Source organism: Pseudomonas sp. URMO17WK12:I9, assembly GCF_900230165.1.
GTDB classification, from domain to species: domain Bacteria; phylum Pseudomonadota; class Gammaproteobacteria; order Pseudomonadales; family Pseudomonadaceae; genus Aquipseudomonas; species Aquipseudomonas fulva.
The window spans coordinates 905881-1018221 of sequence record NZ_OCMQ01000001.1 but is presented as its reverse complement, the minus strand read 5'-3'; the positions used below and the strand labels follow the sequence as shown (position 1 = coordinate 1018221).

Sequence of the window (112341 nt, the reverse complement as noted above, 5' to 3'; positions counted from 1 at the left end):
TTCAACAACCTCCTCACCCCTATCGTCGGCACCCTGGACATGCTCCAGCGCCGGGGCGTGGGCGGCGAACGCGAGCAACGGCTGATCGCTGGTGCGATGCAGTCGGCAGAACGTGCCACGACGCTTGTCCAGCGGCTGCTTGCCTTCGCACGTCGACAACCCCTTCAGACGAGTTCGGTGGACGTGGCAAAGTTATTGAACGGCATGGCCGACCTTGTGGCCAGCACCATTGGGCCTCAAATCAAGGTCGTGGTCGATGTTCCGGCAAATCTGCCAGCGGCCATCGCGGATCTCAATCAACTTGAGATGGCCATGCTCAATCTTTCGGTGAATGCGCGTGACGCGATGCTTGACGGCGGCACGATGCGCATTTCCGCCAGCACGGAAATGGTCGACATTGACCACCGCTCGAAACTTCCGGCAGGCGAGTACCTGTGCCTGTCAGTTGCTGATACGGGGATTGGCATGGATGCGACCACCCTCGCCCACGCGGTGGAGCCATTCTTTTCAACCAAAGGTATCGGCAAAGGCACCGGGCTGGGCTTATCCATGGTGCATGGCTTGGCCTCGCAACTTAACGGTGCGCTCACCCTTCATAGCGCTCCAGGGCTAGGTACGAATGTAGAGCTTTGGCTGCCTCGCAGCACAACCGAACCCAATGAGGCACTGCGCATCGACCCACTCCAGGAGTCACCGCTGGTGCGCGGCACCGTGCTGCTGGTGGACGACGAAGAACTGGTGCGGGCAAGTACGGCGTACATGCTCGCTGAGCTGGGATACTGCGTGGTCGAGGCTGCGTCCGGTGAGCAGGCATTGGAATTGATGCACACTAAACAGCCGTTCGACCTGCTTGTCACCGATCATCTCATGCCCGGCATCAGTGGGACCGAGCTGGCTAGAGCGGTTCGCATTAGCAGACCTGACATTGCGATTCTGATCATCTCCGGCTACGCAGAACGTGAAGGCATTGATCCGGCGCTGCCTCGGCTCAACAAACCCTTTCGAAAGTATGAGTTGGCCACAAGGTTAGCTGGGCTGCGCGGCGGATCGAGGGACGCGCCTTTATTGCCTCAGGTGGTTTGACGGGTCAGATTTTGCAGTTGCACTCATCCATCAGTTAGGCAAGTACGCGCCTCAGGCCCGCTTGCGATACCCAGCTATGAGCAATGCCAGCCCAGGCGTCAGCAAGCCGACTGCGGTATACCCGAAAGCGGCCTGCCCTGAGGCGCCAACGGCTGCAAATGCCGTACCCACGGCAATCAGGGGTATGGCGACGAAGTAAAACGGTTTAGCTACCTTGCTCATATCGAACCTCCTGTTAGCACTCATGTGTGCGGGGCATCCAAGCTTACATGCACGCGTGTTCGGTAGGGTAGCCATGCTTGACCAAGCCCCCCTACTTGAACGCCGATAACTACAGCCCGCTTCGACCGTTCGAAAAAGTTAGTACGTAGGGCTGCGCCGCGTTGCAACCGTAACTGCCCGCTCGGCGATTGATGGCGCGTCTTTCAACCCTGGCGACTCGAGGCATTCATCTGGCAGAATCGAGGGATTCCACGCCAAGCTCGTCCCACACCGATTCGGCCAGGTGGAAGGTGGCGTTGGCAGCCGGGATGCCGCAGTAGATGGCGCTCTGCATCAGCACCTCCTTGATTTCCTCTCGAGTTACGCCGTTGTTCCTGGCCGCGCGCAAATGCAGCTTCAGTTCACCTTCGCGGTTCATGCCGATGAGCATCGCAATAGTGATGAGGCTGCGTGTGTGGCGCGACAGGCCCGGGCGAGTCCAGATATCGCCCCAGGCATGGCGGGTAATCATTTCCTGAAACTCCTGGTTGAACGGCGTCAGGTGCTTGAGACTGTGATCAACATGGGCTTCACCCAGCACAGCGCGGCGTACCTGCATACCAGCTTCGTACCGTTGTTTCTCGTCCATCGGATGGTCCTCGCGCGCTTAGGCGGTCAGGAAGGCCAGCACGTGCTGGCTGAAGGCATCACTGGCCTGCACGTTGGAAAGGTGCGCGGCGTGGAGTTCGACCAGCTCGGCACCGACAATGCGCGCCTGCATCAGGCGGCCGTGCTCAATGTTAGTCACCGGATCGCTGCTGGCGCAGATGATCAGTGTCGGCACACCGATAGCACCGAGCTGCTCGCGATAGTCGGCGTCGCGCACCGCAGCACAACTGGCGGCGTAGCCTTGCGGTGAAGTCTGGGCCAACATGTCGACAATGGGCTCGACCTTGGCGGGCTCGGCCTTGGCGAAGTCGGCGGTGAACCACCGTGAGATCGAGGCATCGCGCAGATCGCGCATGGCCTGAACGCCACCGGCCAGCACGACTTCGATGCGCGAATTCCACACCTGCGCAGTACTGATTTTTGCAGCCGTGTTGCAAAGCACCAGGCGCTCGATACGCTCAGGGGCATGGATCGCCAGCCACTGGCCAATCAGCCCACCCATGGACAGGCCGCAGAAGCTTGCCCGCTGAATATCAAGTCCGTCGAGCAACGTCAGCACGTCGCCCCCCAGTTGTTCGATGCTGTAGGGGCCCTCGCTGACCAGCGACCGCCCATGGCCTCGGGTATCGTAACGAAGTACTTGAAAGTGCTCGGTGAAAGCCACCATTTGCGCATTCCACATGTGCAGGTCGGTGCCCAGCGAGTTGGACAGCACCAATACGGGCGCACCAGGCGGTCCTTCGAGTTGATAGTTGAGGTCGCCATCGGCAAGTTGTAGGGTAGGCATCTAAAGCTCCTCACGCGAAACGTTCGAATGTTCAGCGACAGCACATTGGACCCATCGGCGCGCTTGACCGAGGTATTGGGCCGGGTCGAGCAGGCGATCAAGCTCAGTGGCACAGAGCTGTGCGCTGACTTCGGTGTTGGCCGACAGCACTGCGCGAAGGTGAGTCCCCTCCTCCACCGCCTCGCGGCAACACTGTTCGATCAAGTGGTGGGCGGCATCCCGTCCGATGCGCTGCGCCAGAGAAATGCTCACCGCCTCGGCCAGTACCAGACCTTGTGTCAGTTCGATATTGCTGCGCATGCGCTCGGCATCCACCTCCATCCCAGATACCACCAGCAACGCCTGCTGCAGTGCGCCGGAAATCATGCAACACAGCTCCGGAAGGGTTTCCCATTCTGCATGCCATACGCCCAGACTGCGTTCGTGCTCCTGCGGCATGGCCGCGAGCATGGTGGAGACCAGCCCTGGCGCGCGTACGGCGACGCCGATCAGCACGGCGGCGCTGACCGGGTTGCGTTTGTGCGGCATGGTCGAAGAGCCACCCTTGCCCGGCGCGGAAGGTTCGAAAACTTCACCGACCTCGGTCTGCATCATCAAACTCAAGTCCCGGCCCAGCTTGCCCAGGCTGCCGGCGATCAAGCCGAGCAGGCTCGCGAACTCGACCAGGCGATCGCGATGCGTATGCCAAGGTTGTTCAGGCAAATTCAGCCCCAACTCGCGGGCCAAGGCCTCGCTGACTGGCCAAGCCTGCTCGCCCAATGCTGCCAGGGTGCCGGAAGCACCCCCGAACTGGAGCACCAGTAGACGTGGCTTTAGCTGCTCAAGGCGCTGGCGGTGGCGAGTCACTACACCGAGCATGCCTGCCAGTTTCATGCCCAAGGTTACCGGCGTGGCCTGCTGCAACCAAGTGCGCCCGATCATTGGGGTATCGGTATGACGCTCGGCCTGCGTTGCCAAGGCGTTGGCCAGATCGGCGAGATCGCTTTCGAGCACCTCGACAGCGGCGCGCAGCTGGAGCACCAAGCCACTGTCCATGACGTCCTGGCTGGTGGCGCCATAGTGTACGTAGCGTTCTGCGTCTGGGCTTAGGGCGGCGACGCGCTTGCCCAGCGCCTTGACCAGTGGAATCGCCGAGTTGCCAGCGCTGACGATTGCATGTGCCAGCTCCGCCGGATCGTAGAGGTCGGCGTTGCAGGCGGCGACGATCGGCGATAGCACCTCAGCGGGAATCAAACCGGTGCTCGCCTCGGCACGTGCCAACGCGGCCTCGAAATCCAGCATACCCTGCAGTCGTCCACTGTCGCAGAAGATCGCACGCATGGCCGGCCGGGTGAAATACAAGTCGAAAAGTAGATTGCTTGGGCTGCTCAAGCGGGTACTCCAAAAATCGGGAAAGTTATCTGGTGCACAGCGTCTGCCTCAGGGGCCCACCGGCAAAATCAGGACCGCTGCGCGGACCTTCTTTCGAGCTGAGAGGCCGCAAGGGCAGCTCAGGCCCGTTCGACAGCCAGCGCGCCAAGCCCTGACTACGCTCCTGGCGACGGCTCGGCAACAGAGCCAGCGCCAAATGGGTACGCTCAGCAGTCAAAAAAAACGGTTTCCCCCTCGCCTTGGATCCGCATATCGAAACGGTAGGCCAGATTGCCGTTCACCTCACAGCGTTTGGCGATCAACGTCTGGCGACGCTGTGGCTGCTCGATCAAGTTGAGTACCGGATCGTCCTGATTGGCCTGGACTTCATCATCGAAGTAGATACGCGTATGCAGGTGGATATTGATACCCCGGGCGAAAAGCAACACGTTGATGTGCGGTGCCATCGGCACTCCAGCGGCGTTTTTCACGACACCCGGCTTCACCGTCTGCAACGTCCACTCGCCCGCATCGAAGGTCGTGGCGGTACGTCCGAAGCTGTTGAACGACTTCTCCAAGTCAAAGCGGGTGTCGTAGACCCCTTCATGGTTGGCCTGCCAGATTTCAAGGAAGGAATCGCGCACTAAATGGCCATTGCCATCATAGACATGGCCGAACAGCAGAATGTGCTCGCCAGGGGCATCTGGCTTGGCCAGTTGATTCCAGATTTCCTGCGGACGTGGGGCAACACCGGCGGCTTCCAGAGCCAGTCCAATATGAACGTAAGGTCCGGCGGTCTGCGAGGGGGTTTCGGGCAGCAGTTCAATAGGCATGTGCGTGAGTCCTTAGCGATCTTCGAAGTGCGTCTTGCGCTGGCCGCGCAACACGATGTCGAAACGGTAGGCCAGGCAATCCATGGGGTTGGCCATGCCCATGTCGAGCTTGGCTATCAGGCTCTGTACCGCTAGCGGGTTTGCGATCGACTTGACGATGGGGCACATCGCAATCAAGGGGTCGCCTTCGAAATACAGCTGGGTGATCAATTTAGCGGAGATCGACGGGCCACTGATGGAGAAATGGATATGCGCTGGCCGCCAGTCATTGGGTCCGTTACGCCACGGGTACGGGCCGGGCTTGACGGTACGAAACATGTAGTTGCCTGCGCTATCTGTCAGCGTGCGGCCGACACCCCCAAAGTTAGGGTCGATCGGTGCCAAGTAGCGGTCGTTCTTGTGTCGATAGCGGCCACCAGCATTGGCCTGCCACATCTCCACCAAGGTATGCGGGATCGGCTTGCCGTATTGGTCCATGACCCGGCCGGAGACGATGATGCGCTCGCCGATCGGCAGGCTGCCGGTGTTGAAGTTGAGCAGCAGGTCGTTGTCATGATCGCCCATCTTCAGGTGCGAAAAGTCCGGCCCTGTGGTCTCCGAAATAGACTGCGCAATGCTCACCAACGCCTGTCGCGGCGAGCGGGTGATCGACGTTTTATAATCGGGCGTAAGGGCTTTGGGGTGCCAGTTGCGGTCTCGTATGACGAAACGGCCGGTGTCCAGTTCGGACATGGCGGTCTCCTGTTGTTGGCGTTATAGGAGCCTGGAAACTATCAGGCATGTGCGCCGCAGTTTCCGCGAGCCTGCCGGATCTGAAAACTGAAAAGGCGCCGCGTATCCATAACCAACAGGTTATGGATACGCGTGCACGCGATACTCCTGGCCTAGCTCGCGCAACACTTCCTGGCACCAGCGTGCGCCGAGGGACAGTGGTAAGGCGGCGTTGCTGCAGATGCCCACCGAGCCACCCCCCTCTTGCAGCTGCGGCGCCAGTTCCACCAACTCCCCTTTGGCCAGGGGGCTGCGCACGGCATCGGTCGGCGCCACCCAAACCGCTTCGCTGGTATCGACATAACGCCGGCTCAGGCTTAATGACAGGGTTTCCAGTCGTCGATTTGGCAAACGCAGACCGTGCTCGACGAGCAGGCTTTCGATGCGTTTGCGGATAGTAGTGCCAACTGTCGGAAGGACCATTGGATAGTCCTCCAGCGCGACCGTATCGAAAGCCCTCTCGAGCAGTGGATGGCCGGCTCGTACCACCAGGGTCAGAGGCTCGTTGTAGAGATGCTCGAAGGTCAGTCCTTGGATCTGCGGACTATCAGTCATGCGCCCGACAACCAAGTCCAGCTCGCCCACGCGCAATTGCGACAGAAGAGGCGCGCTGGGCCCGGTAACCACGCTGATCACCAGCGAGCAATGGCGCCTGTGCAGACGGCGCACCACCTCCGGCAGAAACTCGCCCTCGACCGTGGACAGCACGCCAAGGCGCACGTTGCTGGGTTGGAAGTCTCCGCCGCGTAGGCTCTCCACCCCTTCGCGCAGTGTCTGCACGCTGGGCCCGGCATAACGCAGGAAGACCACCCCGGCCTCAGTCAGCGTGGCGCCTTCCTTACCACGCTCGAACAACTGTGCGGTCAGCGCATCCTCTAGCTCCTTGAGCGTCTTGGAGACGGCAGGCTGGCTGATCGCTAGCCGATCGGCTGCACGCGCCAGGCTGCCTAGGCGTGCCACCTCCAGGAAGCACTGCAGGTGACGAAACTTGATGCGTTTGTCGATGCTCATCGGTCACTCCAGAAGGCCTTGGGCCACTGCCCCGTGCCGGGTTAGAACACGCCGTGAACGTACACCAGCACGCAAAGGCTCATCGGGTCGGAGAACGCCTGTACCGTCATACCGGTGTAGCCAAATTGCGCTTGGCCTCCTGGAGCAGGCGCTGAGTGATCAAATGCAGCATTTTGCTCGTAATTGACCTCACGGCGGCCGATTACTATAAACGCCGTAACGCCGACATCAAACGCTCACGTTGGGCTGGCTACCCGTCAAGGACCTATTACTGCCCAAGGTAGACGTGGCACAGGCAGAGAAACAACAGCGCATAAATCGACGGTGAGCATAAATCGCTGATGCGCCGGTAACTCAGGTGGTCATTTTCGTCGATCACTGGGGTCCACTGTGGCCAGCCAATGTCCGTCAGAAAGGTCAGATTGATGAGACCGGGCGGCTGCCAGGTCTGATGCCTGAAAGCTCAACCTACACATAGCCGTGACAAATCGATGTTTTTGACGAAATTTTCACGTCATTAAAATTTGCATGTTAGAGAAAATTACCTACACATTTCGATAATTTCGTCGCATCTTGGCAATTTTGGCGTTGCAATAAGCTATCTCGGAGATAAATGTACTAACTTGTTAATTAGCTTGCTAAGGGCTTATGCTTTGCGCATTCCATCGCGAGATCCTTGGCATGAACGACTCACCGCGCGCATCTGGCGCCTCGAAAATCATTCTGGTTGGCTTGGGCGTGGTCATCGCCCTGCTTGGCCTACTGCTGGCTGCTGGCGGCATCAAGCTGGCCGGTTTGGGCGGCTCTTGGTACTTCCTTATCGGCGGCTTGGCCATGGCGATCGCCGGTATCCTGATCGCCCGCAGCAAGGTCGCTGGGGCCTGGCTGTATGCCGCATTCCTGCTCGGCACCGCACTGTGGGCCGTGATTGATACCGGACTGGTGTTCTGGCCATTGTTCTCGCGCCTGTTCATGTTTGCCGTGATCGGTACCGTCGTCGCGCTGGTGTACCCGCTGCTCAAGCGCGCCAACGGTACCGGTACTGGACGCGGTGCCTACGCTGTCGCTGGTGTGATGGCGGTAGCGGTTGTGGTCGCGGCCGGCAACATGTTCGTCGCCCACCCAAGCGTGGCCCCGACCGGAATAGGCCCGGGGCTGACCGCAGTCGCACCTGCGCATGCGCAAAAAGACTGGGCTCACTACGGCAATACCGAAGGGGGCAGCCGCTTTGCCGCCCTTGATCAGATCAACCGCGGTAACGTCGACAAGCTGCAGGTCGCCTGGACCTACCACACCGGCGATGTCGCTATCAGTGATGGCAACGGTGCCGAAGACCAGCTGACCCCGCTCCAGGTCGGCAACAAAGTATTCATCTGCACGCCGCACAACAATCTGATTGCACTCGATGCCGACACCGGCAATGAGCTGTGGAAAAACACCATCAACGCCCAATCGAAAGTCTGGCAGCGCTGCCGCGGCCTGGCCTACTTCGACGCCACTGCGCCACTGGCCCAGCCCACCCAGCCGAACAGCTCACCCGTCGTTGCAGCTGCGCTAGCGCCTGGCGCCAACTGCCAGCGCCGCCTGCTGACCAATACCATAGACGGTCGCCTGATTGCAGTCGACGCTGACACTGGCGAGTTCTGCCAGGGCTTTGGCACCAATGGGCAGGTCAACCTGAAGGCTGGCCTGGGCGATGTACCGGACTCCTTCTACCAGCTGTCCTCGGCACCGCTGATGGCCGGCACCACCGTGGTTGTTGGCGGCCGTGTTGCAGACAACGTACAGACCGACATGCCAGGTGGCGTGATCCGTGGCTTTGACGTCATCACTGGGCAAATGCGCTGGGCCTTCGACCCAGGCAACCCTGAGGACCGCAATGCCCCCGCCGACGGCAGCACCTACGTGCGCAGTACGCCGAACAGCTGGGCGCCGATGTCCTATGACCCTGCGATGAACACCGTGTTTCTGCCGATGGGCTCATCGTCCACCGACATCTACGGTGTTGAACGCAGCAAGCTCGACCACACTTACGGCGCCTCGGTATTGGCCTTGGACGCCACTACCGGTGACGAGAAGTGGGTTTACCAGACCGTCCACAACGACCTGTGGGACTTCGACCTGCCGATGCAGCCGAGCCTGATCGACTTCACCAAGGACGACGGCCGGACCGTCCCTGCGGTGGTAATCGGTACCAAGGCCGGGCAGATCTACGTGCTCGACCGTGCTACCGGCAAACCGCTGACCCAGGTCGACGAGGTGCCGGTCAAGCCAAGCAACATCCCCAACGAGCCGTACTCACCCACTCAGCCCAAGTCGGTCGGTATGCCGCAGATCGGTGCTCAAACCCTGACCGAATCGGACATGTGGGGCGCTACGCCATACGACCAACTATTGTGCCGCATCGACTTCAAGAAGATGCGCTATGACGGCCTTTACACCGCACCTGGCACCGACGTATCGCTGAGCTTCCCGGGCTCGCTGGGCGGCATGAACTGGGGCAGCATCTCCACTGACCCGGTGCATGGTTTCATCTTCGTCAACGACATGCGCCTGGGGCTGTGGAGTCAGATGATTCCGTCGCAGAATCAGGCTGAAGCTGCCAGTGGTGGCGAAGCACTGAACACCGGGATGGGGGCGGTACCGCTCAAAGGTACGCCGTACGCAGTGAACAAGAACCGCTTCCTGTCGATTGCCGGAATCCCGTGTCAGGCGCCACCGTTCGGCACCCTGACCGCAATTGACATGAAGACCCGCCAGGTCGCCTGGCAAGTGCCGGTCGGCACCGTTGAAGACACGGGTCCGCTTGGCATCCGCATGCACCTGCCGATCAAGATCGGCCTGCCAACGCTGGGCGGCACCCTGTCGACCCAAGGCGGCTTGGTGTTCATTGCCGGTACCCAGGACTTTTACCTGCGCGCCTTCAACAGTGGCAACGGTGAAGAAGTCTGGAAGGCTCGCTTGCCCGTCGGCAGCCAGGGTGGCCCGATGACTTACGTGTCGCCCAAGACTGGCAAGCAGTACGTGGTCGTCACCGCAGGCGGTGCCCGCCAGTCGACTGACCGTGGCGATTATGTAATCGCCTACGCCTTGCCATAACTGGCGCCTCTCCCGTACAGCACGAGGCCGCTCCTGCACACACGTTGCAGTGGCGGCCTCATGCATTTAGCGGCGCCGTTCATCATCACCTTGCGATTTCCAGGAAAGCTGCGTAATGTCCTTCGTGTTCCGTTTGTCCCTTGCTCCCATCACCGCCGGCCTGCTTCTGGTCCTGGCCAGCAACGGTGCCATGGCCGAAGCCGATCTGCTGCGCCGCAGCACCTTCACTGGCGACTGGGGCGGCCTGCGCCATCAATTAGAAGACAACGGCGTCAAGTTCAGCGCTGACTACAGCGGCGAAACCGCCTACAACACCGATGGCGGTCTGCACCGCTCGGCGCGCTATTCGCAGAACATCAAGCTTGGCGTGCAGTTCGACTTGTCCCGCTTGTACGGACTGGACAACGCCGGCAAGGTCCAACTGAGCATCAACGACCGCCGCGGGCACAGCGCTTCGGAAGAACTGGTAGGCAACCGCCTGCCGATCCAGGAAAACTTCGGTGGCCTGTACACCCGCCTCACCGAGCTCAGCTATGAGCGCAACTTTACCCCGGCGCTGAATATCAAGCTCGGCTACATGGCCATGGGCAACGACCTTGGCGGCCTCGACAGCGGGATCCTGTGCAACTTCATGAATGCCGGCTTTTGCGGGCATCCGCTGAACATGTCCGGCGGCAGTGGCTGGACCAATTACCCCAACGCGCGGCTCGGTGCACGGGTCAAATACGACCTGTCGCCAGCCTGGCAAGTGCGCGTGGCGGCGTTCAATGTCGACCCCGAGAGCAACGGCAACTCCAGCCGTGCCTGGAAGCTTGGCCCCAAGCACACCACAGGCACGGTGGTGCCGGTGGAGCTGGTGTACAGGCTGCTGGGCGAGCTACCGGGTGAGTACAAAGTGGGTTATTACTACGACAGCTCAAACGTCAAGCGCATTGGCCGCAATGACGAAGTGGCCGGCCGTGGTGGGCACTACCTGCTGATCGATCAGGCGGTATGGAATGACCCGGGCGTGGCAGGCCGCAGTTTGCATGCCTTTGGTCAGTACTCGGCATCGAGCAAGGCTGCATCGCCGTTTACAAAATGGTATGGCACGGGTGTTGTGCTGTATCAGCCGTTTGCAGGGCGCCCGCGGGATACCTTGTCGCTGGGCTACGGCCGCGCCGTACCGAACCCCCGTAGTCGAGCTGTGCTGGAGGATGCAGCTGCGCGCAATGATCAGGAGTTCCCGACCATCGACAGTGCCGAGCAGTTGATCGAGCTGAGCTATGGATATCAGGTCACACCCTGGCTCAATCTGCGACCGGATCTGCAGTACATCATCGAGCCTGGGGCATTTACCGGCGCTGATATTGATAATGCGCTGGTAGTCGGATTGCAGGTCAAGGCCAGTTTCTGAAGCGCTCTGGATGGCACGGCTTGGTAGTCCTTTCCGCTTCCTGGGTGTCCTCTCGTCATGCTTGCAGCCCCTGGGGTCGGGGCAACGAGACGCCCCATGGTCGGGCATGGCGATAGCTAGACGGCGCGAACACGGCTGTAGCAACAAAGCTACGCGTGGACCTGTTAGACAGGCCCCAACACAGCGCATTCAAGTTTCGCGCTGCCAGGCAGCCGAACTTCGTGGTTCGGTAATCGCACATATTCAACGTGCAATCACGTACATCGATTGACGAATTAACCAGATAGTACAAACATCGGAGCTCCCAATAACAACACAGTGATCTGCCAATGACGCCCCGCATCCTCGTGCTCAACGGCCCCAATCTCAATCTGCTTGGCACCCGCGAGCCGGACCAGTACGGTCGCGAAACGTTTAGCGACCTCGCTAATAGCTGCGGCGCCAGCGCTCGCGATCTGGGCCTGGACATCGAATTCCGCCAGACCAACCACGAAGGCGAATTGATCGAATGGATCCACGCTGCCCGCAGCCGTTGCGCCGGTATTGTGATCAACCCAGGCGCGTGGACCCATACGTCGGTGGCCATTCGTGATGCACTGGTGGCCAGCGAGCTACCGGTGATCGAAGTGCACTTGTCCAATGTGCACAAGCGCGAGCCGTTCCGGCATAACTCATTCGTTTCATCGATTGCAGTCGGGGTGATATGCGGTCTGGGCAGCGCAGGTTATCGCATGGCGCTGGCACACCTTGGGCACATGTTTGTCGAGCAAGCAGCATGAGCGAGCAAAGCATTCTGGTTGGCCTGATTGGCCGCGGCATCCAGGCATCGCGCACCCCTGCTCTACATGAGTGTGAGGGCGACGCGCAATCGTTGCGTTACTTGTACCGGCTGATCGATGCCGATGAGTTAGGACTCAAAAACAGCGCCCTGCCCGATTTGCTCGATGCTGCTCAGCGCACCGGTTTTACCGGACTCAACATCACCTTCCCGTTCAAGCAAGCGGTCGTGCCGTTGCTCGATGAACTGTCCGATGAGGCGCGTAGCATCGGCGCGGTCAACACGGTGGTCTTCAAGGACGGCAAGCGGATCGGCCACAACACCGATTGCCTGGGCTTCGCCGAGGGGTTCAGACACGGCCTGGCTGACGTCCAAAAACGGCGTGTGGTGCAGATGGGCGCCGGTGGCGCCGGGTCTGCCGTCGCCCATGCGCTGCTGACCGAAGGTGTCGAACAGTTGGCGCTGTTCGACATAGATTTCGCCCGCGGGCAAGCTCTGGTCGACAACCTCAACGAGCGCTTCGGTGCAGGCCGAACCAGCCTTGGCATTGACCTGGCCGCCACCCTGGCTGACGCCGATGGCCTAGTCAATACAACGCCGGTGGGTATGGTCAAGCTACCGGGCACACCCGTGCCCGTCGGATTGCTGCATGCACGGCTATGGGTCGCCGAGATCATCTACTTCCCGCTTGATACGGCACTCCTGCGCCACGCTCGAGCACTCGGTTGCCGGACCCTGGACGGTGGCAAGATGGCGGTGTTCCAGGCGGTCAAGGCATTCGAGCTGATCAGCGGCAATGCTGCTGATGCTGGCAGGATGCAGGCGCATTTCGCCAGCATGGACTGAAGTGAGCTCGCCTGTTGGTGTAGATACCTGACACTGACGGGCCCAGGGCGCCTGATCAGGCAGTCGTTCATGAGCGCCGCACCGTGCTGATGCCCTTGCCGGACCGCTTCGATGCATTCGCCGTGGATCAGCCCAGCAAGGGCATCACGCTTTGGCTGCTCAATGACGATCAGGCGTTTTGCGGTCATTGGGCAGGTACAGCACGTGCCGTCTCTTTCATGCCTGGATATAGCGCAGCACCACGTCGCCGATCATCTGTTTGTGGCGCTGCTTGATCTGCTCGTCGGTCATATCGATCTGGAAGATCTCACCGAAGGTGTGTCGGTTGGAGACCCGATAGAAGCAGAACGAGCTCATCAGCATATGCAGGTCGATGACTTCGATACCCGCGCGAAAAACGCCCTCGGCAACGCCGCGTTCCAGCGAGCGGCCGAGCGTCTTCAACACCACGCTGCTCATCTCGCGGATCACCGGTGATTGCTTGACGTATTCGCCATAGTGGATATTTTCGGTCGAGACGATACGCACGAAGTCGACGTTGTGATCATGGTGATCGAAGGTGAACTCCACCAGTCGGCGGATGGCCTGCTCCGGCGGCAATGACTCCAGATCCAGGCTGTGCTCGGTCTTGCGAATGTCGCCATAAAGCTTGACCAGGCACTCGACGTAGAGCTGCTCCTTGCTGCCAAAATAGTAATAGATCATGCGCTTGGAAGCAGCAGTACGCTCGGCGATGGCGTCGACGCGGGCACCGGCCAGGCCCTGCTGGACGAACTCGCCAATTGCGGCCTGAAGGATATCCTCGCGGGTCTTCTCCGGGTTGTTCTTGCGCGATTTACGGCCCCCGTCGGAGGCAGGCTCGCCAAGGCTGACTACGGAATCATTCATACCCACTCACAGCCTGATTATTGGAATGGGTGGGATTATCCGTCACTGGTGCGACGCAGGGAAGCGCGCGGAGGGTGGCACCGGTCAGGTTTTGTCACAGGGGCGCCGGCCCAGGGCCGGCATCTGCCTTACAACACCGGTTTGCGCGGGGCCCCGCTGCGGGCTTTGGCCATGGCCGCCAGGCGGACCGCAACATTGGCAGCGCCATAACCGGCATACCCACCCTTGCGCTGAATGATTTCGAAGAAGAAACGCTTCTCGAAGGGCTCGGTATACACATGGAACAGCTCGCCACCCTGCGCATCACGGTCGTACAGCACATTGTAGTAAGCCAGTTCGCTAAGGAATTCGTCGTCGAAATCAAACCTGGCCGCGAGGTCATCGTAATAATTCAACGGGATCTCCAGCAGCGGCACGCCAGCGTTTTTCGCCCGCGCCACCTCGCCAAAGATGTCGGCACAGTCAAAGGCGATGTGGTGCACTCCCGAACCACGGTAGCTTGACAGCGCGTGAGCAATTGCGGTGTTGCGATTCTCGGAAATGTTCAGTGGCAGGCGCAGTGTGGAGCATTGGCTGCGCAAGGCACGGCTCTTGACCAGGCCATAGGGATCGGGCAAGACCACTTCGTCGTCGGCCTCGAAGTCGAACAGGCTCTTGTAGAACAGCACCCAGCTGTCCAGCGATTCGGCCGGAATGGCCAGGGCCATGTGATCAATGCGTTGCAGGCCGCCGCCAGCGTCGGGGGCGGCATCCAGGCGGAAATCGCTGTCGTAGATGGTATGCCCGGCACCTGCCTGCTCGACCAAGTAGATCAGGCTGCCATCCGGCGAACGCACGGCCGGGATCTCGCGTTCGTTGGGCCCGACCAGGCCACGGAACGGCTGACCACCGTAGGCGGTAGCGCGCTGCAAGGCGGCCTGAGCGTCCTTGACCCGTAGTGCGATGGCGCACAACGAGGGACCATGGGCTTCGAAGAAGTTGTGTGCAAATGAATAGGGCTCAGCGTTGAGCACGATGTTGATATCGCCTTGACGCAGCAGTCGAACACCCTTGCTGCGGTGAGCGCCGGCTTCGACAAAACCCAGACGCTCGAGCCAACCACCCAGACGTGCACCGACTGACTCATCGACGGCAAACTCAAGGAATTCTACACCGTCGTAGGCACTGGCGGGGGCTGGGTCAAACAGTACCCCAGGCTCGATCCGCTGGGCTTTGTGCTGCAATTGCAGATGCGTCTTTTCTTCCAGATACAGGAGTGAACGCAGCCCATCGGCGGCAATCTGCCGGGTAGGTGCGGCGCGAAAGCCATCGTTGAAGATTTCCAGCGACAACGGCCCGCGGTAGCCGGTTTGCAGAATCGGTGCGAGAAAGCCCGCCAGGTCCATCTCGCCCTGCCCTGGGAAGCAGCGGAAATGACGGCTCCACTCCAGTACATCCATGGCCAGGATGGGTGCATCCGCCATTTGCACGAAGAAAATCTTGTCGCCTGGAATCTGACGGATAGCGCTCGGGTCGCCCCGCAGTGACAAGGTATGGAAGCTGTCGAGGATCACGCCCAGCCCCGGATGATCGGCCTGGCGGACCAGGTTCCAGCCCTGCTGGTAGGTATTGACGTGCCGGCCCCAGGCCAACGCTTCATAGCCAATACGCAGGCCGCGGACACCGGCGCGTTCGGCCAGCAGCCGCAGGTCGTCGACCAGAAGCTGCCCATCGCCCAGTGCGTCCGCCTGACTGTTGCTGCACACCAGCATCAGATCAGTGCCTAATTCCTGCATCAGGTCGAATTTGCGTTCGGCGCGCTCGAGGTTTTTCTGTAGACGCTCGCGGCGACAGCCTTCGAAATCGCGAAATGGCTGGAACAGGGTGATGGCGATGCCTAGATCGGCGCACATCTGACGGATCTCGCGCGGGCTACCGGCGTAGTAGAGCAGGTCATTTTCAAAAATCTCGACGCCGTCAAAGCCGGCTGCGGCGATGGCTTCGAGTTTCTCCGGCAGAGTGCCGCTCAAGGATACGGTGGCAATCGAACGCTGCATGCTGGGGTTCCCTTTATTTGAAAGGCATCAGCCAACGAACCCTTGCAGGCGCTTGGCGCACTCGATTATTCGCGGGTAAAGTCACGCCATCAATGGGTTTTGTACGAAATGGTTAGTTTTCGTTCGATTACCGAACGAAAGCGGGTTTATCGAATTGATTCGCCGCTCACGCCTGGTTGAACATGGATCCAGTTACAGATCATTCGAGCATTTCACTGCCCTGCGAACGCTCAGCAGATCCTGACCTACAAGCCCAGCGTCACGACCTAACAAGTTCAATAACAAGAACAACGGAGACAACAATGGCTCACTCCAGCTCCCAAGCTAAGAAAGCGACCGCCAGTGGGTGGATAGGCTCGGCCCTCGAGTACTATGACTTTTTTATCTACGCCCAAGCCGCAGCTCTGATCTTCCCGCAGTTGTTCTTCCCTTCGATGGACCCCACGATGGCCATCATCGCGTCGCTGGCAACTTATGGCGTCGGTTACCTGGCCCGTCCCGTGGGTGCGGTTGTCCTCGGTCACTGGGGCGATACCCGCGGTCGCAAAAACGTTTTGCTGCTGTGCATGTTTCTGATGGGTATTTCGACCATGGCCGTAGGCCTGCTGCCCACTTACCACGACATTGGCATCATTGCCCCAATTGTTCTTGCGCTGCTGCGCCTGGTTCAGGGCTTTGCAGTCGCTGGTGAAATCTCCGGTGCTAGCGCCATGATCATGGAACATGCGCCCTTCGGACGGCGAGGTTACTACGCCAGCTTCACCTTGCAGGGGGTTCAGGCCGGTCAGATAATGGCTGCTGCGGTGTTCCTGCCACTGGCCTACTTCATGCCAAGCGAAGCGTTCAGCGATTGGGGCTGGCGCATTCCTTTCCTGCTCAGCGCATTCGTGCTGGTAGCCGGTTTCATCATCCGCAAGGAGGTCCATGAGACCCCGGCCTTCGTCGAGGGCGAACAGGTAGACAAGATCGCCCGCTCGCCCGTCAAAGAAGCCTTCAAGTACAGCTGGAAGCACATGGTGCTGGTCGTGTTCATGGCGCTGATGAACGTCATTCCGGTGGTTGCGACGGTGTTCGGCGCAGCCTATGCAGTTCAGCCGGCCTACGGCATTGGTTTTGACCAAAGCGTCTACCTGTGGATCCCAGTAGTGGGCAACATCGTCGCAGTGCTCATGATCCCGTTCGTTGGTAGCCTGTCTGACAAGATCGGCCGGCGTCCGATCATGATCACTGGCTGTCTGGGCTCGGGGCTGCTGGCTTTCGGTTATCTGTATGCGATCAGTATCCAGAGCGTGCCGCTGGCCTTTGCCGCTTCGATCCTCATGTGGGGTATGGTCTACCAAGGCTACAATGCAATTTTCCCAAGCTTCTTCCCGGAGCTGTTCAACACGCGCTACCGCGTCTCGGCCATGGCCATCGCACAGAACGTCAGCACCATGTGCACCGCCATGCTGCCAGCCATCTTTGCTGCCATTGCACCACCGGGCTCGGACAACATCTGGCTTATTGTGGGGGGGTCGGCGTTTTTCATCACCTGCATCTGTGCCTTAGCCGCCTATGTCGCGCCTGAGACATACCGCTTGGCGATGGAAGATCTCGGCAGCCCAGACGCCAAGCCGATCGATGATGCGTACGGCGCCCTCTGCAAAGACAGGCTCAAACCTGCTGCCACTCACTGAAAACCGGTCGGGGCGGCATGCAGCCCCACCCGCCAGCGCCCATTCGCCACGCAGCATCAGTCAAAGTTTGAGTCAGCCAGCTCGGTGTTGTCCTGTATTAAGCGACGCTCAGGCAGGATCATTGCCGAGACGGCAATGACCGAGTCATCTTCCAGCCACGCTGGCACGCTTGGCTGATAGCGCTGACCGCTGCCGACGAGCGCAGCACTGTGGTCTAGGCCTCGATCAGGATTCACAATTTCGAGCACACTTTAGGTCGGCGCCTGAAGGCTGCAGGGTTAACCAAAGAAGACCGCAAGCCGTCTTAGGACACAAGAATGGCAGCGTGACCAGTTACTCTCCGGGCACGGAGATCAGCCAACTCATTGAGGCGGCAAACAAAGTTCCAGCCAGGGACTGGTTGGCCAAGGCTGAGCAGGTTGAAGAGGAACCATGCGTAACACCCTGAGAAGTCACGCAAAAGTCACGGACATGAAAAAGGCCACCCCTTTCGGAAATGGCCTAAGTCATTGAATATAATGGTCGGGACGGAGTGATTCGAACACTCGACCCCTTGCACCCCATGCAAGTGCGCTACCGGGCTGCGCTACGCCCCGACTCGGTTTGAAGCATGTTCTCGTTACCGCTGAGAACGATGAAGAAGATACCCTAACCTTTTGATTAATGGAAGCTTTTTTTCAAAAATTTCCACTCATCTTAAACAACGGTCACTTCTTCAACACCACCAGCACATCTTCCAGCTCCACAATCATCTGACGAATCAGCTGTTTGTACTGGCTCGACTCATCCTTGGCCTCATCACTGGAAAGCCGCAAGCGCGCCCCGCCGATGGTGAAGCCCTGGTCGTAAAGCAATGCGCGGATCTGGCGGATCATCAGCACGTCTTGGCGCTGATAATAACGCCGATTGCCCCGCCGCTTCACAGGATTGAGCTGATCGAACTCCTGCTCCCAATACCGCAGCACGTGCGGTTTTACAGCGCAAAGTTCGCTCACTTCACCAATGGTGAAGTACCGTTTGCCCGGTATGGGGGGCAGTTCGTCGTTATGGCTTGGTTCCAGCATAGGCCTCAACCCGGGCCTTCAACTTCTGCCCTGGACGAAAGGTGACGACGCGCCGTGCGGTGATCGGGATTTCTTCCCCAGTCTTGGGGTTGCGGCCCGGCCGTTGGCGTTTATCGCGAAGGTCGAAGTTGCCGAAACCGGACAACTTGACCTGCTCGTTCTCTTCAAGTGCGTGCCGAATTTCTTCGAAAAACAGCTCGACCAGCTCCTTGGCCTCACGCTTGTTAAGCCCCAGCTCCTCGTACAGCCTCTCGGCCATCTCAGCTTTCGTCAGAGCACCCATGCCGTTATTTCCTTAACGTGGTGTTCAACCTTTGTTCGAGCGAGGTGAGGATAGTGTGCAAGGTAGTGTTCACCTCATCGTCGTTAAGAGTGCGCGATGGATGCTGCCAGGTCAAGCCGACTGCCAGGCTTTTTCTATCAGGATCAATGCCTTTACCCTGGTAGACATCAAACAGCCTGAGGTCTGTGAGCCATTCGCCTGCATTGTCACGAATTACGTCAAGTACGTCTTGAGACGCTACATCACGTCCTGCGATCAACGCCAGGTCACGACGGGTTTCCGGGAACTTGGACAGCTCGCTGAATTTCGGCAACCGGCCTTCGACCACATCGGCCAGCACCAACTCGAAAACGAAGACTTGACGGTCCAGGTCCAGGGCTTTTGCAAGCTCGGGATGAAGCGCGCCCAAATAGCCAACAACCTTGCCTTCACGCTGGATTTCAGCCGTCTGACCAGGGTGCAAGGCTGGATGCTTGCCAGCGACGAAGGTGAAATCGTCCAGCGCGCCGGAATAACCCAACAAGGCTTCCACATCGGCCTTCACGTCGAAGAAGTCGATGGTGTCACGGCCATTGGCCCAGCCTTCAGGCAAGCGGCTGCCCGTAACGACGCCGGCAATCATCGGCTCCTGCGCCAAGTTGCCCAGTTGGCCAACGAAACGCAGGCCACTTTCGAACAAGCGCACCCGATCCTGCTGGCGATTGAGGTTGTGCTGCACTGCCTTGACCAGGCCCGGCCACAAGGAGGCACGCATGGCCGCCATGTCGCTGGAGATGGGGTTGGCCAGCAACAGTGGCTCTACGCCTGGGCTGAACAACTCGAACAGTTTGGGATCGATGAAGCTGTAGGTAATGGCTTCCTGATAACCACGAGCAACCAGCAGACGACGCAGGTTCGGCAGCTCGCCACGGGTTTCCAGACGGGCTTGCGGCGCCAGGCGTGCCTGCGGGTAACGCACGGGCAAGTTGTTGTAACCGTACAGTCGCGCGAGCTCTTCGATCAGGTCGACTTCAAGGCTGATATCGAAGCGGTGGCTCGGAACGTTGACCGTCCACTGCCCTGCCCCGTCCGCCTCGGTAGCCAGACCAAGGTTGTTGAGCAACTGCTCGACCTGGGCCGGGTCCATTTCCATGCCAAGCATCTGGGCGATGCGCTCGGCACGCAAGGTAACCGGGGCGATGCTGGGCAGGTGTTGTTCGCTGACGGCTTCGACGATGGGGCCGGCTTCACCGCCTACCACTTCCAGTAGCAACGCGGTCGCACGCTCCATGGCTTCACGGGCCAACTGGGAATCGACGCCGCGCTCGTAACGGTGCGAGGCATCCGTGTGCAGGCCGTAGGAGCGGGCTTTGCCTGCGACGGAAATCGGCTCGAAGAACGCGCTTTCCAGGAACAGATCGCGGGTTTTGGCAGTATCGACGCCGCTGTGCTCGCCGCCCATGACGCCGGCGATGGCCAGGGCGCGGGTGTGGTCGGCGATGACCAGGGTGTCCGCACGCAGTGCAACTTCCTGGCCGTCTAGCAGGACGAGTTTTTCGCCCTCTTCGGCCATGCGCACGCGAATGCCGCCGTTGATCTCTGCCAGGTCAAAAGCGTGCATCGGCTGGCCGAGTTCGAGCATCACGTAGTTGGTGATATCTACGGCAGCGTCGATGCTGCGCACGTCGCTGCGGCGCAGACGCTCGACCATCCAAAGCGGCGTCGGCTTGCTCAGGTCAACGTTGCGGATCACCCGACCCAGGTAACGTGGGCAGGCAGCCGGCGCTTGGACCTCGACCGGGCGTACTTCGTCGTGCGCGGCAGCCACGGCGGGTACCAGCGGGCGGGTAACCGGTACGTCGTACAGCGCGCTGACGTCGCGGGCCAGGCCAGCGATCGACAGGCAATCACCCCGGTTGGGGGTAAGTCCGATTTCGATACTGGCATCATCCAGACTCAGGTACTGGCGAATGTCCTCGCCTACCGGCGCATCGCTGGCCAGTTCGAGCAGACCGTCGTTTTCTTCACTGATCTGCAATTCCGCCGCCGAGCAGAGCATGCCGAAGGACTCCACACCGCGCAGCTTGGCCTTCTTGATCTTGAAGTCGCCAGGCAGTTCGGCGCCGATCATGGCAAACGGGATCTTGATCCCTGGCCGTGCGTTAGGCGCGCCGCACACGACCTGGAACGTTTCCTGACCATTGCTGACCTGGCACACACGCAGCTTGTCGGCGTCCGGGTGTTGTTCGGTGGCAAGGATTTCACCCACCACGATGCCGCTGAACTGGCCAGCAGCAGGGGTTACGCTGTCGACTTCCAGGCCGGCCATGGACAGGCGGGCCACCAGTTCGTCACGGGAGACTTGCGGGTTTACCCAACCGCGCAGCCACTGTTCACTGAATTTCATGCTGTTCTTCTCCTGAAGGTTGCGTCGATTGGCTTAGCGGAATTGGGCTAAGAACCGCAGGTCGTTGTCGAAGAACAAACGCAGATCATTGACGCCATAGCGCAGCATGGCCAGGCGCTCGGCGCCCATGCCGAAGGCAAAGCCCTGGAATTCTTCAGGATCGATGCCCGACATGCGCAGCACGTTCGGGTGCACCATGCCGCAGCCCATCACTTCCAACCAGCCGGTCTGCTTGCATACCCGGCAGCCATTGCCCGAGCACATGACGCACTGGATATCCACCTCAGCAGACGGCTCGGTGAAGGGGAAGAACGATGGACGGAAACGCACCGCCAGTTCTTTTTCGAAGAACACACGCAGAAATTCTTCGATGGTGCCCTTGAGGTCGGCGAAATTGATGCCGCGGTCAATCAGCAAGCCTTCGACCTGGTGGAACATCGGCGAGTGAGTGATATCCGAGTCGCAGCGGTAAACGCGGCCAGGGCATACAATGCGAATGGGTGGCTGGGTGGACTCCATGGTCCGTACCTGCACCGGCGATGTGTGGGTACGCAGCAGCATGTTGGCGTTGAAATAGAAGGTATCGTGCATCGCCCGGGCCGGATGGTGGCCCGGGATGTTGAGCGCTTCGAAGTTGTGATAGTCGTCTTCGACTTCAGGACCTTCCGCAATGCCGTAGCCAATGTGCGTGAAGAACTGTTCGATGCGTTCGAGTGTACGGGTGATGGGGTGCAAGCCACCGGTGGCCTGGCCACGGCCTGGCAGGGTCACATCAATGCATTCGGCAGCCAGGCGAGCGCTGAGCTCGGCTTCTTCGAAGGCTGCCTTGCGTGCGTTCAGCACAACGGTGACGCGCTCTTTGGCGTCGTTGATCAGCGCGCCCACTTTGGGCCGCTCCTCGGCTGGCAGGTTGCCCAGGGTCTTCATCACCTGGGTCAGCTCGCCCTTCTTGCCGAGATAGTTGACCCGGATCTGTTCCAGGGCATTGATGTCTTCAGCGCGCTCCACGGCCTCCAGGGCTTGGGAGACCAGCGCATCCAGGTTTTCCATGTACAGACTCCAGATACGAAAATAGGGGAAGAGCTTTGAAGGCTCTTCCCCTATCGATGACGTTCAATGCCCGGCGACGCAAGCGTCGCCGGGTGATTGTCGCGGGTACTTAAGCCAGAACGGCTTTAGCTTTCTCGACAATCGCAGCAAACGCCGCTTTTTCGTTCACTGCCAGATCGGCCAGAACCTTACGGTCGATTTCGATCGAAGCCTTTTTCAGGCCAGCAATCAAACGGCTGTAGGACAGACCGTTGGTGCGGGCACCGGCGTTGATACGAGCGATCCACAGTGCGCGGAACTGACGCTTCTTCTGGCGACGGTCGCGGTAGGCGTATTGGCCTGCCTTGATGACCGCTTGCTTGGCAACACGGAATACGCGCGAACGTGCACCGTAGTAACCTTTAGCCAGTTTCAGAATTTTCTTGTGACGCTTACGGGCGATGACGCCACGCTTAACACGAGCCATGAGTAACTTCCTCTATCTTAACCAGAATTAACGTACGCGCAGCATGCGCTCGACTTTTGCCACGTCGGACGGGTGCAGCAAGCTGGCACCGCGCAGTTGACGCTTACGCTTGGTCGACATTTTGGTCAGGATGTGGCTCTTGAAAGCGTGCTTGTGCTTGAAGCCCGAAGCGGTCTTCAGGAAGCGCTTCGCAGCACCGCTCTTGGTTTTCATTTTTGGCATGTTGGAACTCCGCATTCGATAAAAATTACACAATAATCATCAGGCCTGCCGTGCCCGGGAGATTACTTCTTCTTTTTGGGGGCGATGACCATCATAAGCTGGCGTCCTTCCATCTTAGGATGCTGCTCGACGGAACCGTATTCGATCAGGTCAGCTTCAACCCGCTTCAACAGCTCCATGCCCAGCTCCTGGTGGGCCATCTCACGACCACGGAATCTCAGAGAGATCTTGGCCTTGTCCCCTTCGGTAAGGAAACGTACCAGGTTGCGTAGTTTTACCTGGTAATCCCCTTCTTCCGTCCCTGGACGAAACTTGATTTCTTTAATCTGGATCTGTTTCTGGTTTTTCTTGGCTTCGTTGGCCTGCTTCTTCTTCTCGAAGAGGTGCTTGCCGTAGTCCATCACCTTGCAGACGGGCGGAAGCGCGTCTGCAGAGATTTCCACCAGATCCAGCTTCGCTTCTTCAGCGATACGAAGCGCTTCATCAATCGAGACGATGCCAACCTGCTCGCCGTCTGCGCCAATTAACCGAACCTCGCGGGCCGAGATATTCTCGTTGATCGGGGCCTTCGGTACAGCACGTTTATCATTTCTCATTTCACGCTTAATAGTCATTACTCCGTTGTTTGGCGACCACGCCGGGAAACCGCTTGCGTCAGGAGCTCAGCGAACTGGGCGACGGGCATGGAGCCCAGGTCAGCGCCTTCGCGAGTACGCACTGCTACGGTCTGCGTTTCGACTTCGCGGTCCCCTATAACCAAAAGGTACGGGACCTTGAGCAAAGTATGCTCACGGATTTTAAAGCCGATCTTCTCATTTCTCAAGTCCGACTTGGCACGGAAACCGCTACCGTTCAGAGTTTTCTCAACTTCAAGGGCAAAATCGGCCTGTTTGTCGGTGATATTCATGATCACCGCCTGCGTCGGCGCCAGCCAGGCAGGGAACACGCCGGCGTAGTGCTCGATCAGCATGCCGATGAAGCGCTCGAACGAACCCAGAATGGCGCGGTGCAGCATGACCGGGCGCACGCGGCTGTTGTCTTCGGCGATGTAGCTGGCGTCCAGACGCTCCGGCAGGTTCGGGTCGTACTGCAGGGTGCCGCACTGCCAGTTACGGCCGAGGCAGTCACGCAGGGTGAACTCGATCTTCGGCCCATAGAAGGCGCCCTCGCCCGGCTGGTATTCCCACTCCAGGCCAGATTCGTTCAGGGCATCGGCCAACGCGCCCTCGGCACGGTCCCACAGCTCTTCGGAGCCAACACGCTTGGCCGGACGGGTGGACAACTTCATGGCGATGTCGCTGAAGCCGAAGTCCTTGTACACATCCAGGGTCAGCTTGATGAAGTCGGCCGCTTCTTTCTTCACCTGCTCTTCGGTGCAGAAGATGTGGGCATCGTCCTGTACGAAGCCGCGCACACGCATGATGCCGTGCAGGGCGCCAGATGGCTCGTTGCGGTGGCACGCACCAAACTCGGCCAGGCGCAGCGGCAGGTCGCGGTAGCTCTTGAGCCCTTGGTTGAAGACCTGCACGTGGCAGGGGCAGTTCATTGGCTTGACTGCGTAGTCACGGCTCTCCGACGACGTGGTGAACATGTTCTCGGCGTAGTTGGACCAGTGGCCCGAACGCTCCCACAGGATGCGGTCGACCACTTGCGGGGTCTTGATTTCCTGATAACCGTTCTCGCGCTGGACATTACGCATGTACTGCTCGAGCACTTGGTAGACAGTCCAGCCGTTAGCGTGCCAGAACACCATGCCCGGTGCTTCTTCCTGCAAATGGAACAGGTCGAGCTGCTTGCCGATCTTGCGATGGTCGCGCTTCTCGGCTTCTTCGATGCGCTGGATGTAGGCCGCCAGCTGCTTCTTGTCCGCCCAGGCAGTGCCGTATACGCGCTGCAACTGTTCGTTCTTGGCATCGCCACGCCAGTAGGCGCCGGACAGCTTGGTCAGCTTGAATGCCTTGAGGAAACGGGTGTTGGGCACGTGCGGGCCGCGGCACATGTCCACGTATTCTTCGTGATAGTACAGGCCCATGGCCTGCTCGTTCGGCATGTCCTCGACCAGGCGCAGCTTGTAGTCTTCGCCACGGGCGGTGAACACGTCGATGACTTCAGCGCGCGGAGTCATCTTCTTGATGACGTCGTAGTCCGTGTCGATCAACTGCTGCATGCGCTTCTCGATGGCCGCCAGGTCATCCGGCGTGAAGGGCCGCTCGTAAGCGATATCGTAATAGAAGCCTTCGTCGATCACAGGGCCGATCACCATCTTGGCGGTCGGATACAGCTGCTTCACCGCGTGGCCAACCAGGTGGGCGCACGAGTGACGAATGATCTCCAGTCCCTCTTCATCTTTGGGGGTGATGATCTGCAGCGTAGCGTCGTTCTGAATCAGGTCGCACGCGTCGACCAGCTTGCCGTCTACCTTGCCGGCAACGGTGGCCTTCGCCAGACCGGCGCCGATGGATGCGGCGACCTCGGCAACGGACACGGGGTGATCGAACGAACGCTGGCTGCCATCGGGAAGAGTAATGGTGGGCATTGGCGCCTCCTCTCCTAGTGGTGACCCCTACCAAAGGTCACGTGGGTTGGGATGAGCCAGTACAAGATCCGAACCTGCCTTCCGTTTGACGGGAAGCCTGCCTCACAGTGGCAGAAGCCTTTGGGCTTGCGCGGACGAACCAGAGTGACTGGAAAGAAAATAGAACAGCAGCGGGGACGTTGTCAGCTGCAAGCCGGGCATGCTAGCACGCAGTCAGAGCCGTGCGCAGGAATATTTGGAAATTGCCGCCGGCGGTGAACTTCCGCGACAGCTTCCCTATCAGACGTGTGGAAGCAACCTGCTCTTGATGAGAACTGACCCAAGGAGTAATCGGTTATGCGAGTTCCGTCTCTTCTGGCCCTTGCGGCCGCTGGCGCCCTGCTGATGCCAATGGCCGCGAACGCTGGCAACTTCCCTGCCGGCAAGGAAAATGCCTATATGGCCCAGTGCACGCAAGTTGCCACTGGTCAGGGCGTTGATGCCGCCGCAGCGAAAAAGCACTGCGACTGTGGTGCACAAGCGATCAAGAAGAATTTCTCCGACGCTGAAATTGCCGACCTCGACAGCAAGGATGGCGTTGACGCCAAACTCATGCAAAAGGCGCAAAGCGTCGTGAAACAGGCCTGCGCACCTAAAAGCTGACGCTGTGTAGCTGCCGGTGATCCGGCAAGAAATTGCGCTGGATCACACTGGGGTGAAGGTAAAAGACGCGACAGCCGCAGAATTAGACTATGATGTACCCGTGCTCCGTAGCTTCGGCCACATTGCACCACCGAAAATACTAAATGTTCTGGAGATTCACCCATGTCCAATCGCCAACAAGGCACCGTCAAGTGGTTCAATGATGAGAAAGGCTTCGGCTTCATCACCCCAGCAGGCGGCGGCGACGACCTGTTCGTTCACTTCAAAGCCATCGAATCTGACGGCTTCAAGAGCCTGAAAGAAGGCCAAACTGTTTCCTTCGTCGCCGAGCGCGGCCAGAAGGGCATGCAGGCTGCGCAGGTTCGTCCGGAGTAATTCGGATAGCCGTAAAAAAACCCGCCCTCGTGGCGGGTTTTTTTTGACTTGGCTTTGACGGCTCACGTACAGGGCACAGGCGCCCTCGATACGCGAGTTAGATCTTTAGCCGCAGTTGACGCGTGTCACGCGCCCTTGCTCGTCGACGTTCAAGTTGAGCCGCTCTGAGCGGTATTCCAGGGTCACCACATCGTGGGGCTTGAGGATGCGCGCCATTTGCGAACCGCTCGCCTTGCGGGCCTGCTCCAGCAGCTCTGCGCTCCCCATCTTGCCCACTGCAAAATCAGCGCCGCTGGCCTGGCAGCGTCCATCATTGCCCGCAGGTGCCTCAGGCACTTGGCCGCCACTGGAGTCTCCACCAGTGCTGCAGCCCGCCAGGACAGCAGCCACCGCCAGGGTCGCCAGATAAGCACGGGTACGTAACATGAAGCCTCCTAGATCATTTGGGAACTGCCTGATCCGACAGCCTCACCTTAAATTCGTTGCAAAACTGGCCAAGTCTGCACCATCAGGGCGGCTGATGGGGGACACAATCGTGACCGAATTTTACCGCCCGGCCCACACGCCGCTTGGTTTGGCCTGCAAAGTCATGATTTACTTTAAGAAGTGAAGGCATAGTGCCTGCTACGAATGCCAGGTTTGGACGTTCGTTCTTTCATCCCGCGCCGCAAGCGAGAGCTTTTCATGAGCACCCACAGCATCGATGCCGACATCAAGGTCAAATGGGCGGAGGGGCAAAGCGCCTATAGCCCCAGCACCCCGGAGGAGTTGCTGCTGATCGCCATCGACCTCCTGGTACGCGACCGCGGCGCAGAGGCAGCGCGCGGCTTCATCGACCAGGTGGTCGAACGGTATGCGCCACGCCTTGCTACTTCAAACGCGCCAGCCGCTCGCTAAGCAGGTCGAACAGCCCCTGGGCATCCCCCTCCTCTACCCACATGACATTGGCCGGTTGCTTGAGCACCCCGTACCAGTCTGCCACTGTCTGGCCGAAGGTCGGCCCCTCGCGGGTGTCGATCGTCATGTGGATCCGCCGGCCGCTGAACTGGTGGGGTTTGAGCAGATAGGCGATGACGCTGGCGTCATGCACCGGGCCACCGGGCATTCCGTATAACGCCATGTCATGGGTGATGTAGGCATTGAGGATGTCCACCACACGCTTGCTGGCCTGTGTGTTGACGCCGGCCAGTTGCTTGAGCCGTGCGTCGCTGGTCAGCAGCTTGTGGGTAACGTCCAGGGGCAGGTAGGTCAACGGTACGCCACTTGCCAGTACCACGGCAGCCGCGTGTGGGTCGGCATACAGGTTGAACTCGGCCGCAGGCGTGATATTGCCACCGTTGAAATGAGCCCCGCCCATCACCACCACTTCCTTGATGCCCTTGGCGATCTCCGGGCGCTGGATCAAGGCCAGCGCCAGGTTGGTCTGTGGCCCAAGCATGGCCAGCGTCACGCTGTGTGGCGGGGCGGTACCTAGCGTGTCGACCAGGTACTGAACAGCGTTGCCGCTCGCCAAAGGCTGCTTGGGTTCATGTACCTCTACCCCGGTGACACCTTCTTCACCGTGCACTTCGGCCGCGTAAATGGGGGCGCGCACCAAGGGGCGACCCGCACCGGCGTACACCGGAATATCCTCACGGCCTGCCCATTCGCGGGCAAGACGGGCGTTACGGGCGGTCTTCTCCAGACGCACGTTGCCGGCAACTGTCGTGATGGCACGAATCTTAAGCTCATCAGGCGAAGCCATGGCCAGAAAGAGTGCAACCAGATCGTCAGCCCCCGGATCGGTGTCGATGATCAAGTCGATGGGTGCCGCTTGTACGGCAGACGCTGCGGCCATGAGAGCGAGTCCTTGAAGCAGGGGTTTTAGCATGACGAGGCACTCCTGTTGCCAGTGGATAACGAGTAGGAAACCGTCAGTGTCAGAACGTTACGCCAGACACCAGGGCGATATTGCTGTAGGGCTGGCACTCACCCGTGCGTACCATGGCCCGCGCCTTACGCGACAGTAGCTTGAATGCTTCATGGGGCATGTATTCACGCTCGCCCAGCGTGCCCTTCAGGCGCTCGATTTCTGCAAAAGCCGGCGGCGCCACGGTTTGTATTTCTTCGGCCAACAGGTGACGCTCGACCTGCAGTTCGCTCAGCACACAACGCAGCACACTGGCGAAATCAGGCAGCCCCGGGGTGACGGCCAAGTCGATCAGCTCGACGCCGGGCGGTACGGGTAACCCGGCATCGCCGATGATCAGGATGTCGCCATGGCCCATGCTGGCAATGGTCCGGGACAGTGCAATGTTCAGCAAGGGCGTCTTCTTCATGGCAGTAGCTCCGCGAGCCTGGGAATGGAAGGTTGCGCGCCGGCGCGGGTCACCGACAGGGCAGCAGCCCGTTGCCCGAAGCGGATTGCCTCGCCCTCCTCTAGGCCCTGCACCAGCCCCGCCGCAAAGCCTCCGATGAAGGTGTCCCCTGCGGCAGTGGTGTCCAAGGCTTGCACCACGGGTGCTGGATAATGCTGGTGGCCAGCGGGCGTGACCAACAAGGCACCTTGTGCGCCGAGGGTGATGATCACCTTGCCAGCTCCCAGCGCCAGCAGGCGCGCGCCCGCCAATAAAGCGCTGGCCTGATCGTGCACAGCAACACCGGTCAGCGCCTCGGCCTCGCTTTCGTTGGGCGTCAGGTAATCGACATGGCTGAACCATTCGGCGGGCAGCGGCCCCGTTGCCGGCGCCGGATTGAGTATCACCCGCTTGCCGAGCTGACGACCCCTGGCCAACGTCCAGGCCACGGTAGCCAATGGCACTTCAAGTTGGCAGATGATCACCTGCGCCGCCTGCAGCAGGCCGTCGAAGCGCGCTACGGCGTCTGGCACCAGCAACCCGTTGCCCCCAGGCACGATCACGATGCAGTTCTGGCTGGCCGCATCCACGGTGATCATCGCCACCCCTGTGGACACGCCGGTGCAGGTGACCACGCCCTGGCAGTCAATCCCTTCTACTTCCAGGGCATTGCGCAATTGCGGGCCGTAGGCGTCGTCGCCTACGCAGCCAATCATTGCCGCGCTGGCGCCCAGCCGCGCGACCGCCACGGCCTGGTTGGCCCCCTTGCCTCCGGCGGCGGTGAAGAAGGTATCGCCGGCCAGTGTCTCGCCAGGCCGTGGCAAGCGTTGGGCGCGCGCCACCAGGTCCATGTTGAGGCTGCCGACTACCACGACCTTGGCACTCATGTTGTTCCCTTAGCGGTAATCGTTGAACAGGTCCGGGCGCGGCCCGGTGGACTCGCGCAGAACGATGCGCGGGGTGACGATGCGCTGCTGCGATGCGCTGTTGCAGGGCTGAGCGATACGCGCCAGCAGCAGTGCCGCAGCGCTCTCGCCAAGCTCGCGGATCGACTGCCCCACTGTGGTCAAAGGTGGGTAGACGTAGCGGCTCAGCTCGATGTCATCGAAGCCGATGACCGACAGCGCACCCGGCACGTCAATGTGGCGCTCGGCCGCTGCGCGCAATACGCCGAAGCCGATCATGTCGTTGCCCGCGAAGATGGCCGTCGGCCGCGCCCCTGCCAACAGCTCGGCAGCTGCAGCGTGGCCGCCGGGGCTCGTGAAGTCGCAGTGGCGCACACGCTCAGCGGCCACGGTAACGCCCGCCTCGGCCAAGGCCCGACGAAAGCCGCGCAGGCGCATCTGCGTCACCCCGGTTTCTGCTGGCCCACCGATGTAGGCAATATCCCGATGGCCAAGCTCCAATAGATGGCGCGTAGCCAGGTAGGCGCCCAGCTCGTGATCGATGCGCACCAGGTCGGCGTCGACGCCTTCGAGCTCCCGGTCCACGATGACCATGGGTGTGCGCACCCCTGCCAGGCTTTGCAACAAGTCGTCATCCTGCCCTACCGACCCGACCACCAGCCCATCGATGCGCTTTTCGAGCAGCACGCGCAGGTAGTTGCGCTGTTTTTGGGGATCGTCGTCGGAATTGCACAGGATCACGCAGTAACCATTGCGCTCGCAGGCGTCTTCAATACCTCGGGCCAGCTCGGCGAAGTAAGGGTTGACGCTGTTGGGCACGAGCAAGCCGATGGTGGCCGTGCTGCGCGCCTTCAACGACCGCGCGACGGCGCTGGGCACGTAGTCCAGTTCCCGAATGGCGGCCTCGACTTTGAGCCGGACAGGCTCGCTCACCGGTCGCGTTTTATTCAACACATGGGACACTGTGGTGTAAGAAATCCCCGCCAGCGCCGCGACGTCTTTGATGGTTGCCATGGTTCAGTTCCGCCGGGCTGCGCGCCGGCTGCGATAAGTATCGAGCACCACGGCAATAACGATCACAGCCCCGGTAATGATGCGCTTGGTCGGCTCACTGGCCCCGATCTGCGCAAGGCCTGCCGCCAGCACCGAAATGATGAGCACACCAAAAAAGGTGCTGATGACTGAGCCACGCCCACCCATCAGGCTGGTACCGCCGATCACGACAGCGGCAATCACCTGCAACTCCAGGCCAGAGCCCGCGTTGGGGTCGGCTGCCTCCAGGCGCGACACCTGAAACAACGCAGCCAGGCCAGCCAGCAGCCCCATCAGGGCGAAGACCAGCACCTTGTAGGGACGCGGATCGATACCGGCCAGGCGCACAGCCTCTTCGTTGGTGCCGATCCCGATCAGGTAGCGCCCGAATACGGTACGGGTGAGTACCAGGTGAGCGATCACGATCACCAGCAAGGCGATGATGAACGCGGGCGATATCCCGAAGGCTATCGGGTTGGAAAACCAGGCATAGGCATCACCAATGTAGGCCGTGCGCGAATCGGTGAACTGGTAGGCCAGGCCGCGAGCCATTTCCAGCACCCCCAGCGAAACGATGAACGAAGGGATACGCCAGGCCACGGTGACGACGCCGGTAACGCTGCCAGCCAATGCGGCTACCGCCATGCCCAGCAGTGCAGCCGGCACGATGCTCCAGCCCCAGCCAAGGATCGCCACGCTTACAGTCGATGCGGCCAGGGCCAGCACCGAACCGACCGACAAATCGATGCCGCCGATGATCAGCACGAATGTCATACCCACGGCCAATACCATCAGATCAGGTATCTGGTTGGCCAGGGTACTGAAGGTACTGTATGACCAGAAATGGCTGCTCAGCATCGAGAACAGCACGATCATCGCCAGCAAAGCGCCGGCCAGGCCCAGGTAAGTACCAAGGCCCAGGTAGGTGCCGCTGCGGCGTGCCGGGGCAGCGCTTTGGTTTTCGAGCGGTGTGGTTTTCATGCGTCCATCCTGGGGGCTGCAGGGTGCAGCAGTGCGTCACGTTTCTGATAGCCGGCGAAGGCTGCCGCCAGCAACTGGTCCTGGGTCCAGTGGTCACGTTCGAAGGTGTCGATCAAGCGACCGGCAGACAGGACCGCGATGCGGTCGCAGATCAGCATCAACTCGCGCAGGTCGCTGGAGACCACGACCAAAGCCTTGCCCTGCCGCGCGAGTTCGGCGAGCAACCCGTAGATATCGAACTTGGCACCGACGTCGATGCCGCGCGTGGGCTCGTCGAACAGCAAGACCTGGCAATCGCGCTCAAGCCAGCGGCCGATTACCACCTTCTGCTGATTACCACCCGACAGCTCGCCAACCACCTGATCGGCGCCGGCACTGCGAATGCGCATGGCCTGTATTTGCCGCTCGGCCAGTTCGCGTTCGGCTCCGCGGTCCAGGACACCGGCCCGCGACACCGCACCCAGGTTGCCCAGGGCGATGTTGGCGCTGATCGACTGGCTCAACAACAGGCCTTCGCCTTTGCGATCTTCAGTGATCAGGGCAATACCCGCGCTGACGGCGGACTTCGGCGAATCGATGGTGACAGGCAGCGGCGGCTGGCCAAGGGCGATGCTACCGCTGTCAGCGCGGTCGGCGCCGTAGATCAACCGCAGAAGCTCGGTACGACCCGCGCCGATCAGCCCGGAGATACCGAAGATTTCCCCTGCACGGACTTCGAAGGACACCTCACGCACCTTCTCACCCCGGCTGAGCTTGTCCACCCTGAGCAATGGACCACCGATGGAGCGGCGGCCCAGGTCGATGTGTTCTCCCAGCTCACGCCCAACCATCAGGTTGACCAACTCGGCGCTGCTGTAGCGCTGGATCGGCTCGTCGCATACCAGCCTGCCGTCGCGCAGCACGACGATGCGTTGCGCGACGCGCTGCAGTTCTTCGAGCCGGTGGGAGATATAGACGATGGCCACCCCCCGGGCGCGCAAGCGCTCGATCTGGGTGAACAGCAACTCGACCTCGCGGGCGGTCAACATGGCGGTGGGCTCATCGAAGATCAGCACGTGGCAGTCTCCGATCAGGTTGCGGGCAATCTCGACCATTTGCTGGTGACCGATGCCCAATTCTCCGACCGGTGTATCGGGGTCAATCGCCTCGAGCCCGACCTGGGCCATGGCATCGACAGCCATCTGGCGTAAGCGCTTCTGGCTGATCCAACCGAAGCGGCTGGGTAGGTTGTCCAGAAACAGGTTTTCTGCGACGGTCAGGGTGGGTAACAGGTTCAGTTCCTGCATCACCATGCGCACGCCGAGGCGCTCGGCCTCGCTGCGACTGACCGGCGCATATGCCTGCCCACGGTACAGCATGTGCCCGGCAGTGAGGGTTTCCAGGCCGCTGAACAACTTGGACAAGGTGCTCTTGCCGGCGCCGTTCTCGCCGGTCAAGGCCAGTACCTCACCAGCACGCAGCTCCAGGCTCACCTCGCCCAGCACTGGCTGGGCGTACGTCTTGCCGAGGCCGCGGGCAGTCAGGACCACGTCATGGACCGATGCGGACATCGCCGTGTCTCCTGGCAGCATCAAGGCTTCTTCGTGATCAGTTCGACCGGGGTCTGGATGACGTTATCGGCATCCACATCGGGCTTCTCGCCCTTGACCATTTTCAGCGCGGCCTGGATACCGAACACAGCCTGCTGGCTAGCTGCCTGGTCAAGCGTTGCCAGTACGCGGCCATCGGCAATCATGGGCTTGATGGCATTGATGTTGTCGTAACCGACAACCTGCACCTGGCCAGCCTTGCCAGCGGCCCGTACCGCCGAGACTGCACCCAAGGCCATGCTATCGTTGCCCGCCAGCAATGCCTTGAGCTCAGGGTATTCGTTGAGCATGGACGCAGCGACGGCATTACCCTTGTCGATTTCCCAGTTGCCGCTCTGTGTAGAGACGATCTTGATTTGCGCAGCGTCCATCGCATCCTTGAAGCCTGCGGTACGCTGCTGGGCATTGGTCGTGGTCGGCACGCCTTCGATGATGCCCACCTGATCGCCCGCCTTGAGTTTTTCCTTGGCCAGGTACTCGCCCACCAGGCGTGCGCCCTTGCGGTTGTCAGGGCCTACGAACGGTACGCTGATGCCTTTGCTCTTGAGCAGTTCAGGGTCAAGGCGGTTGTCGATGTTGATCACCACCACCCCCTGGTCCATCGCCTTTTTCACAGCTGAGACCAATGCCTTGGAGTCGGCCGGCGCGATCACCAGCGCCTTGGCACCGGCGTTGACCATCTGCTCGACGATGCGGATCTGCTCGCCCGTGTCGGTCTCATTCTTGATGCCGTTGGCAACCAGGTCGAATTCGTCTGCATGGGTTTTCTGGTAGGCCTTGGCGCCGTCTTCCATGGTGCGGAAAAACTCATTGGCCAATGACTTCATGACCAGCGCCACCTTGGGTTTGTCTTCGGCATGAGCAGCAGACAGTGGCAGGGCCATGGTCAAAGAAGAAAGAACAGCGGCGGCCAACAAGCGGCCTGGGAAAGGCAGTTTCATGGGCGATGACTCCGAATCTTGTTTTTTTATCGGAAAGCAAACGTTTGCGCTGGGTAACTATGCGAACGCGGTAGGCGTTTGTCAAATACGTTTAGCTGAAGCCAGCGCAAGATTATCCGTAAATTTCCGGATAACCGAACACGTTTCCCTACAATTAATCGGGTTTTCGAATGAAATACTTCCGGCCCTGATTACGCAAGTCATTCGATGCCCCGGCCAAAACATCATCCTCAACAGCGCCCGCTGCGGGGTTGAACCTGTCCGAGCGCGGTGTCACGAGCTGTTACAGAGGCCCCCGGGGACCTGGTACGGAACATGCCTTACCGACTGCGCGACGTACTAAAACCATCTCATTAGGAAGAGAGCACAAAAACGATGAATGCCGCACTTAAATCCTTTGCCCCCTGCGCACTCGCCCTGCTGCTGATCCTGCCAACCACGGTTTCGGCCGAAGAAGCCAAAACCCAGCAGAAGCTCGCCAACGTGGTCATCCTGGCAACCGGCGGCACGATAGCCGGTGCCGGTGCCAGCGCCGCCAATAGCGCCACTTACCAGGCCGCCAAGTTGGGCGTCGACAAATTGATCGCCGGCGTACCGGAACTGGCAGACCTGGCCAACGTGCGTGGCGAGCAGGTCATGCAGATTGCCTCCGAGAGCATCTCCAACGACGATCTGCTCAAGCTGGGCAAGCGGGTGGCTGAGCTGGCCGACAGCAAAGACGTGGATGGCATCGTCATCACCCACGGTACCGATACGCTGGAAGAAACCGCCTACTTCCTGAACCTGGTCGAAAAAACCGACAAGCCTATCGTGGTCGTCGGCTCCATGCGCCCCGGCACCGCCATGTCGGCAGACGGCATGCTCAACCTGTACAACGCCGTCGCCGTCGCCAGCGATAAGCAGTCGCGCGGCAAGGGCGTGCTGGTGACGCTCAATGATGAAATCCAGTCGGGCCGTGACGTCAGCAAGTCCGTGAACATCAAGACCGAAGCCTTCAAGAGCGCCTGGGGCCCGATGGGCATGGTCGTGGAAGGCAAGTCCTACTGGTTCCGCCTGCCAGCCAAGCGCCACACCCTGGACTCGGAATTCGACATCAAGCAGATCAGCAGCCTGCCTCAGGTGGACATTGCATACGGCTACGGGAACGTGACCGATACGGCCTACAAGGCATTGGCACAGAACGGCGCCAAGGCGCTGATCCACGCAGGCACCGGCAACGGTTCGGTATCTTCGCGCGTAGTGCCCGCACTGCAGGAGTTGCGCAAGAATGGCGTGCAGATCATTCGCTCTTCCCACGTCAACCAGGGTGGCTTCGTGCTACGCAACGCCGAGCAGCCTGACGACAAGAACGATTGGGTAGTGGCCCACGACCTGAACCCACAGAAAGCCCGCATCCTGGCCATGGTCGCCATGACCAAGATCCAGGACAGCAAAGAACTGCAGCGGATTTTCTGGGAATATTGATCAACCCTGTAGTAACCGGTGCCATCTGTGGCACCGGTACTTGGGAGCTAGGTAAACTTGGCGCTTACAGCTACATGGCTGAAATATAATGCTCAGGCATCACATTTTGCCGGCAATAAACCAATGGATACCCGAGCGCATTCCTCATTCCGAAAGCGCACTCCTAGCACGCCGTACACTTTCACAGTTAACACCCTTCACGTTCAGCGCACACCCGTTAATTCGAAAACTGTCAGCGCGTACTGACAGCGCCATTTCGCAACGCGCAAAACCTCACGCAAAGCCGAAAAACCAATACCCTAGTAGAACGCCCTCCTGGCTTGACGAAGCCTCATTGCCGAATGCTTTAGATCGCCTAGCCAAATGCATGTTTCGATAGTATTGAAGCACCCGTTCGAATAAGCGTACCTGCAAACGCTCGTGCTACGCTACCGTCCCAATCGCCAAGGACCACCGTAATGAATTCGAAAACAGCCTCTGCAGCCCTAATCCTCCTCATTGGGTCCATTGTCTCCCCCGCGTGGGCCAGTACAGCACAGGCCATCAACTCGGTGAAACAGGGAAAAGCGGTATGGGAGTTCTATGAGTCAGCGGTCGCTGACCCAGCCCAGATAACCTTGCTGTCAATTGACATTGAGGCCACTTTCCAAGATGACCCCAATAACTACAAAGACCTCAATAATACATTTGCAGAGAATATGGTCTGGTTCAAAAAGGGCACAAGAGGGTCAGACCTGCTTGTGCTGCGCTCAGAACCGTCGTCCCATTCAGAACATGGTCGCTATTCAATCACTTTCAAGGATCTTAGTGCTAAAGAATGTCGGTTCCTGGCGAGCTATCCATCATTCAAGGATCGGTTTGATCATCTGGAAGTGAATCAAACTAAAACCGCGGCTGCTTCGTCATGCAAATCCAAGCTGTTCGGGTCTGATGACAACGCAATCAAATTCGTAAGCCGTTAGTCAAAACTCAAGCCTCCATGCTCAGCCCAAGTGTCGATGCGCGACGCTTGAGCTATGGGTACACGGTGTGCTCGCTTCAACCTCACTACTTGAACTGATATTCCAAGCCAGCACCGGCGTACCACGAACGCCCTGGGGCTGCCTCGTAGTAGCGTTTATTGCTGTCACCGACAATCACCGAACCCACGTATTGACGGTCGAACACGTTGTCCAGACGCACCAGTTGATGGAAAGTCCAGGGGCCGACCTGCTGCTCGAAGCGCGTGCGCCAGTTGAACACAGCATAGGCAGGCGCAGCTTTCTGCTGGTTGCTGTCCTCGACGAATACCTTGCTACGGTACTGCCCCTCGAACCCCATGCTGACCGAAGCGGTCGGTTTCCACACCACTTCTGCATACAGATTGTCTCGCGGCACGCCCGGCAAGCGATTGCCACTGTCGATGACTTGTCCGCCTTGCTTGAAGTCATCGGCGTAGCGAGCGTCGGTATGGGTGAACACCCAGGTGGTCTGCCAGTGCTCGGCAAAGTCGCTCTGCATGCTGGCTTCAAAACCACGGCGCACGGTCTGCCCGGCGTTGTGATAGCTGGTGCGGCCGTTAGTGGAATTATCGACCACGATTTCGTTATCCGTGCGGATCTCGAACAGGGCAGCATTCAGCCGCGTGGTCGCGCCCAGGCGATATTTCACCCCTAGTTCATATTGCTTGCTGGTTGCTGGGTCCAGCCCGAAGTTGAAACTTTCCTGCAAGCCTGGCGCATAGGCCATTTCAGCCTGTGTAGGCGTTTCGAAGCCCTTTCCTACGCTGGCATAGCCACGCAGATCAGGCGTGAAGGCGTACATCACCGACAGCGTCGGGTTGGCCTGCTGATAGCGCTTGACACCGCTGGCGTCACCGTTTTCCAGGTAGTGGTCATCGACCTTCATCTTCATGGTGCTGTAGCGCACGCCCAGCTCGCTGGTCCAGTTGCCGATTTCCCAGTGCGCCTGCACATAGGGGTCCAGGCTGGTCGCGATGTCTTTCTCGTCGCGCTTGAGCTCGCCCTTGACCCCCAGTTGGTCGCCCCGGAAGTTCTGGAAGCCCCGACGGTCATCCGTGCTCTGGTCGTAGTCGGCACCCACGGTGAGCGTGAAATGGCCGGGAACGGCCGGTACCGGCTGAATCCAGCGCAGCGTACCGCCGTGAAACTCGCGGTCAAAATCCACCACACCACCACCGCGCTGGCTGTTGGAGGCGATTTGCCGAGGAATCGACAGGTACTGCACCACGCTCCGACGCCCTGCGTAGAGATTGAACTGAAGGGTAGCGTCGCCAACGTAGCGCTCGTAGTTCATGCCCACCTGCTGGTGATCGATGCTCTTGCGCGTGTTGTAGTCCCTTGCGCCATCGGCGACCGAACGTGGGTCGTGCTTGTAGCTGGACCAAAGCTGACCCAGCGGGTCTTGCGTGTTGTTCTGTTCCAGGCTGCTGTAGGTCAGCGCCAGGCGTGAATCGGTATCTGGCCTGATGTGCACCTTGGCGAACGTCTGGTCGCGCTTGGCCGCGCTATGGTCGCGATACCCATTGGTGTCCATGCGCGAAGCGTCCAGCACGAAACCCCCGATCTCGTTGCCCCCCTGTGCCGACAGGTGATGCTTGCTGAAGCCATCGCTGCCAAAGGTGGTTTCGGCACCCAGGCGAGCCGGCCCCACCCCGTCACGGCTGAACATCTGGATAACACCGCCAGCGTTGCTGCCATACAGCGTAGCGGCCGGGCCGCGCAGCACCTCGATACGGTCGGCCACATCCAGGTTCAGCGTGGCTGCCTGGCCCTGTCCATCCGGGGTGCTGGCTGGGATACCATCGCTGAGCAGCTTGATACCGCGCACGCCAAATGCAGAGCGAGCACCAAACCCGCGGGATGATATCTGCAGGTCCTGGGCATAGTTCTGGCGATTCTGCACCACTAGGCCAGGGACCTTCGTCAGCACCTCTGACAAGTTGACGCCAAGTTGTCCATCGGTGCCATTGGACAGGTCGACCGTGTCCACCGAGAACGGCAGATCGAAGCTGCTGGTAGGCGCGTAGGCACCCGTGACAACCATCGGATCGATAACGATCGCGGTTGCCGGGTCGGCCCAGGCTTGATTATGAGAAGTGACACCACCGACAAACAGCAGGGCGAGGTGCGTGGAAGAGGTAACGCGTAAGACCAATCGATACATGAGCAATTTCCGGAAAGTGCCGCTATTACAGCAGACCCTGGCCTGAATCGCGAACATGGCGAGGGCGATCCACAGAACTTTCCCTTCAAACTGTTGCGAAATCCCTTACAGTGAAATACTGTACGTGCATACAGCAAAAAAAGGAAATGACTGTGTCTACCTCCTCGCCCTCACCTGCCAGCTACCAACAATTGGGCATGCGCATTCAGAAAATCATCAACAACCCCATTGCCCAGCGCAGCCGGGCGGCTTTGATTTTTCGCCTGGAACAGGAAACACCAGAGGACTGGGACACGTTGCTGGCCGAGATTGCCGAAAATGACAACGTTACCCTCGCCCACCGCGACGATGGTGGCGTACAGCTTTTCTGGACCGTGCCCAAGGAAGACTGACCGCGCATGAGAGTTTCGCTTATTGCAGCTGCCTGCCTGCTGATGGCTCCGCTTGCCTATGCCGATGCGCCCCGCACGTTCCAGGAAGCCAAGAAGGTGGCCAGGCAACTCTACGCACCACAATCCACCGAGTTCTACTGCGGTTGCAAATACAACGGCAACAAAGTCGATATGGCTTCATGTGGGTATTCACCACGCAAGAATGCCCAACGCGCTTCACGCATCGAGTGGGAGCACATCGTGCCGGCCTGGCAAATCGGCCATCAGCGCCAGTGTTGGCAAAGCGGCGGTCGTAAGGCCTGCTCGCAGCACGACGAGGTATACAAACGCGCCGAAGCCGACCTGCACAATCTGGTGCCAAGCGTTGGGGAGGTCAACGGCGACCGCAGCAACTACAGCTTCGGCTGGCTGCCGGAACAACGTGGGCAATACGGCCAATGCCTTACCCAGGTGGATTTCAAGGCCAGGAAGGTCATGCCGCGGCCTTCGATCCGCGGCATGATTGCACGCACCTATTTCTACATGAGCAAGCAATACAACTTGCGCCTCTCAAGGCAGGACCGTCAGCTGTTCGAGGCATGGAACAAGACGTATCCGCCGCAGCCTTGGGAGTATCAACGCAACCAGCGGGTCGGGTGCCTGATGGGGCACGGTAATGAGTTTGTAGGGCCGGTCGACCTCAAGGCGTGCAGCTGATCGACCGGCCACGAGCGCTTAGCGGGCTGCGCCGTGCTGGATGACCACCGAGTCGGTGCCAAGCTTGGCCATGACTTCATCGCGACGGGCCTGCGCCTGCTCCCGGGTAGGAAACGGCCCCAGCAGCACCACAGGCTTGCCGTCCCGGTACTCCACCGAAGACGGAATACCTTTCTCGATCAGACGCGCGGTCATGTCGCTGAGTGCACCCATGTTGGCGCCCTGGACCACTTCGACGTCCCATCCCTCTGGCGCGGGCTCACCTTCGAGCGCTTGCGCACGGCGCTGCAATTCAGCACCCCCACACAGCTCCCGAATACGCAGGTTGTCGCCATTGTCGTCGACAATGATTTCGTACTGACCGTCGCGTTTGATGGCCACATAGCTGCGGTAGGCCTGGAATTGGCCGGCATCGTCCTTGCCGCGCACCTGACCGCAGATCGTACCCTGCGTATCGATGCGAACGTTACCGAACTTGGCGGTCTTGGGATTTTGCAGGTGTTCGGCCACACGCTTGTGCACGCCCTCCACCTCGTTGTCACAGCCCGCCAGGGCCAGCACTGCCATTACCACCACCAGTTTGCGCACGCGTGTACCTCCAGGTTCGAAGAGGCGGATTCTACCACGCGAGACTGAGCATCGAACTGCGGCCAAAGGTTACAGGCTGATTCCGCCGGGCATGCAAAAAGGGCGATCATTTCTGATCGCCCTTTTTGGGATTTGGTAGGCACAATTGGACTCGAACCAACGACCCCCACCATGTCAAGGTGGTGCTCTAACCAACTGAGCTATGTGCCTGTCGTGTGGTGCGCATAGTAGAGACTCACTGAACACCTGTAAAGCTTTTTTTTCGATATAAATCAAAAACTTTCGAGCAGCCGGAGAATTGGAGCCATCTAAGAGCTTCCAAAGCAAAACGCAAAAAAGGGTGACCCTTGCGGATCACCCTTTTTCAATTTGGTAGGCACAATTGGACTCGAACCAACGACCCCCACCATGTCAAGGTGGTGCTCTAACCAACTGAGCTATGTGCCTGTCGTGGTGCGCATTCTACGCAATTACAAAGGCGTGTCAACAGTTTTTTTGAAGCTAACCCACTGAATTGCAAACTCTTTATAAAGAGGCGTCAGGCGCGAGCACTGTTCATGATTTTCAGCGGACGACTAGCGGGTGTTTATTATTATTGATAGCATCGCTACATTCGTTAAAAATATAAAACACGAGGTTCTGCAGCATGGCTAACACCCCCTACCCCCAGTCCTACTACGCCGCCTCGGCCAACCCGGTGCCGCCACGTCCGGCGCTGCAGGGTGAGGTGCAAACCGATGTCTGCATCATCGGCGCGGGCTACACCGGCTTGTCCAGCGCCCTGTTCCTTCTGGAAAATGGCTTCAAGGTAAGCATTGTCGAAGCGGCCAAGGTAGGCTTCGGCGCATCGGGCCGCAACGGTGGCCAGATCGTCAACAGCTACAGCCGCGACATCGATGTCATCGAGCGCACCGTGGGTGCTCGCCAAGCCCAGCTGCTAGGCCAGATGGCCTTCGAAGGCGGGCGCATCATTCGCGAGCGGGTGGCCAAGTACAACATCCAGTGCGACCTCAAGGACGGTGGCGTGTTCGCTGCGCTGACCAGCAAACAAATGGGTCACCTGGAATCGCAAAAGCGCCTGTGGGAACGTTTCGGCCACAACCAGCTGGAGCTGATGGATCAACAGCGCATCCGCGAAGTGGTGGCCTGCGACAACTACATCGGCGGCATGCTCGACATGAGCGGCGGGCATATCCATCCACTCAACCTGGCCCTCGGCGAAGCTGCTGCGGTCGAATCGTTGGGCGGCACCATCTATGAACAAACTCCGGCGGTGCGCATCGAGCGCGGCGCCAACCCGGTCGTGCATACCCCACAGGGTAAAGTGCGCGCCAAGTTCATCATCGTGGCGGGCAACGCCTACCTGGGCAACCTGGTCCCGGAGCTTGCCGCCAAGTCGATGCCTTGCGGTACACAGGTCATCACGACCGAACCCCTGGGCGATGAACTGGCGCGCACACTGCTTCCCCAGGACTACTGCGTCGAAGACTGCAACTACCTGCTCGACTACTATCGCCTGACCAGCGACAAGCGCCTGATCTTTGGAGGCGGCGTGGTTTATGGTGCACGGGATCCGGCCAACATCGAGGCGATCATTCGTCCGAAGATGCTCAAGGCCTTCCCGCAGTTGAAGAACGTCAAGATCGACTACGCCTGGACCGGCAACTTCCTGCTCACCTTGTCGCGTCTGCCACAAGTCGGCCGTATCGGTGACAACATCTATTATTCCCAGGGGTGCTCAGGGCACGGGGTCACCTATACCCATCTGGCAGGCAAAGTCCTGGCCGAGGCCATGCGTGGCCAGGCGGAGCGGTTCGATGCCTTTGCCGGGCTGCCGCACTACCCCTTCCCGGGCGGTCAGATGCTGCGCGTGCCCTTCAGTGCCTTGGGCGCTTGGTACTACAGCTTGCGTGACCGTCTGGGCTTCTGAGTCAAGGCGTGGCAACCGGTAAAGGGCTGCCACTGGCGTGATGGGGTTCACTCATGTTCGCCGGGCCGCGTTGCGGCCCATGCCGGCCAGTCCAGCGCCCCGGCAAGGCCACGCCTTCAGTGACCGTGGGAAGCCTGATGCGAGCAGCCTCACTTGAGGCTGTCCAGGGCCTGCCTGGCCGCCAGTTCCTGGCCCGCACGCGCCAGATCGTCAGCGGCCTGTTGCCAGCGCTGACGGTCAACGTTCGCCGGCAACTCCCCCGGCGGCTGCACCAGGATTGCCCAACGGCCCTCTTTCGCCCAGGCAGAGGCAAAATCGTCGAATGCCATCACCAGGCGGCGCTGCATGCCTGCACGCATCAGCACACGCTGTTTGTAACGGTCATACCCTATCAATACCGCATACCTGGGTTCGCTCCACCATGCCGAACCGTCCTGGTAGCGAACCAGCACCGGGTTTCCAGCGGCCACCTGCGTCAACAAGGCATCTAGCCGCTTGTCCAAGGGGTACACCACCCTACCGTAGTCGCGCGCAACGCGCGGGATGCTGGTATCTAGGCTGTCGATACCTGTGGGCAGGTTCAGCGGCTGATCGAGCAGCCCAGGCGTGATGGGCGCACCTTGCTGCGACAGAATCGCGGCCAATGCCATGGCTGCGCTGTGGTTGGCGTTACCGCGGTAGAACGGAACGCTGCTGAGCTCCACCCGCTGGGGCAGGCCCTGGAGTGCGGTAGAAGGTGTCCCGGCACAACCTGCCAAGGTGACACCCAACCAGCACGCCAGGATGAGCTGGCGAACGACCTTGGTCGGCGACGAGAAGGTGAAATTGGGCATGGATACTCGCTTGCTGAACGCAGGGCAGGCAGCGCCCTGCTGTGTTCGCGATGATAGGTCCCACAACGATGGCGGTACAGTCCGACAGGGCATGTTGGCGAATCATCTCGGCACCGCAGGCGTTATTCGATGGAACGTACCCACGCAAGGGCTACACTAATCAAGTGTCTGGAAGGCAATCGCTGGCGTATCAAGCGCTCGCCGTAGAGATGGAGGCACAAATGAATATGACCTTGGCAATCATCATGTTGGTGTGCATGTGGCTCAGCGTTGCAGCGGCCATGCTCTGGGGCGTACTGCGCATCGCACGGCGGCACGCTCAACCCGTTGCGCAACCACAGCCACGCCCTCAACCCGCCCCTGCACGGCGTGCTCCACACGCAGCAGCGGCGCACTGAACCCACCTGAAACATGCAGCGAATGGGGCGCCATGCGCCCCGCCTGCTGTCACCCTTGCTTGGCCTCACGCTTCAGCCGTGCTCGACGCGCCAGGATATTCAGAATCTCGATAGCGGTTGAGAACGCCATGGCGGCATACACATAGCCCTTGGGCACGTGGGCTCCGAAGCCCTCCGCGATCAGCGTCATGCCGATCATGATCAGGAAACCGAGCGCCAGCATGACAACGGTTGGGTTGTCGTTGATGAAGTTGGCCAGCGGATCGGCCGCCACCATCATCACGATCACGGCAGTGATCACGGCGATGATCATGATAGGCAAGTGCTCAGTCATGCCTACTGCGGTGATAATGCTGTCTACCGAGAACACAATATCGAGCAGCAGAATCTGGAAAATCGCTGCGGCGAAGCCCAAGGTAACGGTAGAAGAAGCCTTGGACTCTTCCTTGGCACCGTGTGGATCGACGTTCTCGTGAATTTCCTTAGTGGCCTTCCACAGCAGGAACAGGCCGCCCGCGATCAGGATCACATCCTTCCAGGAGAAGGCGTTGCCAAACACCTCGAACACAGGGTCGGTCAGCTGCACGATCCAGGCAACGGTGCTCAGCAGTGCCAGGCGCATCACCAGCGCCATGCTGATACCGATGCGGCGCGCCTTGGAGCGATACGCGACTGGCAGTTTGTTGGTCAGGATGGAGATGAAGATCAGGTTGTCGATACCCAGTACAACTTCCATGGCCACCAGCGTGGCGAGCGCCACCCAGGCTGTCGGGCTAGCGGCAAGTTCCAGCAAATATTCCATTGTTCACATCCTGTCACGCGGGTTGGGGATCAAATGTCCTGGGTTTCGGAAGCGGTGTCATCTTGCTCGGGCTCTCGCCGGTCGGTCCCAAGCGCGTCGCTCAAGGCCTGCTGGGCCGCCTGGTTGGTTTGCTCGATCACCTGCTGAGCCGACTTCGCCGCCTGGTCAAGCACTTGCTGGGCAGACTTCTCGGCCTGATCGCAGCCGGCCAGGGCCAACAGCGTCATGCTCATGACCAGCGCAGTACCCATTGATTTGAAATACAGCATAGGCGCCTCCGGAATGATGTGCGCAGGCTCGTATCCGCCTGAATGAAGTGGATTCTAGAGGGCGCAATACTTCTGTAAAATTCGTATTTTCAAGCGATATACTTCGGTTTTTCCGAATCGGCATCTGCGCTAATGCTTAACTATCGCCAGCTCCACTACTTTTGGGTGGTAGCCCGAACCGGCAGCATCGTTCGGGCGAGCGAGCAATTGAATCTGACGCCACAGACCATCAGCGGTCAGATCACGCTATTGGAACAGGCTTATGGCGTCGAGCTGTTCCAGCGGGTTGGCCGGCAATTGGAACTCACTGAGACCGGACGCCAGGCGCTGACGTATGCCGAGCAGATGTTCCAGCTGGGGGGCGAACTCGAAGCCATGCTGCGTGCCGGCCCTCAGGAGCAGATCCTGTTCCGGGTCGGGGTGGCTGACGTGGTGCCCAAGTCCATTGTCTATCGATTATTGGCACCCACCATGGAGCTTGAGAACGTGCTGCGCATCAACTGCCGTGAAGACAAGCTGGAGCGGCTCCTGGCCGACCTTGCCATTCAGCGACTGGACCTGGTCATTTCAGACAGCCCGATGCCGCCCCACCTGGACATCAAAGGGTATAGCCAGAAACTGGGAGAATGCGGCCTGAGCTTTTTCGCAACCCCAACATTGGCCCTTCAGCACGATGGCCCGTTCCCTGAATGCCTGCACGATGCGCCGCTGCTCATACCCGGGCAAGAAACGGTGCTGCGCAGCCGCCTTCTACGCTGGCTTGGTGATCAACATCTTCAACCGCGCATCGTCGGCGAGTTCGACGACAGTGCCTTGATGCAGGCGTTCGGGCAGTCTGGCAGCGGCATCTTCGTGGCGCCCAGCGTGATTGCCGAAGAAGTGTGTCGGCAGTATGGCGTACAGTTGATTGGGCAAACCGAGGCCGTGAACGAGTCCTTCTACGCCATTTCGGTCGAGCGCAAGGTCAAGCATCCTGGCATCGTTGCCATCACCGAAGGGGCGCGACGCGACCTGTTCAACTGGTAGCGCTCCCCACAACGGGCAGTAAGTGCCTGGGCGAGGTCTATGGTAAAGTCCAGCCCTTTTCGAATTTCAGGACCTCGCTGCGCATGACACCGCTTCTTCGCCTTCTCAACCGCACCGGCCTGGTGACGCAAATCGTTATCGGCCTGGTGGCAGGTATCGCGCTTGCCCTGATCGCCCCCACCGTTGCCCGTGACCTGGGCTTTCTCGGTACGGTGTTCGTCAGTGCCTTGAAGGCGGTGGCGCCAGTGCTGGTCTTCGTTCTGGTCATGGCATCGATTGCCAATCACCGGCACGGACAGGAAACCCATATCCGCCCCATCTTGGGGCTGTACTTGCTCGGCACATTCGCCTCGGCTGTCGTGGCGGTGGTTGCCAGCATGGTATTTCCTTCGCACCTGGTACTGAACGCAGCGGATGCCGCCCTGAGTGCACCGGGCGGCATCGGTGAGGTGTTGAAGAACCTGTTGCTCAGTGCGGTCGACAACCCGATCAACGCGTTGCTCAATGCCAATTTCATCGGCGTGCTGACCTGGGCTATCGGCCTGGGCATCGCGTTGCGCCGCGCCGGTGACACCACCCGCAAGGTGGTCGACGACCTGTCCAACGGCGTCACGCTGATCGTGCGCATCGTCATTCGCTTTGCGCCACTGGGCATCTTCGGCCTGGTCACCTCCACCTTGGCTCAGTCAGGGCTCAAAGCCATGTTGGGGTACCTGCACCTGCTGGCGGTACTGATCGGGTGCATGCTGTTCGTCGCCCTGGTCATGAACCCGCTGATCGTATTCTGGAAAACCCGTCGAAATCCCTACCCACTCACCCTGCTGTGTCTGCGCGAAAGCGGCATCACTGCATTTTTCACCCGCAGTTCGGCAGCCAACATCCCTGTGAACATGGCGTTGTCCGAACGCCTTGGGCTGCATGAGGATACTTATTCGGTATCCATTCCGCTGGGGGCCACGATCAACATGGCTGGCGCTGCAATCACCATCACCGTATTGACGCTGGCGGCGGTGCACACCTTGGGGATTCCCTTGGACCTTCCCACGGCAGTGTTGCTCAGTGTGGTAGCGGCGGTCTGTGCCTGCGGTGCGTCCGGTGTGGCCGGCGGCTCCCTGCTGCTCATCCCATTGGCCTGCAGCTTGTTCGGCATTCCCAGTGAGATCGCCATGCAGGTTGTGGCGGTGGGGTTCATCATCGGCGTGCTGCAGGATTCTGCCGAGACCGCGCTCAACTCCTCCACCGACGTGCTGTTCACCGCAGCCGCCTGCCAGGCCGAAGCGCGCCGCAGCGCCTGATTTAGCCGGGCCGTCTTGCGGCCCTCCCCTCATACACCTACGCTAATGGCCTTTTCCCAGCAATGAGACAGGGCCATGTCCGAGCAAGACACCACCACTGAAGGTCGCTTGAGCAGCGTCGAGATTCGCGTGCTCGGCTCGCTGATCGAGAAACAGGCCACCAGCCCGGAAAGTTACCCGCTTACCCTCAACGCCCTGCTCCTGGCCTGTAACCAGAAGACCAGCCGCGAACCGGTGATGAACCTTACCCAGGGCCAAGTGGGTCAGGCGCTGCGCAGCCTCGAAGCACGACAGATGGCACGCTTGCAGATGGGCAGCCGCGCCGACCGCTGGGAACACCGGGTGGACAAGGCGCTGGAATTGGTTCCTGCGCAGCTGGTGTTGATGGGGCTGATGTTCCTGCGTGGCCCGCAAACCTTGAGCGAGTTGCTGACCCGTAGCAACCGCCTGCACGATTTCGACGACACCGACCAAGTTCGCCACCAGCTAGAACGTCTGGTGTCACGGAACTTGGCCGTGCACCTGCCGCGTCAGGCTGGCCAGCGTGAGGACCGTTACACTCATGCGTTGGGTGACCCGGCAGACATCAAAGCCATTCTGGCTGCAAAGCAGCAGGAGAGCTCAATGCGAAGTGGTACCAGTACGGTTACGCAGGATCGAATCGAGGCACTGGAAGCGCGTATCGCTGCACTGGAAGCGCGCCTGGACGCACTAGGCGGCTAGTCTTCAGCGGTCTGATTTGGGGAAGTTGCGGCAGCTCTTGCGCTCGGTCATTTCGCGATCGCTTGGGCGCTGGTCGACAAACACCGTGTGGCCGTTGCTGTAGATCTCAAGGTAGCCCCAGTGCAGGTCTTGTTCAGTCTGCCCGGGCTTTGGCGGCACTAGCCACCAGGGTTCGCGGCTGATCAGGGTCATGGCGTGGCTCCTGAGGGGTCTGCTTGTAAGCATAGACACCCTCATGGCTCGTGGGTTTAGCCAGGCCCATGACAAGACCCCCGCATGCGCTGCGCCGTGGGGCACGGCCAGTTCATGCGAGGGTTGCGGTTCTGCTGAAATGTCGCTTATGCAGGCGCGGAGGTGCGGATCAGGTGGTCGAAGGCGGCCAGAGACGCCTTGGCCCCTTCGCCAACGGCGATCACGATCTGCTTGTAAGGCACCGTCGTCACGTCACCTGCGGCGAACACACCGGCAATACTGGTCTGCCCTCTGGCATCGACGATGATTTCGCCGCGTGCCGACAGTTCAACGGTGCCTTTGAGCCAATCAGTGTTCGGTAACAGACCGATCTGAACGAAAATCCCCTCCAACGCCAGCTCATGCTCGATGTCGCTGGTGCGGTCCTTGTAGCGCAGGCCAGTCACTTTCTCGCCATTGCCGATCACTTCGGTGGTCAGTGCCTGGGTGATGACCGTCACGTTAGGCAAGCTGTGCAACTTGCGTTGCAGCACCGCATCGGCACGCAGCTGGCTGTCGAATTCAATCAACGTCACCTGCGCCACGATACCCGCCAAGTCGATCGCCGCTTCCACGCCAGAGTTACCACCACCAATCACCGCCACGCGTTTGCCCTTGAACAACGGGCCGTCACAGTGCGGGCAGTAGGCCACGCCACGGCCACGGTATTGCTGTTCGCCCGGCACATTCATTTCGCGCCAGCGAGCACCGGTGGCCAGGATGACCGTCTTGGCCTTGAGCGAAGCCCCGCTCGCCATGCGCACTTCATGCAGGCCACCGTCGGTAGCCGGAATCAGTGCTTCACCGCGCTGCAGGTTCATGATGTCCACGTCATACTGCTTGACGTGTTCTTCAAGCGCGGTGGCCAGTTTCGGGCCTTCGGTTTCATGCACGGAAACGAAGTTCTCGATGGCCATAGTGTCGAGCACCTGCCCGCCGAACCGTTCGGCGGCCACGCCAGTGCGGATACCCTTGCGCGCGGCATAGATGGCGGCAGAGGCACCCGCCGGGCCACCGCCTACGACCAGTACATCGAATGCTTGTTTGGCGTTGAGCTTCTCGGCCTGACGTGCGCCGGCGTTGGTGTCGATCTTGCCAAGAATTTCTTCAAGGCCCATGCGCCCCTGGCCGAACACCTCACCATTGAGGTACACGCTGGGCACGGCCATGATCTGGCGGGCATCGACTTCAGCCTGGAACAACGCACCATCGATGGCTACATGGCGCACGCTGGGGTTGAGCACCGCCATCAGGTTCAATGCCTGGACCACATCCGGGCAGTTCTGGCAGGACAGCGAGAAGTAAGTCTCGAAGTTGAACTCACCTTCCAGCGTCTGGATCTGCTCGATCACTTCCAGGCTGGCCTTGGAGGGGTGGCCGCCCACTTGCAGCAGCGCCAGCACTAGGGAGGTGAACTCGTGGCCCATGGGAATACCAGCAAAACGCAGGCTGATGTCGCCGTTGGGGCGATTGAGCGAGAACGAAGGGCGGCGGGCGTCGTCGCCATCGGCTCGCAGGGTGATGAGGCTGGACAAGCCGGCGATTTCCACCAGCAGGTCGTGTAATTCGCGGGACTTCGCACCGTCGTCGAGGGAGGCAACGATCTCGATCGGCTGGGTGACCCGCTCCAGGTAGGTTTTCAGTTGCGATTTAAGCGTGGCGTCCAACATACGGGCGATTTCCTTTTTCAAACTCAGATACAAAAACGCCCAGGCGAAGTCGCCCGGGCGTTTGACGGGGCGGTAAGTGGTTCAGCTGTGGCGGCTGCTTACCGCCCGCGTTTGGCACATGACTGGCTGCTCATCCCGCAAGGCCTGTGCGGCGCTGCCGCTGCACAGGCGCTTATCGGGCGACAATCAGATCTTGCCGACCAGATCCAGCGACGGCGCCAGAGTGGCCTCGCCTTCTTTCCACTTGGCTGGGCAGACTTCGCCTGGGTGGGCGGCGACATACTGGGCAGCCTTGACCTTGCGCAGCAGCTCGGTGGCGTCACGACCCACACCGCCGTCGTTCAGCTCGACGATCTTGATCTGGCCTTCGGGGTTGATCACGAAGGTACCGCGGTCCGCCAGGCCGGCTTCTTCGATCAGCACGTCGAAGTTGCGGGCGATCACATGGGTCGGGTCGCCGATCAGTGGGTACTGAATCTTGCCGATGGTGTCCGAGGTGTCGTGCCACGCTTTGTGGGTAAAGTGGGTGTCGGTGGAAACACCGTAGATCTCAACGCCCAGTTTCTGGAACTCGGCATAGTTGTCAGCAAGGTCACCCAGCTCGGTCGGGCAAACGAACGTAAAGTCGGCTGGATAGAAGAACACGACAGACCATTTGCCTTTCAGGTCGGCTTCGCTGACCGGGAGGAACTCGCCCTTGTGGTAGGCAGTGGCGTTGAACGGTTTGACCTGGCTGTTGATGATAGGCATGAGAGACGCTCCTTCATGGGTTGAAATCAGTTGACGGAGAGAATCCTAACCGCATGGACCGATAAAGGCTCATTGGCAAACCTGATGCTCATGATTGGTTTTGGCTATGAGTGGGACAGATTAGAGAGCGCTTACCGCGGTAATGCCCAAGCGCGCGGCTAGCCTATGAAACCGACCGCGCATGGGGCGACGATTACGTAATCGTCGCCCCGCAAGCAGGCCGCACGTTGCATGCGGCCTGGGCTGAGTCAGCGGGTCACCGTGCGCAGAGTCACGAACTCTTCCGCTGCCGTGGGGTGCACGCCGATGGTTTCATCGAACTGTTGCTTGGTCGCGCCCGCCTTGAGTGCGATGCCAAGGCCCTGGATGATCTCGCCTGCATCCGGCCCGACCATGTGGCAACCCAGTACCTTGTCGGTCTTGGCATCTACCACCAGCTTCATCAAGGTCTTTTCCTGAATGTCGGTGAGGGTCAGCTTCATGGCGCGGAAGCGGCTTTCAAAGACCTTGACCTCGTAGCCCTGCTCGACGGCCTGTTCTTCAGTGAGCCCTACCGTGCCGATAGGCGGCTGGCTGAACACGGCCGTGGGGATGTTCTGGTAATCCACGGGGCGGTACTGCTCCGGCTTGAACAGACGCCTGGCCACAGCCATGCCTTCGGCCAATGCCACCGGGGTCAACTGCACACGGCCGATTACATCTCCAATGGCCAGGATCGAAGGCGCCGTGGTCTGGTACTGATCGTCTACGCGCACGTAGCCCTTGTCATCAAGTTCGACACCAGTGTTTTCCAGGCCAAGGTTGTCCAGCATTGGACGCCGGCCGGTGGCGTAGAAGATGCAGTCGGCAACCAGTTCCCGCCCGTCCTTGAGCGTCGCCTTGAGGCTGCCATCCTCAAGCTTGTCGATGCGCTGGATGTCAGCATTGAACTGCAAATCGAGCCCGCGCTTTTCGAGCTCCTCCTTCAGGTGAGTGCGCACCGAACCATCGAAGCCGCGCAGGAACAGATCGCCGCGGTACAACAACGTTGTCGCGGCGCCCAGCCCTTGGAAGATCCCGGCAAACTCCACCGCGATGTAGCCGCCGCCCACCACCAACACCCGCCGCGGCAGGTCCTTGAGGTAAAACGCTTCGTTGGAGGTGATCGCCAATTCCTTGCCCGGGATGTCCGGCACCTGGGGCCAGCCGCCAGTGGCGATCAGGATGTGCTCGGCACTGTAGCGCTGGCCTTCGACTTCGACCTCGTTAGGTCCGGTGATGCGCGCATGACCTTGAACCAGGGTCACGCCGCTGTTGACCAGCAGGTTGCGGTAGATACCGTTGAGCCGTTCGATTTCACGGTTCTTGTTGGCAATCAGGGTGCCCCAGTCGAAGTGCCCTTCTTCCAGGGTCCAGCCGTATCCAGCCGCCTGCTCCAGCTCATCAGCCACATGGGCGCCATACACCAGCAGCTTTTTGGGCACACACCCCACGTTGACGCAGGTGCCGCCCAAATAGCGGCTCTCGGCAACCGCTACCTTGGCGCCAAAACCGGCAGCGAAACGTGCAGCGCGCACGCCACCGGAGCCGGCGCCAATCACGAACAGATCAAAATCGTAGGCCACTTTTCGTTCTCCAAAAAAAAGCTGCAAGCTTCAAGCGGCAGGCTGCACGAACGGGCAGCGTGGCTTGTCACTTGCAGCTTGGTACCGGCAGTTTCAAGCTTCAAGCATCAGGCGGCAAGAAAAAATGCGCCTGGCTTGCAGCAGGGGCTCAGTAAGCCTTGCCAGCCTTGTAGTAGTTCTCGAAGCAGAAGTTGGTCGCGTCGATGTAGCCCTCGGCGCCACCGCAGTCGAAGCGCTTCCCTTTGAATTTGTACGCGATCACGCAGCCGCTCTGGGCTTGCTTCATCAAGGCGTCGGTAATCTGGATCTCACCGCCTTTGCCGGGCTCGATGTTCTCGATGATATCGAAGATGTCGGGCGTCAGGATGTAACGGCCGATGATGGCCAGGTTGGACGGCGCATCCTCGGGTTTGGGCTTCTCAACCATGTTGGTGACACGGAAAATGTCGTCACGAATCATGTCGCCGGCAATGACACCGTATTTGTTGGTTTCCTGCGGATCGACTTCCTGAATGGCGACGATCGAGCAACGGAACTGGTTGTACAGCTTCACCATCTGGGTCAGCACGCCATCGCCTTCCGGGTTGACGCACAGGTCATCGGCCAGCACCACTGCGAACGGCTCGTCGCCGATCAGGGGACGGCCAGTGAGGATCGCGTGACCCAAGCCTTTCATTTCGGTCTGACGGGTGTAGGAGAACGAGCACTCGTCCAGCAGGCGACGAATGCCTACCAGGTACTTCTCCTTGTCGGTGCCCTTGATCTGGTTTTCCAGCTCGTAGCTGATGTCGAAGTGATCTTCCAGTGCGCGCTTACCGCGGCCGGTAACGATGGAGATCTCGCTCAACCCTGCATCCAATGCTTCCTCAACGCCGTACTGGATCAACGGCTTGTTGACCACTGGCAGCATTTCCTTCGGCATGGCTTTGGTGGCTGGCAGGAAGCGAGTGCCATAGCCGGCTGCCGGGAACAAGCATTTCTTGATCATAAACGTCCTTAACAAAGGCTAGGCCTGGGGGTTACGGCGCAGTCTAATCAGGCGGCGGTCACCTTACAATGCCCCGCCTGTGGCCGATCGTTGGGAACATAGAGGCAACCGCTCACGGATAGTTCAAAGGGCCGCCCAATATTCCTCACCGGTACGTCACCCCTCCAGGCCGTTGCCCAGCTTTCAGCGACCGGTGCCCTGCCCGATCAACACACCTTCGATCTTCTGGCCGTAGAGATTGACCCCATCATTGGCATGGAACTTCAGGCGGGTTTTCTCGATGGAGCCCTCTACCAACCTCGGGTCCTGGGGCCGCTCGTGCCGGTTTATCCAGGCCGCCACGTCCCAGGCCTGCTGGTCGCTGAGCGAGCCCGGTCGACCCAGCGGCATGTTGTACTTGATGAATGACGCCGCCGTATTGATCCGGTGCATGCCCGCCCCCCAGTTGTAGGCGTCCCTGCCCCATAGCGGCGGCATCACATACTCGCCCGCCACCTTCTGGCCTTCGCCCTTCTTGCCGTGGCAGATCGCGCACTGCTCGAGGTACACCTGCTGCCCACGCTTGAAGTCATAGCCCCCCGCTGGCGGCGCCACTTCCGGATAGCCTCGCCCGGCCAACGGCACACCGGTCGGCGCTTTGGTAGAGAGCCAGTAGGAATAAACCGACAGCGCGGTCATCTCCGGGCTGTCAGCCGCCGGCGGCTTGCCGTTCATGCTGAACTGAAAACATCCCTGGATTCGCTCGGCATACGTGTTGACCTTGTCGTTTTTCTTTCGGTAGGCCGGGTACATCGGGTAAGCGCCCCACAGAGGGGCCGAGTGCGCCATGCGCCCTTGATCAAGGTGGCAATTAGAGCAGTTCATGCCGTTGCCAACCGCTTCAGGCATCAGACGTCGGGTATCGACGAACAGGGCGTGCCCCTCGCGCACCATCTTCCCAAACGCATTGTCCGGCAACTCGCCCTCTGCCGGCGGCACGAAGCGCGGTTGCGCCTGTGCATTCGGCACTTTGAGCTGGGACTGGTCTTCCATGGTCACGGGGCTGGCGTGAACGCTACCTGCTGCCAGCAGCAGGGCTGTAAGCAAAGGCTTCATGGCTTGGCCTCCAGGTTGGCAGGAAGAGCGAAAAACGCGGAAACGGCCGTGATCTCGTCGGGGGTCATGGCCTTGGCCACGCCGACCATCAACTGGTTGGGGTCGTTGCTGCGCGTTCCATCACGCCAAGCGTTCAGTTGAGCCGCCAGATAAGCGGCGGGCTGGCCAGACAACGGCGGGAAATGCTCGCCTACGCCGCTACCGCCTGGGCCGTGGCACTGGATACATCCAGGGACGTGCCGGTTCCAGTCGCCATAAAGCGCAAGCCGCAGCGTTGGATCATTGGCGATTTGCTGACGACGCAGGTCACCGGTTGCCGGCGCCGGCAAGCTGGCCAGGTAGGCACTCACCGCTGTGATCTCGTCCTCGGACAATGCCTTTGCCAAGGGCGCCATGACCGCCTGCTGTCGAGTACCATTGCGCCAGTCACGCAGTTGCTTGCTCAAGTAAGGGGCCGGCAGGCCGGCGAGCCGTGGGAAGCCTGCTGCGCCGATACCGTTGCCATCGGCACCGTGGCATCCGATGCAGGCGAGGGCTGCAGGGTCGGCGCCCCCTTGGGTAAAGACTTTCTGGCCATCTGCAGCGTGGGCCGATGCCCAGGCCAGGGACATCAGGCCACCGATCACCATGACGCTGAATGGTCTCATCACGAACCTCCTTTTCTATTGTTATATGCTTAGGCCCAAAACATATAAGCAAAAGGAGGTCGGTCACTTGCGCTGGGTCAATCCCCGGAAATACAAGCCGTCGCGGCTTTACGCACATCACCCGGGCGCAATGGGAAGTTGCTCAGACGTTCATGCAACTTGATGCTGCTGCCATTGTTGCCACGCTGGCTGATATCCAGAAGCGCGCCTGGGCCCTCGCCTGGCGAAAACTTCTGCGGCACGATCAAACGCAATCCATCACCGCGTTTTTCTTCCGTCAACGGGCCACGCGAGTCGGCCAGCCGGGCCTTCACGCAGTCGGCATATTCACGTGGCGTCTTGCCTGACATCACATCCATCGTCTCATGGGATTGTTCTAGGTCAGACACACTGGCGCACCCGGCCAGGGTCAGCATCCACGCCGCCAACATCCACTTCATCTGCTGCACCTCTGTCATCAGGAACACCGTTCGACCGTGATCTGGCTCTTTTGCTCCCTGTACTGGCAGATTTATCTGCGCCCGGTCAGCAGCCCGGCGCGCTCACCGCGCATCGTGTTATCGTGCGCGTTTGCAAAACCAGACTTTGCGGAGCCACACATGAAATTCGTACACCAGCGCGAGCACCTCAACGAGGACGACATCGTCGTCATCGAGTGCTCCCAGCGCTGCAACATCCGTCTGATGAACGACGCCAACTTCCGCAGCTTCAAGAATGGCGGTCGTCACACCTATCACGGCGGCCACTTCGACAAGTTCCCCGCCAAGATCACCGTGCCCAGCACCGGTTTCTGGAACATCACCATCGATACTGTGACGACCCGTCCGATCTCGGTCACGCGCAAGCCCAGCCTTACGCACAAGATCAAGATCATCCGTCGTTCCTCGTCGCAGCTCAGGTAAGGCCAGCCATGACCCAAACCATCAAGTACGTCATCAAGTACAAGCTCGAAGGCCAGCGCCGCTGGGATTTCGCCCTCATGTCAGACGACTCTCGGGAACAAGCGCTACAAGCCCTGCGCAAGATCCATGGTGAAGACGTGGACAAGGTCAGCGACATCCAGGTCAGCAAGGCACTCTAATCGCCCAGTCTCCATCCATTGCGCCTGAAGGAGCGTCGCATGAGCCAGTGGCCCGATCGCCGTGTTCTCGATTTGCTGGGTATCGAACTGCCCATCCTTCAAGCGCCGATGGCCGGGGCATCAGGTACGGCGATGGCTATTGCGGTAAGCCAGGCCGGTGGTCTGGGCGCATTGCCTTGCGCCATGCTCACGCACCAGCAGGTACGCGAGCAAATCGCTGTCTTTCGAGCCGCCAGCCCTGGCCGCGCCCTGAACCTGAACTTCTTCTGCCATCAGGTACCGGCATCCGATGCTGACGCCCTCACCGCTTGGAAGCAGGTGCTCGAGCCCTACTATCGAACGCTGGGGGCTGATTTCGAAGCACCTGCACCGGTGTCCAACCGCGCGCCTTTCGACGAACACAGCTGCCAGCTGGTCGAGCACCTGCGCCCTGAAGTGGTGAGTTTTCACTTCGGCCTGCCTCAGGCTGACCTGCTGCGCAGGGTCAAAGCCAGTGGGGCCCGAGTACTGTCCAGTGCCACAACCGTCGAAGAGGCACGCTGGCTGCAGGATCGCGGCTGTGATGCGATCATCGCCATGGGTTATGAGGCTGGCGGGCATCGCGGCATGTTCCTCAGTGAAGACATCACCACCCAAATCGGTACGCTTGCGCTGGTGCCGCAGGTGGTCGATGCCGTCGATGTACCGGTGATTGCGGCCGGTGGCATTGGCGATCACCGTGGTGTGCTGGCCGCACTGGCATTGGGTGCCTCTGCGGTGCAGATCGGCACCGCCTACCTGTTCTGCCCCGAAGCCACCGTGTCGTCGTTTCATCGGCAGGCGCTGGACAGCGCGCCCGCCAGCGACACGGCCCTGACCAACCTGTTCACCGGTCGCCCGGCCCGCGGTATCCATAATCGCCTGATGCGCGAGCTGGGCCCCATGAGCGCGCAGGCACCCCGATTTCCGCTCGCAGGTGGCGCATTGATGCCACTGCGGGCAATCACTGAAGCCCAAGGCAGCAGTGATTTCAGCAACCTTTGGGCAGGCCAGGCACTACGCCTCGGCCGGCACTTGTCCGCTGCAGACCTGACCCGTGACATTGCAGACAAGGCATTGGCTCGTCTGAACCGCTAACCGGACCGATCGAGCGCGCCGTGCCTTGCTTGAGCCTCGATCCAATAAAAACAGCTGCAAGCAACTGGCGAAGCGCTATATAGTCAGGCATATAACGAAAACCAGGAGCTTTCCCAATGCGTTCTCGCCTGCCTTACCTAGCCGCCCTCGCCAGCCTGATCACCCTGAACACTGCCTGGGCCGACGAGGTCCAGGTGGCTGTCGCTGCCAACTTCACCGCACCCATCCAGGCCATCGCCAAGGACTTCGAGAAGGACACCGGCCATAAGCTGATTGCAGCCTACGGCGCTACCGGACAGTTCTATGCCCAGATCAACAACGGTGCCCCTTTCGAAGTGTTCCTGGCCGCAGACGACAGCACCCCGGCCAAGCTCGAGAAAGAGCACGCCATCGTGCCAGGCTCACGCTTTACCTACGCCATCGGCACGCTGGCCCTGTGGTCGGCCCAGCCTGGGTATGTGGATGACAAGGGCGCAGTCTTGCAGCGCAATGCATACCAGCACCTCGCGCTCGCCAACCCGAAGACCGCCCCTTACGGCCTGGCGGCCACGCAAGTGCTAGAAAAGCTCAAGCTGACCGAGGCGACGCGCGACAAATGGGTAGAAGGTCAAAATATCACCCAAGCCTTCCAGTTCGTCTCTACCGGTAACGCAGAACTGGGCTTCGTGGCGCTGTCGCAGATCTTCAAAGATGGCAAGGTGCAGAGCGGTTCGGCCTGGATCGTCCCGGCTTCCTTGCACGACCCCATTCGCCAAGACGCGGTGATTCTGGAAAAAGGCAAAGACAACCCGGCTGCCAAGGCCTTGGTGGACTACCTCAAGGGCCCCAAGGCAGCTGCGGTGATCAAAGCCTATGGCTATGAAATCTGATGCCGCTCGATGCCAGTGACCTTGGCGCCATCTGGCTCACCCTGAAGCTGGCCAGCCTGACCACCCTGATTCTTTTAATCGTAGGCACACCGGTTGCCTGGTGGCTGGCACGCACGCGGTCATGGTTTCGCGGCCCGATAGGCGCCATCGTTGCCCTGCCCTTGGTACTGCCGCCGACGGTGATCGGGTTTTACCTGCTGATTGCACTAGGCCCGCATGGCTGGCTTGGCCAAGGGATTGCGGCACTGGGCCTGGGCAATGTGGTGTTCAGCTTCTCGGGCCTTGTAATCGGCTCGGTCATCTACTCGATGCCCTTTGTGGTCCAGCCGTTGCAAAACGCTTTTGCCGCCATTGGCAAGCGACCCATGGAAGTGGCGGCCACGCTGCGCGCCGGGCCCTGGGACAGTTTCGTGCATGTGGCGCTACCACTGGCCCGTCCGGGTTTCATCACCGCCAGCATCCTGGGTTTTGCCCACACCGTAGGCGAGTTTGGTGTCGTGTTGATGATCGGGGGCAACATTCCAGACAAGACCCGCGTGGTATCCGTGCAGATCTTCGACCATGTCGAGGCGATGGCTTACACCCAGGCGCACTGGCTCGCAGGCGCCATGCTGGCGTTCTCTTTCTTGGTGCTGCTGTTGCTGTACGCAGGCCGACGCGGCAATGCGGGCTGGAACTGACATGACGCACTCGATCGTGGCACGCCTGAAACTGGCACGCGACGCTTTCACCCTGGACGTCGACCTGCAACTGCCAGGGCGCGGTATCAGCGCCTTGTTTGGACACTCTGGCTCGGGCAAAACCAGTTGCCTGCGCTGTCTGGCCGGGCTGGAGCGCCCTGGCCAAGCGTATGTGGAAATCAATGGCGAGGTCTGGGAGGACACCGCTCGTGGCGTCTTTCTACCGCCCCATCAGCGCCCGGTGGGCTACGTCTTCCAGGAGCCCAGCCTGTTCGCGCACCTGACCGTGCGTGGCAACCTGGAGTTCGGCTGGCGCCGTGTGCCGTGGACCCAGCGCAAGGTGGGCCTGGAACACGCCAGCGAGCTGCTGGGCATCGGCCACCTGCTGGCGCGCCTGCCCTCGACGCTATCGGGGGGCGAGGCGCAACGCGTCGGGATTGCCCGTGCGCTGCTCAGCAGCCCCCGGCTGCTGCTGATGGATGAGCCCCTGGCTGCCTTGGACGGGCCCCGCAAGCGTGAAATCCTGCCTTACCTCGAGCGCCTGCACGAGGAACTGGACGTGCCTGTGGTTTATGTCAGCCATGCACAGGACGAAGTGGCGCGGCTGGCTGACCACGTCGTGCTGCTGGAGCATGGACGTGTGGTAGCGAGCGGCCCGGTTGCCCCTACCTTGGCGCGTCTGGACTTATCGTTGGCTCAGGGCGAGGATGCCGGCGTGGTGCTCGAAGGCCAGGTGACAGGCCATGACCCGCACTACGACCTGCTTGAATTGCGCTTGCCTGGCAACAACGGGCTCGTACTACGTTTCGCACACCCCATCCGGGCCCTGGGCAGCGCCTTGAGGGTCAAGGTCCACGCTCGCGATGTCAGCCTGGCGCTCACCGCCGACGGCACCTCAAGCATCCTCAACCGAGTGCAGGTTCAGGTACGCGCCACCCACGCTGCCGACAACCCAGCCCATTTATTGGTCAGCCTGGATGCCGACGGCAGCACCCTGCTCGCCCGTATTACGCGTTTCTCGGCGGACCAGCTTGGGGTACACCCAGGCCAGCGCCTGTATGCACAGATCAAATCGGTTGCATTGCTGAGCTGACGCGCAGAAATGGAGCAACGGCCAAGCGGCCGTTGTCCATTGATCAGTGACTTGATCGAGGCCTGCCGCCCATGCTCGACTGCCCGCTTCCCGAAACGCTGCATTACGTCGACGACAGCCAGCCCGGCTTGACTCGTCGCCGCTGGCGCGACCGCTTCATCTACCTGGACGCCAATGGTGAACGGGTCCGCGACCCTGAAACACTGGCACGTATCGCCGCACTGGTGATCCCACCGGCCTATACCGATGTCTGGATATGCGCCGACCCGCAAGGGCACTTGCAGGCCACTGGCCGCGATGCCCGTGGCCGCAAGCAGTACCGCTATCATGCCCAATGGCGTGAAACCCGTGACCAGCACAAATACGGCCGAATGCTCGCCTTCGCCCAGGCATTGCCAAAGCTGCGCTCACAATTGGAAACCCACTTGTCACGACCGGGCCTTGACCGTGAAAAGGTCATGGCCCTGGTAGTCAGCCTGCTGGACCATACCCTCATCCGCATTGGCAACCAGCGCTACATGCGCGACAACAAGTCCTATGGGCTGACGACCCTGCGCAATCGACATGTAGAGGTCAAGGGCAGTACCATCCGCTTTCAGTTCCGTGGCAAGCGTGGCGTCGAGCACGATGTGACGCTGCGTGACCGACGCTTGGCGGCCTTGCTGAAGCGTTGCATGGAACTGCCCGGCCAAGCGCTGTTCCAGTATCTGGATGCCGATGGCCAGCGTCACAGCATTGGTTCGAGCGACATCAATCAGTTTTTGCAACAGTTGACTGGCGCCGACTTCACGGCCAAGGACTACCGTACCTGGGCCGGCAGCAGTCTTGCGTTGGACCTGCTCAGACCCTTGGCCTGGGAGCCTGAAACCGAGGCCAAGCGCCAGGTCGCTGCCATTGTCAAACAAGTCGCCTCGCGCCTGGGCAACACCCCCGCCGTGTGCCGACGCTGCTATATCCACCCAGCGGTGCTGGAGCATTACACACTCGGGCGGCTGGCCGCCTTGCCCAAGAGCCGAGTGCGCAAGGGGCTGGACCCGGAAGAGGTCGCTTTGCTGGTCTTTCTCAAGGCATTGGAACAGCAGGCCGCACATTGAGCTTGTCTATCCACTCCATGATGCAAAGGTATTTCCTATTGAACGAGGCCCCCACTATCCTTCCCAACAGAGCACCTTGTCCTACAAATCCTTTATACGGTAGCTGGCTGTTCGCATCCCTTCTTCGTGCCATAGATTTTGACATTTTGGGAATTACTAGGCTTCTAAAGCGTCTTTAATGGAAGGAAAAGGGATAGGCTCCCACCGCTAGCGCACATGGCCTGCGGACTTTTTTATCACCAAGGAGAAGTACATGCTGATACTCACCCGTAAGGTTGGCGAGAGCATCGTCATCAACGATGACATCAAAGTCACCATTCTGGGCGTCAAAGGGATGCAGGTGAGAATAGGCATCGACGCACCCAAGGACGTTCAAGTGCACCGCGAGGAGATCTTCAAACGCATCCAGGCCGGCAATCCGGCCCCTGAGAAGCAGGACGATTGACACCGATCATTCAAGCGGGCTGCAGGGATGCGCCCACAGCCTTAGCCCTTCAGTAGGCCACGCACGGTCGCAATCATCTCGCCCATGTCGAATGGCTTGTCGAACACTGCCGCGAATAATGTCGGGCATCCCTCGCTGGCCTGGGCGCCGCTCATGAGGATGACCGGCAGCGTTCGCAAGGCAGGATCTGCCCGCATGGCACGTACCAGCTCCTGACCATTGAGCACGGGCATCATGTAGTCGGTGATGACCAACTGCACCTGTACGCGTTTGAGTACCTCCAGCGCTTTCTGGCCGTTACTCGCCTTTTCGATCGCATACCCTTCGTCTTCCAGGGCAAAACCCAAGATCTCGGCTATCAGGTATTCGTCGTCGACGATCAGCACAGTCTTCATGTAAGAGAAACCTAAAGGCTCCCTTGCGGCACGGCTGTGCCAGAAAGGGCCCCACTGGTGCCTTCGAACGCTCTACGCAGTGAGATCCCAGACGATGCGATTACAAGCTCATGCAAAGACGCGTCGTGAGCACTGTCGCGTACTTTCAGGATGGAGAGCATTCGGCGCAAGGTGCCGTCGTGCTCAACGAATCGCATCAACACCAGGTTGTCGACGATGCTTGATAAATCGGGCGCCGACGCAGTGATCTCCGCACCAAAGATATCGCGCATTTCCCAGGTCAGCATCACACTCACCTCTCGATTGCGCAGCTCTCCGGTCAACGCGCGAAAAAAGGCATTCAGACGGTCAGGTTCCGTGGACAGGCGGCTCCACGCGCCCAGGCTGTCGATAAGGACTCGCTTGGCCCCGGTTGCCTGCACCTGTTCGATCAAGCGCGCACCCAGCTGATCCAGCAGCACCTGCGTACAAGGCTCCCAGCACAGTGTCAAGCTCTGGGTCTGTTCCATGGCTGCAAAGTCGTACCCCAGCGAAGCCGCCTTGATGCGCAGGCGATCGGGTGATTCGTAGAAACCGAAATGCAAGCCGGGCGCCTGGGGTGTGCTGGCCGCCAGAAACGCCATGCCAAGCGAGGTCTTGCCAATGCCCGACGGGCCGATCAGAAGCGTTACAGAGGCGCAGGACAGTCCGCCATCGAGCATGTCGTCGAGCGTCGACACACCACTGCTGATCCGGGATGCAACTGCACTAGCGGGCGCACTGGGCTTGGCGAACAACGACTCCAGACGCGGAAACACCCTCACACCGGTATCGTCGATCAGGCACTCGTGACGCCCGGACAAGGCTCCACTGCCACGTGTCTTGCGCAACTGAATCGTGCGAACGGCGCGGCTACCCATCATCTGCTCACCCAGTTCGATCACGCCGTCGACCATCGTGTGTTCAGGGCTGCCTTCTTCGAGCCGCGCACTGGTCAACAACAGTACGGTGCAGCCGGCAAAGGCCGCGTGACCTTGCAGCGCCGAGACGAATTTTTTGGTATCGAGCGATGTTTCGGCACGTAGGCGGGCATTGAGTACGCCATCGACGATGAGCAGGCTGGCCTTGTGTCGACTGATCTCCTGCCTCAGCAACCTGACCACGGCATCAAGGCCATCCTGCTCCAGGGTGTCGAAAGCGCTGACGAACTGGATCTGATCGCCGACCATCGAGGGGTCGAAGAAGTCCAGCGTGCCCAAGTATTGAAATAGCCGCTCATGGGACTCGCTGAGCAACGTTGCCACCAGCGCCCGGCCCCCCTTGCGCACATGCTCGCAGGCCAGTTGGTTGGCCAGAATGGTCTTGCCTGCGCCAGGTGGGCCCTGCACGATGTACGACGCACCCGCCACCAACCCACCTTTGAGCAGGGCATCGAGCCCGTCGATACCTGTCAACAATCGCTTGAGTGTCTGAGTCATGCTGTGCCCCTCACGGCTCGGTAACTGGCTGGCTTGAATGAACGGGTAAATACAGCCGCATGCACGTGCCGACCCCCAGCTCGCTTTGCACGCTGATGGCACCGCCGCTTTGCCTGGCAAATCCGTACACCTGGCTCAGGCCCAGGCCGGTGCCCTGACCGAAGGGTTTAGTGGTGAAAAAGGGTTCGAAAATACGTGGCTGTACCTCCGCCGCCATGCCCTCGCCGCTGTCTTGCACCTCGAAGCACACGAAGTGGCCGTGCAGGCCATCGACCTCACCTGTCAGCGACACCGCTTCGACGGTCAGCACGATGCGGCCTTCCTCGGCGATGGCATCCCGGGCATTGAACAGCAGGTTGAGCAACACCATTTGCAACTGACCAGCATCCACTTCGATGATGGGAAGATCGGGCTGCACTCGCGCATCCAGTGTGACCGAACTGGGCAGTGCGTGAACAAGCAATCCATGGGTGGCGTCGATCAGTTTGGCCGGCTCTATACAGGTCACCTCGAGCTTGCGATGACGCGCAAAGCTGAGCAGCTGACGGGTCAGGTCGGTGCCGCGCTGGCCAGCTTCCAGAATGTTGTGCAGCATGCGCTGAACGCGCTCTGGGTCCGGGGCGGCAAGGGCCAAGCGTGCAGAGCTGAGGATAATGGTCAGCAGGTTGTTGAAATCATGTGCCAGGCCACCGGTCAACTGACCCAGCGCCTCGAGCTTCTGAGCCTCGAACAGCTGCGCTCTGACGGCGTCCAGTTGCATCGCTGACTCACGGCGGTCGGTAATGTCCCGCGTGACCTTGGCAAGCCCGACGACCTGGCCTTGGTCATCGCGAACCACATCGAGGGCCACCAATGCCCAGAAGCGCGTGCCGTCTTTGCGCTGGCGCCACCCTTCATGCCGCGACACCCCCTGTTCGAGCGCTTGACGCAACAACTGCTCAGGCTTGCCTTCGGCGCAGTCTTCAGGCGTGAAGAACAGGGAAAAATGACGCCCCACCACTTCATCGGCGCTATAGCCCTTGATCCTCTGGGCGCCCGCATTCCACGAGGCGATATGGCCGGTGGTATCGAGCATGTAGATGGCGTAGTCCACCACCGACTGGACCAATTGCTCGTAACGATGAGCAGGCATATCTGAATTGACCTGGCAATCAGTTGAAACCATGCGAGCTCCATCGGCACGGCAGGTGAACATCATCCAAACGGCTAGAGCTCAGACCTTGACGCACGCTGTTCACCTTCATTGCGCAGTCGTCGGCCCGACCATCACATCCAGTGACTTGGCTAACATTGGGCCAAGCTCATGACACTGTCAATCGGCCAGGTGTGATGGGATGCGATGTGCGGAATATGGCAGCCAAGGTTGACTCTGCTATAACGGTGGGTTATAAAGCCGCCTTGATTGCACAGCCCTTCTGTCTGAAGTGAGCCGGCCCCCGTGGCCCTTTCAAGCGTGCGAGTGTGGTGGAATTGGTATACACAGCAGACTTAAAATCTGTCGGCGTGAGCCTTGCGGGTTCGAGTCCCGCCACTCGCACCACATCCTGAAGAAGGCGCCCAAGGCGCCTTTTTTGTTGCCTGTCCTTTGCTGGCCCGCCATCACTCATCCTCGCAGTCGTCGAACCACGCAGGATGATCGCGCTCTTCTTCTTCCAGCGCGTCAAGCGATGGCATCTCGATCTCGTCTTGCGCCCCATGGGCATCCGGCTCGAGCGCGTCTTGTTCATCGTGAAATTCATGATCCAGCAAATGATCATGCTCAGGTTCGTGCAGGTCGTCGTCGCGCATAATGAGCCTCGATTCAAGTGGCACGCCTGTATAGGCTCAACGGCTTCTGCGGTCAACGCCGCAGTGACTTAATCCCAGGTTAACGCCCTGCGTTCAACGTAGGAGCTCTCCCTTAAAGACGTTGTTGGCCCGCTCGTTCCTGGCGGGCATTTTTTTGTCGGTCAGCAGGGCCTGCCACTGCCCAGTCGCACATTTTCTTCACGTACGACGTACCCATCACCTTCTCTTCACGAAATGATCACATTCGCCTTGGCACTCTGACCGTGCTCCGTATGTTCTTGCAGCCCGCCGCATTCTTGCCGCGGGCTTTTCTTTTTGTCGCCGTCCTCAACGCCACCGCCTTCCTATGACCTGCGGCAGTTTTCCACTTGCAAGCGGGCGCTATTCTGCATGGGCTAGCTTCAAGTCAACCGAATAGACACGGAGGTTCGTATGAAAGCTGCTGTCGTAGCCCCAGGCGGTCGCGTTGAGGTGGTCGAAAAACATGTTCGCCCTCTCGAATACGGCGAGGCCCTGCTGAAAATGCAGTGTTGCGGCGTTTGCCACACTGATTTGCACGTCAAGAACGGTGACTTCGGCGACAAGACGGGTATTGTGCTGGGCCATGAAGGCATTGGCGTGGTGCAGGACGTCGGTCCTGGCGTAACGTCCCTCAAACCGGGCGACCGCGCCAGCGTGGCCTGGTTCTATGAGGGCTGCGGCCACTGCGAGTATTGCACCAGCGGCAATGAAACGCTGTGCCGGCAGGTCAAGAACGCCGGTTACACCGTAGACGGTGGCATGGCGGAGGCCTGTATCGTCAAGGCCGACTACTCGGTAAAGGTACCGGAAGGGCTATCGTCCGCTGCGGCCAGCAGTATCACCTGCGCAGGCGTGACCACGTACAAGGCAGTCAAGACGTCCAACATTCGTCCCGGCCAGTGGATCGCAATCTACGGCCTCGGCGGGCTGGGCAACCTGGCACTGCAGTACGCCAAGAACGTCTTCAACGCCAAGGTCATTGCGATTGATGTCAACGAAGAGCAACTGCGCTTCGCGACTGAAATGGGAGCCGATCTTACCATCAACCCCTCCAGCCAGGATGCTGCCAAGGTCATCCAGGCCCAGACCGGTGGCGCCCATGCCGCTGTGGTTACCGCCGTGGCCAAGGGCGCCTTCGATTCGGCCGTCGATGCTCTGCGTGCCGGTGGGCGGCTGGTGGCCGTGGGGCTACCGTCAGAAGCGATGAACCTGAATATCCCGCGCTTGGTGCTCGATGGCATTGAGGTCATCGGTTCGCTGGTGGGCACGCGCCAGGACCTGCAAGAGGCCTTTCAATTTGCTGCCGAAGGCAAGGTGGTGCCAAAGGTCAGCCTGCGCCCCATCGAAGACATCAATCAGATCTTCGAAGAGATGCTCGATGGGCGCATCAAGGGCCGGATGGTGATCCAGTTCGAGGGCTGAACGAGGCCCTCCACTCAAGCTGTGTGCAGCGGGCAGCGGCCCTGTTCATCGGGGTCGCAAGCCACTGCAAGGGTGGCTGCAGACCGCTGAGCGCCGTGCTCAACGGCCATGACCTCGCACCGCATAGGCCGACGTCGTCGCTTTTCTGCTGCGCCCTTCATAGACCCAGACCTGAGATCCTGGCAGCTGCGCCATGACCTCGGCTTCCTCCACTTCTGCACGCGGTTTCTCACAGGCGTCCTTGGCCTTTGCACAAGCCTGCGCATGCTCACGCTCGTCCGATGCCGCCTTGAGCATCTTGTTCAAAGATTCGACCATACTGGAATAGTCCATTGCCTGACTCCTTTGCGGAAGGTGTTCACCTGATGAGCCTGATCATAGCGAGCCAACCTTTCAGAAACTGGCAACGCAAAACGCAATAAATCGTGGGTCTCTTACTTGATGACCCCCACTGCCGCGCGAGGTTCAGCCAAAGCGATCAACAGGTACCTTGAGACTAGCAGTCCCTGCTGTGTTTATCTGTCCCCGCCTCCACATCAGCCATGATCTCCACGCGCCTCGAACAGTTATCAAGGCGCTGCTACGTTCGTCGGAGAAGGTCACCAACAGCGAAGTATTGCGCTCTACTTACACAGGAGTCCCCGTTCAAGGTCCAGGTTCTATGGGACGTGGACGTTTCTGCTCAACCGGAGTAATCGTCATGACAGAAGAAGAAGCGAGTGATGTTGTAACGCGCATCCAACACGAACTCAGCCATCAAGCTCGTGTTGCTACGCGCATTGAAATACATGATCTGGGCCTCTGGGCACGCCTGGAGAAGGCGCACTTCACGACGACCATTCACGGCAACCAGTTGTTCGAAAAACCCGTCGTGATCGTACCCAGGTGCGATGCGTCATACACCATCCTCTACACCTGTTGAGCCAACGCGTTAACCGGTCGCCACGGGAGTCTCGAATGAGTATCCGTAGTCTTAAGAGGAACCTGCCTGCTGATCCACACAAGCCAGGGTGGGTACTGGGCTGGGGCGTGTTGAGAGATCGTCATCCGTGGCATTTTGTCGACGTCTACGCTGACCAGCGTACGGCCCACATCGAAGCCCAACGTCGAGGGAGTGGGTATGTGGTGGAATATGGCGCTCATCGCCTGGGCTCGAATGACTTTGTCTGTGGCGTCAGCCTTCCTGAAGGCTGACGCGTGCGCCTGGCTTCATGAGTCCTCTTGATCCTGTGCTGAAATCAATTCAGTAGGGATACCTGTGCGCTCACTCTAAGATGACCCCCACTTTACAGGGACAGACTCAACGAGTGGACCTCAATACTCATGACGCATCAAGCCATTACCTACTCGCTCAAACGCACGCGATTTGACGAACATTATTGCCCGTGCGAAAACACGCGGCTGACCACCAACTTTGCCAACTTGGCAAGGGGTTCACTTCGCGAACAGAACCTTCGCCACACACTGAGCATGATCAATAATCGCTTCAACGCGCTGGCCCACTGGGACAACCCTGCCGGTGACCGCTACACCGTAGAGCTGGATATCGTATCGGTGTACATTCACTTTACAACCGAGGTCACGCATACGCCGCTGCCCTTGATCGAAATACTGTCCACTGCCGTCATTGATCATCACACCGGCCAGCGTTTGCCGGGCATAGCCGGCAACAACTTTTCGTCCTATGTGCGCGATTACGATTTCAGCATCGTGCTGCCCGCCTATAACGTCCACCGCCCGGACTTCAGTGCCCCTGCCGATTTTGGCGTGCTGCACGGTAAACTTTTCAAAGGGTTTGTGGGCTCATCGGTTTACCAGCAACACTTTATCAAGCCACCGGTCATTTGCCTGAGCGTGTCAAGTAGCAGAACCTATCAGCGCACGGGGCATGACCACCCCGTGTTGGGCCAAGAGTACCGGCAGGATGACTATTCATTGACCGATGCTTATTTCAAGCAAATGGGCTTGCGTGTTCGTTATTTCATGCCTGCAGGCAGCCGGGCGCCGCTGGCCTTGTACTGTTCGGGCGACTTGCTCAATGACTACACCTCATTGGAACTGATCAGCAGCTTGAGCACGATGGAAACCTTTCAGAAAATCTATCGTCCCGAAATTTATAACGCCAATGCAACGGCCGGCGCCACGTATCAGCCTAGCCTGCAACACGAAGACTACTCTTTGACGCGCATTGTTTACGACCGTGTAGAGCGCAGCCGTTTGGCCGTTGAACAAGGAACGTTCGCTGAGGCCCACTTCATCAAGCCTTACCACACGCTGCTCGAACAATGGTCTGCACACTTCGCAGGTTGATCGCCTCCTCGCACAAGGTCGAATTTCATGAACACATTGCTCCCCACCTCTACCGCTGGCAGCTTGCCCAAGCCGACCTGGCTGGCTCAGCCCGAAACCCTCTGGTCACCTTGGAAACTGCACGGCGATGCCTTGCTCGAAGGCAAGCAGGACGCACTGTGCCTGGCGCTGCACGAACAGTCGAGCGCCGGGATAGACATCGTCAGTGACGGCGAACAGACGCGTCAACATTTCGTGACCACGTTCATCGAGCACCTGAGCGGCGTGGACTTCGAGAACCGGCAGACTGTGCGCATCCGTGATCGCTACGACGCCAGCGTTCCGACAGTGGTAGGTACCGTGGCCAGGCGCAAGCCCGTGTTCGTCGACGATGCCAGGTTCTTGCGCGCGCAGACTCGACAGCCTATCAAGTGGGCGCTCCCAGGGCCCATGACCATGATCGACACGCTTTACGACAGCCACTACAAGAGCCGCGAAAAGCTCGCATGGGAGTTTGCCGTGCTGCTCAACCAGGAAGCCAGAGAGCTGGAAGCTGCAGGTGTCGACATCATCCAGTTCGACGAACCCGCCTTCAACGTGTTCTTCGATGAAGTGAACGACTGGGGCATCGCCACGCTCGAGCGGGCGTTGGAAGGCCTCAAATGCGAAACAGCAGTGCATATCTGCTACGGCTACGGGATCAAGGCCAACACTGACTGGAAGAAAACCCTGGGTGCCGAATGGCGCCAGTATGAAAAGGCGTTTCCCAAACTTCAGCAATCGAGTATCGACATCGTGTCGTTGGAATGCCAGAACTCACGCGTACCCATGGACCTTATCGAGTTGATCCGCGGCAAGAAAGTCATGGTCGGCGCAATCGATGTGGCCACGCACGCTATCGAAACACCCGAGGCCGTTGCCGATACGCTGCGCAAGGCGCTGGCATTCGTGGACGCCGACAAGCTCTACCCATGCACCAATTGCGGCATGGCGCCCCTGCCCCGCTCGGTTGCCCAAGGCAAATTGCGCGCACTGACAGCAGGCGCTGCAATCGTGCGGCAGGAATTGTCGGGTGCAGAGGGGCAATGAGCGCACGTTAGTTTGCATTCGACAGTCGTCCTCCGCGGCAAAACTGAACACACTGGCGCCACTGAATTGACCGTTCAGTGGCTAGCGGCGACCACCCGAATCAAGGGTTTGCGCCTTGGCGTCTGCCGCACCCTTTGCCATGGCCAAATCGATCAGCACATCTTCACGCATTGCCTGACGCACAGCCTGGCGAGCCGCTTTCACACGGCCCGCCAGGCCCTCTCACGCCGGCAGCGCCACCTTGCTGAACCGCTGCGCCAGAAACGGGGTGATGTCCAATGGCAAAGCCTCCTCGTGGACCACCTTGTCCAGCATTACCCCCGTGATTGCCGAGGTCAGCACCCCGGTGCGGAAATGCCCGCAGGCGTTGAAATAACCCGGCATCTCATCCACGGGCCCGAGGATGGGTAGCTCATCGGGCGAGCCTGGCCGCAGGCCGGCCCAGGTACGCTTGAGGTTGACCTGTTCGAGTGCCGGGACGCAGCGTATGGCGCCCTGGACCAGGCTGCTGATCTCCGGGAAAGTCGTGGTGACATCGAAGCCTTTCTCCTCGGTGGTGCTCCCGATGAGAATCTCCCCATTGTCCTTTTGCGCCATGTAGCAGTCACTGGTGGTGATGCACCCATCAAGCAGCTTGGGTAGGCGCTCGGTCAACACGATCTGCCCCTTGACAGGTTTGACGGGGATGGACGTGCCCGTGGCCCACTCACTCAATTCGGCAGCCCAGGCGCCGGCCGCATTGATCAGGGTGTCGCAATGGAAGTCACCGGCCTGTTCGGTACGAACCCCTTTGATGCGTCCGCCCTGATGCAACACGCCAGTGACACGCGTGTTGAGATACAAGTCGACGCCATTTTGCCGTGCGCCTTCCATGTAGGCGTCCCCCAGGCGAAACGGGCTGAGCTGGTGGTCGCAGAGAAACTCCAGCGCACCGTGCGCGTTTTCGGTGACCGATGGCTCCGCCTTGCGAAGTGCCTGGCGGTCCAGCCAGCGGATCTGTGACTGCAGATGAGGGATGTGCTTGACGATGTGCTCGGCGTAAAGCTGATCCTCATCGTCCTGGATCACGTACTTGAGTCCAGTGCGCTCGAACTTGAAGTCCATCCCGTGGCGCTCGATCAGCTCCTGGTGCAATTGCGGATAAAGCGCATTGGACTGCAACGCCAGATCGAAGAAACATTGCGGCAGGATGTGCGGGGTGCTCGAGTCCACGGCCACCGCCGCACCGTGAGCTTGGCGCTTGGCCTGGGAAGACAGCATGCGAAAGAAAATCACCCCGCAGCCCAGGCCCACCGATTCGCCGATGGCCCACAGCCCGCCTGCCGAAGCACGTGTGGCATTGCCGGGCCGCTTGTCGTCGATCAGGGCAATGCGCAGGTTGCCGCGCTTGGACAGCTGGTACGCGCAGGACGCGCCGATTACACCAGCACCGGCAATCACGATGTCATAGGTCTTGTTCATGTCAGGCCTCCGTGCCTGCGTGCTTGAATGCCGAAAACGGTACCGGGTCTACCGGGAATCGCGGCCGCAACCAGCCTACGTCAGCACGCCCCGTCGCGGCGCGCAGGCGATCGCTGCAATAGCCCACGCACATGCGTCCCTGGCAGTCCCCCATGCTCACCCGCGTGCGCATCTTCAGCCCGGCCATATCCTGAACCCCCTGCTCCAATGCCAGGTCGATGGCCTCGCGCGTCACCTGCTCACAGCGGCAAATCACCGTGTCAGCCTGTGGCAGCTCGACCTGTGCTGGCCCCCGCGCGGTATAGCGCTCGACGCCAGAGCGAAAACGCTTGATGCTTGCCAACTGGCCCAGGTAACGCTCGCGCCGTTCAATGGCCTGCGCAGCGTTCAGCACGCCACGCTGCTGCAGAATTGACACAGCCGCGATGCGTCCGGTCAGCATTGCTGCCTCCCCTCCGCGTATGCCGGCCATGTCGCCTGCCAGGTGAATATGCTCCAGGCTGCTTTGCTGCCATACGTTGCACTCGGCGCGCAGGTAGCCATCGGTGCTGTAACCATGGGCAAGCCCTAATTGCTGGCTAAGCTGCGTACGCGGGATGAAGCCGTAGCCTACCGCCAGCGTCTGCACCGACTCGCGACGCACATGGGTCATGTCCGCTTTCCAGGCATCGTCGTAGGGCGCCACGCTGACTTCGGTCAACTCACCTTCGCCCCGCGCCTCGACCACGCCCCAGCCATAGTGCATGGGAATGCCGTGCAGCTTCAGGTAGGCCAGCATGCTCAGGCCGTCGAGGAACAACTGGGGCTTGTTCATCAGCGCCAGGCTCTGGCGTGCGATACGGTTGAACGCACAGGCCTCGTACACCCCCGCCACCTTGGCACCGGCGGCGTGCAACTGACAGGCAACCAACGGCAGTAACGGGCCTGTGCCAGCGATCAGGGTCGTACCCAATGGCTTGACCACGTTACTTTTGATCTGCAACTGCAACCCGCCGAGCAGCATGACGCCCGGCAGGGTCCAGCCCGGGAACGGCACATTGCGCTCATGGCAACCGGCTGCCAGGATCAGTTGCTCGAAGGCCAGCGACTGCAACTGTTCCTGCTCGTCGAGTACTACCAGGCTATGGTCATCACCGCCCACGACACGGCTATTGAGCCGCAGGTCGATAGACTGCGCACGGGCGGCGAAGTCGGTGTGCAGTTTACCCAGAGCCTTGCTGTAGCGAGCGCCCAGGTAGCCCAGGTCGACACCTGCGCGCAGCGGGCCACGATAGACCACCCCGCCGGGGCGCGATGCCTCGTCGATCAGCATGCAGCGCACGCCCGCGTCCACCAACTCGATGGCGGCAGCCATCCCCGCCGAACCCCCTCCGACAATGACTGGATGCCCGCTCATACCCGCGCCTCCCCGACAATCGGATTGACTTGGGTTTCGACGCGCATGCCGGCCCGCACCAGCGTCTGACAGGCGCGCCGCTTGGGGCGTCCATCGATAGCGACCAGGCAGCAATGGCATACGCCCATGCCGCAGAAAGCGCCGCTGACCTGGCCATGGTCGTTGAGGGCGAGCTGACGCACGCCCACGGCGTTGAGCACACTTAGAACAGTTTCGCCCGGGGCGGCAGTCACGGCCGTGCCGTTGATGGACAGGGGGATTTGTTCAGCCGGGAGTGGCTGTATATCGAGGGTTCGTTCCATGAAATGTCGTCTGCCTTCCGTGATTGAAAGACAGACAGACTACGGGAGGCGTCAGGCCAGAAAATTGACCTGAGACGGGGTTTTAAAGCTTTTTTACAGCCCTTTTGAGCGCTGCAAGCAAGCCCTCTACCTGGTGAAGAACGTTTGTAAGCGAAGCCGCCTATTGCCGCTGCAATCAACGCTTCGCAGCCCCGACACTTCACATGCCGTCAGAGGAATCGCTCCACATCCCTGCCGAACACCTGCCGATAACCCTTGCAAAACGCCTCCCACTCGGCCGTTGCCCAGTCAGACCTGCGCTTGACCTGTCGTAGGTCGTGGCGGCTGGCTTTCATTGCGGTCAGCCGCTGCCTGGCTTTCTCGAAATCCAGCAACGCGATCTTGATGCCCGACTCGTCGAAGGCGACGAACACATGCTTCAAGTACAGGCAACCATGCTGCCAGCGGCCAAGGTTCAGCGTGGCCAGTGCACGCCCATACGCTTCAAGAATGTCGTGGTGTAGCTTGGGCTCGATGGTCTTGTCCAGGCCTTGGAGGTAAAAGTCTTCAAGCGATACATAACCGTCCAGCGCTGCCGTGACCATCACCGCACGCCACTCACCGTCCTGCTTGTGGACGTCGCTGTGCAGCAGCAATGGCGTAGCGACGCCCAGCGCGGCAGCGGCACGCAGCGCCTTGGCCTCACGGGCCACTGTCGGATAGCCGAACGGGTGCACAAGGCTACGGTAGATATGGCCGACCTGCTGCTTCTTGTAGAACGTGAAGCCGTCGAGCTCGACCTTCAATACACCGCTCTCACCGCCCCTGCGGATATTCGGCGGCTCTACCCACACCCCAGGAGCACTCAGAATGGCCTGCACCGGCGGGTGAGAGGCCTCATGGCCAGACGCGCTAACGTGTTTCATTAAAACCTGCTGAATATTGAGCCACACTGCGGCAAGGGGCGAAATATATCAGCCAAATCTGAAAGAAAGCGATTATTGCGACACGGCGTTGATCGTTTTTTACAGGGATGAACAGACAAAACTGCGGGCACAATCGCCATTGTCTGACAATCCTGCAACCGCCAAGCCTCCGTCGCGCCCGCTCGTCAGCGTCAAGCCGCTTCGCACTCAACCCCTGATGGTCCATAGTTGATCGATTCGGGTGGTGTAGGACTGGCTCATCATCTCCCGTTTCATGCCCCATTCCGGCGCGGCTGGCACGCTGGCTGCACGGACCGTCCCCCTGCCCCAACGCTCATTGATGCTGTCCAGTACTTCCATGAGACGATCACAGGCCGCCGATTGCCTTGAGGCGAACAAGTCCCCCGAAAAATCACCCGGTTGACGCAGGTCCATCAGCAACACCTCCGCCTTGCTGTAACGAAGCCCCGGCCGGAAGATCCGCTCTACGGCATCGGTAGCCAGCTGGGTCATCAGCAACGTGTCGCAGGTCGGATAGGGAAGCTCCACCCATGCGCCTTGAGCATGGTGCACTTCGTTCGGGTTGAACATGCCCGTGCGGATGCTCACCCGCATGCGCTTGCACACCGATCCCTGGGCCCTGAGCTTTTCGGCGGCACGGCCGACGTACGTGGCCACTGCCTGCTTGATCGGCGCCAACTCGCTCAGGCGCGTGCCGAACATTCGGCTGCTGCAGATTTCCTGCTTGGGCGGTTCGACATCGTCCAGCTCCAGGCAAGGCGTGCCTGCCAGTTCCCTGGCCGTCTTTTCCACCACCACGTTGAAGCGTTGCCGTAACGTCCAGGCATCGGCGCGGGCCAAGTCCATCGCCGTTCGAATGCCCATGGCCTCCAGGTGCGCCGTCATCTTGCGCCCAATACCCCACACCTCCTTGACCGCAGTATTGCGTAGCACCCAATCCCGTTTTACCGGGTCGGTGATGTCCACAACGCCGCCAGTGTGGCTCTGCAGTCGCTTGGCAGTGTGGTTGGCCAGCTTGGCCAAGGTCCTGGTACGTGCGATACCTACACCGACAGGGATGCCGGTGCACTGGGCAATGCGCAAGCGCAGCCGGTGCCCGAACAACGTCAAGTCCTGGGTCATGCCCGTGAGCTCAGCGAAACATTCGTCGATGCTGTAGACCTCGGTGGCAGGCACCATCGCTTCGATCAGCGTCATCACCCGCTCGCTCATGTCGCCATACAGCGCGTAATTGCTACTGAATGCCACCACACCGTGCCGACGGAGTTTTTCCCGCGCCTGAAAATAAGGCTCGCCCATTTTCACGAATGGCTTGGCGTCATAGGACCGGGCAATGACACAACCGTCGTTGTTGCTCAGCACCACGATCGGCGTCTTCGCCAGATCAGGCCGAAATACGCGCTCACAGCTGGCGTAGAACGCGTTGCAGTCGATCAGCGCAAATATTGGCTCACTGCGCATGATCGCGGACGCTATAGCGCACCACGCCCCAAATGAGCAGATCATCACCCTCCATGACATAGCGCGGGGGGTAGGCTCGGTTCTCGGACTTCAAGATCACCACACCGTCACGTCGGTGCAGGCGCTTGCAAACGGGCTCACTGTTGATGGCCGCAATCACGATATCCCCGTGCTCGGCTTCGCGCCCCCGGTCCACCACCACGATATCGCCCGAATAGATGCCAGCGCCTTGCATGCTGTCACCCTCCACTTTCACCAGATACACATGCGGTGCGCGGATGTCGAATAACTCATCGAGGGATATGTAGCCCTCAAGATGATCCGCGGCAGGCGACGGAAAACCGGCCGGAACGTAATACGAATAAATCGGAAGTGGTTCAGAGCTGCCACGTGGCGCGCCCAGGAAGGTGATGGTCATGAGAGAAAGTCCAATGCAAACTGTATGCATATACAGTTAATCTGGCATCGGCGGACGGGTCAATCCTGAACGTGTGAATTTCTGACGGACGAGAGGTGAATACATGTGCGGACGCTACTCGATCTACGAGTCGATGGATCACTACTTGCGACAGCTGGCGCTGGACTTGGTGGTGATCAACGGCTACGACCATGAACCGGTTGATCGCTATAACGTGGCGCCTTCTACCCGCGTCGAAGTTATACGCCAGGCTGAGGCAGGTCTGCACGTAGACAAAGTGAAGTGGGGATGGTCGCCTCGCTGGGCCAAAGGCAAGCGACTCGACCCTATCAATGCCCGGGCCGAAACCGTAGCCACTGGCAAGTTTTTCAAGGGTCTGTGGCCACATGCAAGAGCGCTCGCCCCTGCCAATGGCTGGTTCGAATGGCTGCCAGATGCGCAAGATCCCAAGCGCAAACAACCCTACTACATCACCAGCGCCGACGGTGCACCGCTCTACTTTGCCGCGCTTGCCGAAGTTCACCAGAACCTTGAACCAGACGCGCACGATGGTTTCGTGATCATCACGGCCGCCGCTGATCAAGGCTTGATCGATATTCATGACCGAAAGCCCCTGGTGTTGGCGCCGCACCTTGCCAGGGAGTGGCTGGACCCCGCCACTTCAACGCAGCGCGCCGAGGCGATCGTGGCGACAGGCTGCCGTCCGGCCACTGACTTCCGCTGGTATCCGGTCGACAAGGCCGTTGGCAATGTTCGCAACCAGGGTGCGCAACTGATAATGCCGATTGCCGAACAGAGCAGGCAAGGTGATCTCGAATTCTGAAAAGGGCGTTATGCGTGGATGTGCCAGCCAAAACACTCAGCTGGCGTGATAGTCTGCGCACCCGCTGGCTGGCTAGCAGACAACTTGGACGCACCTTGAAATAGACCGACGAAGGATTCCGTCATGGACAGAAAACGCGCCCTCCTCCTCCCGCTTGTTGGGTTGATCACCCCGCTGGCAGGCTGCACCGAAGAGAAAGTGCCCGAGCCAACGGCAGACAATTGTGGCCCGCAACTGTACGGAAAAAACCTTGCCAGCTTGTCAAAGGATGCAAACCGCAATGTGTTCATCGCGAACTGCGAAAGTTTCCTGGCGGCGAAGAAAATGACGGAATGGAAGTTCGAGAAAAGCCCCAAGGGCAAGTACTGAGCGGCTGGCCGAGGTGATTGCCAATCCGATGATCTAGCCGCAGGGTCGTCAAGCTTGCCGAGCAGGAACACCGCCTTTACAGGCGGCGTTTTCAAGCAGACTCAGGGCGCTCAGTCCTTCGCGTACGAGCACGCCTTTAGCAGAAGCGGTGACTGCACTGGGTCATTTCTTGGAAAGGTGAGCCAAGGTTTACCGAGCACGCGCCCCCGCCTTATCGGCCACCACCGATCATTCACGAGCCGGATCGAATTGTTTCTCACGGATGCACAGCAGCGGGATCATGCCGCAAAGGAAATAAGCAGCGCCAACGATCAGGAAACCGACACCGATCGAGCCCTGGCTGGCGAAGAAGCCAATGGCAGCCGGTGACACCGCAGCACCGATACGCCCGATATTGTAGGCACCGCCAACCGCAGAGCCACGGAACTTGGCCTCGAAGCTTTCCGTCATGTACGTGGCGTTGACGCTGTAAGGCACGCCATAGAGGAAGCCGAAGACGATCAACAGCCACAGAATGTTTTCCGGCTGGTTGAACAGCACGATGATCGGCAGGAACAGCGCCGTCCCCAGGCAACCCGCGGCAAACACTTTGCGCCGCCCGAACTTGTCCGCCGCCATGCCGGCGATGACCTTGCCAAGGATCGAAGCGGTGTAGGTGCCGACCAGGAACGTGGTCATCTGCTTGAACGCCATGCCCAACTCGGTCTCCAGGTAGCTGGGCATCCAGTTGTTGACGCCATAGTTACCAAACTGCAAGAAGCCTGCAGTCAGCGACCAGAGAACGAACATCTTCGCGGCATTGGGGTTGGCGAAGATCTGTTTGTACTTGCCGCCCTCCACACGCTCACGCGCCTTGCGCTCTGCACGATCGGCACTCTGCAAGCGGGTCCAGGTCGAAGGTTCCGGCACCATCTTGTGCATCAGCAGGGCAAGAATCACCGGTGTGACGCCCACGAAGAACAACGTGCGCCAGCCGTAGCTTGGCAGTATCCAGGCAGCGAGCAGCGTTGCAACGATATACCCGACCGACCAGCCCGCTTGCAGGCTGCCAAGGACGGTATTTCGGAACCGGGTAGGTACGTACTCGGCCATGAGTGTATTACATGCAACGTACACCGAACCAAGGCCTAGGGCCGAGACAAAGCGGATGATCGCAAACTGTACATAGTTCTCGGTAAAGCCCAATAGCCCCGTACCGAGGCTGAACAGCAGCACACTGAGCACCACGGTGCGCACCCGCCCAAGGCGGTCGGTTGCCCAGCCACCGTAAATGCCCCCAACAGCCATGCCGGCCAGGGTGCAGCTGCCGAGCATGCCTGCCTGCAGGCCAGTCAGGCCGAATTCCGTTTTGAGCGTGGCCAGGCTATAGGCCAGGATCATGACATCGGCGCCATCGATGACCATCGTCAGGAAGCAAAACACGAAGGCTGTGATCCAGGTCCGCTCGGTGGACGCGGCGATGACCCCGGCGGGGTTAGGGTTGTGCATGTTTTATCCTTATTATGGCGGGTTACGACGTGCCTGTTCCGGCACTACACGGCGCTGCAGTAACAGCGCAGGCGGCGGGCACAGCCCACCGTCAAAGGCCGTCACAACCTGCGGTAAAAGCTATGTTCACGCAAACGAAAAAATATCGGGCCTGCATTCCCGGTAGGAATGGCCTGATTTGCAAGGTACAAGCCGCTGTGACTGCCGACTCAGCATGCCGTGGCACTGCCGGTGCACGTACCAGACGCCACGCATGCGAAAAAGTCAGGCAGCGATTCGGTTAATTCGTTTGCCAGGGCGGCGCGTCACCGTGATCAATGCAGGCCTCGAATTTTCCAGGAGGCTCACCATGGACCCGGTCCGTTTCATGCACCCCGATGCAATCCGTGCGCTTTTCAGTACCGCCCTGTCAGCGATGTACAAGCAGGAGGTACCGCTCTATGGCGATTTGTTGGACTTGGTCGCCGAAGTCAATGCCCAGACCCTGGCCGCTCAGCCTGCATTGGCAGAACGACTGCGTAGCAGCGGTGACGAGCAGCGCCTGAGCGTGGAACGCCATGGCGCGATCCGTGTTGGAACGGCCGAGGAGCTGCAAGGCTTGCGCCGACTGTTTGCAGTCATGGGCATGTCGCCAGTTGGCTACTACGACCTGAGCATCGCCGCCGTGCCAGTACATGCCACCGCATTCCGACCTATCGAGGCAGCGTCGCTGCGCGCCAATCCGTTCAGGGTGTTCACCTCGCTGTTGCGGCTCGAATTGATCGAAGACCCACAACTGCGTGAACAGGCCTGCCAGTTGCTGAGCGAGCGGACCATTTTCACCCCTGGCGTAATGGCGCTCATCGACCGCCACGAATGTGACGGCGGACTTACCGATACGGACGCTCAAGCGTTCGTCCAGGAGGCGCTGGAAACCTTTCGCTGGCACCAGAGCGCGACGGTCAGTGCCCAGCAATACCGCGCCCTGCATGACCAGCATCGCCTGATCGCTGACGTGGTGGCGTTTCGTGGGCCGCACATCAACCACCTCACGCCCCGCACTCTCGACATCGACCGCGCTCAGGCCCAGATGCGTTCGCGCGGCATGACCCCCAAGGCAGTCATCGAAGGGCCACCGCCGCGCCAGTGCCCAATCCTGTTGCGCCAGACAAGCTTCAAGGCCCTGCAGGAAGCGGTGACCTTTGCTGGTGGTGATGGGGCACCGGGGCATCACACGGCTCGTTTCGGAGAAATCGAGCAGCGCGGCGCGGCGCTGACACCTGCGGGCAAAGCACTGTATGACCGGCTGTTGAGCCAGGCCAGGCAAGCGCTGGGCGCAGCACCATCGGCGGACAATGCCGAGCAGTATGCGCACCTACTCAAAACGGCATTCAGCGCGTTTCCTGACGACTACGCCTCGCTGCGCACGCACAAGCTCGCTTACTTCAATTATTTCGTGAGGGATGCGGCTAAAGCGCGTGGGACGGATCTCGAAACGCTGATCGAACAAGGCGCGGTCGGTTTCGAGCCACTGGTGTATGAGGACTTCCTGCCTGTGAGCGCTGCCGGGATCTTTCAGTCCAACCTCGGCGACAACACCAAGGCCGACGCCATGACGCAAGGCAACCAGCAGCAGTTGGAGGCAGCGTTGGGCGCTCGCGTGATCGACGAGACGACCCTGTACGCCCAGGCCCAGGCGCAATCCATCGCGTCCTGCTTGCGCGCGCTTGAAATCCAGGCAACCAGCGCATAGATTGGCCGACCGCCCAGCCGCCCAGGCCCAGGCGGCTCGTCCGGCCTGCCTGGCCATAGTCTTAGGTGATGCCTGCAAGCCATGCACAAGAAATTGCTTCCGTCCATGATGTCGCTGCAGTGCTTTGAGTCCACTGCCCGTCATGCCAGCTTCACCCTCGCTGCCCGTGAACTGAACCTGACGCAAAGCGCCGTCAGTAAGCAGGTCGCTCAACTTGAGCAAATGTTGCAGCGTCGGCTGTTCAATCGGTTGCGTGGCGGCTTGCAACTGACCGCCGTGGGCGAGCTGTACCTGAGCGAAGTTGGCAAGATCCTGAGCCAAACGGACATCTCGACGCGCTTCATCCTAACGTTCGATGGCCAGGCAGAAACCTTGAGAATCGCGACCCAACCGACATTCGGCTCGCGCTGGCTGATTCCTCGGCTGCCGGCATTCAGCGCAGCGTATCCGCACGTGCGGCTAAGCGTGCGCAATGAACTGGAGCCGTTCGACCTGTTACAGGCCAAGGCGGACGTTGCATTCTTCTATGGGCGTGGCACCTGGCCCGGCGCCCAGTGCGTCGAGCTGTTTCGCGAAGACGTCGTGCCCGTGTGCGCTCCTGCCCTGCTGCTGCACCGGCCGCTGAAGGCTATCGATGACATTCACAGCCATACGCTCTTGCAGTGCGTTTCGCGACCCGAGGCGTGGCATGACTGGCTGGGTGCTCAGGCGATGACATCCAGAAACAGCTACAGAGGCCCGCAGTTCGACACCTTCGACCTGTGCATTCGCGCAGCGATCGCAGGGTTGGGTGTGGCCTTGGTACCCAGGTTCATGGTGACAGAAGAACTGCAGCGCGGCGCCTTGCTGATTCCCCTGCACTACTATGCACCCAGCCCGGATGCTCACTACGTGGCCTATGCGACCCAGAGCCACGATTCACCGAAGATCCGCAACTTCGTGGACTGGGTGTGCGAGCAGACGTCTTGAGCGGACCTGCGTCCGCGCCTCATGCACCCGCATGAGCGGGAGCTACCACTTGTCCGCCATGTAAAACATGCCGCCACCCAGCGCGGTCAGGAACAGCCCGCCCAGCACGTCTGTCAGCAAGGCCTCGCCATGAATGTACGCTTCGATTTGAGTGGCAAGAAACAAGACGGCCAATACCAGAACCACGGCCGATACGCGGCGCTGAATCTTGAACCTGGATTTTTCGGGGCCGATCCACCACATGCGCATTTTCCTTGAGCGGGTTGAGTATTGAACCTTAGCTACATCACCAGCCGTTGACCAACGACCAGGTGTGAACGCCGCTGGCCAGTGTCTTGGCTCGGAAGGTAAACGCACTGCGCCAGCGTAGTATCACAAGGTCGTCATAAGGTAAGCCGCGAAGCCCTTGGCGACGCGCCAAGGCTTCAAGGCGGACAGGTGGTCGAACACTCGGCTGGAGTTGCCTGCCAGCCCTGCAAGCACAAGGTAAACAACCCACTTTCGCAGCGCCCTTGAGATTTTTCTTTTCATGACTCGAAACAAAGGGTGCGCCTCGGGAAAATCCTATCGCTTGAAGCGAAAAAGCCCAAGATCCAGTGCGCAGTTGATCCAAACCGCGCCAGCATTGACCAGCTCCCTTTGGCTGCTGAGCACTGGAGAAAATCGCGGGCATTAAAAAAGCCCCGCAACCCAAAGGGCTGCGGGGCTTTCGAATGGTGGAGGCCGAGGTCGGAATCGAACCGGCGTAGACGGATTTGCAATCCGGAGCATAACCACTTTGCTACTCGGCCTCAAAGTCAGGATCTAGCGGCTTACACCTCGCTATCTCCCCGAAACACTGCGCCTTTAAAGCGTGCTGCGTTTCGATGGGCGCCATTATGTCTACATTCACGTAACCGTGCAACCCCCTGAACGAAAAAAAATTTCAGCAGGTTCAAGGTGTTAGCGCAGACGGCCAAGTTTGCTCCACAACCCTACCAGCGTATTCTCCACGGTGCCGCTGGCCGCCATGCCAATGCGCTCCTGCAGGCTCTTGCGCTCTGCGAAGTGCAGGTGGAACAGGTTGGCACTGCGCGCGCGTTCGCTGAGGTATTCATCGCTGGTCTGCAACGTGTCCACCAGCTTGCGGTTCAGGGCTGCAATGCCCAGCCACACTTCACCGGTGGCCACTTCATCGATGTGCAGCTGGGGGCGGTAGCGGGCGACGAAGTCCTTGAACAGTTGATGCGTGACATCCAGGTCTTCCTGGAACTTTTCCCTGCCCTTTTCGGTGTTTTCACCCAGCACGGTAAGGGTGCGCTTGTACTCACCGGCAGTCAGCATCTCGACATCGATGTCGTGCTTCTTCAACAGGCGATTGATGTTGGGCAACTGTGCCACGACGCCGATGGAGCCGAGCACCGCAAAGGGTGCGCTGATGATCTTCTCGCCGATGCAGGCCATCATGTAGCCGCCGCTTGCAGCCACCTTGTCGATGCATACCGTCAAGGGGATGCCGGCCTGGCGAATGCGGGCCAGCTGGGAGGCAGCCAGGCCATAGCTGTGCACCAGCCCGCCCCCGCTTTCCAGACGCAGTACCACCTCGTCTTGAGGGGTGGCGAGGGTGAGCAGTGCGGTGATTTCGTTGCGCAGGCTTTCGGTTGCAGATGCCTTGATGTCGCCATCGAAATCGAGCACGAAGACCCTGGCTTTTTCGTCCGCCTTGACCTTGCGGGTTTTCTTCTCGGCCTTGGCCTGCTGCTTGCGTAACGCCTTGAGCTGAGCCTTGTCGAACAGGCCTGATTCCAGCCGCTCGCGCAGGTCCTTGTAGAACGCGTTCAAGCGGGTAACCTGCAATTGCCCACCCGGTTTGCGCCGCCCTTTACCGCGCAAGCCGGCAATGGCCGACAGCACGATGAGAACAGCGATGACCAGGGTGGCGGTTTTGGCGAGAAAGCTTGCGTACTCGGCAAGAAACTCCACGGTGACTCCTTCGATAGCTGCGCCAGAAGGCGCGTGAATGGTACAAGCATACCGGTGCACCCCAGGCGCTGCCAGGGGATGTAAACGCTGGCAACACCTTTCAAACGACCTTTTCAAACGCTTGTATGTTTTTTCGTTGACAGCGCTGTGCACCGCACCCTAACCTCGGCAGCAACCTTCAACAGCGGAAGCGTTCGTGGGCAACCTCTACCTGATTCGACATGGCCAAGCCTCCTTCGGCGCACAGGACTACGACGTGCTGTCGCCCGTTGGCGTGCGCCAGAGCCAGGCGCTAGGTGAGCACCTTGCCCAGCTAGGGATACGGCTGGAGCGGTGTGTGGCGGGCGATCTGCGCCGCCAGCAAGACACTGCCCGCCTGGCCCTTCAAGCGATGCAGGCCAGTGGCAACGCCGTGCCGGCTGTTGAGACCGACGCTGCATTCAATGAGTTCGACGCCGATGGGGTGATTCGCGCGCTGTTGCCTGGCTTGTCGATAGACGAGCCCAACGCGCCAGAAATCCTGAGCAACGTCACGCATCACCGCAGCGAATTTCAGCGCCTGTTCGCACTCATGGTGCAGCGCTGGCACGCAGGCACCCATGGCAGCGACGAACTGGAAACCTGGGAAGCGTTCACTGCCCGCGTACGCGAAGGGCTGAACCGCGTGCTGGACAACGCAGGCAATGGCGACAACATTGCCATTTTCACCTCCGGTGGCACCATTGCCGCCTTGCTGCACCTGGTTTCAGGCATAACCCCGGATCAGGCATTTGCCTTGAACTGGCAAATAATCAACACGTCGCTGAGCCAATTGAAGTTCAAAGGCCGCGACGTGGCATTGGCTTCTTTCAACAGTCAAGCCCATGTGCAACTGTTGAGGACGCCGGCGCTCATCACCTATCGGTGAGCCCGGCCTGTTGTGTCCCTGCGGGGACGTGAAAATCACTCTATAAGGAATGCGCCATGACCTCCGTAGCTGATGCCGTCAAAAAGATGCAAGAGAAATTCAACCCATCCGCTGCCCAAGGCCTGGACCTGGTATTCGGCTTCAACATTACCGATGAAGACAAGCACTACGCCCTGATCGTCAAGGACGGCACCTGCCAACTGCAGGAAGGCGAGAACCCGGACGCCAACTGCACGTTGGTGATGGACAGCGAAACACTCAAGGGCATCGTCAGCGGCGAAACCGACGGCATGCAGGCCTTCATGGGTGGCAAGCTGCGCGTGGAAGGCGACATGATGCTGTCGATGAAGCTCAGCGAACTGTTCCCGTCCTGAGCAGCATCCCTGGATGACCCTGAACCGAAGCCCACAAGGCTTCGGTTTTTTTTGGTCCGGCGTTTGTCGGCACGGCAAGCATCAAGGGCATTGATCGACCAGCAACACCCCGGCCAATGGCGACCTGGGACGCTTGTCCCAACCAAGCGCAAGCATTAGATTGCAAAATAGTCCGCGTGATCGAGAATAAGGAAAACCCATGACGCTCACCGACGAGTCTACGCAAGTACGTTCCGGCGAAGAGCTTGACCTGGCAGCCATCGACGGCTATCTCAAGGCGCACATTGACGGCCTGGCCGGCGCGCCCGCCGTCAGCCAGTTCCCGGGTGGCGCGTCCAACCTCACTTACCTGGTCAAATACACCGATCGAGAATTGGTCTTGCGCCGACCGCCGTTCGGGCAGAAAGCCAAGTCGGCGCACGACATGGGCCGTGAGTTTCGCATTCTCAACCAGCTCAACAATGGGTTCCCCTACTGTCCCAAGGCTTATGCGTACTGCACCGATACCCGCCTGATCGGCAGTGAGTTCTACGTCATGGAGCGCGTCAAAGGGATCATCCTGCGCTCGGACATTCCCGCGGCACTGAACCTTGACGCTGCACGCACAACGGCCTTGTGCAAAAGCTTCATCGACCGCTTGGTGGACTTGCACCGTGTGGACTACAACGCCTGCGGCTTGAGCGACCTGGGTAAGCCCGACGGTTACGTGCAGCGCCAGATAGAAGGATGGGCCAGCCGTTACGACAAGGCCATGACCCCCGACGCCCCGCGCTGGGAGCAGGTCAAGACCTGGTTGCGTGAGAAGATGCCTGCCGATCACGCCACACCTGCCATCGTGCATAACGACTATCGGTTCGACAATGTCATCCTGGATGCCGACAACCCGATGTGCATCATTGGCGTGCTGGACTGGGAAATGGCCACGCTGGGCGATCCTTTGATGGACCTGGGCAACAGCCTGGCGTACTGGATTCAGGCAGACGACCCGGCGCCAGTACAACTGATGCGCCGCCAGCCGAGCAACGCTGCGGGCATGCTTACCCGGCGCCAGTTCGTGGACTATTACGCCGAGCGTGCAGGCATCGACCTGGACAACTTCGATTTCTACTACTGTTACGGCCTGTTCCGTCTGGCCGGCATCGTCCAGCAGATCTACTTCCGTTATTTTCACGGCCAGACCCAGGACAAGCGCTTCGCCCAGTTCATTCACATGAACCGGCTGCTGGAGCAGATGACCTTGCAGGTCATTGCCAAGTCGAGCCTCTGATAACCAACGCACCTTACGACCACAAGGGACCAGCAGCATGCCGCATACCCACCTGTTCGACCTTCAGGGCAAGATCGCCTTTGTTTCCGGGGCCAGCCGAGGCATTGGCGAGGCGATTGCACACGTGCTGGCGCAGCAAGGCGCACATGTGATCGTCTCCAGTCGCAAACTCGAGGGCTGCCAACACGTGGCCGATGCCATCATCGCGGGCGGCGGCAAGGCCACGGCAGTGGCGTGCCACATCGGCGAGCTGGAGCAGATCCAGCAGGTATTCGCCGGCATACGCGAGCAGTTCGGGCGCCTGGACATCCTGGTGAACAATGCCGCGACCAACCCACAGTTTTGCAATGTGCTGGACACAGATCCAGCGGCGTTCCAGAAAACCGTGGATGTGAACATTCGCGGCTATTTCTTCATGTCGGTGGAAGCAGGCAAGCTGATGCGCGAACATGGCGCCGGCAGCATCATCAACGTGGCGTCGATCAATGGCGTATCGCCTGGCCTGTTCCAGGGCATCTACTCGGTGACCAAGGCGGCAGTGATCAACATGACCAAGGTGTTTGCCAAGGAGTGTGCGCAGTTCGGGATTCGCTGCAACGCCTTGTTGCCGGGCCTGACCGACACCAAGTTTGCATCGGCATTGGTCAAGAACGAGGCTATCCTCAATACCGCGCTACAGCAGATCCCGCTCAAACGCGTGGCAGACCCCAAGGAAATGGCCGGGGCTGTGCTGTACCTGGCAAGCGACGCCTCCAGTTATACAACCGGGGCGGCGCTCAACGTAGACGGTGGCTACCTGTCCTGATCAGGTTTTGACGGCTGTCAGGGTATAACTCAGCGGCAGGCGAGCGGGTTGCTCGCGCAACCGCCACTCCCCGTCCGGGCCCTTGTCCATCTGCCCCGGCAGTGCCTCCCACGGCACGCTTTGGTGTTCTACCAGCGCTGTCAGCTGCAACCCGTTGGCCATCAACGCGGTGATCAGCTCGCCCAACCCGTGGTTCCACTCGTGGGTCTGGGTGTTGGCCAATCGCTGCGAGGTGGCCACATAGGTCTCGTCGCTCTGCCATACGGTTGGCTGCTCGCATTCGAAATACGGATAGTCGAGCTGCAGGCGGTCCTGATGGCCTTCATTGACCGCCCACAGCATGGGGTGCCCCTCGCGCAAGAAAAGCCGGCCACCGGGTTTGAGCAGGGCTGCCACGGTGTGTGCCCACGGCGCAATGCGCGGCAGCCAACACAGGGCGCCGATGCCGGTATAGACCAGATCGAACGTGCCTGCCGGTAACACCTGGGCTGCGGCGTACACATCGGCCTGATGGTAGTCGATGGGCGTAGCGCACAGGGTTGCCAGGCGCCGGGCCTGCGCCAGGGAGGCCGGGGAGAAGTCCAGGCCGCACACATCGGCGCCCAGCCGGGCAAGCGAAAGCGTGTCGGTGCCGATGTGACATTGCAGGTGCACCGCCCTTTGCCCCTCGATATTGCCCAGCATCGGCAGGTCGAACTGAACAGTCTGTGAAAGGTGCGCAGGGCGTTGGACGTACTGATCGAACTGGTAGTCCTGCGAGGCTGCGTGCAGCGGTGCGCGCTCGTCCCAATTGGCTTGGTTCAGCTGTGATGAAGGGTTCACGGCGACATCCTTGATGGGTAATGGGGCATGCTAGCGGCCGATGCCACACACCTGACAGCGTTCGGATGCTAAAAAGTGTAAAGCCCTGGCTCGCCCCTTGCCCGTCAAAGACAGGTTGCAGCCGCCGCCCGGCGCTGCAACGAGACGCCGTTGTCGTTCTGGGTGTAGTAATCGACACGCGCACCGCCGTCCTGCGGGTAGACATCGACGAACGTTTCGGCCTCGCGGGTATAGACGGTAAAGCCACCTTGCTTGCGCGGCTCCAGGTAGCCGCTGGCGTCCTGGCCGAACACACGCTCTTCCTGCCACCCGTACTGGATGCACTGGGCAACGCGTTCAGGCGCCTTGCGCGAATTCATGTGCGTAGTGGGTTGGCCGCTACGGGCCGCATCCATGGTCGCAGAAGCACAACCGACCAGCAGCACGGCTGCGGCCACGGGCAGAATCACACGCATGGTCCATCCTCGAAATCATTTAAGAAGGAGGCGACTCTAGCACTGGCATGCACGAGAGTGAATTGTGGCGCGACTTTCGCTGTCTTAGCACAAACACCACGCAACAAGGAAACCGCCATGAAACTGCACTACCTGCTCCTCGCTGCCCTGCCCTGCCTGCCCATGGTCGCCACTGCAGCGACGTCTACCGACGATAGCGTGCAGAATTCGGCCACCCACAACCGTGAACTGAAAGAAGGCGACAAAGCCCCGGATCAATACAAGCGCGACAATGAGGCCATCAAGGACTGGAAAGCCAAAGGCCTGCCGGCACCGGAGAAGGAAAGCCATTGGGTAAGCATGGGCGATCGTTACGTCCTCGTACAAACGACCAATGGCGTGGTCCTGGCCATCCGCACCAAATGATCCATTGCTCGGGCGGGTGCCAGGTACCTGACACCCGCCCGAGCACCCGCGTCGTTCCTCCCCGATAAACACTGCAATACATCAACACCTCGTTCACACTCAGGTGGCACACTACCGGCTATCGTTCATGTGCCCTGTGTGAAGGAACACCTTTCCCGATGAATCTAGAGCTGACATGGGTGCTGGCCCTGCTTGCCATTGTCGTCGTGCTGTTCATCATCAACCGTCCACGCATGGATGTCGTGGCGCTGCTGGTGATCGTGGCATTGCCATTGTCGGGCGTGCTGACGATCGAACAGGCGCTCGCAGGTTTCAGCGACCCGAACGTCGTGCTGATCGCTGCGCTGTTCGTCATCGGTGAAGGGCTGGTGCGCACCGGTATCGCCTATCGCATCGGTGAGTGGATGAGCGAACGGGCGGGCAACAGCGAGGCCCGACTGTTGGTACTGCTGATGGTCGCGGTGGCCGGCCTGGGCTCGGTCATGAGCTCCACGGGAGTAGTGGCCATCTTCATACCGGTCGTGTTGAGTATTGCCGCGCGTTTGAAACTCTCGCCCAGCCGCCTGATGATGCCGCTGAGTTTTGCCGGCCTGATCAGTGGCATGCTCAGCCTGGTGGCGACCCCGCCCAACGTGGTGGTGCACAGCGAACTGGTACGCCATGGTGAACAAGGCTTCTCGTTCTTCAGCTTCACGCCCTTTGGCTTGGTGGTACTGGTGCTGGGTGTGGGCTACATGCTTCTGACCCGACACTGGCTCAATGGCGAGGTGCGCAAGGATGGACGTATCGAGACCCGGCGGACCTTGCTGGACCTGGTTCTGGACTACAAACTCAATGGTCGTGAGCGTCGCTTGCGCATTCGCCCCCAATCACCGCTGATCGGCCATACCCTGGGCGAGCTGGAGCTGCGTACCCGCCACGGGGCCAATGTCATTGGCATCGAACGTCAACACAAGTTCACCACACGCGTCATTTCGCCTGATTCCAATACCGTGCTGCACCAGGGTGATGTACTGCTGCTGGATCTGTTTGCCAGCCGCGACGATTTGCGCAGCCTGTGCCAGACCATGCAACTGGAACCCTTGCACTTCAAGGCCGCCTACTTCATCGACCAATCGCAGGAGGTAGGCATGGCCGAGGTGTCCCTGCCACCGGGCTCGCAACTGATCGGCAAGAGCATCCTCGAGCTGGGCTTTCGCTCGCGCTACGACCTCAACGTGGTGGGCTTGCGCCGGGAGCAGGCGGCCGTGCAAGACCAGTTGGTCGAAGAAAAGCTGCGCCTGGGCGACACCCTGCTGGTGGTCGGGCCGTGGAAGGCGGTACGCCAGCTACAAGGCAAACCGCGCGATTTTCTGGTGTTGAGCTTGCTGGCCGAGATCGACCTGGTGGCACCTGCTCGCCGGCGCGCGCCCCAGGCGTTGTTGAGCCTCGCGGTGATGGTTGGCCTGATGGTCAGCGGCGCGGTGCCCAATGTCATGGCAGCGTTCATTGGTTGCCTGTTGATGGGCGCAGGCCGTTGTATCGACATGAACAGCGCCTACCGTTCGATCCATTGGCAAAGCCTGATACTGATCGTAGGCATGTTGCCATTTGCCCAAGCCTTGCAGAAAACCGGTGGCATAGACTTGGCCGTCGGGGCGCTGGTGAATGTGCTGGGCGACGCCGGGCCCAGCGCCATGCTGGCCTGCCTGTTCGCGGTCACGGCAGTGATCGGGCTGTTTATCTCCAACACTGCAACCGCAGTGCTGATGGCACCGGTTGCCATCTCGACCGCAACGCAGCTGGGCATGTCGCCCTACCCCTTTGCGATGACAGTGGCGCTGGCGGCCTCGGCGGCCTTCATGACGCCGGTGTCTTCGCCGGTGAACACGCTGGTGCTTGGCCCTGGACAATACCGATTTGCGGACTTCGTGAAGATAGGGGTGCCGTTCACGCTATTGGTGATGGGGGTCACGGTGGTCATGGTGCCGTGGTTCTTCGGGCTGTGAAGTAGGCGGCATACGCAAAAGCTTCGAGCTGGGCAGATTGACATCAACTAGCCGGAACAACACACTGATGCGCAATTGCCCCAGGTGCGTTCAGCGGTCGTCCTGGATATCGTTTCCGCTTGCCGGTCGAGCCCATGGTTTTTCCAGCCCAATCGCGCTTGTTGCCCTACGCCGCACTGTTCAGCCTGACCTTCGCGCTTACCATTGGCGGCATTCTGGCTCGCCCGATCGAATCCCTGTCCTTGTTCTGGCCAGTCAATGCCGTACTGGCAGGCGTGTTGCTGCGCTATCCACGCCAGGCAACTGTGGCTGGCTTCGTGTTGATGTGGTTGGCCATGGTTGGCGCGGACCTGCTCTGTGCGAGTGCCCTGGGGCCGGCGCTGTGGTTCAACCTGTGCAACATGGGCGTCGTGGTCACCGTTTGGCAATTGCTATCGCGCTTGCCGCGCCTGCATCGGCGCATGCGCACGCCCCACGGGGTGCTGAGTGTGTTTGGCGCATGTGCAGCCGGGGCCTCGGTGGCTGCGAGCCTGGCCTCGGTGATGGCTGCCCCCTGGTTCGAACAGTCCCTGCGCAGCACGTGGCTGGCGTGGTTCAGCGAGCAGTTTTCCACCGCAGTACTGGTGCTGCCGGTGATGCTCACCGCACCGGCCGCGCGTACCTTGCTGCGTGGTGGGAGCCAAAGGATTCGCCTTGCGCCCCTGATGGTCATGCTGGTGTCGCTGGCGTTCAGCATCGCGTTCGGCGGCCCCGGCGCCATCGCGTTTCCGATCGCAGCCCTTTTGTGGTGTGCTTGGACGTACTCGCCCTTCCTGGTTTCGTTGTTGACGCTGACAGCCGGTAGCACGTTGATCGTTGCCGTTGCCCAGAGCCTCATGCACTTCAGCGTGCCGCAGAGCGAGTCGGGTGTAACGGCGCTGATGTCGGCGCGCCTGGGCATCGCCATGCTGGTACTGGGGCCGCTGGTAGTGGCCTGCGTGACCCAGGCCAATCGCAGCCTGCTTGCGCGTTTGGCGCACCAGGCCACCACCGACCACCTTACGGGCACTTTGAGCCGCAGCGCTTTTACTCGACGTGCAAACGCGCTGCTGGAGAGTCGTCAGCATCAGCAATTCCTGCCACTGACGCTGATGATGCTGGATATCGATCACTTCAAGTCCATCAACGATGCCCACGGGCACGCCGTTGGCGACCAGGTGCTGCGCCAGTTCGCCGATGCGTTGCAGGAACAGTTACACAGCGGCGAAGTATTCGCGCGCATGGGTGGCGAGGAGTTCGTGATCATCGTGCCAGGGCTTGCACCGGACAGGGCGCAATTTACGGCCGAGCGCCTGCGCCGTGCCGTTCAGGACCTTCAGGTGGAGCAAGCCGGCCAGCGCTTGCAGATCACCGTCAGTATCGGTCTGGCAGGCTGCGACGAAGGCATGCCGACGCCAGACCTGACCACACTACTGGCCAGCGCCGACAAGGCGCTTTACCTGGCCAAGGCGAAGGGACGCAATCGCGTGGAGCAAGCTGAGCCGCAGCGTCGAGCCATCTGAGGCTTCTGCTGCGCGCTCACTGAAGTCAAGCAGCTTCACCCGGCAACTCGAGATCATCGCCGGTCCATCAAGCCAGTTGATAAGGCGGTTTGGGCAAAGAGAATGTGTGACGGCTCCGCTCGATTAGGCAGTCCAAAAGCCAGACGAAATGTTGCTCAATTTCTGCTCAATTTAACGGAGCCCGCCGGGGGCTTGGGTTACAGCACGTTATCCACAGACCTACCCACTTTTTCTGTGGACAGATTTCCCAGCCTGGAGAACGACTTATCCCACTTCGACCATTGAACAGATGCGCCGGACAGATCGGCGGCTGTGATAACGCCGAGCCTGAAGACTGACTGGGGATAGCGCTGGAATGCGGCGCAAACGACAAGCCCGCCTGGGCACTGGAAACCCGGCGGGCTGAAAAGGGAAATGGTCATGCGATCAACTGGGAGGAATGGTCCCCAGCAGCCCGATCATGATGGTCAACAGCAGGAAACCACCCAGGAACAGCGCCAGCTTGCTCATTGAAACCTCGACAGTGTGATACGGAATGACGTTATTTTCCGTTCTTCACTGATATGGTTACAGATTCAGGTTTGTAGAAAAAAAGCAGATCAGATCAGGAATGGGCGCCCCACGTAGCCGTCCACCGTAGCGCGGGGTCGTTTACCTTCACATCAGTTGCTGGAGCTTGCCGACAGGTAACCACCCCAGCTCCCCATCACCATGACGACGACACCATAGCCAGCCGTTGAGCAGGCGCAACCGCTCAACCAACTGGCCTGGTTCCACATCCAGCTCGTGGGCGCAATAGTGATCCAACGCCCTACCCTGATTGAAGTCCAGGCGCTCGATAAGCTGCTCCGGCACCCAGCCTGGCTCCTGGCCCGTGCAACTGCACAGGTACCAGTCCTGCATGCCCGGCTCACTCTCAAAACGCGGCCCCACTTCCAGCAGCGTGCCTTGAGCGAAACGCAGAGGGCGTCGGTAGGCACTGCGATGCCGCTCGATCACGATGAAATGCACAGGCCTCTCCTTGGCCGGAAACCCTCGAGCCTAGCAGAAGCTGCAGAAGTTGCTGCCTCGCAGCCTCTTTGTAGGAATATGTATCCCGCGATGTAGGAGGTTTCCTTAGACTTCGTTCTCGCTGTATGAAAGATCAGTTTATGAGGTGGAACTGACCTGTTACGGTCAGCCTTTCCTACAACAGCAAGGACGCTATCGTTAAGAGAACTCTATGGACGACTACAATGAGCCGGCGTTGAGACTTCAAAAAACCCTGTTGAACCTGCGCCGCGAGCGAGACAAGCTCAAAGGCGAAGGCAAGTACGATGAGGCCAGCGCATTGGCGGTATCGATAGCGCGAATCGAAACCACGCTGGCACAACTGCCGGCGGCGTTTAAGCCTGACACACTGCAATAGCCCCAGCGGCCTCGGCCCTTACGAGGGGCGGGGCTGCCTGTTTCCAAGGCTCACAGCTGACATTCGATACTCGCGCGCCTTCAAACAGGCCTATGTTGACGAACGATTCAAAGACCTGCGGCCGATCCAATCAGCATTTTCTTGATCCAGATCAATACGAAATAAATTGTTACCTAAATAACCCTGCACAATGACCATAAGAACAGGCTCGCGGTGTGCTGAAAACCACGGCAATTGAGCGATCCAGCGGCGAACTACGCCGTTCGTAAACTGCTTATGTTTATTCTTAAAGTTTATTGCTTAAGGTGCCGATAGCTGTTTCAACGAGAGGGCTGCAGCCTTATTACCACGGTCACCCTGCTGGACTTGCTTAGCCTAGCAAGCATTGCTACACCAAGGAGCTACACATGTATTTTCGGAACTTGAAAATTGGCACACGCGCGGCTGTCATCTTTACGCTGGTCGCCCTCCTCGTACTGATCCTGGGGCTGGCATCGTTGTACCGCATGCACACGATGGACAAGGCCACTGACGAAGTGCGTACCGAATGGTTACCGTCAATCATGCTGCTGGACGAGGTCAGCATGAACCTGGGCCGCGCCCGAGCACTGACCTTGCGCAGCGTTCTGGAAGAAAGCCCCAGCGCCAGGGCCGCGACATTGGACAAGATCGCGGACATCTCCAAGCACTACCAGGAACAAATCAACACGTACAAGGCAACAGCGACAGAAGAACGAGACCGGGCCCTGTACGACGCATTTCTGGCCAGAAGCGAGACCTACCATAGGTTGCAGGACGCAATTCTTGACGCTGTACGCAGGAACGACATTGCAGAAGCGACCCGCCTGGTCAACGGTGAACTGGCCAACTATGCCGACGCAATGATGAAGTCGCTGATCGAGCTGACCCAGTACAATTCCAACGGCGCAACCAACGCCTCCCAGATCAGTACGGACGCCTATGATCAGTCCTTCTCGATTATCACGGCGACTATCGTGGGCATCATCGTACTGATGATTGCGCTGGCCATCATGCTGACCCGCAGTATCGTGCGGCCTTTGAGCGAAGCGGTGGCCGTTGCCGAGCGGGTGGCCTCGGGTGAGCTCAACCAGGTCATCACGGTGACGGGTAGCGACGAACCCGCGCTGTTGCTGCACGCCTTGTCCAGAATGAAAGACAGCTTGCGCGAGACGATTGCCGGCATCGCAGCCGCCTCCGACCAGCTCGCCTCGGCATCCGAAGAGCTGTTCACGGTCACCGAAGACACCAGCCGCGGCCTGCATCAGCAAAGCGCCGAAATCGACCAAGCCGCCACGGCCGTGAACCAAATGACCGCAGCGGTTGAGGAAGTGGCCAGCAATGCCGTCAACACCGCCGATGCCTCCAAAGGTGCAGACCAGACCACCCGTGAGGGCCAGCAGCGGGTCAATGATGCGCTGCAATCCATTGGTCAGCTCGTCGGCGATGTCACGACCACTTCCCAGGAAATCGAACAGCTGGCCACCAGCGCCAACGAGATCAGCCGGGTACTGGATGTCATCGGCTCGATCGCAGGCCAGACCAACCTGCTTGCGCTCAACGCTGCCATCGAGGCCGCGCGCGCCGGTGAAGCCGGCCGTGGTTTTGCCGTGGTCGCCGACGAAGTCAGGGCGCTGGCGCACCGAACCCAGCAATCGACAGCCGAGATCGAAGGCATGATCACAGGCATTCAGTCGGGCACCGAGTCTGCAGTCGGGGCCATGCACGCCAGCAAAGGGCGGGCGTCAGGCACCCTGGAAATCGCCCAATCCGCAGGCCAGGCCCTGAACACGATTGCCGAAGCCATTTCGTCCATCAACCAACGCAACCTGGTGATCGCCAGCGCCTCCGAAGAGCAGGCCCAGGTGGCCCGCGAAGTGGATCGAAACCTGGTGAACATCAGGGACCTGGCGATGCAGACCTCGGCCGGCGCGAACCAGACCAGCGCCGCCGCCCAGGAGTTGTCACGCCTGGCTGTGGACCTGAACGCGATGGTCGCCAAGTTCAAGGTCTAGGGCTGGATGACAGAGGAGCAGCGGCCTGTCGGGAAAGCTTGCACCGTGCCCCTGGGGCAAGGATTCGCGCCATTGTGTGACGCAAATACCGCTGCCCTGGAGCAAGACCGTCGTGGGTTTCTGTAAAAAAAGCGACGATTTGTGCCTTTTGGGCTGCTCACCGGGGCTGCATCGCATATCCTTGCACCACGCAATCAACCTTGAAGCAGTGAATTGAACGATGAGCTTTGAACAACTGGCAGCGCTACGGGATCGCCTGCGGGCTGAAAAAGAGCAGCAACAGGCAAGCGCCCCAGCGCCGGCCAAGCGCAAGCCCCCGCAGAAGACCAAGCCGCGTGAACTGGACCCGGCAGTGGCCGCCATCTGGCCGCTGCAGAAGCACTTCCCGTTGGCCTTCCCTGTCAACCCTGCGCCGAAAGTGCCGCTCAAGGAGGGCATCTTCAAGGATGCCGAGCAACACCTGGAGCTGCTGGGCATTACCCGTGAGCAACTGAAGCTGGGCATTTCCACCTGGTGCCGGGGCAACCGCTACTGGACCAGCATGGTGGAAAACGCCCCGCGCCTGGACCTTAACGGTGAGCCGGCAGGCGTGGTGACCGCCGCCCAGGCGATCCATGCCAAGCGCCAGGCGGCCCAGCAGCGTAATCAGGAACGCCGCAAGCGGGCGCAAGCCAAGGCACAGACCGCTGCGCCTGCAGCACAGGGCGAGGCTGCAGACGAGCCGGCAGTGGAACAGGCCGCTGAGTAAAGGCTTGGTCTGAGCAAGCGCCCATCGCCCGTTCGCCAAGCGCGCGGGTGATGGGCGCTGCGGGCTATCACATGGCCGCCGACTGGCCGAGTGTACAGCGCAACCTGGTCATCGCCTCAGAGCCTCCAATCCAGGCTGACCATCATCGTACGTGGCTCACCGTGGTACACGCCGTTGTAGAAGCCGACGTTGTTGTAGTAATGCTCGTCGAACAGGTTCTTGACGTTGACAGAAGCAGTCAGGTGCTCATCGATCCGGTAGCGCGCCATCAGTCCAACCACCGAAAATGCCTTCTGGCCGATCTCGTCCTTGGCCGTGATGATACGATCACCGTCGCGCCCTACCGGTCGGTTCGCCAGCCTGAAATTGTCGCTCTGCCAGTCCAGGCTTGCCCCTACGGTCAATGCTGGTGTTAGGGCATAGGTGCTGGACAAGCGCACCAGGTTCAAGGGTTGTTCGGTGTTCTTTCGCTTTTTCTCGGCCGTGGCAGCATGCGTATAGCTGTAGCCCAGGCTCATCTGCCACCCGGTCATCACCTCGCCTGCGACTTCAGCCTCGAAACCTTCGACAACCACGCCTTTGCCACCGCTTTTGTAGAATACTTCGTTGCCATTGGGCGGCACTGAGTCGTCTTGTTCCGCCACGTTGTCCTGCTTGCTGCGAAACACTGCCGTGCTCAGGTTCAGGCGGTCAGCGAACAGGCTGCCCTTGAGCCCCACCTCATAAACCTTGCCTACGATGGGCTCCAGGTACTGCTTGTTGACGTCTCTCACGGTTTGCGGGTTGAAGATATCGGTGTAACTGACATAGGCGGTGAACTGGTCGGTCAGATCGAAGAGTACGCCGGCATAGGGCGTCCACTGATCATTCTGGACCTGCTTGGTAGTGGACTGATCGGTGACTTGCAGGGCATCACCGTAATCCCACTCCCACTGTTGCGTCTGCCAACTGCCGTAGCGGCTGCCAATCACGATGTGCAGGCGATCCGTGGGGTTCAGACGTGTTGCAATGTAGCCGGCCTTCTGACGAATACTGGAGCGCGAACTGTCCAGCCCAGTTTCGAGGTCATAGAACGTAGGGGTGGCCCCCATGTACTTCCAATCGGCAATCGTCTCGAAACCGTCGGGTACAGGCAGATCAAGGCGGTGGGGTTCACTGTCGCGCCGTCGCGACTCGCCGTAACCGATCATGAAATCATGGCTGCGGCCGAACAACTGGAAAGGGCCCGCGAGGTTGAAGTCCAACGCGTCCATCTGCTCGGAGCCCCCGAAGTGCGAGTACCAGGCCTGCATGCCGCTACGGTCGGCTTCGGGGAAGCCATTGCCCCCATAGTAGACCTTTCCGTCGCTGTCGCTTTGCCGGTGGGTATACGCCACCTTCATGACCCAGTCGTTGGCCAGATACTGGTCGAGGGTAGCGAATACCGTCTGGTCTTTGAGCGGCCAGGAAGACCAGGGCGCACTGAGGTTGGTGGAACGGGGCAAGTTGGCTTTGCTGCCGTCGGCGTTCCAGAACGGTACCGTGCCCCAGGATGACCCTTGCACATGCTTGTTCTGATAGTCATACCCCACCGCCAGCACGGTGCTTGGGGCCAGGTCGGCTTCAAGCACGCCGTAGGCCACTTCACGCTGGGTGGCATACTTGTCCATGAACGACTTGTTGTCGCGGTACGCCAGCACGGTGCGTCCGCGCAGACGGCCGTCCCAGCCCAGCGGGCCACCCACGTCCAGGTAGCTGTAGTAATTGTCGAAACTGCCACCACTTACACCACTCTTTACCGCCAACGCGTGTGTAGGGCGCTTGCGAACCATTGCGATGGTGCCCGAGGGATCGCCTGCACCTGTGGTCAAGCCTGTGGCCCCACGCACGACTTCGATTCGATCGTAGATGATGGTGTCGGAGTCGGACTTGAGCCCCGAGAACGTGTTGAGCATGCCATCGATCTGGAAGTTGTTGATGGCGTAACCACGCGAATAGTAGCTCGGTCGCTCCGAGTCATTGCGTTGCACCGTAACTCCCGTGACGTGAGCCATGGCCTCGGACAGGCTGTTGAGCTGGAAGTCGTCCAGCTGCTGGCGGGATATGACCGAGACCGATTGGGGTGTCTCCTTGATCGAGAGATTCAACCGGGTGGCTGCGCTCATGCTACCGGTGGTGTAGGAGCCACTGCGTTCAGTGACGCTGCCAAGGCCGGTAGCAATCACATCGGTTGAGCCCAGCTCCAGCACGGGGCCGTCTTGGCTTGCCTGGGTATCGGCAAAGGATGGCGGGCAGATTAAGCAAGCGTACAGGCCGAGGGTGAAGGTAGTGGGATGGGAAATGGACGGGGGCATTGCGAGCTGACTCCTTGCGCGTGAAAATCCGTGCGCGCAAATCTACATCATAATCATCCTCATATGATAATTAATCGCATAAACCGCTACAGCTGAGCGGGGTTGTACACCTGGTCGCTTTTAGCCGGCCAGGTGCACGTCTGAGGTGGCCGTTCGTCGTGCTCGCCTGATGGTGTCCGCTACAACCTCTAGAACAGCTTCATGGTATAGCTGAGCACCACGCGGTTCTCGTCGATATCTGTTCGGTAATTGGAGCGAGCCATCACATTGCGCACGCGCACGCCGAGCCCCTCCAGCGGCCCACTTTGCACCACGTAGGCCAGGTCCAGATCCCGCTCCCGATCACGCCCTTCAAAGCCCAGCCCGGTTTTGACCTCCCGGCCTTGTACGTAACGCAATGTCGAGGTCAGCCCGGGGATCCCCCATGCCGCAAAGTTGTAGTCATGCCGCACCTGCCAGGAACGCTCCCCAGGCGCCGAGAACTCGTAGGTCGGCAGGGTATTACCCATCGGGTTGGTGTTGGCGCCCACTTGGATGAAACCGTCCTCCCCGCCTATCTGCTGGTAGCCCACGTAAAACGTATGCCCGCCCGTTTTCGCCGAGAACAGGCTGAACAGCGCATGGTTGTCATAGTTGCCGGCAAGCTTGCGCCCATCCTCGCGGGCCTGGAAATAGCCGGCATTCACACCCAAGGTCCAGTCACCTAGGGGCTCGGCGTGCTTGAGGCTGTAGAATCGCTGCTGGTAGATGTCCTGCAGCTGCGCCTGCCATACCCCCACGCTGGAGCGGTTGTCGTTGAAGGCATAGTCGGCGCCCAGGTAATTGAAGCGGTCACTGGTAAAGCGGGCCAGCCGCGCGGGGTTGATGGGGTCGTTGACCAGCGCATACATTTTCTGACTGTTGGACGAGTCGCGCAGGCTGGTGGAGCGAAATTGGCCGGCACTGAGCGTCAGCCCAGCAAACTCATGTGACTCCAGCATTGCGCCCTGATAAGTCGGTGGCAGCAGGCGCAGGTCGCTGAACAGCAACACAGGCAGATTGGGCATTAATTCCCCCACCTTCAATTCGGTTTGGGAAACCTTGAACTTGAGCGCCGCGCCCACGCGGCTGTAATGGTCGGCGGACGTGCCGCTGTCAAGGCTTGGCAGTAGGCCTGAGCGTGCATGTTCGGGGCTGCTGTCGAGTTTGAAACCCAACAGGCCGATCACATCGACCCCGGCACCAATGATGCCCTGGCTATAACCTGAGCTGGCGTTGAGGATGAAGCCCTGCGCCCACTCCTGAGTACGCGATTGGGTGCTTGCTCCTTTGATATCGGCGTAGTCGCGGCTGAAGAAATAATTGCGAGCCTGGAGGGTCGCACGGGCGCCTTCGATGAAACCGACCTCTTCAGCCGGTGCCTCGGTACACAGCGCGGCTGCGATGCAGCCGCTAGCCAGGCGTGCCTTCGGGAAAAAACGCGGTGCAGTGCAAGCGTGCATGGGGCGATTCCTGAAATTCGGGCAACAGCAATCCACCGGCGAGACAAACGCCCGCCGACGTGCAGATTGCATTGAGAATGGGTGGGCAGGCCGGCATCGGCCCGCCTGCCCTACCGGGCGTGAAGCGCTGGACCGCTAGCGGTTGACCAGCTTCGCTGGCAGGGCGATGACCAGGAAGCAACTCAGGAGCAAGCAGCCGGCGAACACCCACAGCGCCGCGTGGGAAGTACCGGTCCAGTCAGTGACCAGGCCCATCAGCGAGTTGCTGACCAGCCCGGCAATGTTGGCCACCGAACAGGCCAAGGCAAAACCGGTGGCGGCTGCCGTTCCTTTCAGGAAGGTCGCCGGCAGGCTGAAGAACACCGGCACCGCACCAATGATCGCGGCCGAGGCGACTGCGAACAGCAATACAGTCATGACCAGGTTCTGGCTGAACAAGGTGCTGCTGGCCATGGCGATGGCGCCGACGATGAAGGGGACGATGATGTGCCAACGACGCTCACGGTGACGGTCGGAGCTGGCGCCGATCATCAGCATGCCGGCCAGTGCGGCGAGGCTCGGGATGGCAGTGAGCAAGCCGATGTGGAACGTGTCGCTCACCCCTGCATCGCGGATGAAGGTCGGCATCCAGAAGCCCATCGCGTAGGCGCTGAGCAGGATCGAGAAATCGATACCGCCAAGCATCCACACCTTGAGGTTGAAGAACCCGTCACGGAAACTGTGCTTGCTGTCCTTGCCCTCTGCATCGTCGGCGGCAAGGTCTGCTGCCAGCTGAGCCTTGTCTTGGCTCGACAACCACTTGGCCTGCTGGAAGTGATTGGGCAAGGCCCAGAAGGTCAGAATGCCGAGCAGCACGCTGGGGATCGCCTCCAGCAGGAACAGCCACTGCCAGCCATGCAGGCCGTGGACCTGATCGAAGTGCCCCATGATCCACCCCGAGATAGGCCCACCGATCACGCTCGACAGCGGCAGCCCGATCATGAACAGGGCGATGATGCGCCCGCGTCGGTAAGTGGGGTACCACATGGTCAGGTAGAACAGTACCCCTGGCAAAAACCCTGCTTCGGCCGCGCCGAGCAGAAACCGCAGGATGTAGAACTGGGTGGTGGTGCTGACGAACATGGTGCACGCCGACAACAGGCCCCAGGTGATCATGATGCGGGCGATCCACAGCTTGGCACCGACGCGCTGCAGAATCAGGTTGCTGGGCACTTCGAAAATGATGTAGCCGACGAAGAACAGCCCGGCACCCAGGCCATAGGCGGCGGTGCTGAACTGCAGATCTTCGAGCATCTGCAGTTTGGCGAAGCCGACGTTGATACGGTCCAGGTAGGCGGCAAGGTAGCAAAAGCACAGGAAGGGAATGAGCCTCCAGGTGATCTTGCTGTACAGCGCTTTGGTGCCCTGATCAATGTCGCTATGGACCGTGGTTGCATTCGCAATTGGCATTTCCTGTCTCCTGGCGGGCGACTTTGTGGTTGTTTTTAAGGCCAGCAGTTTTCGACGCACAAGGACCGTCGCACGCTACACGCGACATGCCCAGGCCACGCCTGAAAAACCCCGAGTGCTCCTGCGGGGCGACCGCCCGGACAGCAGGCGGTCATGAACGTGCTTCCGGCACCGTTCCTTGATTGTTATTGGGTAGGCGCCTGCCGGTGTCAGCCGGTCAATTGCCTGAATTGCGCCATCGCTTCCTGGCGGGAAACCACATCGCCGTACTTACTGTCGATGTCGAACAGGTTGGCGTGGTGCGGGTCGTCATGGCGATCACCCACACATTCGCGCACCACGATGGTTCGAAAGCCATGCTGCATCGCATCTACCGCGCTGGCGCGGATGCACCCGCTGGTGGAGCAGCCGGCCAAGACCACGGTGTCCACTCCTTGGGCGTGCAGCAGCGGCGCCAGGCTGGTGCCGAAGAAAGCGCTGGCGTACTGCTTGCTCAGCACCACCTCCTCCGGCTGTGGGGCAACGGCCTCGCAGAACGCCGCCAAGGGGTTACCCTCGACCATGTCCTTCATCACCGGCGCCTTGCGCACCCATACCCCGCCATCGACAAAATGCGGGGGTTGGTAGCGGATGTTGGTATGCACCACCAGGATGCCGCAATCGCGGGCTAGCGCCAGCAGGTCCGCGGCCTGCGCCACTGCCGTGACGACGCCTGGGGCGTACAGCGCAGCCCCCGGCGTGGTATAGCCCTGCATGAAGTCGATCATCAGCAGCGCCGGTGCGCGACCAAAACCGATACGCTGCCCCCATACACCCTGATAGTTGTCCCGAGCACTTTGTGCCTCGCTCATGTCTACCTCCCGATTTCAATAAGCGCCCGACAGCAAGGCGCCGGCACCTGGCACCACCGCCTCGAGGTCCAGCGCCTTGAGCATGGCGTAGGTGGTAGCGATGGCAGCGGTGACCACAGGCTTGCCGGTCTGCGCCTCGACTTTGGCCACGGCCGGCAACGACTGCATCTGCACGCAGGCCGACAAGACCACCACATCCACCCCTTCAAGGTTCATGCCGGCGACGATACCGGGCAGGTTGGCGGGGTCGTGACGGGCCACGGCCAGGTTGTCGGGAATCTCCAGGGCACGCCAGTCTTGAACCTCGAAGCCTTCTTCGCGGATATAGTTCACCACAAGCTCGGTCAGCGGCTTCATGTACGGGGCGACGATGGCGATGCGCTTGGCCTTCATCACATGCAAGGCTTCGACCAGCGCTCCGGCACTGGTGATGACCGGCGCCAGTGCATCATTATCGGCAGTCGCCTGCCTGAGGCGCTGTTCGGATTGCCGGTGATAGCCCAGGCCCATGGCCATGATCGCCACCAGGCAGGCGTAGCCCAGTACATCGACCCTGGCATCGGACAGCTCCACCGCGCAGCGGTCGGACTCGGCATCCATGGCCGCCAGTTCTTCCTTTCTCACCTGCTTCATGCGCATGCGGCTGGAATGAAAGGTGAAGCGCTCCGGGCGGATGGCTTGGCGCGCGCTGAGCATCGCCGGTATCTCGGTTTCCATGGTGGTGTTGGAACTCGGCACGATCTGGCCGATGCGGTATAGCTTGGTCATGTCTCGTGCTCCTTCAGGCAAGGGATCGATCGAGGAAGAGGCCGAATGCAGCAAAGAAACCATCGAGGTCGTCCCAAGGAATCATGTGCCCAGCGTTGGCAACCTGTACGACCTGAATGTCAGGCTTGAGCTCACGGATTTCGGCGATGTCGCACGGCTCGATTACCCCGCCACGCCCAGCCACCATCAACAACGCCGGCTGGCGTACAGCGGGCAGGTACTGATGGATGTCTACCTCGTGGAAGTCATCGAAGGCCCGCACGATCGCAGGCTCGTAACAGGTGTGCAGCCACTCGGCCCTCAGCGCCAACTGCTCGTCGCTCCAGGTGGCGCAATAGGTGCGCATGTCCTCGCCACTCATACCCATGCTGGCCTGGCGAATGGAATCGACATACCAGGGCAGCTTGCTTGGGTAGGCGCGGCGCCCTGGCCCGGATACCGGCGGGTCGACCAGCACCAGCTTCTGCAAGCCTGGCGCGCCGTTGGCAGCGGCACGAATCGCGAACCGTGCGCCCATCGAGTGCCCAACCAAGTGATAACTGTCCAGCCCCAGCGCGGCGGCAAAGGCGGGAATGTCGGCGGCACAGGCATCGGTGGCGTAGTCCAGATCGGGGCCGCTTGATGACAAACCACGCCCGCGCACATCCAGCACGTAAGTATCGAAGTGCTGGCCAAGGCGCTCGGCGACGAACCCCCAGGTAATCGCCGGGCTGGTGATCCCTGGCACCACGATCAGCGCATGCCCCTTACCGCCATAGCGCAGGTAATGCTGGCGGATACCATTGGCGTTCACATGGCCGCCAGTCACGAAGGTAGTCATGCGGCCTCCCCGCTCTTGAGCGGCTGACCGTACAGGTCATAGCCGTATACCCAGGCTGGATCCTCCTGCGTATAGAGCCAGGTGTTGGCGTTGGATACCGACTGCACCTGGGAGGCTCGCTCTTTACGGTTGGCCTCGTACAGGGCAAAGGCGGTGCGGTGGTCCGACAGACCGGTCTCCTGCAGGCAGCGCGTCAACATGGCCGCATCCTCGATGGCCATGCAGGCGCCCTGCGCCATGTGCGGTTTCATCGGATGACAGGCGTCACCGAGCATCACCAGACGCCCACGGCTCCACAGCGGCAGCGGGTTGCGATTGCGCAGCGGCCACTTGGTGATCGATTCGGTGGCGTCGATCAGCTTCTGGACGGTGGGGTGATAGCCCTCGAAGGCAGCGCGCATTTCTTCCTGGCTGCTGTCCACGTAGGCGCCCTGGAAGTCCCACGCCTCGTGGGGCACACCGGTCACGAAGTAGTATTCGTCGCGCTTGGCCGTGGTGTAGTAGACCATCATGTGCCGGTCTTCGGACCACCACTTGACGCAGGGCTCGAATGCGTCGGCATGCTGCGCCAGGTTTACCCCACGGATCAGCGCACGGTGCGCCACCCAGCCGCTGTAGTTCGGCGCTTCGGCACCGAGCAATTCTTCGCGGATCTTGGAGTGGATGCCGTCGGCCCCTATGACGATGTCGGCGACCGTGTGGGTGCCATCGGCGAAGTCCAGACGCACCTGATCACCCTCATCGATGATCTTTTCCAGGCGTTTGCCGAAGTGCACGGTACCCGGCTTGATGGCATCGATCTGCAGCGCATGCAAGTCACCCCGGTGGATGGTGATGTAGGCCGCACCGTATTCGCGGCGAGCATGCTCACCCAGTGGGATGCGCGAGAGGTAATCGCCGCTCTGGCCGTCGCGGCTGAACCAGAAGTCCGGGTGCGAACCCATGAGTTCCAGCTTCTGCTCCAGCCCCATGCGCCGAAAGATCTTCATGACGTTGGGGCCGATGTGGATCCCGGCACCCAGGCGGGTGAACGCCGGGGCCTGTTCGTACACCTCGACATCGAAGCCGGCCTGCTGCAGCAACGTTGCTGCTGCCGCCCCACCCAAACCCGCGCCGACGATTGCGATTTTTTGGCTTCCCCGCATGGAGAGTCTCCTGTTGTTCTGATGTGTGGCAAGCGGCATGGCCGCGAGTCATTTACAGCGTATACACTTTAAATGGCTCTTAGGAATAGCCTTGCTAAAATATTTTCAAACAGGTGATCGAACGGCAACATGGCCGTTTGTTACCGCATAACTGGGAGATGAGTTGTTTGGTAACGTCTCAAAGATCACTTGCGTTGATCGAATGAATGCGCTCTTATCGCTCAGGTTATGGCGTACACACTGTTTCTTGTGCGCCAAGATAAAGCGCCAAGCACTGCGATGGTGCACCGCTTGATGCCGCCAGAGGCCACCCAGGAGAACCCACAATGCCGGTGAGCAATGCACAACTGACCCAGATGTTCGAGCACGTACTGAAGCTGTCCCGTGTGGACGACACCCAGAGCGTGGCCGTCCTCAAGAGCCATTACTCCGATCCGCGCACGGTCAACGCCGCGATGGAAGCAGCGCAGCGACTAGGGGCGAAGGTCTACGCCGTGGAACTGCCGGCGTTCAATCACCCGACCGCCATGGGCCGGGACATGACCGCCTACTGCGGGGACACGGCACTTACCGGCAATCTGGCGGCGCAGCGCGCACTGGAAGCCGCCGACCTGATCGTCGACACGATGATGCTTCTGCACTCCCCCGAGCAGGAGCAGATTCTCAAGACCGGCACCCGCATTCTGCTGGCGGTGGAACCTCCGGAAGTGCTGGCGCGCATGCTGCCCAACGAGGACGACAAGCGCCGGGTACTGGCTGCCGAAACCCTGCTCAAGCAGGCGCGCAGCATGCATGTGCGGTCCAAGGCTGGCAGCGACTTCCATGCCCCGCTCGGCCAGTACCCGGCAGTCACCGAGTACGGCTACGCCGACGAGCCGGGGCGCTGGGACCACTGGCCCAGTGGATTTCTGTTCACCTGGCCAAACGAGGACAGCGCCGAGGGCACGCTGGTCCTGGATGTAGGCGACATCATCCTGCCGTTCAAGAACTATTGCCGCGAGCGCATTACGCTCGAAATCGAAAAGGGCTTCATCACCGGCATTCATGGCGGTTTCGAGGCCGAGTACCTGCGCGACTACCTCAAGTACTTCAACGACCCTGAGGTTTACGGCATCTCGCACATCGGCTGGGGCTTGCAACCGCGCGCCCAGTGGACTGCCATGGGCTTGCACGACCGCAACGACGGGATGTGCATGGATGCCCGCGCGTTTTACGGCAACTTCCTGTTCTCCACAGGCCCGAACACCGAAGTGGGCGGCAAGCGCAAGACCCCTTGCCACCTGGACATCCCGCTGCGCAACTGCGATATCTACCTGGACAATCAGGCCGTGGTCATGGCCGGGGACGTGGTCGCGCCCCAGCAATCGCTGGCGCGATAACGGTTATACTGGCCGGGCGCTCCGCTATTGGCGGCCGGCCAGCTCCTTTCCACCAGCCCAAAGCCTCTCATGCCGAACACGACTCCCCCCAACAGCGCCCCACACGACACCGCCCCCTACGACGTTACCGAACAGGTGGGTCACTTGCTGCGCAAGGCTTACCAGCGGCACACGGCGATCTTCCAGCAGCAGGCTTGCGACCCACAGTTGACCTCCATTCAATTCGTCACCCTGTGCGCCCTGCGCGATCATGGCCCCAGCTCTCAGGCCGAGTTGATCAAGGCAACGGCCGTGGACCAGGCGACCATCCGCGGGATCGTCGAGCGTCTGAAAGCACGTGAACTGGTGCAGCTCTCGCCAGACCCGGGAGACCGGCGCAAGGTGATCGTCACGCTCACCGACAGTGGCGCGGCCTTGCTCGATGCGATGATTCCCTGCGCCCGGCAGATCAGTGAACTGAGCATGGGCAGCCTCAATGCCGCTGAGCGCGTCGCCATCTTGTACCTGCTGCGCAAGATGATCGACAGCGACGACGGCGCGGCCTGAGCCACACCACTGCTGGACACCCCTTCGCGCGCCCTGCCTGAGCCACCGATTCGGTGAGCTCATTTTTCATGCCCTGCTCATCCGAATGCCTGGCCTGCTTCTTGCTCGCTCATTTCATGTAGTGAGTACTTACCGAAATGCACGCACCCTGTGGGTGCTTCGGTAGCGCAAGTCACCTCCAGAGATGAGCCCACCATGCAAACAACCCTCTCCGTGCGGGTCAACGGCCAGTCGTTCGAAGTCGACGCCCTGCCTGAAACGCCCTTGCTGCTGATCCTGCGCAACGACCTGTGCCTGAACGGCCCCAAGTACGGCTGCGGCCTGGGTGAGTGCGGGGCATGTACGGTGATCATCGACGGCGTGGCCGCCCGCTCCTGCATCATCCCCCTGGCCGGAGCCGTCGGCCGGGAGATCACCACCCTTGAAGGGCTGGGCTGCAAGCGTGCGCCGCACCCTGTGCAGCAGGCGTTCATCGACGAGCAGGCAGCCCAATGCGGCTATTGCATGAACGGCATGATCATGACCGCCACGGCCCTGCTCGATCGAATCCCCCAGCCGAGCGACGAACAGATTCGCAACGAACTGTCCGGCAACCTGTGCCGCTGCGGCACTCACGTCGAAATCCTGCGCGCCGTGCGCCGCGCCGCCGACACCCGGAGAAAAGCATGAACCACTCGCAACAGGTGCCCAGCCGTGACCAACTGCTGGCCAAGACTGGGGTGCTGCTGATCGTCGATCAGATCACACCGCCTTCCGGTCCGGTGGCCAAGGGTGTGACGCCCGAGCCCCGGGAGCGCGAACTGGCGCTGTTCATCGCCGTCTGTGACGACGGCAGGGTCTATGCCTTCAATGGTCACGTTGACCTGGGTACCGGTATCCGCACCTCGCTGGCGCAGATCGTCGCCGAAGAGTTGAACCTGCGCATGGACCAGGTGCACATGGTGCTGGGCGACACCGAGCGGGCGCCCAACCAAGGCGCGACCATCGCCAGCGCCACCCTGCAGATTTCAGCCGTGCCGTTGCGCAAGGCTGCGGCGACTGCGCGCCGTCATTTGCTGCAACGGGCGGCACTGCGCCTTGGGTGCGAGCCCGAGTCGCTGCGCATCGAAGAAGGCACGGTCCTCACCGACGACGGCACTGCACTGAGTTATGCCGAACTGGTAAAAGGGGAAAACCAGCAACTGCACATTGCCGAGGATGCGCCGCTCAAGCCCATTGAAGACTACACCTTGGTCGGGCGCAGCACTGCCCGCGTGGACATTCCCGGCAAGGCCACGGGTGAACTGACCTACGTTCACGACATGCGCCTGCCCGACATGCTGCACGGGCGAGTGATCCGTCCGCCCTATGCTGGCCATGACAGCGGCGACTTCGTTGGCAACAGCCTGCTGGCCGTCGATGAGTCATCCATCGCCCACGTACCCGGCGTCGTGGCCGTGGTCGTGATCCGCGATTTCGTCGGCGTGGTTGCCGAGCGCGAGGAGCAGGCCATTCGTGCCGCGCAAGACCTGAAAATCAGCTGGAAGCCCTTTACCGGCAAGCTGCCCGACCTGAGCGATGTGGCCCAGGCCATCCGCGACAACCCGAGGGTCCAGCGCACGGTGCTGGACCAGGGCGATGTCGATGCAGGCCTTGCCAATGCCAGTCAGCGCCTGAGCCGTACCTATCTATGGCCGTATCAGCTGCATGCTTCGATTGGCCCATCATGCGCGCTGGCCGACTACACGCCTGGGCAGATCCGCGTGTGGTCTGGCACCCAAAACCCACACCTGCTGCGCGCTGATCTGGCCTGGCTGCTGGCCTGCGGCGAGGAGCGCATCGAAATCATCCGCATGGAGGCTGCCGGTTGCTACGGCCGTAACTGCGCCGACGATGTCTGCGCCGACGCCGTGCTGCTGTCGCGTGCTGTGCTACGCCCCGTGCGGGTACAGCTGACCCGCGAGCAGGAACACGCCTGGGAACCCAAAGGCACTGCACAATTGATGGAGATCGACGGCGGCCTGAACGAAGATGGCAGCGTGGCTGCCTATGACTTCCAGACCAGCTATCCGTCCAACGGCGCGCCGACCCTGGCCCTGCTGCTCACTGGCGCGGTGGAGCCGGTACCGGCCTTGTTCGAAATGGGCGACCGCACGTCGATTCCACCGTATGACTACGAACACATGCGCGTGACCATCAACGACATGACGCCGTTGGTGCGCGCTTCGTGGATGCGCGGTGTGTCGGCCATGCCCAACAGCTTTGCCCACGAATCGTACATCGATGAGCTGGCGTTCGCAGCGGGTGTCGATCCGGTGGAATATCGGCTCAAGCACTTGTCCGACCCGCGTGCCATCGACCTGGTCAAGGCCACCGCCGCCCGCGCCGACTGGCAGCCGCATACCCAGCCCATGCAGAGCCAGGGCGAAGGTGACGTACTGCGCGGGCGCGGCTTTGCCTATGCGCGCTACATCCACAGTAAATTCCCAGGCTTTGGCGCCGCATGGGCGGCGTGGGTGGCTGACGTGGCCGTTGACCGGCGTACCGGTGAAGTCGCCGTCACCCGCGTGGTGATCGGGCATGACGCCGGGATGATGGTCAACCCCGAGGGCGTGCGCCACCAGATCCACGGCAATGTCATTCAGTCCACCAGCCGCGTACTCAAGGAGCAAGTCAGCTTCGAAGCGTCGACCGTGGCCAGCAAGGAATGGGGCGGCTACCCGATCCTGACCTTCCCCGAGCTGCCTGCCATCGACGTGATGATGCTGCCGCGTCAGCACGAAGCACCGATGGGCAGCGGCGAATCCGCTTCGGTACCCAGCGCCGCTGCCATTGCCAACGCCATCTTCGATGCCACCGGCATCCGCTTTCGCGAGCTGCCGATCACGGCCGAACGGGTGCGCGCCGCCCTTGGCGCCAATGACCAGGGGCCTGGGCCCTCGGCCCCGGCGCAGCCTGCAAGCAAACGCTCAAAGTGGTGGTTCGGCGGTCTGGCTGGGGTGTTGGGCGCAGCCTTGGGCATGCTTGCCACCGCCCTGCCCTGGCGCAGTGAAATCGCACCGGTTACGCCGCCCGGTGCTGGCAGCTGGAGCGCCGCGATGCTCGAACGCGGGCGCCAGGTGGCAGCGGCCGGCGACTGCGCCGTGTGCCATACCGTCAGCGGCGGCAAGGCCAATGCCGGCGGGTTGGCCATGCACACGCCCTTCGGCACGCTCCACACCACCAACATCACGCCCGATCCGGAAACCGGCATTGGCCGCTGGTCATTCGCCGCCTTCGAACGGGCCATGCGCGAAGGCATCAGCCGTGACGGCCGTCACCTGTACCCCGCGTTTCCCTACACCTCGTTCCGCGTCATCAACGACGCCGACATGCAAGCGCTGTATGCCTACCTGATGTCGCAGACCCCGGTACGCCAGCAAGCGCCCGCCAACCAGATGCGCTTCCCGTTCAACCAGCGACCGCTGATGGCTGGCTGGAACGCCCTGTTTCTGCAGCGCGGTGAATATCAGGCCGACCCGCAGCGCAGCGATCAGTGGAACCGCGGCGCCTACCTTGTCGACGGTCTCGGTCACTGCACGGCGTGCCATTCGCCGCGCAACCTGATGGGCGCCGAGAAAGCTGGCAGCAGCTACCTGGCCGGCGGGATGGTCGATGGCTGGGAAGCACCGGCCCTCAATGCGTTGGGTAAATCATCCACCCCGTGGACCGAAGACGAGTTGTTCAACTACCTGAGTACCGGATTTTCTGACAAACACGGTGTGGCGGCCGGCCCCATGGGCCCGGTGGTCAGCGAGCTGGCGACGCTGCCGGAAAGCGACGTGCGTGCCATCGCCCATTACCTCGGCTCACTCGATGGCGAACCTCAGTCGCAGGCGACCAAGGCACCGCCGCCGGCTGAAACACACGTTTCATTGAGCAATGGCGAACGCGTGTTCAAAGGCGCCTGCATGGCCTGCCACAGCGATGGACTGGGGCCGAAACTGTTCGGCGTCAGCCCGTCGATGGCGGTGAACAGCAACGTTCACAGCGACCTGCCAGACAATCTGCTGCGGGTGATACTGCATGGCATCCCTACCCCCGCCACCCGTGACCTGGGCTACATGCCAGGCTTCAAGGACAGCTTGTCGGACCGACAGGTAGCCGATCTTGCGGCGTACCTGCGCCAGCGTTTTGCAGGTGACAAGCCCGCCTGGCAAGGGCTCGCCGCCACGGCCGCGCAGGTTCGCGCCAACCCAGGCAGCCATTGAGGTCAGCGGCGCAGACCGCGCAGGACAAGGTCACTGATGAACGCCAACCAGTCGGCCTTGGCCTTGGGGTCTGCCAGGTCCACGGCCAAGAACGAACTGAGCGTATGGCGGTTGGAGTTATAGAAATAGCAGAGCGAAGCAATCATCAGGTAGGCGTGGGTGATGTCGATGTCGTCGCGAAACAGGCCTTTCGCCTGGCCCGCGTCGATGATCGGCCGCAGCACGCCAACCGCTTCGCCCGACAAGGCCTTGAGGTTTTGCGACTTGCGCGCATGCTCGCCTTGGTGAAGGTTCTCAGTGGCCAGCAGGGTGACGAATTCGGGGTGTTGCACGTAATAATCCCAAATGAATGCCACCAGCGCACGCACCGCCTGTTCAGGGTTGGCCAAGTCCAGCTGCAGCCCGGCTTCGGCCTGGTTGAAGCTGGCATAGATGTGCTCCAGCACACTGATGAACAGCTTTTCCTTGTTGCCGAAGTAGTAGTAGATCATTCGGTCGTTGGATTTCGCCAGGCTGGAAATCTGCTCGACGCGCCCACCGGCGAAGCCTTCCCTGCTGAAGACCTGTACGGCAGCCTTGAGGATGTTGTCCCGGGTGCGGTCGGCCTGTTGGGCACGGATACCGGTTTTGCGCGTTTGCATGGAGGTCCCTGTGGAGGTGACGAGGGGAGTCACACTGCCATAGTAGATGGGTATTGCGTAGCCTTTGGGCGAGAGGATCGGTGCGAGCGAGGGAGGTGTGACTCAAGTACTGCGATTGGCAACGACGGACACGAGCAGGGCTTGGGCAAAAGGCGGAAATCGTTCGGACACAAAAAAGCCCTGAATTGTCAGGGCTTTTTTGTAGAGAGTAGTGGCGGAAGCGTAGAGATTCGAACTCTAGGATAGTTGCCCATCGACGGTTTTCAAGACCGTTGCCTTAAACCACTCGGCCACGCTTCCAGCTGCTTTGCGGCCGCCATAATACCGGAATGAAACACGCTGTCAAACTCTCTGTGTCGCGGGTTGCAGGAGCTCTGGTAGACTCCTACCATCTTCGACGTTTCATATCTCAGGTTCACCAAGGAGTGTCGCCATGCGCGAACAGGATTATGCCGTACACCACGGCCAGCAGGTCGAGCAGCAGGAGATCAGCAAGGTCCTGCGCAACACGTACAGCCTGCTGGCACTGACCCTCGCTTTCAGCGGCCTGATGGCCTTCATCTCACAGCAGATGCGGTTCGCGTACCCGAACGTATTCGTCGTGCTGATCGGCTTCTATGGCCTGTTCTTCCTCACCGCCAAGCTGCGCGACTCGGTATGGGGCCTGGTCTCCACCTTCGCCCTCACCGGTTTCATGGGCTTCATTCTCGGCCCTATCCTCAACCGCTACCTGGGCATGAGCGGCGGCGCTGAAGTCGTCAGTTCGGCCTTCGCCATGACGGCGCTGGTGTTCGGTGGCCTGTCGGCCTATGTGCTGATCACCCGCAAGGACATGAGCTTCCTCAGCGGCTTCATCACCGCAGGCTTCTTCGTCCTGCTGGGTGCGGTCGTGGCCAGCTTCTTCTTCCAGATCAGCGGCCTGCAACTGGCCATCAGCGCCGGCTTCGTGCTGTTCTCGTCGGTGTGCATCCTGTTCCAGACCAGCGCCATCATCCACGGTGG

General features: G+C 60.2%; 112 protein-coding genes, 6 tRNA genes and 1 pseudogene (2 of these 119 cut by a window edge). 51 read left to right on the top strand and 68 right to left on the bottom strand.

Translation table 11 applies throughout. From position 1 onward, the window contains the following. Window positions 1-1083, top strand: the 3' portion of a protein-coding gene (locus CRP40_RS04545) for an ATP-binding protein (RefSeq protein WP_033695159.1). 1533 nt of this gene lie to the left of the window's left edge; the window shows 1083 of its 2616 coding nt (coding positions 1534-2616); the start codon falls outside the window, past its left edge; it ends in the stop codon at window positions 1081-1083. Window positions 1084-1134: 51 nt separating this feature from the next. Here CRP40_RS04545 and CRP40_RS21900 read toward each other — a convergent pair whose 3' ends face one another. The 7 genes from CRP40_RS21900 to pcaQ all read right to left on the bottom strand — a co-directional run bounded on the left by CRP40_RS21900 (window position 1135) and on the right by pcaQ (window position 6705). Further along, on the bottom strand, window positions 1135-1305 hold the full coding sequence (locus tag CRP40_RS21900) for a hypothetical protein (RefSeq protein ID WP_166741483.1): 171 nt from the start codon (window positions 1303-1305) through the stop codon (window positions 1135-1137). Window positions 1306-1531: 226 nt separating this feature from the next. Beyond that, complete coding sequence (pcaC, locus tag CRP40_RS04540) at window positions 1532-1933, bottom strand: 4-carboxymuconolactone decarboxylase (protein ID WP_027916060.1); 402 nt, start codon at window positions 1931-1933, stop codon at window positions 1532-1534. A gap of 18 nt (window positions 1934-1951) precedes the next feature. Further along, window positions 1952-2740: a 3-oxoadipate enol-lactonase gene (gene pcaD, locus CRP40_RS04535; RefSeq protein ID WP_027916061.1), complete on the bottom strand. Its 789-nt coding sequence runs from the start codon at window positions 2738-2740 to the stop codon at window positions 1952-1954. Beyond that, window positions 2741-4111, bottom strand: a complete 1371-nt coding sequence (locus CRP40_RS04530) for a 3-carboxy-cis,cis-muconate cycloisomerase (RefSeq protein WP_027916062.1) — start codon at window positions 4109-4111, stop codon at window positions 2741-2743. A 206-nt stretch (window positions 4112-4317) separates the two neighbouring features. Then, window positions 4318-4923, bottom strand: a complete 606-nt coding sequence (gene pcaG / locus CRP40_RS04525) for a protocatechuate 3,4-dioxygenase subunit alpha (RefSeq protein ID WP_027916063.1) — start codon at window positions 4921-4923, stop codon at window positions 4318-4320. 12 nt (window positions 4924-4935) lie between these two features. Continuing rightward, window positions 4936-5655 carry a protocatechuate 3,4-dioxygenase subunit beta gene (gene pcaH / locus CRP40_RS04520; RefSeq protein ID WP_027916064.1) on the bottom strand — a complete coding sequence of 240 codons (720 nt, stop codon included), beginning with the start codon at window positions 5653-5655 and terminating at the stop codon, window positions 4936-4938. Window positions 5656-5775: 120 nt separating this feature from the next. Next, window positions 5776-6705: a pca operon transcription factor PcaQ gene (gene pcaQ, locus CRP40_RS04515; protein WP_027916065.1), complete on the bottom strand. Its 930-nt coding sequence runs from the start codon at window positions 6703-6705 to the stop codon at window positions 5776-5778. Between the two features lie 681 nt (window positions 6706-7386). Between pcaQ and CRP40_RS04510 the strand changes: the two genes are divergently transcribed. The 4 genes from CRP40_RS04510 (at window position 7387) to CRP40_RS04495 (ending at window position 12824) form a co-directional block, all read left to right on the top strand. Next, on the top strand, window positions 7387-9804 hold the full coding sequence (locus CRP40_RS04510; RefSeq protein ID WP_027916066.1) for a glucose/quinate/shikimate family membrane-bound PQQ-dependent dehydrogenase: 2418 nt from the start codon (window positions 7387-7389) through the stop codon (window positions 9802-9804). A gap of 115 nt (window positions 9805-9919) precedes the next feature. Next, window positions 9920-11200, top strand: coding sequence for a carbohydrate porin (locus tag CRP40_RS04505; protein WP_027916067.1), 1281 nt, complete (start codon window positions 9920-9922; stop codon window positions 11198-11200). Between the two features lie 329 nt (window positions 11201-11529). Beyond that, a complete protein-coding gene (gene aroQ / locus CRP40_RS04500) occupies window positions 11530-11979 on the top strand; it encodes a type II 3-dehydroquinate dehydratase (protein ID WP_027916068.1) in 450 nt (149 codons plus the stop codon). After that, the gene (locus CRP40_RS04495; protein ID WP_027916069.1) at window positions 11976-12824 is read left to right on the top strand and encodes a shikimate dehydrogenase; all 849 of its coding nucleotides are present in this window, start codon (window positions 11976-11978) and stop codon (window positions 12822-12824) included. Before aroQ ends, CRP40_RS04495 begins: the two co-directional genes overlap by 4 nt. Before the next feature lie 216 nt (window positions 12825-13040). Here the strand turns inward: CRP40_RS04495 and CRP40_RS04490 are convergent, their stop codons facing one another. Beyond that, window positions 13041-13712 (bottom strand): TetR/AcrR family transcriptional regulator, encoded by a 672-nt coding sequence (locus CRP40_RS04490; RefSeq protein WP_027916070.1) that lies wholly within the window; start codon window positions 13710-13712, stop codon window positions 13041-13043. Between the two features lie 128 nt (window positions 13713-13840). Further along, window positions 13841-15748, bottom strand: coding sequence for a 3-dehydroshikimate dehydratase QuiC (quiC, locus tag CRP40_RS04485; RefSeq protein WP_027916071.1), 1908 nt, complete (start codon window positions 15746-15748; stop codon window positions 13841-13843). A 302-nt stretch (window positions 15749-16050) separates the two neighbouring features. Here quiC and CRP40_RS04480 point away from each other — a divergent pair, with 302 nt between their 5' ends. Together CRP40_RS04480 and CRP40_RS22145 are read left to right on the top strand one after the other, a co-directional pair. Further along, on the top strand, window positions 16051-17424 hold the full coding sequence (locus CRP40_RS04480; RefSeq protein WP_027916072.1) for an MFS transporter: 1374 nt from the start codon (window positions 16051-16053) through the stop codon (window positions 17422-17424). Window positions 17425-17642: 218 nt separating this feature from the next. Next, window positions 17643-17872: pseudogene (locus CRP40_RS22145) on the top strand (hypothetical protein); the annotation flags it as partial. Window positions 17873-17943: 71 nt separating this feature from the next. Here the strand turns inward: CRP40_RS22145 and CRP40_RS04470 are convergent. From CRP40_RS04470 to thrS, 9 genes are all read right to left on the bottom strand, one after another. Then, window positions 17944-18020 (bottom strand) — tRNA-Pro (locus tag CRP40_RS04470). A 111-nt stretch (window positions 18021-18131) separates the two neighbouring features. Next, the gene (locus CRP40_RS04465) at window positions 18132-18488 is read right to left on the bottom strand and encodes a MerR family transcriptional regulator (RefSeq protein ID WP_003250681.1); all 357 of its coding nucleotides are present in this window, start codon (window positions 18486-18488) and stop codon (window positions 18132-18134) included. Further along, complete coding sequence (gene ihfA / locus CRP40_RS04460) at window positions 18469-18771, bottom strand: integration host factor subunit alpha (RefSeq protein WP_003250679.1); 303 nt, start codon at window positions 18769-18771, stop codon at window positions 18469-18471. Before ihfA ends, CRP40_RS04465 begins: the two co-directional genes overlap by 20 nt. A 4-nt stretch (window positions 18772-18775) precedes the next feature. Continuing rightward, window positions 18776-21157, bottom strand: coding sequence for a phenylalanine--tRNA ligase subunit beta (gene pheT / locus CRP40_RS04455; protein WP_027916074.1), 2382 nt, complete (start codon window positions 21155-21157; stop codon window positions 18776-18778). A 33-nt stretch (window positions 21158-21190) separates the two neighbouring features. Next, window positions 21191-22207, bottom strand: coding sequence for a phenylalanine--tRNA ligase subunit alpha (gene pheS / locus CRP40_RS04450; protein WP_027916075.1), 1017 nt, complete (start codon window positions 22205-22207; stop codon window positions 21191-21193). A 109-nt stretch (window positions 22208-22316) separates the two neighbouring features. Next, on the bottom strand, window positions 22317-22673 hold the full coding sequence (gene rplT / locus CRP40_RS04445) for a 50S ribosomal protein L20 (protein WP_003250671.1): 357 nt from the start codon (window positions 22671-22673) through the stop codon (window positions 22317-22319). A 27-nt stretch (window positions 22674-22700) separates the two neighbouring features. Next, window positions 22701-22895 (bottom strand): 50S ribosomal protein L35, encoded by a 195-nt coding sequence (gene rpmI, locus CRP40_RS04440; RefSeq protein WP_003250667.1) that lies wholly within the window; start codon window positions 22893-22895, stop codon window positions 22701-22703. A 62-nt stretch (window positions 22896-22957) separates the two neighbouring features. Then, window positions 22958-23509, bottom strand: a complete 552-nt coding sequence (gene infC, locus CRP40_RS04435) for a translation initiation factor IF-3 (protein WP_173645890.1) — start codon at window positions 23507-23509, stop codon at window positions 22958-22960. Further along, complete coding sequence (gene thrS, locus CRP40_RS04430; protein ID WP_027916077.1) at window positions 23509-25431, bottom strand: threonine--tRNA ligase; 1923 nt, start codon at window positions 25429-25431, stop codon at window positions 23509-23511. Before thrS ends, infC begins: the two co-directional genes overlap by 1 nt. A gap of 336 nt (window positions 25432-25767) precedes the next feature. Between thrS and CRP40_RS04425 the strand changes: the two genes are divergently transcribed. Both CRP40_RS04425 and CRP40_RS04420 read left to right on the top strand, forming a co-directional pair. Next, complete coding sequence (locus CRP40_RS04425; RefSeq protein ID WP_027916078.1) at window positions 25768-26073, top strand: hypothetical protein; 306 nt, start codon at window positions 25768-25770, stop codon at window positions 26071-26073. A 162-nt stretch (window positions 26074-26235) separates the two neighbouring features. After that, on the top strand, window positions 26236-26448 hold the full coding sequence (locus CRP40_RS04420; protein ID WP_027916079.1) for a cold-shock protein: 213 nt from the start codon (window positions 26236-26238) through the stop codon (window positions 26446-26448). Between the two features lie 105 nt (window positions 26449-26553). Here the strand turns inward: CRP40_RS04420 and CRP40_RS04415 are convergent, their stop codons facing one another. Beyond that, window positions 26554-26874, bottom strand: coding sequence for an I78 family peptidase inhibitor (locus CRP40_RS04415; RefSeq protein ID WP_027916080.1), 321 nt, complete (start codon window positions 26872-26874; stop codon window positions 26554-26556). A gap of 258 nt (window positions 26875-27132) precedes the next feature. Between CRP40_RS04415 and CRP40_RS04410 the strand changes: the two genes are divergently transcribed. Beyond that, window positions 27133-27345, top strand: coding sequence for a hypothetical protein (locus CRP40_RS04410; RefSeq protein WP_027916081.1), 213 nt, complete (start codon window positions 27133-27135; stop codon window positions 27343-27345). On the opposite strand, the gene CRP40_RS04405 is transcribed toward CRP40_RS04410, so the two are convergent. From CRP40_RS04405 to CRP40_RS04375, 7 genes are read right to left on the bottom strand one after another with little or no spacing between them, the layout of a single operon-like run. Further along, complete coding sequence (locus CRP40_RS04405; RefSeq protein WP_027916082.1) at window positions 27317-28318, bottom strand: nucleoside hydrolase; 1002 nt, start codon at window positions 28316-28318, stop codon at window positions 27317-27319. The genes CRP40_RS04410 and CRP40_RS04405 overlap by 29 nt on opposite strands. Before the next feature lie 49 nt (window positions 28319-28367). Continuing rightward, window positions 28368-28766: a D-ribose pyranase gene (rbsD, locus tag CRP40_RS04400; protein WP_027916083.1), complete on the bottom strand. Its 399-nt coding sequence runs from the start codon at window positions 28764-28766 to the stop codon at window positions 28368-28370. Further along, entirely contained in the window at window positions 28763-29671 is a 909-nt protein-coding gene (gene rbsK / locus CRP40_RS04395; RefSeq protein WP_027916084.1) for a ribokinase, read from the bottom strand. Before rbsK ends, rbsD begins: the two co-directional genes overlap by 4 nt. A gap of 9 nt (window positions 29672-29680) precedes the next feature. Beyond that, window positions 29681-30703 (bottom strand): LacI family DNA-binding transcriptional regulator, encoded by a 1023-nt coding sequence (locus CRP40_RS04390; RefSeq protein ID WP_027916085.1) that lies wholly within the window; start codon window positions 30701-30703, stop codon window positions 29681-29683. Window positions 30704-30706: 3 nt separating this feature from the next. Continuing rightward, entirely contained in the window at window positions 30707-31702 is a 996-nt protein-coding gene (locus CRP40_RS04385; RefSeq protein ID WP_027916086.1) for an ABC transporter permease, read from the bottom strand. Further along, complete coding sequence (locus CRP40_RS04380) at window positions 31699-33252, bottom strand: sugar ABC transporter ATP-binding protein (protein ID WP_027916087.1); 1554 nt, start codon at window positions 33250-33252, stop codon at window positions 31699-31701. Before CRP40_RS04380 ends, CRP40_RS04385 begins: the two co-directional genes overlap by 4 nt. Window positions 33253-33272: 20 nt before the next feature. Further along, window positions 33273-34232 (bottom strand): sugar ABC transporter substrate-binding protein, encoded by a 960-nt coding sequence (locus tag CRP40_RS04375; protein ID WP_027916088.1) that lies wholly within the window; start codon window positions 34230-34232, stop codon window positions 33273-33275. 375 nt (window positions 34233-34607) lie between these two features. On the opposite strand from CRP40_RS04375, the gene CRP40_RS04370 reads away from it, so the two are divergent. Both CRP40_RS04370 and CRP40_RS04365 read left to right on the top strand, forming a co-directional pair. After that, the gene (locus CRP40_RS04370) at window positions 34608-35696 is read left to right on the top strand and encodes an asparaginase (protein ID WP_027916089.1); all 1089 of its coding nucleotides are present in this window, start codon (window positions 34608-34610) and stop codon (window positions 35694-35696) included. 458 nt (window positions 35697-36154) lie between these two features. Continuing rightward, the gene (locus CRP40_RS04365) at window positions 36155-36658 is read left to right on the top strand and encodes a hypothetical protein (RefSeq protein WP_027916090.1); all 504 of its coding nucleotides are present in this window, start codon (window positions 36155-36157) and stop codon (window positions 36656-36658) included. Window positions 36659-36743: 85 nt separating this feature from the next. On the opposite strand, the gene CRP40_RS04360 is transcribed toward CRP40_RS04365, so the two are convergent. Continuing rightward, window positions 36744-38741, bottom strand: a complete 1998-nt coding sequence (locus CRP40_RS04360; protein WP_239930193.1) for a TonB-dependent receptor — start codon at window positions 38739-38741, stop codon at window positions 36744-36746. Between the two features lie 266 nt (window positions 38742-39007). Between CRP40_RS04360 and CRP40_RS04355 the strand changes: the two genes are divergently transcribed. After that, window positions 39008-39253: a DUF1654 domain-containing protein gene (locus CRP40_RS04355; protein WP_027916092.1), complete on the top strand. Its 246-nt coding sequence runs from the start codon at window positions 39008-39010 to the stop codon at window positions 39251-39253. A gap of 6 nt (window positions 39254-39259) precedes the next feature. Beyond that, window positions 39260-39949, top strand: coding sequence for an endonuclease I family protein (locus CRP40_RS04350; protein WP_027916093.1), 690 nt, complete (start codon window positions 39260-39262; stop codon window positions 39947-39949). Window positions 39950-39967: 18 nt separating this feature from the next. Here CRP40_RS04350 and CRP40_RS04345 read toward each other — a convergent pair whose 3' ends face one another. The 3 genes from CRP40_RS04345 to CRP40_RS04335 all read right to left on the bottom strand — a co-directional run bounded on the left by CRP40_RS04345 (window position 39968) and on the right by CRP40_RS04335 (window position 40984). Beyond that, window positions 39968-40537 carry an SPOR domain-containing protein gene (locus CRP40_RS04345; protein ID WP_027916094.1) on the bottom strand — a complete coding sequence of 190 codons (570 nt, stop codon included), beginning with the start codon at window positions 40535-40537 and terminating at the stop codon, window positions 39968-39970. Window positions 40538-40670: 133 nt separating this feature from the next. Beyond that, window positions 40671-40747: transfer RNA gene (locus CRP40_RS04340), tRNA-Val, on the bottom strand. Window positions 40748-40907: 160 nt separating this feature from the next. Then, window positions 40908-40984, bottom strand: a tRNA-Val gene (locus CRP40_RS04335). 199 nt (window positions 40985-41183) lie between these two features. Between CRP40_RS04335 and CRP40_RS04330 the strand changes: the two genes are divergently transcribed. Next, a complete protein-coding gene (locus CRP40_RS04330; RefSeq protein WP_027916095.1) occupies window positions 41184-42467 on the top strand; it encodes an FAD-binding oxidoreductase in 1284 nt (427 codons plus the stop codon). 149 nt (window positions 42468-42616) lie between these two features. On the opposite strand, the gene CRP40_RS04325 is transcribed toward CRP40_RS04330, so the two are convergent. The 3 genes from CRP40_RS04325 to CRP40_RS04315 form a co-directional block, all read right to left on the bottom strand. Further along, window positions 42617-43300, bottom strand: coding sequence for a peptidase C39 family protein (locus CRP40_RS04325; protein ID WP_027916096.1), 684 nt, complete (start codon window positions 43298-43300; stop codon window positions 42617-42619). Window positions 43301-43747: 447 nt separating this feature from the next. Further along, window positions 43748-44500 (bottom strand): TerC family protein, encoded by a 753-nt coding sequence (locus CRP40_RS04320; RefSeq protein ID WP_027916097.1) that lies wholly within the window; start codon window positions 44498-44500, stop codon window positions 43748-43750. Window positions 44501-44529: 29 nt separating this feature from the next. Further along, on the bottom strand, window positions 44530-44769 hold the full coding sequence (locus tag CRP40_RS04315) for a hypothetical protein (protein WP_027916098.1): 240 nt from the start codon (window positions 44767-44769) through the stop codon (window positions 44530-44532). A 132-nt stretch (window positions 44770-44901) separates the two neighbouring features. Here CRP40_RS04315 and nhaR point away from each other — a divergent pair, with 132 nt between their 5' ends. From nhaR to CRP40_RS04300, 3 genes are all read left to right on the top strand, one after another. Beyond that, window positions 44902-45795, top strand: a complete 894-nt coding sequence (nhaR, locus tag CRP40_RS04310) for a transcriptional activator NhaR (RefSeq protein ID WP_027916099.1) — start codon at window positions 44902-44904, stop codon at window positions 45793-45795. An 83-nt stretch (window positions 45796-45878) separates the two neighbouring features. Beyond that, window positions 45879-47090, top strand: a complete 1212-nt coding sequence (gene sstT, locus CRP40_RS04305; RefSeq protein WP_027916100.1) for a serine/threonine transporter SstT — start codon at window positions 45879-45881, stop codon at window positions 47088-47090. 75 nt (window positions 47091-47165) lie between these two features. Continuing rightward, entirely contained in the window at window positions 47166-47813 is a 648-nt protein-coding gene (locus CRP40_RS04300; RefSeq protein WP_027916101.1) for a DUF480 domain-containing protein, read from the top strand. Between the two features lie 3 nt (window positions 47814-47816). Here the strand turns inward: CRP40_RS04300 and CRP40_RS04295 are convergent, their stop codons facing one another. The 8 genes from CRP40_RS04295 to CRP40_RS04260 form a co-directional block, all read right to left on the bottom strand. After that, window positions 47817-48005 (bottom strand): hypothetical protein, encoded by a 189-nt coding sequence (locus CRP40_RS04295; protein WP_027916102.1) that lies wholly within the window; start codon window positions 48003-48005, stop codon window positions 47817-47819. 146 nt (window positions 48006-48151) lie between these two features. Continuing rightward, window positions 48152-49714 (bottom strand): alkyl hydroperoxide reductase subunit F, encoded by a 1563-nt coding sequence (ahpF, locus tag CRP40_RS04290; RefSeq protein WP_027916103.1) that lies wholly within the window; start codon window positions 49712-49714, stop codon window positions 48152-48154. 186 nt (window positions 49715-49900) lie between these two features. After that, window positions 49901-50464 (bottom strand): alkyl hydroperoxide reductase subunit C, encoded by a 564-nt coding sequence (ahpC, locus tag CRP40_RS04285; protein WP_027916104.1) that lies wholly within the window; start codon window positions 50462-50464, stop codon window positions 49901-49903. 248 nt (window positions 50465-50712) lie between these two features. Beyond that, window positions 50713-52068, bottom strand: coding sequence for a glutathione-disulfide reductase (gene gorA, locus CRP40_RS04280; RefSeq protein WP_027916105.1), 1356 nt, complete (start codon window positions 52066-52068; stop codon window positions 50713-50715). 148 nt (window positions 52069-52216) lie between these two features. Further along, window positions 52217-53056 (bottom strand): UTP--glucose-1-phosphate uridylyltransferase GalU, encoded by an 840-nt coding sequence (gene galU / locus CRP40_RS04275; RefSeq protein WP_027916106.1) that lies wholly within the window; start codon window positions 53054-53056, stop codon window positions 52217-52219. Between the two features lie 183 nt (window positions 53057-53239). Next, window positions 53240-54151, bottom strand: coding sequence for a c-type cytochrome (locus CRP40_RS04270; RefSeq protein WP_027916107.1), 912 nt, complete (start codon window positions 54149-54151; stop codon window positions 53240-53242). Then, on the bottom strand, window positions 54148-54798 hold the full coding sequence (locus CRP40_RS04265) for a c-type cytochrome (RefSeq protein WP_027916108.1): 651 nt from the start codon (window positions 54796-54798) through the stop codon (window positions 54148-54150). The genes CRP40_RS04270 and CRP40_RS04265 overlap by 4 nt, the downstream gene beginning before the upstream one ends. Window positions 54799-54875: 77 nt before the next feature. Continuing rightward, a complete protein-coding gene (locus tag CRP40_RS04260; RefSeq protein WP_027916109.1) occupies window positions 54876-55238 on the bottom strand; it encodes a hypothetical protein in 363 nt (120 codons plus the stop codon). 159 nt (window positions 55239-55397) lie between these two features. Here CRP40_RS04260 and CRP40_RS04255 point away from each other — a divergent pair, with 159 nt between their 5' ends. The 8 genes from CRP40_RS04255 to csrA all read left to right on the top strand — a co-directional run bounded on the left by CRP40_RS04255 (window position 55398) and on the right by csrA (window position 61176). Next, window positions 55398-55700 (top strand): DUF1883 domain-containing protein, encoded by a 303-nt coding sequence (locus CRP40_RS04255; protein WP_027916110.1) that lies wholly within the window; start codon window positions 55398-55400, stop codon window positions 55698-55700. An 8-nt stretch (window positions 55701-55708) separates the two neighbouring features. Continuing rightward, a complete protein-coding gene (locus CRP40_RS21895) occupies window positions 55709-55879 on the top strand; it encodes a hypothetical protein (RefSeq protein WP_088523181.1) in 171 nt (56 codons plus the stop codon). A gap of 39 nt (window positions 55880-55918) precedes the next feature. Continuing rightward, window positions 55919-56995, top strand: coding sequence for a nitronate monooxygenase family protein (locus tag CRP40_RS04245; RefSeq protein ID WP_027916111.1), 1077 nt, complete (start codon window positions 55919-55921; stop codon window positions 56993-56995). A gap of 116 nt (window positions 56996-57111) precedes the next feature. Further along, the gene (modA, locus tag CRP40_RS04240) at window positions 57112-57864 is read left to right on the top strand and encodes a molybdate ABC transporter substrate-binding protein (RefSeq protein ID WP_027916112.1); all 753 of its coding nucleotides are present in this window, start codon (window positions 57112-57114) and stop codon (window positions 57862-57864) included. Further along, entirely contained in the window at window positions 57864-58544 is a 681-nt protein-coding gene (modB, locus tag CRP40_RS04235; protein WP_027916113.1) for a molybdate ABC transporter permease subunit, read from the top strand. Before modA ends, modB begins: the two co-directional genes overlap by 1 nt. 1 nt (window position 58545) lies before the next feature. After that, window positions 58546-59637 (top strand): molybdenum ABC transporter ATP-binding protein, encoded by a 1092-nt coding sequence (modC, locus tag CRP40_RS04230; RefSeq protein ID WP_027916114.1) that lies wholly within the window; start codon window positions 58546-58548, stop codon window positions 59635-59637. Between the two features lie 71 nt (window positions 59638-59708). Further along, a complete protein-coding gene (locus tag CRP40_RS04225; RefSeq protein WP_027916115.1) occupies window positions 59709-60731 on the top strand; it encodes a DNA topoisomerase IB in 1023 nt (340 codons plus the stop codon). Window positions 60732-60984: 253 nt separating this feature from the next. Then, complete coding sequence (csrA, locus tag CRP40_RS04220) at window positions 60985-61176, top strand: carbon storage regulator CsrA (RefSeq protein ID WP_027916116.1); 192 nt, start codon at window positions 60985-60987, stop codon at window positions 61174-61176. A 41-nt stretch (window positions 61177-61217) separates the two neighbouring features. Here csrA and CRP40_RS04215 read toward each other — a convergent pair whose 3' ends face one another. Genes CRP40_RS04215 through CRP40_RS04205 form a run of 3 tightly spaced genes read right to left on the bottom strand, consistent with a single transcriptional unit; the run spans window position 61218 to window position 64193 of the window. Beyond that, window positions 61218-61571 carry a response regulator gene (locus CRP40_RS04215; RefSeq protein ID WP_027916117.1) on the bottom strand — a complete coding sequence of 118 codons (354 nt, stop codon included), beginning with the start codon at window positions 61569-61571 and terminating at the stop codon, window positions 61218-61220. Window positions 61572-61582: 11 nt separating this feature from the next. Beyond that, the gene (locus CRP40_RS04210; RefSeq protein ID WP_027916118.1) at window positions 61583-63028 is read right to left on the bottom strand and encodes an ATPase domain-containing protein; all 1446 of its coding nucleotides are present in this window, start codon (window positions 63026-63028) and stop codon (window positions 61583-61585) included. A gap of 10 nt (window positions 63029-63038) precedes the next feature. Next, complete coding sequence (locus tag CRP40_RS04205) at window positions 63039-64193, bottom strand: PAS domain S-box protein (protein ID WP_027916119.1); 1155 nt, start codon at window positions 64191-64193, stop codon at window positions 63039-63041. A 290-nt stretch (window positions 64194-64483) separates the two neighbouring features. On the opposite strand from CRP40_RS04205, the gene CRP40_RS04200 reads away from it, so the two are divergent. After that, window positions 64484-64568, top strand: a tRNA-Leu gene (locus tag CRP40_RS04200). A 59-nt stretch (window positions 64569-64627) separates the two neighbouring features. Here CRP40_RS04200 and CRP40_RS04195 read toward each other — a convergent pair. Continuing rightward, window positions 64628-64816 (bottom strand): hypothetical protein, encoded by a 189-nt coding sequence (locus tag CRP40_RS04195; RefSeq protein WP_027916120.1) that lies wholly within the window; start codon window positions 64814-64816, stop codon window positions 64628-64630. Window positions 64817-65248: 432 nt separating this feature from the next. Here CRP40_RS04195 and adhP point away from each other — a divergent pair, with 432 nt between their 5' ends. Beyond that, the gene (adhP, locus tag CRP40_RS04190) at window positions 65249-66259 is read left to right on the top strand and encodes an alcohol dehydrogenase AdhP (RefSeq protein ID WP_027916121.1); all 1011 of its coding nucleotides are present in this window, start codon (window positions 65249-65251) and stop codon (window positions 66257-66259) included. Window positions 66260-66358: 99 nt separating this feature from the next. On the opposite strand, the gene CRP40_RS04185 is transcribed toward adhP, so the two are convergent. Continuing rightward, entirely contained in the window at window positions 66359-66592 is a 234-nt protein-coding gene (locus CRP40_RS04185) for a hypothetical protein (protein WP_027916122.1), read from the bottom strand. Window positions 66593-66959: 367 nt separating this feature from the next. Here CRP40_RS04185 and CRP40_RS04180 point away from each other — a divergent pair, with 367 nt between their 5' ends. From CRP40_RS04180 to CRP40_RS04165, 4 genes are all read left to right on the top strand, one after another. After that, window positions 66960-67181 (top strand): hypothetical protein, encoded by a 222-nt coding sequence (locus tag CRP40_RS04180; RefSeq protein ID WP_027916123.1) that lies wholly within the window; start codon window positions 66960-66962, stop codon window positions 67179-67181. Window positions 67182-67216: 35 nt separating this feature from the next. Next, window positions 67217-67453, top strand: a complete 237-nt coding sequence (locus CRP40_RS22140; RefSeq protein ID WP_080992835.1) for a hypothetical protein — start codon at window positions 67217-67219, stop codon at window positions 67451-67453. Window positions 67454-67582: 129 nt separating this feature from the next. Next, window positions 67583-68569: a DUF1852 domain-containing protein gene (locus CRP40_RS04170; RefSeq protein WP_027916124.1), complete on the top strand. Its 987-nt coding sequence runs from the start codon at window positions 67583-67585 to the stop codon at window positions 68567-68569. Between the two features lie 27 nt (window positions 68570-68596). Beyond that, window positions 68597-69637, top strand: coding sequence for a methionine synthase (locus CRP40_RS04165; RefSeq protein WP_027916125.1), 1041 nt, complete (start codon window positions 68597-68599; stop codon window positions 69635-69637). Between the two features lie 222 nt (window positions 69638-69859). Here CRP40_RS04165 and hcnC read toward each other — a convergent pair whose 3' ends face one another. The 6 genes from hcnC to CRP40_RS04135 form a co-directional block, all read right to left on the bottom strand. Then, the gene (gene hcnC / locus CRP40_RS04160; protein WP_027916126.1) at window positions 69860-71098 is read right to left on the bottom strand and encodes a cyanide-forming glycine dehydrogenase subunit HcnC; all 1239 of its coding nucleotides are present in this window, start codon (window positions 71096-71098) and stop codon (window positions 69860-69862) included. Window position 71099: 1 nt separating this feature from the next. Continuing rightward, window positions 71100-72494, bottom strand: a complete 1395-nt coding sequence (hcnB, locus tag CRP40_RS04155) for a cyanide-forming glycine dehydrogenase subunit HcnB (protein ID WP_027916127.1) — start codon at window positions 72492-72494, stop codon at window positions 71100-71102. Next, window positions 72491-72796, bottom strand: a complete 306-nt coding sequence (hcnA, locus tag CRP40_RS04150) for a cyanide-forming glycine dehydrogenase subunit HcnA (RefSeq protein WP_033695161.1) — start codon at window positions 72794-72796, stop codon at window positions 72491-72493. The genes hcnB and hcnA overlap by 4 nt, the downstream gene beginning before the upstream one ends. 209 nt (window positions 72797-73005) lie before the next feature. Then, a complete protein-coding gene (locus tag CRP40_RS04145) occupies window positions 73006-73701 on the bottom strand; it encodes a lipopolysaccharide kinase InaA family protein (protein WP_080992834.1) in 696 nt (231 codons plus the stop codon). A 207-nt stretch (window positions 73702-73908) separates the two neighbouring features. Beyond that, on the bottom strand, window positions 73909-75183 hold the full coding sequence (umuC, locus tag CRP40_RS04140) for a translesion error-prone DNA polymerase V subunit UmuC (RefSeq protein WP_027916130.1): 1275 nt from the start codon (window positions 75181-75183) through the stop codon (window positions 73909-73911). Then, window positions 75173-75601, bottom strand: coding sequence for a S24 family peptidase (locus CRP40_RS04135; protein ID WP_027916131.1), 429 nt, complete (start codon window positions 75599-75601; stop codon window positions 75173-75175). Before CRP40_RS04135 ends, umuC begins: the two co-directional genes overlap by 11 nt. Before the next feature lie 103 nt (window positions 75602-75704). On the opposite strand from CRP40_RS04135, the gene CRP40_RS04130 reads away from it, so the two are divergent. Both CRP40_RS04130 and trbK read left to right on the top strand, forming a co-directional pair. Then, window positions 75705-76424: an SOS response-associated peptidase family protein gene (locus tag CRP40_RS04130; protein ID WP_027916132.1), complete on the top strand. Its 720-nt coding sequence runs from the start codon at window positions 75705-75707 to the stop codon at window positions 76422-76424. A 123-nt stretch (window positions 76425-76547) separates the two neighbouring features. Continuing rightward, window positions 76548-76793 (top strand): entry exclusion lipoprotein TrbK, encoded by a 246-nt coding sequence (gene trbK / locus CRP40_RS04125; protein WP_042139095.1) that lies wholly within the window; start codon window positions 76548-76550, stop codon window positions 76791-76793. Window positions 76794-77021: 228 nt separating this feature from the next. Here the strand turns inward: trbK and CRP40_RS04120 are convergent, their stop codons facing one another. Continuing rightward, window positions 77022-78281: an MFS transporter gene (locus tag CRP40_RS04120; protein WP_027916134.1), complete on the bottom strand. Its 1260-nt coding sequence runs from the start codon at window positions 78279-78281 to the stop codon at window positions 77022-77024. 349 nt (window positions 78282-78630) lie between these two features. On the opposite strand from CRP40_RS04120, the gene CRP40_RS04115 reads away from it, so the two are divergent. After that, the gene (locus CRP40_RS04115) at window positions 78631-80013 is read left to right on the top strand and encodes a VOC family protein (protein ID WP_027916135.1); all 1383 of its coding nucleotides are present in this window, start codon (window positions 78631-78633) and stop codon (window positions 80011-80013) included. Between the two features lie 81 nt (window positions 80014-80094). Continuing rightward, entirely contained in the window at window positions 80095-80982 is an 888-nt protein-coding gene (locus tag CRP40_RS04110) for a LysR family transcriptional regulator (protein ID WP_027916136.1), read from the top strand. 42 nt (window positions 80983-81024) lie between these two features. Here the strand turns inward: CRP40_RS04110 and CRP40_RS04105 are convergent, their stop codons facing one another. From CRP40_RS04105 to sohB, 3 genes are all read right to left on the bottom strand, one after another. Continuing rightward, window positions 81025-81225: a hypothetical protein gene (locus tag CRP40_RS04105; protein WP_027916137.1), complete on the bottom strand. Its 201-nt coding sequence runs from the start codon at window positions 81223-81225 to the stop codon at window positions 81025-81027. A 474-nt stretch (window positions 81226-81699) separates the two neighbouring features. Continuing rightward, window positions 81700-81773 (bottom strand) — tRNA-Cys (locus CRP40_RS04100). Window positions 81774-81924: 151 nt separating this feature from the next. After that, window positions 81925-82944 (bottom strand): protease SohB, encoded by a 1020-nt coding sequence (sohB, locus tag CRP40_RS04095; RefSeq protein WP_027916138.1) that lies wholly within the window; start codon window positions 82942-82944, stop codon window positions 81925-81927. A gap of 196 nt (window positions 82945-83140) precedes the next feature. On the opposite strand from sohB, the gene CRP40_RS04090 reads away from it, so the two are divergent. The 4 genes from CRP40_RS04090 (at window position 83141) to CRP40_RS04075 (ending at window position 86297) form a co-directional block, all read left to right on the top strand. Further along, window positions 83141-83851, top strand: coding sequence for a histidine phosphatase family protein (locus CRP40_RS04090; protein WP_027916139.1), 711 nt, complete (start codon window positions 83141-83143; stop codon window positions 83849-83851). Between the two features lie 56 nt (window positions 83852-83907). After that, window positions 83908-84225 (top strand): SCP2 sterol-binding domain-containing protein, encoded by a 318-nt coding sequence (locus tag CRP40_RS04085; RefSeq protein ID WP_027916140.1) that lies wholly within the window; start codon window positions 83908-83910, stop codon window positions 84223-84225. A gap of 199 nt (window positions 84226-84424) precedes the next feature. Continuing rightward, window positions 84425-85492: a phosphotransferase family protein gene (locus CRP40_RS04080; RefSeq protein WP_027916141.1), complete on the top strand. Its 1068-nt coding sequence runs from the start codon at window positions 84425-84427 to the stop codon at window positions 85490-85492. Between the two features lie 37 nt (window positions 85493-85529). Continuing rightward, window positions 85530-86297 (top strand): SDR family oxidoreductase, encoded by a 768-nt coding sequence (locus CRP40_RS04075; protein WP_027916142.1) that lies wholly within the window; start codon window positions 85530-85532, stop codon window positions 86295-86297. On the opposite strand, the gene CRP40_RS04070 is transcribed toward CRP40_RS04075, so the two are convergent. Further along, entirely contained in the window at window positions 86298-87119 is an 822-nt protein-coding gene (locus CRP40_RS04070) for a class I SAM-dependent methyltransferase (RefSeq protein WP_027916143.1), read from the bottom strand. It lies immediately after the preceding gene. Between the two features lie 104 nt (window positions 87120-87223). Beyond that, the gene (locus CRP40_RS04065) at window positions 87224-87574 is read right to left on the bottom strand and encodes a hypothetical protein (RefSeq protein WP_023535507.1); all 351 of its coding nucleotides are present in this window, start codon (window positions 87572-87574) and stop codon (window positions 87224-87226) included. Window positions 87575-87691: 117 nt separating this feature from the next. On the opposite strand from CRP40_RS04065, the gene CRP40_RS04060 reads away from it, so the two are divergent. From CRP40_RS04060 to CRP40_RS04050, 3 genes are all read left to right on the top strand, one after another. Then, entirely contained in the window at window positions 87692-87979 is a 288-nt protein-coding gene (locus CRP40_RS04060) for an RcnB family protein (protein ID WP_027916144.1), read from the top strand. Window positions 87980-88137: 158 nt separating this feature from the next. Further along, window positions 88138-89967, top strand: coding sequence for an SLC13 family permease (locus CRP40_RS04055; RefSeq protein WP_027916145.1), 1830 nt, complete (start codon window positions 88138-88140; stop codon window positions 89965-89967). 119 nt (window positions 89968-90086) lie between these two features. Further along, window positions 90087-91508 (top strand): GGDEF domain-containing protein, encoded by a 1422-nt coding sequence (locus tag CRP40_RS04050; RefSeq protein WP_027916146.1) that lies wholly within the window; start codon window positions 90087-90089, stop codon window positions 91506-91508. A 657-nt stretch (window positions 91509-92165) separates the two neighbouring features. On the opposite strand, the gene CRP40_RS04045 is transcribed toward CRP40_RS04050, so the two are convergent. Beyond that, on the bottom strand, window positions 92166-92519 hold the full coding sequence (locus CRP40_RS04045) for an SH3 domain-containing protein (RefSeq protein WP_027916147.1): 354 nt from the start codon (window positions 92517-92519) through the stop codon (window positions 92166-92168). Window positions 92520-92730: 211 nt separating this feature from the next. Here CRP40_RS04045 and CRP40_RS04040 point away from each other — a divergent pair, with 211 nt between their 5' ends. The 3 genes from CRP40_RS04040 (at window position 92731) to CRP40_RS04030 (ending at window position 95697) form a co-directional block, all read left to right on the top strand. Beyond that, a complete protein-coding gene (locus tag CRP40_RS04040; protein WP_027916148.1) occupies window positions 92731-92916 on the top strand; it encodes a hypothetical protein in 186 nt (61 codons plus the stop codon). Window positions 92917-93323: 407 nt separating this feature from the next. Beyond that, window positions 93324-94949 carry a methyl-accepting chemotaxis protein gene (locus tag CRP40_RS04035; RefSeq protein ID WP_027916149.1) on the top strand — a complete coding sequence of 542 codons (1626 nt, stop codon included), beginning with the start codon at window positions 93324-93326 and terminating at the stop codon, window positions 94947-94949. Window positions 94950-95169: 220 nt separating this feature from the next. After that, a complete protein-coding gene (locus CRP40_RS04030; protein WP_027916150.1) occupies window positions 95170-95697 on the top strand; it encodes a ProQ/FinO family protein in 528 nt (175 codons plus the stop codon). Between the two features lie 116 nt (window positions 95698-95813). On the opposite strand, the gene CRP40_RS04025 is transcribed toward CRP40_RS04030, so the two are convergent. The 7 genes from CRP40_RS04025 to nicC form a co-directional block, all read right to left on the bottom strand. Then, the gene (locus CRP40_RS04025) at window positions 95814-98030 is read right to left on the bottom strand and encodes a TonB-dependent siderophore receptor (RefSeq protein ID WP_027916151.1); all 2217 of its coding nucleotides are present in this window, start codon (window positions 98028-98030) and stop codon (window positions 95814-95816) included. 188 nt (window positions 98031-98218) lie between these two features. Next, window positions 98219-99511, bottom strand: a complete 1293-nt coding sequence (locus CRP40_RS04020; protein ID WP_027916152.1) for an OprD family porin — start codon at window positions 99509-99511, stop codon at window positions 98219-98221. Between the two features lie 135 nt (window positions 99512-99646). Further along, window positions 99647-100960, bottom strand: coding sequence for an MFS transporter (locus CRP40_RS04015; protein ID WP_027916153.1), 1314 nt, complete (start codon window positions 100958-100960; stop codon window positions 99647-99649). A gap of 209 nt (window positions 100961-101169) precedes the next feature. Then, window positions 101170-101811 (bottom strand): N-carbamoylsarcosine amidohydrolase, encoded by a 642-nt coding sequence (locus CRP40_RS04010; protein WP_027916154.1) that lies wholly within the window; start codon window positions 101809-101811, stop codon window positions 101170-101172. Between the two features lie 15 nt (window positions 101812-101826). After that, window positions 101827-102579, bottom strand: a complete 753-nt coding sequence (locus tag CRP40_RS04005) for an Asp/Glu racemase (protein ID WP_027916155.1) — start codon at window positions 102577-102579, stop codon at window positions 101827-101829. Between the two features lie 13 nt (window positions 102580-102592). After that, a complete protein-coding gene (gene nicD, locus CRP40_RS04000) occupies window positions 102593-103399 on the bottom strand; it encodes an N-formylmaleamate deformylase (protein WP_027916156.1) in 807 nt (268 codons plus the stop codon). Continuing rightward, on the bottom strand, window positions 103396-104544 hold the full coding sequence (gene nicC / locus CRP40_RS03995) for a 6-hydroxynicotinate 3-monooxygenase (RefSeq protein WP_027916157.1): 1149 nt from the start codon (window positions 104542-104544) through the stop codon (window positions 103396-103398). The genes nicD and nicC overlap by 4 nt, the downstream gene beginning before the upstream one ends. Before the next feature lie 326 nt (window positions 104545-104870). On the opposite strand from nicC, the gene CRP40_RS03990 reads away from it, so the two are divergent. The 4 genes from CRP40_RS03990 (at window position 104871) to CRP40_RS03975 (ending at window position 110698) form a co-directional block, all read left to right on the top strand. Beyond that, entirely contained in the window at window positions 104871-105923 is a 1053-nt protein-coding gene (locus CRP40_RS03990; protein WP_027916158.1) for a 2,5-dihydroxypyridine 5,6-dioxygenase, read from the top strand. Window positions 105924-105992: 69 nt separating this feature from the next. Then, window positions 105993-106469, top strand: a complete 477-nt coding sequence (locus CRP40_RS03985) for a MarR family transcriptional regulator (RefSeq protein WP_027916159.1) — start codon at window positions 105993-105995, stop codon at window positions 106467-106469. A gap of 195 nt (window positions 106470-106664) precedes the next feature. Further along, entirely contained in the window at window positions 106665-107138 is a 474-nt protein-coding gene (locus tag CRP40_RS03980; RefSeq protein ID WP_027916160.1) for a (2Fe-2S)-binding protein, read from the top strand. Next, window positions 107135-110698: a molybdopterin cofactor-binding domain-containing protein gene (locus CRP40_RS03975; RefSeq protein ID WP_027916161.1), complete on the top strand. Its 3564-nt coding sequence runs from the start codon at window positions 107135-107137 to the stop codon at window positions 110696-110698. Before CRP40_RS03980 ends, CRP40_RS03975 begins: the two co-directional genes overlap by 4 nt. Window positions 110699-110700: 2 nt before the next feature. On the opposite strand, the gene CRP40_RS03970 is transcribed toward CRP40_RS03975, so the two are convergent. Next, the gene (locus tag CRP40_RS03970) at window positions 110701-111339 is read right to left on the bottom strand and encodes a TetR family transcriptional regulator (RefSeq protein WP_027916162.1); all 639 of its coding nucleotides are present in this window, start codon (window positions 111337-111339) and stop codon (window positions 110701-110703) included. A 212-nt stretch (window positions 111340-111551) separates the two neighbouring features. Continuing rightward, window positions 111552-111639 (bottom strand) — tRNA-Ser (locus tag CRP40_RS03965). Between the two features lie 133 nt (window positions 111640-111772). Here CRP40_RS03965 and CRP40_RS03960 point away from each other — a divergent pair. After that, on the top strand, window positions 111773-112341 hold the 5' portion of the coding sequence (locus tag CRP40_RS03960) for a Bax inhibitor-1/YccA family protein (RefSeq protein ID WP_023534840.1). It continues 103 nt past the right edge of the window; only the first 569 of its 672 coding nucleotides appear in the window; its start codon is at window positions 111773-111775; the stop codon falls past the right edge of the window.

Excerpts from the sequence above, each read along its gene's own strand:
- pcaG (WP_027916063.1), bottom strand. The coding sequence starts at position 4,923 with ATGCCTATTGAACTGCTGCCCGAAACCCCCTCGCAGACCGCCGGACCT.
- CRP40_RS04390 (WP_027916085.1), bottom strand. The coding sequence starts at position 30,703 with ATGGCAACCATCAAAGACGTCGCGGCGCTGGCGGGGATTTCTTACACC.
- CRP40_RS04130 (WP_027916132.1), top strand. The coding sequence starts at position 75,705 with ATGTGCGGACGCTACTCGATCTACGAGTCGATGGATCACTACTTGCGA.
- CRP40_RS04055 (WP_027916145.1), top strand. The coding sequence starts at position 88,138 with ATGAATCTAGAGCTGACATGGGTGCTGGCCCTGCTTGCCATTGTCGTC.
- CRP40_RS04490 (WP_027916070.1), bottom strand. The coding sequence starts at position 13,712 with ATGAATGATTCCGTAGTCAGCCTTGGCGAGCCTGCCTCCGACGGGGGC.
- CRP40_RS04270 (WP_027916107.1), bottom strand. The coding sequence starts at position 54,151 with ATGAAGCCTTTGCTTACAGCCCTGCTGCTGGCAGCAGGTAGCGTTCAC.
- CRP40_RS04010 (WP_027916154.1), bottom strand. The coding sequence starts at position 101,811 with ATGAGCGAGGCACAAAGTGCTCGGGACAACTATCAGGGTGTATGGGGG.
- ahpC (WP_027916104.1), bottom strand. The coding sequence starts at position 50,464 with ATGCCTATCATCAACAGCCAGGTCAAACCGTTCAACGCCACTGCCTAC.
- CRP40_RS04105 (WP_027916137.1), bottom strand. The coding sequence starts at position 81,225 with ATGTGGTGGATCGGCCCCGAAAAATCCAGGTTCAAGATTCAGCGCCGC.
- pcaC (WP_027916060.1), bottom strand. The coding sequence starts at position 1,933 with ATGGACGAGAAACAACGGTACGAAGCTGGTATGCAGGTACGCCGCGCT.
- CRP40_RS03975 (WP_027916161.1), top strand. The coding sequence starts at position 107,135 with ATGAACCACTCGCAACAGGTGCCCAGCCGTGACCAACTGCTGGCCAAG.
- pheS (WP_027916075.1), bottom strand. The coding sequence starts at position 22,207 with ATGGAAAACCTGGATGCGCTGGTCTCCCAAGCCCTGGAGGCCGTGGAG.
- CRP40_RS04360 (WP_239930193.1), bottom strand. The coding sequence starts at position 38,741 with ATGGTTGTCACGGGTGCCTACGCGCCTACCAGCAGCTTCGATCTGCCG.
- umuC (WP_027916130.1), bottom strand. The coding sequence starts at position 75,183 with ATGCGCAGTGAGCCAATATTTGCGCTGATCGACTGCAACGCGTTCTAC.
- CRP40_RS04020 (WP_027916152.1), bottom strand. The coding sequence starts at position 99,511 with ATGCACGCTTGCACTGCACCGCGTTTTTTCCCGAAGGCACGCCTGGCT.
- hcnC (WP_027916126.1), bottom strand. The coding sequence starts at position 71,098 with ATGAACAAGACCTATGACATCGTGATTGCCGGTGCTGGTGTAATCGGC.
- hcnA (WP_033695161.1), bottom strand. The coding sequence starts at position 72,796 with ATGGAACGAACCCTCGATATACAGCCACTCCCGGCTGAACAAATCCCC.
- sstT (WP_027916100.1), top strand. The coding sequence starts at position 45,879 with ATGACACCGCTTCTTCGCCTTCTCAACCGCACCGGCCTGGTGACGCAA.
- CRP40_RS03990 (WP_027916158.1), top strand. The coding sequence starts at position 104,871 with ATGCCGGTGAGCAATGCACAACTGACCCAGATGTTCGAGCACGTACTG.
- CRP40_RS04420 (WP_027916079.1), top strand. The coding sequence starts at position 26,236 with ATGTCCAATCGCCAACAAGGCACCGTCAAGTGGTTCAATGATGAGAAA.
- CRP40_RS04065 (WP_023535507.1), bottom strand. The coding sequence starts at position 87,574 with ATGCGTGTGATTCTGCCCGTGGCCGCAGCCGTGCTGCTGGTCGGTTGT.
- nicD (WP_027916156.1), bottom strand. The coding sequence starts at position 103,399 with ATGACTACCTTCGTGACTGGCGGCCATGTGAACGCCAATGGTATCCGC.
- CRP40_RS04325 (WP_027916096.1), bottom strand. The coding sequence starts at position 43,300 with ATGCCCAATTTCACCTTCTCGTCGCCGACCAAGGTCGTTCGCCAGCTC.
- CRP40_RS04505 (WP_027916067.1), top strand. The coding sequence starts at position 9,920 with ATGTCCTTCGTGTTCCGTTTGTCCCTTGCTCCCATCACCGCCGGCCTG.
- CRP40_RS04110 (WP_027916136.1), top strand. The coding sequence starts at position 80,095 with ATGCACAAGAAATTGCTTCCGTCCATGATGTCGCTGCAGTGCTTTGAG.
- adhP (WP_027916121.1), top strand. The coding sequence starts at position 65,249 with ATGAAAGCTGCTGTCGTAGCCCCAGGCGGTCGCGTTGAGGTGGTCGAA.
- CRP40_RS04405 (WP_027916082.1), bottom strand. The coding sequence starts at position 28,318 with ATGCTAAAACCCCTGCTTCAAGGACTCGCTCTCATGGCCGCAGCGTCT.
- quiC (WP_027916071.1), bottom strand. The coding sequence starts at position 15,748 with ATGCAGCGTTCGATTGCCACCGTATCCTTGAGCGGCACTCTGCCGGAG.
- modA (WP_027916112.1), top strand. The coding sequence starts at position 57,112 with ATGCGTTCTCGCCTGCCTTACCTAGCCGCCCTCGCCAGCCTGATCACC.
- CRP40_RS04145 (WP_080992834.1), bottom strand. The coding sequence starts at position 73,701 with ATGAAACACGTTAGCGCGTCTGGCCATGAGGCCTCTCACCCGCCGGTG.
- CRP40_RS04005 (WP_027916155.1), bottom strand. The coding sequence starts at position 102,579 with ATGACCAAGCTATACCGCATCGGCCAGATCGTGCCGAGTTCCAACACC.
- ahpF (WP_027916103.1), bottom strand. The coding sequence starts at position 49,714 with ATGTTGGACGCCACGCTTAAATCGCAACTGAAAACCTACCTGGAGCGG.
- CRP40_RS04040 (WP_027916148.1), top strand. The coding sequence starts at position 92,731 with ATGGACGACTACAATGAGCCGGCGTTGAGACTTCAAAAAACCCTGTTG.
- CRP40_RS04205 (WP_027916119.1), bottom strand. The coding sequence starts at position 64,193 with ATGGTTTCAACTGATTGCCAGGTCAATTCAGATATGCCTGCTCATCGT.
- rpmI (WP_003250667.1), bottom strand. The coding sequence starts at position 22,895 with ATGCCAAAAATGAAAACCAAGAGCGGTGCTGCGAAGCGCTTCCTGAAG.
- CRP40_RS04210 (WP_027916118.1), bottom strand. The coding sequence starts at position 63,028 with ATGACTCAGACACTCAAGCGATTGTTGACAGGTATCGACGGGCTCGAT.
- CRP40_RS04295 (WP_027916102.1), bottom strand. The coding sequence starts at position 48,005 with ATGACCCTGATCAGCCGCGAACCCTGGTGGCTAGTGCCGCCAAAGCCC.
- CRP40_RS04410 (WP_027916081.1), top strand. The coding sequence starts at position 27,133 with ATGAGCACCCACAGCATCGATGCCGACATCAAGGTCAAATGGGCGGAG.
- modB (WP_027916113.1), top strand. The coding sequence starts at position 57,864 with ATGCCGCTCGATGCCAGTGACCTTGGCGCCATCTGGCTCACCCTGAAG.
- pheT (WP_027916074.1), bottom strand. The coding sequence starts at position 21,157 with ATGAAATTCAGTGAACAGTGGCTGCGCGGTTGGGTAAACCCGCAAGTC.
- CRP40_RS04060 (WP_027916144.1), top strand. The coding sequence starts at position 87,692 with ATGAAACTGCACTACCTGCTCCTCGCTGCCCTGCCCTGCCTGCCCATG.
- nhaR (WP_027916099.1), top strand. The coding sequence starts at position 44,902 with ATGCTTAACTATCGCCAGCTCCACTACTTTTGGGTGGTAGCCCGAACC.
- CRP40_RS21900 (WP_166741483.1), bottom strand. The coding sequence starts at position 1,305 with ATGAGCAAGGTAGCTAAACCGTTTTACTTCGTCGCCATACCCCTGATT.
- CRP40_RS04085 (WP_027916140.1), top strand. The coding sequence starts at position 83,908 with ATGACCTCCGTAGCTGATGCCGTCAAAAAGATGCAAGAGAAATTCAAC.
- CRP40_RS04330 (WP_027916095.1), top strand. The coding sequence starts at position 41,184 with ATGGCTAACACCCCCTACCCCCAGTCCTACTACGCCGCCTCGGCCAAC.
- CRP40_RS04135 (WP_027916131.1), bottom strand. The coding sequence starts at position 75,601 with ATGACCATCACCTTCCTGGGCGCGCCACGTGGCAGCTCTGAACCACTT.
- CRP40_RS04015 (WP_027916153.1), bottom strand. The coding sequence starts at position 100,960 with ATGCCAATTGCGAATGCAACCACGGTCCATAGCGACATTGATCAGGGC.
- CRP40_RS03985 (WP_027916159.1), top strand. The coding sequence starts at position 105,993 with ATGCCGAACACGACTCCCCCCAACAGCGCCCCACACGACACCGCCCCC.
- CRP40_RS04320 (WP_027916097.1), bottom strand. The coding sequence starts at position 44,500 with ATGGAATATTTGCTGGAACTTGCCGCTAGCCCGACAGCCTGGGTGGCG.
- CRP40_RS03970 (WP_027916162.1), bottom strand. The coding sequence starts at position 111,339 with ATGCAAACGCGCAAAACCGGTATCCGTGCCCAACAGGCCGACCGCACC.
- CRP40_RS04245 (WP_027916111.1), top strand. The coding sequence starts at position 55,919 with ATGAGCCAGTGGCCCGATCGCCGTGTTCTCGATTTGCTGGGTATCGAA.
- pcaH (WP_027916064.1), bottom strand. The coding sequence starts at position 5,655 with ATGTCCGAACTGGACACCGGCCGTTTCGTCATACGAGACCGCAACTGG.
- CRP40_RS04385 (WP_027916086.1), bottom strand. The coding sequence starts at position 31,702 with ATGAAAACCACACCGCTCGAAAACCAAAGCGCTGCCCCGGCACGCCGC.
- nicC (WP_027916157.1), bottom strand. The coding sequence starts at position 104,544 with ATGCGGGGAAGCCAAAAAATCGCAATCGTCGGCGCGGGTTTGGGTGGG.
- CRP40_RS04075 (WP_027916142.1), top strand. The coding sequence starts at position 85,530 with ATGCCGCATACCCACCTGTTCGACCTTCAGGGCAAGATCGCCTTTGTT.
- CRP40_RS04375 (WP_027916088.1), bottom strand. The coding sequence starts at position 34,232 with ATGAAACTGCCTTTCCCAGGCCGCTTGTTGGCCGCCGCTGTTCTTTCT.
- CRP40_RS04115 (WP_027916135.1), top strand. The coding sequence starts at position 78,631 with ATGGACCCGGTCCGTTTCATGCACCCCGATGCAATCCGTGCGCTTTTC.
- CRP40_RS04255 (WP_027916110.1), top strand. The coding sequence starts at position 55,398 with ATGAAATTCGTACACCAGCGCGAGCACCTCAACGAGGACGACATCGTC.
- CRP40_RS04225 (WP_027916115.1), top strand. The coding sequence starts at position 59,709 with ATGCTCGACTGCCCGCTTCCCGAAACGCTGCATTACGTCGACGACAGC.
- aroQ (WP_027916068.1), top strand. The coding sequence starts at position 11,530 with ATGACGCCCCGCATCCTCGTGCTCAACGGCCCCAATCTCAATCTGCTT.
- trbK (WP_042139095.1), top strand. The coding sequence starts at position 76,548 with ATGGACAGAAAACGCGCCCTCCTCCTCCCGCTTGTTGGGTTGATCACC.
- CRP40_RS04510 (WP_027916066.1), top strand. The coding sequence starts at position 7,387 with ATGAACGACTCACCGCGCGCATCTGGCGCCTCGAAAATCATTCTGGTT.
- rplT (WP_003250671.1), bottom strand. The coding sequence starts at position 22,673 with ATGGCTCGTGTTAAGCGTGGCGTCATCGCCCGTAAGCGTCACAAGAAA.
- CRP40_RS04350 (WP_027916093.1), top strand. The coding sequence starts at position 39,260 with ATGAGAGTTTCGCTTATTGCAGCTGCCTGCCTGCTGATGGCTCCGCTT.
- rbsK (WP_027916084.1), bottom strand. The coding sequence starts at position 29,671 with ATGAGTGCCAAGGTCGTGGTAGTCGGCAGCCTCAACATGGACCTGGTG.
- CRP40_RS04185 (WP_027916122.1), bottom strand. The coding sequence starts at position 66,592 with ATGGACTATTCCAGTATGGTCGAATCTTTGAACAAGATGCTCAAGGCG.
- CRP40_RS04265 (WP_027916108.1), bottom strand. The coding sequence starts at position 54,798 with ATGAGACCATTCAGCGTCATGGTGATCGGTGGCCTGATGTCCCTGGCC.
- hcnB (WP_027916127.1), bottom strand. The coding sequence starts at position 72,494 with ATGAGCGGGCATCCAGTCATTGTCGGAGGGGGTTCGGCGGGGATGGCT.
- CRP40_RS04035 (WP_027916149.1), top strand. The coding sequence starts at position 93,324 with ATGTATTTTCGGAACTTGAAAATTGGCACACGCGCGGCTGTCATCTTT.
- CRP40_RS04465 (WP_003250681.1), bottom strand. The coding sequence starts at position 18,488 with ATGCTGGAACCAAGCCATAACGACGAACTGCCCCCCATACCGGGCAAA.
- CRP40_RS04080 (WP_027916141.1), top strand. The coding sequence starts at position 84,425 with ATGACGCTCACCGACGAGTCTACGCAAGTACGTTCCGGCGAAGAGCTT.
- CRP40_RS04165 (WP_027916125.1), top strand. The coding sequence starts at position 68,597 with ATGAACACATTGCTCCCCACCTCTACCGCTGGCAGCTTGCCCAAGCCG.
- galU (WP_027916106.1), bottom strand. The coding sequence starts at position 53,056 with ATGATCAAGAAATGCTTGTTCCCGGCAGCCGGCTATGGCACTCGCTTC.
- CRP40_RS04380 (WP_027916087.1), bottom strand. The coding sequence starts at position 33,252 with ATGTCCGCATCGGTCCATGACGTGGTCCTGACTGCCCGCGGCCTCGGC.
- CRP40_RS04030 (WP_027916150.1), top strand. The coding sequence starts at position 95,170 with ATGAGCTTTGAACAACTGGCAGCGCTACGGGATCGCCTGCGGGCTGAA.
- CRP40_RS04370 (WP_027916089.1), top strand. The coding sequence starts at position 34,608 with ATGAATGCCGCACTTAAATCCTTTGCCCCCTGCGCACTCGCCCTGCTG.
- CRP40_RS04495 (WP_027916069.1), top strand. The coding sequence starts at position 11,976 with ATGAGCGAGCAAAGCATTCTGGTTGGCCTGATTGGCCGCGGCATCCAG.
- ihfA (WP_003250679.1), bottom strand. The coding sequence starts at position 18,771 with ATGGGTGCTCTGACGAAAGCTGAGATGGCCGAGAGGCTGTACGAGGAG.
- CRP40_RS03980 (WP_027916160.1), top strand. The coding sequence starts at position 106,665 with ATGCAAACAACCCTCTCCGTGCGGGTCAACGGCCAGTCGTTCGAAGTC.
- CRP40_RS04180 (WP_027916123.1), top strand. The coding sequence starts at position 66,960 with ATGACAGAAGAAGAAGCGAGTGATGTTGTAACGCGCATCCAACACGAA.
- CRP40_RS04315 (WP_027916098.1), bottom strand. The coding sequence starts at position 44,769 with ATGCTGTATTTCAAATCAATGGGTACTGCGCTGGTCATGAGCATGACG.
- CRP40_RS22140 (WP_080992835.1), top strand. The coding sequence starts at position 67,217 with ATGAGTATCCGTAGTCTTAAGAGGAACCTGCCTGCTGATCCACACAAG.
- CRP40_RS04480 (WP_027916072.1), top strand. The coding sequence starts at position 16,051 with ATGGCTCACTCCAGCTCCCAAGCTAAGAAAGCGACCGCCAGTGGGTGG.
- CRP40_RS04195 (WP_027916120.1), bottom strand. The coding sequence starts at position 64,816 with ATGCGCGACGACGACCTGCACGAACCTGAGCATGATCATTTGCTGGAT.
- CRP40_RS04260 (WP_027916109.1), bottom strand. The coding sequence starts at position 55,238 with ATGAAGTGGATGTTGGCGGCGTGGATGCTGACCCTGGCCGGGTGCGCC.
- pcaD (WP_027916061.1), bottom strand. The coding sequence starts at position 2,740 with ATGCCTACCCTACAACTTGCCGATGGCGACCTCAACTATCAACTCGAA.
- thrS (WP_027916077.1), bottom strand. The coding sequence starts at position 25,431 with ATGCCCACCATTACTCTTCCCGATGGCAGCCAGCGTTCGTTCGATCAC.
- CRP40_RS21895 (WP_088523181.1), top strand. The coding sequence starts at position 55,709 with ATGACCCAAACCATCAAGTACGTCATCAAGTACAAGCTCGAAGGCCAG.
- CRP40_RS04300 (WP_027916101.1), top strand. The coding sequence starts at position 47,166 with ATGTCCGAGCAAGACACCACCACTGAAGGTCGCTTGAGCAGCGTCGAG.
- CRP40_RS04425 (WP_027916078.1), top strand. The coding sequence starts at position 25,768 with ATGCGAGTTCCGTCTCTTCTGGCCCTTGCGGCCGCTGGCGCCCTGCTG.
- CRP40_RS04355 (WP_027916092.1), top strand. The coding sequence starts at position 39,008 with ATGACTGTGTCTACCTCCTCGCCCTCACCTGCCAGCTACCAACAATTG.
- CRP40_RS04170 (WP_027916124.1), top strand. The coding sequence starts at position 67,583 with ATGACGCATCAAGCCATTACCTACTCGCTCAAACGCACGCGATTTGAC.
- modC (WP_027916114.1), top strand. The coding sequence starts at position 58,546 with ATGACGCACTCGATCGTGGCACGCCTGAAACTGGCACGCGACGCTTTC.
- infC (WP_173645890.1), bottom strand. The coding sequence starts at position 23,509 with ATGACTATTAAGCGTGAAATGAGAAATGATAAACGTGCTGTACCGAAG.
- CRP40_RS04415 (WP_027916080.1), bottom strand. The coding sequence starts at position 26,874 with ATGTTACGTACCCGTGCTTATCTGGCGACCCTGGCGGTGGCTGCTGTC.
- pcaQ (WP_027916065.1), bottom strand. The coding sequence starts at position 6,705 with ATGAGCATCGACAAACGCATCAAGTTTCGTCACCTGCAGTGCTTCCTG.
- CRP40_RS04025 (WP_027916151.1), bottom strand. The coding sequence starts at position 98,030 with ATGCCCCCGTCCATTTCCCATCCCACTACCTTCACCCTCGGCCTGTAC.
- rbsD (WP_027916083.1), bottom strand. The coding sequence starts at position 28,766 with ATGAAGAAGACGCCCTTGCTGAACATTGCACTGTCCCGGACCATTGCC.
- CRP40_RS04215 (WP_027916117.1), bottom strand. The coding sequence starts at position 61,571 with ATGAAGACTGTGCTGATCGTCGACGACGAATACCTGATAGCCGAGATC.
- csrA (WP_027916116.1), top strand. The coding sequence starts at position 60,985 with ATGCTGATACTCACCCGTAAGGTTGGCGAGAGCATCGTCATCAACGAT.
- CRP40_RS04120 (WP_027916134.1), bottom strand. The coding sequence starts at position 78,281 with ATGCACAACCCTAACCCCGCCGGGGTCATCGCCGCGTCCACCGAGCGG.
- CRP40_RS04365 (WP_027916090.1), top strand. The coding sequence starts at position 36,155 with ATGAATTCGAAAACAGCCTCTGCAGCCCTAATCCTCCTCATTGGGTCC.